This window comes from Streptomyces sp. NPDC049541, assembly GCF_044465725.1.
Classification (GTDB): Bacteria; Actinomycetota; Actinomycetes; order Streptomycetales; family Streptomycetaceae; genus Streptomyces.
Genome location: NZ_JBITLY010000008.1, coordinates 1 through 88,354, shown reverse-complemented (window position 1 = coordinate 88,354; position 88,354 = coordinate 1). Strand labels below are relative to the sequence as shown.

The 88,354-nt window shown below is 71.4% G+C and carries 86 protein-coding genes, 6 tRNA genes and 4 pseudogenes; 63 read left to right on the top strand and 33 right to left on the bottom strand.

Annotation, left to right across the window (positions count from 1 at the left end; translation table 11 throughout):
• Window positions 1–138: pseudogene (locus ACIBW9_RS28625) on the top strand (aminoglycoside phosphotransferase family protein); the annotation flags it as partial.
• A gap of 36 nt (window positions 139–174) precedes the next feature.
• Window positions 175–339 (top strand): annotated as a pseudogene (locus ACIBW9_RS28620) (aminoglycoside phosphotransferase family protein); the annotation flags it as partial.
• Here ACIBW9_RS28620 and ACIBW9_RS28615 read toward each other — a convergent pair.
• Together ACIBW9_RS28615 and ACIBW9_RS28610 are read right to left on the bottom strand one after the other, a co-directional pair.
• Window positions 314–1,027, bottom strand: a complete 714-nt coding sequence (locus tag ACIBW9_RS28615; RefSeq protein ID WP_398959861.1) for a gamma-glutamyl-gamma-aminobutyrate hydrolase family protein — start codon at window positions 1,025–1,027, stop codon at window positions 314–316. The pseudogene ACIBW9_RS28620 and the gene ACIBW9_RS28615 overlap by 26 nt on opposite strands.
• An 85-nt stretch (window positions 1,028–1,112) precedes the next feature.
• On the bottom strand, window positions 1,113–1,847 hold the full coding sequence (locus tag ACIBW9_RS28610; protein WP_398959859.1) for a FadR/GntR family transcriptional regulator: 735 nt from the start codon (window positions 1,845–1,847) through the stop codon (window positions 1,113–1,115).
• A 95-nt stretch (window positions 1,848–1,942) separates the two neighbouring features.
• Between ACIBW9_RS28610 and ACIBW9_RS28605 the strand changes: the two genes are divergently transcribed.
• From ACIBW9_RS28605 to ACIBW9_RS28590, 4 genes are read left to right on the top strand one after another with little or no spacing between them, the layout of a single operon-like run.
• Complete coding sequence (locus tag ACIBW9_RS28605; RefSeq protein WP_398959857.1) at window positions 1,943–3,313, top strand: glutamine synthetase family protein; 1,371 nt, start codon at window positions 1,943–1,945, stop codon at window positions 3,311–3,313.
• Window positions 3,314–3,321: 8 nt separating this feature from the next.
• Window positions 3,322–4,686, top strand: coding sequence for an aldehyde dehydrogenase family protein (locus ACIBW9_RS28600; RefSeq protein ID WP_398959855.1), 1,365 nt, complete (start codon window positions 3,322–3,324; stop codon window positions 4,684–4,686).
• Window positions 4,687–4,692: 6 nt separating this feature from the next.
• Complete coding sequence (locus ACIBW9_RS28595; RefSeq protein WP_398959853.1) at window positions 4,693–5,508, top strand: 3-oxoacyl-ACP reductase; 816 nt, start codon at window positions 4,693–4,695, stop codon at window positions 5,506–5,508.
• Between the two features lie 25 nt (window positions 5,509–5,533).
• Entirely contained in the window at window positions 5,534–6,772 is a 1,239-nt protein-coding gene (locus ACIBW9_RS28590) for a haloacid dehalogenase-like hydrolase (protein ID WP_398959851.1), read from the top strand.
• Window positions 6,773–6,787: 15 nt separating this feature from the next.
• On the opposite strand, the gene ACIBW9_RS28585 is transcribed toward ACIBW9_RS28590, so the two are convergent.
• Window positions 6,788–7,990 carry an amino acid deaminase/aldolase gene (locus ACIBW9_RS28585; RefSeq protein ID WP_398959849.1) on the bottom strand — a complete coding sequence of 401 codons (1,203 nt, stop codon included), beginning with the start codon at window positions 7,988–7,990 and terminating at the stop codon, window positions 6,788–6,790.
• 1,741 nt (window positions 7,991–9,731) lie between these two features.
• Here ACIBW9_RS28585 and ACIBW9_RS28580 point away from each other — a divergent pair.
• Together ACIBW9_RS28580 and mycP are read left to right on the top strand one after the other, a co-directional pair.
• The gene (locus tag ACIBW9_RS28580; RefSeq protein ID WP_398959847.1) at window positions 9,732–10,547 is read left to right on the top strand and encodes a hypothetical protein; all 816 of its coding nucleotides are present in this window, start codon (window positions 9,732–9,734) and stop codon (window positions 10,545–10,547) included.
• Window positions 10,544–11,710 (top strand): type VII secretion-associated serine protease mycosin, encoded by a 1,167-nt coding sequence (gene mycP / locus ACIBW9_RS28575; RefSeq protein WP_398959845.1) that lies wholly within the window; start codon window positions 10,544–10,546, stop codon window positions 11,708–11,710. The genes ACIBW9_RS28580 and mycP overlap by 4 nt, the downstream gene beginning before the upstream one ends.
• A 13-nt stretch (window positions 11,711–11,723) precedes the next feature.
• Here mycP and ACIBW9_RS28570 read toward each other — a convergent pair whose 3' ends face one another.
• Entirely contained in the window at window positions 11,724–12,707 is a 984-nt protein-coding gene (locus ACIBW9_RS28570) for a serine hydrolase (protein ID WP_398959843.1), read from the bottom strand.
• A gap of 160 nt (window positions 12,708–12,867) precedes the next feature.
• On the opposite strand from ACIBW9_RS28570, the gene ACIBW9_RS28565 reads away from it, so the two are divergent.
• A complete protein-coding gene (locus tag ACIBW9_RS28565; protein ID WP_398959841.1) occupies window positions 12,868–13,596 on the top strand; it encodes an SseB family protein in 729 nt (242 codons plus the stop codon).
• Between the two features lie 4 nt (window positions 13,597–13,600).
• Here the strand turns inward: ACIBW9_RS28565 and ACIBW9_RS28560 are convergent, their stop codons facing one another.
• On the bottom strand, window positions 13,601–13,969 hold the full coding sequence (locus tag ACIBW9_RS28560) for a DUF1844 domain-containing protein (RefSeq protein ID WP_266953624.1): 369 nt from the start codon (window positions 13,967–13,969) through the stop codon (window positions 13,601–13,603).
• Window positions 13,970–14,305: 336 nt separating this feature from the next.
• Here ACIBW9_RS28560 and infC point away from each other — a divergent pair.
• From infC to ACIBW9_RS28510, 10 genes and pseudogenes are all read left to right on the top strand, one after another.
• A pseudogene (infC, locus tag ACIBW9_RS28555) lies at window positions 14,306–14,987 on the top strand (translation initiation factor IF-3).
• 111 nt (window positions 14,988–15,098) lie between these two features.
• On the top strand, window positions 15,099–15,293 hold the full coding sequence (rpmI, locus tag ACIBW9_RS28550) for a 50S ribosomal protein L35 (protein WP_004933563.1): 195 nt from the start codon (window positions 15,099–15,101) through the stop codon (window positions 15,291–15,293).
• Between the two features lie 111 nt (window positions 15,294–15,404).
• Entirely contained in the window at window positions 15,405–15,788 is a 384-nt protein-coding gene (gene rplT / locus ACIBW9_RS28545) for a 50S ribosomal protein L20 (protein ID WP_004933571.1), read from the top strand.
• Window positions 15,789–15,886: 98 nt separating this feature from the next.
• Window positions 15,887–16,735 carry a TrmH family RNA methyltransferase gene (locus tag ACIBW9_RS28540; RefSeq protein ID WP_398959836.1) on the top strand — a complete coding sequence of 283 codons (849 nt, stop codon included), beginning with the start codon at window positions 15,887–15,889 and terminating at the stop codon, window positions 16,733–16,735.
• A gap of 55 nt (window positions 16,736–16,790) precedes the next feature.
• Window positions 16,791–17,936 carry an ATP-binding protein gene (locus ACIBW9_RS28535; RefSeq protein WP_398959834.1) on the top strand — a complete coding sequence of 382 codons (1,146 nt, stop codon included), beginning with the start codon at window positions 16,791–16,793 and terminating at the stop codon, window positions 17,934–17,936.
• A 149-nt stretch (window positions 17,937–18,085) separates the two neighbouring features.
• Complete coding sequence (gene pheS / locus ACIBW9_RS28530; RefSeq protein WP_398959832.1) at window positions 18,086–19,231, top strand: phenylalanine--tRNA ligase subunit alpha; 1,146 nt, start codon at window positions 18,086–18,088, stop codon at window positions 19,229–19,231.
• Window positions 19,231–21,744, top strand: a complete 2,514-nt coding sequence (gene pheT, locus ACIBW9_RS28525) for a phenylalanine--tRNA ligase subunit beta (protein WP_398959830.1) — start codon at window positions 19,231–19,233, stop codon at window positions 21,742–21,744. Before pheS ends, pheT begins: the two co-directional genes overlap by 1 nt.
• A gap of 274 nt (window positions 21,745–22,018) precedes the next feature.
• A complete protein-coding gene (locus ACIBW9_RS28520; RefSeq protein WP_398959828.1) occupies window positions 22,019–23,092 on the top strand; it encodes a PP2C family protein-serine/threonine phosphatase in 1,074 nt (357 codons plus the stop codon).
• A gap of 346 nt (window positions 23,093–23,438) precedes the next feature.
• On the top strand, window positions 23,439–24,779 hold the full coding sequence (locus ACIBW9_RS28515) for a transcriptional regulator (RefSeq protein WP_398959826.1): 1,341 nt from the start codon (window positions 23,439–23,441) through the stop codon (window positions 24,777–24,779).
• A 74-nt stretch (window positions 24,780–24,853) separates the two neighbouring features.
• On the top strand, window positions 24,854–25,393 hold the full coding sequence (locus ACIBW9_RS28510) for an NUDIX hydrolase (protein ID WP_398959824.1): 540 nt from the start codon (window positions 24,854–24,856) through the stop codon (window positions 25,391–25,393).
• 105 nt (window positions 25,394–25,498) lie between these two features.
• On the opposite strand, the gene ACIBW9_RS28505 is transcribed toward ACIBW9_RS28510, so the two are convergent.
• Both ACIBW9_RS28505 and ACIBW9_RS28500 read right to left on the bottom strand, forming a co-directional pair.
• Entirely contained in the window at window positions 25,499–25,756 is a 258-nt protein-coding gene (locus ACIBW9_RS28505; RefSeq protein ID WP_344405644.1) for a hypothetical protein, read from the bottom strand.
• Window positions 25,757–25,979: 223 nt separating this feature from the next.
• Window positions 25,980–26,855, bottom strand: a complete 876-nt coding sequence (locus tag ACIBW9_RS28500) for a 3-hydroxybutyryl-CoA dehydrogenase (RefSeq protein ID WP_398959821.1) — start codon at window positions 26,853–26,855, stop codon at window positions 25,980–25,982.
• Between the two features lie 185 nt (window positions 26,856–27,040).
• On the opposite strand from ACIBW9_RS28500, the gene ACIBW9_RS28495 reads away from it, so the two are divergent.
• Entirely contained in the window at window positions 27,041–28,300 is a 1,260-nt protein-coding gene (locus tag ACIBW9_RS28495) for a glycoside hydrolase family 10 protein (protein WP_398959819.1), read from the top strand.
• A gap of 19 nt (window positions 28,301–28,319) precedes the next feature.
• Here the strand turns inward: ACIBW9_RS28495 and ACIBW9_RS28490 are convergent, their stop codons facing one another.
• Together ACIBW9_RS28490 and ACIBW9_RS28485 are read right to left on the bottom strand one after the other, a co-directional pair.
• Window positions 28,320–28,514, bottom strand: a complete 195-nt coding sequence (locus ACIBW9_RS28490; RefSeq protein ID WP_099927555.1) for a DUF1918 domain-containing protein — start codon at window positions 28,512–28,514, stop codon at window positions 28,320–28,322.
• 95 nt (window positions 28,515–28,609) lie between these two features.
• Entirely contained in the window at window positions 28,610–29,560 is a 951-nt protein-coding gene (locus ACIBW9_RS28485; RefSeq protein ID WP_398959817.1) for a DMT family transporter, read from the bottom strand.
• On the opposite strand from ACIBW9_RS28485, the gene ACIBW9_RS28480 reads away from it, so the two are divergent.
• From ACIBW9_RS28480 to ACIBW9_RS28470, 3 genes are all read left to right on the top strand, one after another.
• Window positions 29,529–31,031, top strand: a complete 1,503-nt coding sequence (locus ACIBW9_RS28480) for a PLP-dependent aminotransferase family protein (RefSeq protein ID WP_398960159.1) — start codon at window positions 29,529–29,531, stop codon at window positions 31,029–31,031. The two genes, ACIBW9_RS28485 and ACIBW9_RS28480, sit on opposite strands and share 32 nt — an antisense overlap.
• Window positions 31,032–31,188: 157 nt before the next feature.
• Entirely contained in the window at window positions 31,189–31,626 is a 438-nt protein-coding gene (locus ACIBW9_RS28475) for a GNAT family N-acetyltransferase (protein WP_398959815.1), read from the top strand.
• Between the two features lie 103 nt (window positions 31,627–31,729).
• Window positions 31,730–32,323: a histidine phosphatase family protein gene (locus ACIBW9_RS28470; protein ID WP_398959813.1), complete on the top strand. Its 594-nt coding sequence runs from the start codon at window positions 31,730–31,732 to the stop codon at window positions 32,321–32,323.
• On the opposite strand, the gene ACIBW9_RS28465 is transcribed toward ACIBW9_RS28470, so the two are convergent.
• From ACIBW9_RS28465 to ACIBW9_RS28450, 4 genes are all read right to left on the bottom strand, one after another.
• Window positions 32,305–32,748, bottom strand: a complete 444-nt coding sequence (locus tag ACIBW9_RS28465) for a DUF6314 family protein (protein ID WP_398959811.1) — start codon at window positions 32,746–32,748, stop codon at window positions 32,305–32,307. The genes ACIBW9_RS28470 and ACIBW9_RS28465 overlap by 19 nt on opposite strands.
• 348 nt (window positions 32,749–33,096) lie before the next feature.
• A complete protein-coding gene (locus tag ACIBW9_RS28460) occupies window positions 33,097–33,348 on the bottom strand; it encodes a hypothetical protein (protein WP_398959809.1) in 252 nt (83 codons plus the stop codon).
• 88 nt (window positions 33,349–33,436) lie between these two features.
• Complete coding sequence (locus ACIBW9_RS28455; protein ID WP_398959807.1) at window positions 33,437–33,877, bottom strand: carboxymuconolactone decarboxylase family protein; 441 nt, start codon at window positions 33,875–33,877, stop codon at window positions 33,437–33,439.
• Window positions 33,874–34,296: a MerR family transcriptional regulator gene (locus ACIBW9_RS28450; protein ID WP_398959805.1), complete on the bottom strand. Its 423-nt coding sequence runs from the start codon at window positions 34,294–34,296 to the stop codon at window positions 33,874–33,876. Before ACIBW9_RS28450 ends, ACIBW9_RS28455 begins: the two co-directional genes overlap by 4 nt.
• Window positions 34,297–34,556: 260 nt before the next feature.
• On the opposite strand from ACIBW9_RS28450, the gene ACIBW9_RS28445 reads away from it, so the two are divergent.
• From ACIBW9_RS28445 to ACIBW9_RS28410, 8 genes are read left to right on the top strand one after another with little or no spacing between them, the layout of a single operon-like run.
• Window positions 34,557–37,166: a YfhO family protein gene (locus ACIBW9_RS28445; protein WP_398959803.1), complete on the top strand. Its 2,610-nt coding sequence runs from the start codon at window positions 34,557–34,559 to the stop codon at window positions 37,164–37,166.
• A 3-nt stretch (window positions 37,167–37,169) separates the two neighbouring features.
• A complete protein-coding gene (locus ACIBW9_RS28440) occupies window positions 37,170–38,120 on the top strand; it encodes a glycosyltransferase family 2 protein (protein ID WP_398959801.1) in 951 nt (316 codons plus the stop codon).
• Window positions 38,121–38,146: 26 nt separating this feature from the next.
• The gene (locus tag ACIBW9_RS28435; RefSeq protein ID WP_398959799.1) at window positions 38,147–38,518 is read left to right on the top strand and encodes a GtrA family protein; all 372 of its coding nucleotides are present in this window, start codon (window positions 38,147–38,149) and stop codon (window positions 38,516–38,518) included.
• A 45-nt stretch (window positions 38,519–38,563) separates the two neighbouring features.
• Window positions 38,564–39,592 carry an N-acetyl-gamma-glutamyl-phosphate reductase gene (argC, locus tag ACIBW9_RS28430; RefSeq protein ID WP_398959797.1) on the top strand — a complete coding sequence of 343 codons (1,029 nt, stop codon included), beginning with the start codon at window positions 38,564–38,566 and terminating at the stop codon, window positions 39,590–39,592.
• On the top strand, window positions 39,589–40,740 hold the full coding sequence (argJ, locus tag ACIBW9_RS28425) for a bifunctional glutamate N-acetyltransferase/amino-acid acetyltransferase ArgJ (RefSeq protein ID WP_398959795.1): 1,152 nt from the start codon (window positions 39,589–39,591) through the stop codon (window positions 40,738–40,740). The genes argC and argJ overlap by 4 nt, the downstream gene beginning before the upstream one ends.
• Window positions 40,737–41,651: an acetylglutamate kinase gene (gene argB, locus ACIBW9_RS28420; RefSeq protein WP_115909264.1), complete on the top strand. Its 915-nt coding sequence runs from the start codon at window positions 40,737–40,739 to the stop codon at window positions 41,649–41,651. Before argJ ends, argB begins: the two co-directional genes overlap by 4 nt.
• On the top strand, window positions 41,648–42,841 hold the full coding sequence (locus tag ACIBW9_RS28415) for an acetylornithine transaminase (RefSeq protein ID WP_398959793.1): 1,194 nt from the start codon (window positions 41,648–41,650) through the stop codon (window positions 42,839–42,841). Before argB ends, ACIBW9_RS28415 begins: the two co-directional genes overlap by 4 nt.
• 7 nt (window positions 42,842–42,848) lie before the next feature.
• Window positions 42,849–43,388: an arginine repressor gene (locus ACIBW9_RS28410; RefSeq protein ID WP_351466396.1), complete on the top strand. Its 540-nt coding sequence runs from the start codon at window positions 42,849–42,851 to the stop codon at window positions 43,386–43,388.
• A gap of 84 nt (window positions 43,389–43,472) precedes the next feature.
• On the opposite strand, the gene ACIBW9_RS28405 is transcribed toward ACIBW9_RS28410, so the two are convergent.
• The 5 genes from ACIBW9_RS28405 to ACIBW9_RS28385 all read right to left on the bottom strand — a co-directional run bounded on the left by ACIBW9_RS28405 (window position 43,473) and on the right by ACIBW9_RS28385 (window position 48,361).
• A complete protein-coding gene (locus tag ACIBW9_RS28405) occupies window positions 43,473–44,213 on the bottom strand; it encodes an FAD:protein FMN transferase (RefSeq protein WP_398960158.1) in 741 nt (246 codons plus the stop codon).
• A 55-nt stretch (window positions 44,214–44,268) separates the two neighbouring features.
• Complete coding sequence (locus ACIBW9_RS28400) at window positions 44,269–45,066, bottom strand: FMN-binding protein (RefSeq protein WP_398959790.1); 798 nt, start codon at window positions 45,064–45,066, stop codon at window positions 44,269–44,271.
• Between the two features lie 30 nt (window positions 45,067–45,096).
• Window positions 45,097–46,479: a ferric reductase-like transmembrane domain-containing protein gene (locus ACIBW9_RS28395; protein ID WP_398959788.1), complete on the bottom strand. Its 1,383-nt coding sequence runs from the start codon at window positions 46,477–46,479 to the stop codon at window positions 45,097–45,099.
• Between the two features lie 75 nt (window positions 46,480–46,554).
• Complete coding sequence (locus tag ACIBW9_RS28390) at window positions 46,555–46,998, bottom strand: FMN-binding protein (protein WP_398959786.1); 444 nt, start codon at window positions 46,996–46,998, stop codon at window positions 46,555–46,557.
• Window positions 46,999–47,008: 10 nt separating this feature from the next.
• Complete coding sequence (locus tag ACIBW9_RS28385) at window positions 47,009–48,361, bottom strand: ferric reductase-like transmembrane domain-containing protein (RefSeq protein ID WP_398959784.1); 1,353 nt, start codon at window positions 48,359–48,361, stop codon at window positions 47,009–47,011.
• 150 nt (window positions 48,362–48,511) lie between these two features.
• Here ACIBW9_RS28385 and ACIBW9_RS28380 point away from each other — a divergent pair, with 150 nt between their 5' ends.
• Window positions 48,512–49,252, top strand: a complete 741-nt coding sequence (locus ACIBW9_RS28380; protein ID WP_398959781.1) for a response regulator transcription factor — start codon at window positions 48,512–48,514, stop codon at window positions 49,250–49,252.
• The gene (locus ACIBW9_RS28375) at window positions 49,249–50,709 is read left to right on the top strand and encodes a sensor histidine kinase (RefSeq protein ID WP_398959779.1); all 1,461 of its coding nucleotides are present in this window, start codon (window positions 49,249–49,251) and stop codon (window positions 50,707–50,709) included. The genes ACIBW9_RS28380 and ACIBW9_RS28375 overlap by 4 nt, the downstream gene beginning before the upstream one ends.
• Here the strand turns inward: ACIBW9_RS28375 and ACIBW9_RS28370 are convergent.
• The 3 genes from ACIBW9_RS28370 to ACIBW9_RS28360 all read right to left on the bottom strand — a co-directional run bounded on the left by ACIBW9_RS28370 (window position 50,696) and on the right by ACIBW9_RS28360 (window position 53,000).
• Window positions 50,696–51,406 (bottom strand): L,D-transpeptidase, encoded by a 711-nt coding sequence (locus ACIBW9_RS28370; protein WP_398959777.1) that lies wholly within the window; start codon window positions 51,404–51,406, stop codon window positions 50,696–50,698. The two genes, ACIBW9_RS28375 and ACIBW9_RS28370, sit on opposite strands and share 14 nt — an antisense overlap.
• 3 nt (window positions 51,407–51,409) lie before the next feature.
• The gene (locus ACIBW9_RS28365) at window positions 51,410–51,997 is read right to left on the bottom strand and encodes a pyridoxamine 5'-phosphate oxidase family protein (RefSeq protein ID WP_344405681.1); all 588 of its coding nucleotides are present in this window, start codon (window positions 51,995–51,997) and stop codon (window positions 51,410–51,412) included.
• A gap of 118 nt (window positions 51,998–52,115) precedes the next feature.
• Window positions 52,116–53,000: a hypothetical protein gene (locus ACIBW9_RS28360; protein ID WP_398959775.1), complete on the bottom strand. Its 885-nt coding sequence runs from the start codon at window positions 52,998–53,000 to the stop codon at window positions 52,116–52,118.
• Window positions 53,001–53,199: 199 nt separating this feature from the next.
• Between ACIBW9_RS28360 and ACIBW9_RS28355 the strand changes: the two genes are divergently transcribed.
• The 6 genes from ACIBW9_RS28355 (at window position 53,200) to ACIBW9_RS28330 (ending at window position 60,091) form a co-directional block, all read left to right on the top strand.
• Complete coding sequence (locus ACIBW9_RS28355; protein WP_398959773.1) at window positions 53,200–54,393, top strand: argininosuccinate synthase; 1,194 nt, start codon at window positions 53,200–53,202, stop codon at window positions 54,391–54,393.
• A gap of 48 nt (window positions 54,394–54,441) precedes the next feature.
• Window positions 54,442–55,872 (top strand): argininosuccinate lyase, encoded by a 1,431-nt coding sequence (argH, locus tag ACIBW9_RS28350; RefSeq protein ID WP_398959771.1) that lies wholly within the window; start codon window positions 54,442–54,444, stop codon window positions 55,870–55,872.
• Between the two features lie 195 nt (window positions 55,873–56,067).
• Complete coding sequence (locus tag ACIBW9_RS28345; RefSeq protein WP_398959769.1) at window positions 56,068–56,886, top strand: alpha/beta fold hydrolase; 819 nt, start codon at window positions 56,068–56,070, stop codon at window positions 56,884–56,886.
• A 94-nt stretch (window positions 56,887–56,980) separates the two neighbouring features.
• Window positions 56,981–57,952 carry an aldo/keto reductase gene (locus ACIBW9_RS28340; protein WP_398959767.1) on the top strand — a complete coding sequence of 324 codons (972 nt, stop codon included), beginning with the start codon at window positions 56,981–56,983 and terminating at the stop codon, window positions 57,950–57,952.
• Window positions 57,953–58,034: 82 nt separating this feature from the next.
• Window positions 58,035–58,583, top strand: a complete 549-nt coding sequence (locus ACIBW9_RS28335) for a TetR/AcrR family transcriptional regulator (RefSeq protein WP_398959765.1) — start codon at window positions 58,035–58,037, stop codon at window positions 58,581–58,583.
• Window positions 58,580–60,091: an MFS transporter gene (locus ACIBW9_RS28330; RefSeq protein WP_398959763.1), complete on the top strand. Its 1,512-nt coding sequence runs from the start codon at window positions 58,580–58,582 to the stop codon at window positions 60,089–60,091. The genes ACIBW9_RS28335 and ACIBW9_RS28330 overlap by 4 nt, the downstream gene beginning before the upstream one ends.
• A gap of 55 nt (window positions 60,092–60,146) precedes the next feature.
• Here the strand turns inward: ACIBW9_RS28330 and ACIBW9_RS28325 are convergent, their stop codons facing one another.
• Window positions 60,147–60,893, bottom strand: a complete 747-nt coding sequence (locus ACIBW9_RS28325) for a lysophospholipid acyltransferase family protein (protein ID WP_398959761.1) — start codon at window positions 60,891–60,893, stop codon at window positions 60,147–60,149.
• A 234-nt stretch (window positions 60,894–61,127) separates the two neighbouring features.
• Here ACIBW9_RS28325 and ACIBW9_RS28320 point away from each other — a divergent pair, with 234 nt between their 5' ends.
• The 3 genes from ACIBW9_RS28320 to ACIBW9_RS28310 all read left to right on the top strand — a co-directional run bounded on the left by ACIBW9_RS28320 (window position 61,128) and on the right by ACIBW9_RS28310 (window position 63,416).
• The gene (locus tag ACIBW9_RS28320) at window positions 61,128–62,291 is read left to right on the top strand and encodes a glycerophosphodiester phosphodiesterase (RefSeq protein ID WP_398959759.1); all 1,164 of its coding nucleotides are present in this window, start codon (window positions 61,128–61,130) and stop codon (window positions 62,289–62,291) included.
• Between the two features lie 74 nt (window positions 62,292–62,365).
• A complete protein-coding gene (locus ACIBW9_RS28315) occupies window positions 62,366–62,872 on the top strand; it encodes an RNA polymerase sigma factor (RefSeq protein WP_398959757.1) in 507 nt (168 codons plus the stop codon).
• A 46-nt stretch (window positions 62,873–62,918) separates the two neighbouring features.
• Complete coding sequence (locus ACIBW9_RS28310) at window positions 62,919–63,416, top strand: GNAT family N-acetyltransferase (RefSeq protein WP_351466450.1); 498 nt, start codon at window positions 62,919–62,921, stop codon at window positions 63,414–63,416.
• Here the strand turns inward: ACIBW9_RS28310 and ACIBW9_RS28305 are convergent.
• Together ACIBW9_RS28305 and ACIBW9_RS28300 are read right to left on the bottom strand one after the other, a co-directional pair.
• Complete coding sequence (locus ACIBW9_RS28305; protein WP_115909283.1) at window positions 63,406–63,828, bottom strand: hypothetical protein; 423 nt, start codon at window positions 63,826–63,828, stop codon at window positions 63,406–63,408. The two genes, ACIBW9_RS28310 and ACIBW9_RS28305, sit on opposite strands and share 11 nt — an antisense overlap.
• A gap of 1 nt (window position 63,829) precedes the next feature.
• A complete protein-coding gene (locus ACIBW9_RS28300; protein ID WP_398959754.1) occupies window positions 63,830–64,189 on the bottom strand; it encodes a hypothetical protein in 360 nt (119 codons plus the stop codon).
• 384 nt (window positions 64,190–64,573) lie between these two features.
• Between ACIBW9_RS28300 and ACIBW9_RS28295 the strand changes: the two genes are divergently transcribed.
• The 9 genes from ACIBW9_RS28295 (at window position 64,574) to ACIBW9_RS28255 (ending at window position 76,468) form a co-directional block, all read left to right on the top strand.
• Window positions 64,574–65,611, top strand: a complete 1,038-nt coding sequence (locus tag ACIBW9_RS28295) for a methionine ABC transporter ATP-binding protein (RefSeq protein ID WP_398959752.1) — start codon at window positions 64,574–64,576, stop codon at window positions 65,609–65,611.
• A complete protein-coding gene (locus ACIBW9_RS28290) occupies window positions 65,608–66,345 on the top strand; it encodes a methionine ABC transporter permease (protein ID WP_398959751.1) in 738 nt (245 codons plus the stop codon). The genes ACIBW9_RS28295 and ACIBW9_RS28290 overlap by 4 nt, the downstream gene beginning before the upstream one ends.
• Window positions 66,346–66,411: 66 nt before the next feature.
• The gene (locus ACIBW9_RS28285) at window positions 66,412–67,248 is read left to right on the top strand and encodes a MetQ/NlpA family ABC transporter substrate-binding protein (protein ID WP_398959749.1); all 837 of its coding nucleotides are present in this window, start codon (window positions 66,412–66,414) and stop codon (window positions 67,246–67,248) included.
• Window positions 67,249–67,400: 152 nt separating this feature from the next.
• The gene (locus ACIBW9_RS28280; RefSeq protein WP_398959747.1) at window positions 67,401–68,039 is read left to right on the top strand and encodes a GNAT family N-acetyltransferase; all 639 of its coding nucleotides are present in this window, start codon (window positions 67,401–67,403) and stop codon (window positions 68,037–68,039) included.
• A 101-nt stretch (window positions 68,040–68,140) separates the two neighbouring features.
• Window positions 68,141–69,358, top strand: coding sequence for a precorrin-6y C5,15-methyltransferase (decarboxylating) subunit CbiE (cbiE, locus tag ACIBW9_RS28275; RefSeq protein WP_398959745.1), 1,218 nt, complete (start codon window positions 68,141–68,143; stop codon window positions 69,356–69,358).
• A 392-nt stretch (window positions 69,359–69,750) separates the two neighbouring features.
• Window positions 69,751–73,779, top strand: coding sequence for a nicotinate-nucleotide--dimethylbenzimidazole phosphoribosyltransferase (cobT, locus tag ACIBW9_RS28270; protein WP_398959743.1), 4,029 nt, complete (start codon window positions 69,751–69,753; stop codon window positions 73,777–73,779).
• Between the two features lie 176 nt (window positions 73,780–73,955).
• Window positions 73,956–75,188 carry a uroporphyrinogen-III C-methyltransferase gene (cobA, locus tag ACIBW9_RS28265; RefSeq protein ID WP_398959741.1) on the top strand — a complete coding sequence of 411 codons (1,233 nt, stop codon included), beginning with the start codon at window positions 73,956–73,958 and terminating at the stop codon, window positions 75,186–75,188.
• A 64-nt stretch (window positions 75,189–75,252) separates the two neighbouring features.
• Entirely contained in the window at window positions 75,253–76,071 is an 819-nt protein-coding gene (locus ACIBW9_RS28260; RefSeq protein WP_398959739.1) for a TrmH family RNA methyltransferase, read from the top strand.
• Window positions 76,072–76,075: 4 nt separating this feature from the next.
• A complete protein-coding gene (locus ACIBW9_RS28255) occupies window positions 76,076–76,468 on the top strand; it encodes an NUDIX domain-containing protein (protein WP_398959737.1) in 393 nt (130 codons plus the stop codon).
• Window positions 76,469–76,472: 4 nt separating this feature from the next.
• On the opposite strand, the gene ACIBW9_RS28250 is transcribed toward ACIBW9_RS28255, so the two are convergent.
• Window positions 76,473–77,843 carry a protein kinase gene (locus ACIBW9_RS28250; RefSeq protein WP_398959735.1) on the bottom strand — a complete coding sequence of 457 codons (1,371 nt, stop codon included), beginning with the start codon at window positions 77,841–77,843 and terminating at the stop codon, window positions 76,473–76,475.
• Between the two features lie 196 nt (window positions 77,844–78,039).
• Between ACIBW9_RS28250 and ACIBW9_RS28245 the strand changes: the two genes are divergently transcribed.
• The 4 genes from ACIBW9_RS28245 (at window position 78,040) to ACIBW9_RS28230 (ending at window position 80,908) form a co-directional block, all read left to right on the top strand.
• A complete protein-coding gene (locus tag ACIBW9_RS28245) occupies window positions 78,040–78,315 on the top strand; it encodes a hypothetical protein (protein ID WP_344405710.1) in 276 nt (91 codons plus the stop codon).
• Between the two features lie 198 nt (window positions 78,316–78,513).
• Complete coding sequence (locus ACIBW9_RS28240) at window positions 78,514–78,708, top strand: hypothetical protein (protein ID WP_398959733.1); 195 nt, start codon at window positions 78,514–78,516, stop codon at window positions 78,706–78,708.
• 893 nt (window positions 78,709–79,601) lie between these two features.
• Window positions 79,602–80,537 carry a phosphotransferase family protein gene (locus ACIBW9_RS28235; RefSeq protein ID WP_398959732.1) on the top strand — a complete coding sequence of 312 codons (936 nt, stop codon included), beginning with the start codon at window positions 79,602–79,604 and terminating at the stop codon, window positions 80,535–80,537.
• Window positions 80,538–80,617: 80 nt separating this feature from the next.
• Entirely contained in the window at window positions 80,618–80,908 is a 291-nt protein-coding gene (locus ACIBW9_RS28230) for a zf-TFIIB domain-containing protein (protein ID WP_398959730.1), read from the top strand.
• Between the two features lie 56 nt (window positions 80,909–80,964).
• Here the strand turns inward: ACIBW9_RS28230 and ACIBW9_RS28225 are convergent.
• The 5 genes from ACIBW9_RS28225 to ACIBW9_RS28205 form a co-directional block, all read right to left on the bottom strand.
• A tRNA-Val gene (locus ACIBW9_RS28225) sits at window positions 80,965–81,039 on the bottom strand.
• 29 nt (window positions 81,040–81,068) lie between these two features.
• Window positions 81,069–81,140: transfer RNA gene (locus ACIBW9_RS28220), tRNA-Val, on the bottom strand.
• A 36-nt stretch (window positions 81,141–81,176) separates the two neighbouring features.
• Window positions 81,177–81,248: transfer RNA gene (locus ACIBW9_RS28215), tRNA-Val, on the bottom strand.
• A 1-nt stretch (window position 81,249) separates the two neighbouring features.
• Window positions 81,250–81,323: transfer RNA gene (locus ACIBW9_RS28210), tRNA-Cys, on the bottom strand.
• Between the two features lie 39 nt (window positions 81,324–81,362).
• Window positions 81,363–81,435, bottom strand: a tRNA-Gly gene (locus tag ACIBW9_RS28205).
• 178 nt (window positions 81,436–81,613) lie between these two features.
• Here ACIBW9_RS28205 and ACIBW9_RS28200 point away from each other — a divergent pair.
• The 3 genes from ACIBW9_RS28200 to ACIBW9_RS28190 are packed head-to-tail and all read left to right on the top strand — an operon-like array spanning window position 81,614 to window position 84,357.
• Window positions 81,614–82,660: a chorismate-binding protein gene (locus tag ACIBW9_RS28200; RefSeq protein WP_398959728.1), complete on the top strand. Its 1,047-nt coding sequence runs from the start codon at window positions 81,614–81,616 to the stop codon at window positions 82,658–82,660.
• Complete coding sequence (locus ACIBW9_RS28195; protein ID WP_398959726.1) at window positions 82,657–83,478, top strand: aminotransferase class IV; 822 nt, start codon at window positions 82,657–82,659, stop codon at window positions 83,476–83,478. Before ACIBW9_RS28200 ends, ACIBW9_RS28195 begins: the two co-directional genes overlap by 4 nt.
• Before the next feature lie 54 nt (window positions 83,479–83,532).
• Window positions 83,533–84,357, top strand: a complete 825-nt coding sequence (locus ACIBW9_RS28190) for a GNAT family N-acetyltransferase (protein ID WP_398959725.1) — start codon at window positions 83,533–83,535, stop codon at window positions 84,355–84,357.
• A 38-nt stretch (window positions 84,358–84,395) separates the two neighbouring features.
• On the opposite strand, the gene ACIBW9_RS28185 is transcribed toward ACIBW9_RS28190, so the two are convergent.
• On the bottom strand, window positions 84,396–84,920 hold the full coding sequence (locus tag ACIBW9_RS28185) for a DsbA family protein (RefSeq protein ID WP_398959723.1): 525 nt from the start codon (window positions 84,918–84,920) through the stop codon (window positions 84,396–84,398).
• A 62-nt stretch (window positions 84,921–84,982) separates the two neighbouring features.
• Between ACIBW9_RS28185 and ACIBW9_RS28180 the strand changes: the two are divergent.
• The 3 genes and pseudogenes from ACIBW9_RS28180 to ACIBW9_RS28170 all read left to right on the top strand — a co-directional run.
• Window positions 84,983–85,111 (top strand): annotated as a pseudogene (locus ACIBW9_RS28180) (NYN domain-containing protein); the annotation flags it as partial.
• A gap of 290 nt (window positions 85,112–85,401) precedes the next feature.
• Complete coding sequence (locus ACIBW9_RS28175; protein ID WP_398959721.1) at window positions 85,402–85,845, top strand: hypothetical protein; 444 nt, start codon at window positions 85,402–85,404, stop codon at window positions 85,843–85,845.
• 154 nt (window positions 85,846–85,999) lie between these two features.
• Entirely contained in the window at window positions 86,000–86,152 is a 153-nt protein-coding gene (locus ACIBW9_RS28170; protein ID WP_180292031.1) for a hypothetical protein, read from the top strand.
• 69 nt (window positions 86,153–86,221) lie between these two features.
• Here the strand turns inward: ACIBW9_RS28170 and ACIBW9_RS28165 are convergent, their stop codons facing one another.
• Window positions 86,222–86,782, bottom strand: a complete 561-nt coding sequence (locus tag ACIBW9_RS28165) for a CGNR zinc finger domain-containing protein (protein ID WP_115909304.1) — start codon at window positions 86,780–86,782, stop codon at window positions 86,222–86,224.
• 243 nt (window positions 86,783–87,025) lie between these two features.
• On the bottom strand, window positions 87,026–87,439 hold the full coding sequence (locus ACIBW9_RS28160; protein WP_004002642.1) for an SsgA family sporulation/cell division regulator: 414 nt from the start codon (window positions 87,437–87,439) through the stop codon (window positions 87,026–87,028).
• A 201-nt stretch (window positions 87,440–87,640) separates the two neighbouring features.
• On the opposite strand from ACIBW9_RS28160, the gene ACIBW9_RS28155 reads away from it, so the two are divergent.
• Together ACIBW9_RS28155 and ACIBW9_RS28150 are read left to right on the top strand one after the other, a co-directional pair.
• Window positions 87,641–88,105 (top strand): TIGR02611 family protein, encoded by a 465-nt coding sequence (locus tag ACIBW9_RS28155; RefSeq protein WP_398959718.1) that lies wholly within the window; start codon window positions 87,641–87,643, stop codon window positions 88,103–88,105.
• Window positions 88,106–88,192: 87 nt separating this feature from the next.
• A tRNA-Val gene (locus ACIBW9_RS28150) sits at window positions 88,193–88,264 on the top strand.
• Window positions 88,265–88,354: the final 90 nt, after the last annotated feature.

Sequence of the window (88,354 nt, the reverse complement as noted above, 5' to 3'; positions counted from 1 at the left end):
CTGGCCGCACTGGCCGGCTACTTCGTCGCGCACGCCCTGCAGCCGCCGCCACCCGGCCTCCCCACCCTGCGCGCCTTCCAGCGCGCCCAGGGCGACACCGCCCTCGCCTGGCTCAGAAGACGGCTGAAGGCCTCGTAGTCGAAGCAGCCGCGCCTCCACCGGCGCCCGCATCAGGCGGACACGGACGCCGTCACCGTCGCTCTGGCCGCGCTGGCCGGCTACTTCGTCGCGCACGCCCTGCAGCCGCCGCCACCCGGCCTCCCCACCCTGCGCGCCTTCCAGCGCGCCCAGGGCGACGCCGCCCTCGCCTGGCTCAGGAGACGGCTGAAGGCCTCGTAGCCGAGGAAGCCGCCTCCACCAGCGCCCGCATCACCCGCAGGTCGTCCCCCATCTCCGGATGCCACTGCACGCCCAGCACCCAGCCGTCGGCGGACGGCAGTTCCAGCGCCTCCACCGTCCCGTCCGCCGCGTGGGCCGAGGCGATCAGGCCGGTGCCGAGCCGGTCGACGGCCTGGTGGTGATAGGTCGGTACGGAGGTCTCCTCGGGCACGGCGGCGGCGTACCGCGTGCCGGGCACCGGCTTGACCGGGTGGTGGCCGAAGACGCCGACGACCTCGGCGTGGCCGTCGATGTGCTGGACGAGCGTGCCGCCCAGGGCCACGTTCAGGAGTTGCATACCCCGGCAGATGCCCAGCAGGGGGATCCGGGCGGCCAGGGCGGCATCGATCAGCGCCAACTCCCAGGCGTCCCGGGCACGCGCCGGCGGGCCCGTCCGCGGATGGGGCTGGGCGCCGTAGTGGACCGGCTCGACGTCCGGGCCGCCCGCGATCACCAGACCGTCGAGACGCGCGACAGCCGCGCAGGCGTGCTCCGGAGCATCCGGCGGCAGCAGCGCCGCGAGTCCGCCCGCCCGCTGCACCAGCCGCGGGTAGCCGGCCGGCAGCAGCGCGGCCTCCAGCTCCCACACGCCCCAGCGCGCCCCGGCCTCCAGATACGTGCTGATGCCGATCAGCGGCCCGTCCGCCATGCGTCCTCCCGGTCCCGCAAAGGATTGTATTCATACCTTTGCCGAGGGGTGCCCTCGAAGGCAAGGCTTCCGGGAAAGCGGCTCCTCACGCCAGGAAGCCCCTGAGCAGCGCCGCCGTCCCCGCGCAGTGCTCCCGCATCATCTCCCGCGCCCCGTCCGCGTCCCCGTCCAGGACCGCCTCCACCAGCGCGACGTGCTGCCGCTGCGAGTGCTCCAGGTTGCGGACGAGCAGCGGGATGCAGTCGAGCAGGTCGTTCACCGTCGCCCGGACCGCCGCGTACTGCGCGGTCAGCGTCGGCGATCCGCTCAGCTCGGCCAGCGTCAGATGCAGCATCGTGTCCAGCCGCCGGTAGTCGGCGAGCGGGGCGTCGCCCGTGCGGGCCAGCGCCTCGCGCAGCCGGTCCGCCTGCTCCTTGCCCAGGCCGTGCGTCGCGCACAGGCCGGCCGCCCCGACCTCCAGGACCTCCCGGAAACGCAGGACGTCCTCGATATCGACCTCGGCGACCCGGCGCCGCAGCTCGTCCTCGCCGCCCGCGTCCGCACGCGGCAGGACGAACGTGCCGCCGTAGCGCCCGCGCCGGGACTCCACCAGACCCTGGTCCTGCAGCACCTTCAGCACCTCACGCAGTGTCACCCGGCTGATCCCGAGCCGCTCCGCCAGCTCCCGCTCGGCGGGCAGCCGCTCGCCCCCCGGCACCAGGCCCAGTCGTACGACCTGCAGGATCTGCTCCAGAGCCTCCTCGAAGCCGTTGCCCGCGCGCACCGGCCGCAGTACCGGTGTGAGCCGGTCCTCCAGGCTGCCGTCCGGATCCAGCGACATCCCGCCGCACCCCCTTCCCAAGCAATGGTTCTCCGCAATACCTTATGGCTTCCGGCCCGGTGGAAAAAGCGAGCAGAAGCCGAAGGAGCTCTCCCGTGGCAGACCGCACACCCCCGCTCAGCGTCGAGGAACTGCATGCCCTCGTCGCGAGCGGTGAGATCGACACTGTCGTCCTGGCCTTCCCCGACATGCAAGGTCGGCTCCAGGGCAAGCGGTTCGCCGCACGTTTCTTCCTCGACGAGGTCCTCCACCACGGCACCGAGGGCTGCAACTACCTCCTCGCCGTCGACACCGAGATGAACACGGTCGACGGCTACGCGATGTCCTCCTGGGAGCGCGGCTACGGCGACTTCGCCATGCACCCGGACCTGCGCACCCTGCGCCGGGTGCCCTGGAACGCCGGTACCGCCATGCTGATCGCCGACCTCGCCTGGAACGACGGCTCGCCCGTGGTCGCCGCCCCGCGGCAGATCCTCCGCCGCCAGCTGGAACGCCTCGCCGAGCACGGCTTCACCGCCCAGGTCGGCACCGAGCTGGAGTTCATCGTCTTCAAGGACACCTATGAGCAGGCCTGGGACGCCAACTACCGAGGGCTGACGCCGGCGAACCAGTACAACATCGACTACTCGGTGCTCGGGACCGGGCGCATCGAGCCCCTGCTCCGCCGCATCCGCAACGAGATGGCGGGCGCGGGACTGACCGTCGAGTCCGCCAAGGGCGAGTGCAACCCCGGCCAGCACGAGATCGCCTTCCGCTACGACGACGCCCTCGTCACCTGCGACCAGCACGCGATCTACAAGACCGGCACCAAGGAGATCGCCGCCCAGGAGGGCGTGTCGATCACCTTCATGGCCAAGTACAACGAGCGGGAGGGCAACTCCTGCCACATCCACCTCTCCCTCGCGGACGCGGCGGGCAACAACGCCATGGCGGGCTCCTCCGACGACCCCGGCGGCATGTCGGACGTGATGCGGTACTTCCTCGCCGGACAGCTCGCCGCCCTGCGGGACTTCTCGCTCCTGTACGCCCCCAACATCAACTCCTACAAGCGGTTCCAGCCGGGCTCCTTCGCCCCGACCGCCGTCGCCTGGGGGTACGACAACCGCACGTGCGCGTTGCGGGTCGTGGGTCATGGGCGGTCCCTCCGGTTCGAGAACCGGCTGCCCGGCGGTGACGTCAACCCGCACCTCGCCGTCGCCGGGCTGGTCGCGGCCGGGCTGTACGGCATCGAGCAGAAGCTGGAGCTGCCCGAGCCCTGTCCGGGGAACGCCTACACCGCAGAGTACGAGCACGTCCCGACCACCCTGCGCGAGGCCGCCGAGCTCTGGGAGAACAGCCCCATCGCCAAGGCCGCCTTCGGCGACGAGGTCGTCGCGCACTACCGCAACATGGCGCGCGTCGAGCTCGAGGCCTTCGACGCCGCGGTGACCGACTGGGAGCTGCGCCGCTCCTTCGAACGCATGTGAGGCCCCTGTTGTCCGCCGAGCACGAACTCGTCGTACTGAACCCGGCCACCGAGGAGGTCGTCGCCACCGTCCCCGCCGCCGAAGCGGCGGAGGTGGATCGTGCCGTCGCCCGCGCGGTGTCCGCCCAGCGGACCTGGGCGGCCGCGACACCCGCCGACCGGGCCCGGCTGCTGCGCCGCTTCGCCGACGTCGTCGACGCGCACGTCGAGGAGCTGGCCCAGCTGGAGGTCCGCGAGGCGGGCCATGTCCTCGGCAACGCCCGCTGGGAGGCCGGCAACGCCCGTGACCTCCTGCTGTACTCCGCGGGCGGCGCCGAACGCCTCCTCGGCAAGCAGATCCCGGTGTCCGGCGGCTGGGACGTCACCTTCCAGGAGCCGCTCGGCGTGGTCGGCGTCATCGCCCCCTGGAACTTCCCGATGCCCATCGCCGCCTGGGGCTCCTTCCCGGCGCTCGCCGCGGGCAACGCGGTCGTCCTCAAGCCCGCCGAGACCACCCCGCTGACGGCCCTGCGCCTGGCCGAACTCGCCCTGGAGGCGGGCCTGCCGGAGCACCTCTTCCAGGTCGTCCCGGGGTACGGCCACACCGCAGGACGTGCCCTCGTCGACCACCCCGACGTGGCGAAGATCGTGTTCACCGGCTCCACCCGCACCGGCCGCGAGGTCATGGAACGCTGCGCCCGCCTGGTCAAGCCGGTCACGCTGGAACTCGGCGGCAAGAGCCCCAACATCGTCTTCGCCGACGCCGACCTCAGGACCGCCGTCGACCCCTTCTCCTTCCTGGACAACTCCGGCCAGGACTGCTGCGCCCGCACCCGGATCCTGGTCCAGGAGACCGTGTACGACGAGGTCCGCGAGCTGCTCGCCGACGCGCTGGCATCCGTCGTCGTAGGCGACCCGGCCGACGAGAAGACCCAGATGGGCCCGCTGATCAGCCGTCAACAGCTGGACCGCGTACGGTCGTTCGTGCCCGACGAGGCACCGGCCCTGCGCGGCGGCGCCCCCGACGGGCCCGGGTTCTGGTTCCCGCCGACCGTCCTCACCGGCGAGCGGCACGACTCGGAGGCGGCCCGCGAGGAGATCTTCGGGCCCGTCGCCGTCCTGCTGCCCTTCACCGACGAGGCCGACGCGGTCCGCCTCGCCAACGACACCCCGTACGGACTGGCCGGCTCCCTGTGGACCCGCGATCTGGGCCGCGCCCTGCGCGTCTCGCGAGCCGTCCGCGCCGGCAACCTCTCCGTCAACTCCCACTCCAGCGTCCGCTACTGGACCCCCTTCGGCGGGTACAAGCAGTCCGGCCTGGGCCGCGAGCTCGGCCCGGACGCCCTGACCGCCTTCACCGAAACCAAGAACGTCTTCATCAGCACGGAGGCCTGACCGCTCATGACCGAACAGCCTGTTACATCTCCTGGGGGTTCCCCCCAGACCCCCGGCTGCCGCCGCCTGGTGGGCCGTACGGCCGTCATCACCGGAGCCGGCAGCGGCATCGGCCTCGCCACCGCGCGCCGACTCGCCTCCGAGGGCGCGAACATCGTCTGCGGCGACGTCGACGAGGCCCGCGGCAAGGCGGCCGCCGACGAGGTCGGCGGGACCTTCGTCAAGGTCGACGTCACCGACGCCGAGCAGGTCGAGGCCCTCTTCAAGACGGCCTTCGACACCTACGGCAGCGTCGACATCGCCTTCAACAACGCGGGCATCTCGCCGCCCGACGACGACTCCATCCTGGAGACCGGCCTGGAGGCCTGGAAGCGCGTCCAGGAGGTCAACCTCACCTCCGTCTACCTGTGCTGCAAGGCCGCCATCCCCTACATGCGGCAGCAGGGCAAGGGCTCCATCATCAACACCGCGTCCTTCGTGGCCCGGATGGGTGCCGCCACCTCCCAGATCTCGTACACGGCCTCCAAGGGCGGTGTGCTCGCCATGTCCCGCGAACTGGGCGTGCAGTTCGCCCGCGAGGGCATCCGCGTGAACGCCCTGTGCCCGGGCCCGGTCAACACCCCGCTCCTCCAGGAACTGTTCGCGAAGGACCCCGAGCGGGCCGCCCGCCGCCTGGTGCACATCCCGGTCGGCCGGTTCGCCGAGGCCGAGGAGATCGCCGCCGCCGTCGCCTTCCTGGCCAGCGACGACTCCTCCTTCGTCAACGCCACCGACTTCCTGGTGGACGGCGGAATCGCGGGCGCGTACGTCACGCCCCTGTAGGGACGAAACGGTACGGTCCACGCGTATGCGCCCCCTTCTCGCGTGGACCCTGGCCGCGGCCGCCGCCCTGGCGGCCGCTCCCACCGCACCGCACGTCCCCCCGCCCTCGAACTGCCCCCGCCTGACCGGCATCTGGTACGGCGACAACCGCGCCCGCCTCCAGCAGGTGATCGACGAGCGGGGCACCTGCTCGGGAGCCGGCGGCCACCCGGTCGCCGTCTTCGACTGGGACAACACCGTCACCAGGAACGACGTCACCGACGCCACCCTCTCCTGGGCCCTCAGACACGACCGGCTCCTGCGCCCGGCGCGCTGGAAGGACACCAGCCCCTGGCTCACGGAGGCCGCCGACCACGCCCTGACCGAGGCCTGCGGCACCGGTACCCCCGAACCCCTGCGCACCTCGACCGACCCCCGCTGCACGGACGAGATCCTCGACATCCGCGAGAACGCCACCACCGCGAGCGGCGCCCCCGCCTTCGCCGGCACCTGGAACCACCGCCGCACCGTCCCGCAGTACGCCTGGATCCCCCAGCTCTTCGCCGGCCGCACCCCCGCCGAACTCGCCTCCTACGCCCGCCAGGCCCGCACCGAGGCCCTGGCGGCCCCCATCGGCGCCACCCGCACACTCGGCACCCACACCGTGCCCGCCTACGTCCGCTACTACGACCAGCAGCGCGACCTCATCCGCACCCTCCAACGGGCCGGATTCGACGTCTACATCGTCTCCGCGGGCTCCGAACCGATCACCGAGGTCTGGTCCCGGGCCATCGGCATCGACCCCGCCCACACCATCGCCATCCGCTCGCTCCTCGACCGCCGCGGCCGCATCACACCCAGCAACCAGGGCTGCGGCAACGTCCCCGCGACCCGGGGCACGGTGATCCCGTACATCGACGGCAAACGCTGCTGGATCAACCAGGAGATCTACGGCGTCCAGGGCGCCGCCGCCTGGCAGCGGCAGCCGTGGCCGCGGCGCCCGGTCCTCGCGGCCGGGGACGCCGACACCGACGTCACCTTCGTCGGCGACGCGACCGGCGCACACCTCGTCCTCAACCGCAACAAGCCGGAACTGATGTGCCGGGCCTACGACAACGCCGACGGCCGCTGGCTGATCAACCCCATGTTCATCGACCCCCTGCCGCGCAGGCCGGACCCGTACCCGTGCTCCACCAAGGCCCACAACGCGTCCGACGGCGCCAAGGACGCCCTCCTGCGGGACGACGGCTTCGTCGTCCCGGACCAGGCGGACACCGTGTACTGACCGGCAGTCCACCGCCTAGAGGAACGTGTGGCCCTCCCCGCGGTACGTCGGGACGGTCGCCGTCACCGCGTCCCCCTCGATCAGATGCAGCACGTCGAAGCGCTCGCACAGCTCACCGGCCTTGGCGTGCCGGAACCACACCTTGTCGCCGACCAGGAGGTCGTCGGCGGGGGAGCCGAGCAGCGGGGTCTGCACCTCGCCGGGCCCCTCCTGGGGGTCGTAGCGCAGCCCCTCGGGCAGGTACGGGACGGGCAGCCGGTCGCTGCCGGGCGCACCGGAGGCGGGGTAGCCGCCGCCGAGGACCGTGACGACCCCGACACCTGGGCGCCGTACGACGGGCTGGGCGAACAGGGCCGCCGGACGGCCGCTGAACGAGGTGTAGTTGTCGAACAGCCGCGGCACGTACAGCCCCGAGCCGGCGCCGATCTCGGTGACGGCGTCCTCGGCGGCCGTGTACTGCACACTGCCGGTGCCGCCGCCGTTGACGAACTCCAGATCCGGTACGACGGCCCGCACCGCACGCACCACCTCGCCGCGCCGCTCGGCCAGCTCCCGGCGGGCCGTCGCCTGCATCAGCCGTACGGCACGCGACCGCAGCGGCCGCCCGGCCACTGAGTCACCCACGCCTGCGATATGGCCCTCGTACGCCATGATCCCCACGACCTTGAACCCCGGCCGGCGGGCCACCAGCCGGGCCATGTCGGCGACCTGGGCGGGGGAGTGCAGCGGCGAGCGACGCGCCCCGACGCGCACCCGCCCCCCGAGCAGCTTCAGGGAGGTGTCCAACTCCAGGCAGACCCGGATGACTTCACGCCCGCCGTCGCGGGCCTCGTCGATGAGCCTCAGCTGTGCGGGATCGTCGATCATGACGGTCACGGCGGAGGCGAGTTTCGGGTCGGAGGCAAGCTCGGCGAAGCGGGCGCGGTCCGCGGACGGATAGGCGAGCAGGACGTCGTCGAATCCGCCGCGCGCCAGCCACAGGGACTCGGCGAGGGTGAAGGACATGATGCCCGCGAACCCGTCTTTCGCGAGGACCCGCTCCAGCAGGGCCCGGCAGCGGACGGACTTGCTGGCGACCCGGATCGGCTTGCCGCCCGCGCGGCGCACGAGATCGTCCGCGTTGGCGTCGAAGGCATCCAGGTCCACGATGGCGAGAGGAGCGTCGAGATGGGCGGTGGCCCGGTCGTAACGGACCCGGTCGGCGGCGCGCGCAGTCATGAACGAAGCCTGCCAGACAGGATTACCGCAGGGTAGGGGGACGTTCCGGGCAGATGCCTCGTGCTCGTGGACTGGTTCCCGTATCGACAGGGGCAGCCCGTAGAGTGACGCGCACGTACGGCGGAACGGCGGCGGTTGCACATGCATCCGGATGCCGGTCCGTTCGTGCGGGTATGCGTGCCCGGGACGGACTGGCCCGGCGTCGATCGGTTGAGCACAAGGACGACGGCCCGCGTACAGGTAGACGGCCCGGGCGCGAGGAAACGGGGGGCGCATGAGCACGGAAGCGCAGCACGCCTCCATTCCGCCGCGCCCTGCCCAGCCGCCGACCGTCGGGTCGTCGCCGTCGGAAAGCCGGCCGCAGGACGCCGAGACGGCCTCCGGCGGGGCCTGGTCCCCGTGGCGAGGCTCCGAACGCTTCGAGGCCTTCGGCCGCCGCACCCCCTCCACGGGTTCGAACGCCCAGCCCGAACCGACCGGGGACGGTCTGGTGGGGGGCGAGGCCTGGTCGAGCCCGCAGACTCCACCCCCGCCGCAGCCCTCGGCCCGCTTCCCGGACGCCCCTCCGGCGGCCGGCCGCGAGGAAGCCCGCACACCCGCACCCCGCACCGCCGTACCCCCACGCCCGAACCACCGCCCCACCCCCACGGAAACCCCCCAGGAATCCACCACACGCCTGGGCCCGATCCCCCCGACCACTCCCACTGCTCCGGGCACGCGCCCCGGGTCGCCATCCGCGGATCCGCGCGGCCGCCCCGATTCGGCCGCTGGTGGGATGCCTTCGGCGCGGGCGGTTTCGGGTTCTGGTTCGGCTGTTCCGGCGGGTTCGGGTGCTTCGGACGGTCCGGGCGCGCGGTCGGGATCGCCGTCTGCTGATCCGCGGCGCCGTGGTGATTCGGCTGCTGGTGGGATGCCTTCGGCGCGGGCGGTTTCGGGTTCTGGTTCGGCTGTTGCGCCGGGTTCGGGTGCTTCGACCGGTCCGGGCGCGCGGTCGGGATCGCCGTCTGCTGATCCGCGGCGCCGTGGCGATTCGGCCGCTGGTGGGATGCCTTCGGCGCGGGCGGTTTCGGGTTCTGGTTCGGCTGTTGCGCCGGGTTCGGGTGCTTCGGACGGTCCGGGCGCGCGGTCGGGATCGCCGTCTGTAGGCCCGTCGCACCGCCCTGAGTCGGCCGCGTCCGCGTCTGCTGCTCGTCCGGCGAAGACCCCTGGTGGTACCACGCCCGCGGCCCCCGCCGATCCACCGCGGCGCCCCGGCTCGGCTGCCGGGCCCATGCCGCCTGCCCGTCCGGGTGCTGCCGCGCAGTCGGCCGGCCGTCCCGGCGGCGTCCAGCCTGCGGCGGACGGCCGCCGGGACACTGCCCCGCCGCCCCGCCCGGCCACTGCCCCCGCTGATCCGCCCCGTCGGTCCGGCTCGGCTGCCGGGTCCGTGCCGCCTGCCCGTCCGGGTGCTGCCGTGCAGGGCAGTACCCCGACGGCGGCGGATGCCCGCCCGACTGCTTCCCCTGGCCAGCCGGCCCGGCGGCCCGGCTCGTCCCCGTCGGTGCCCCCCGCCCGGCCTGGGGCAACCCCCGACGGGGCCGCACCTCCCATGCCCTCCGTCCGTCCGAGCGCCGGCCCCGCATCGCAGTCGCCGCCCATGCCGCCCCTGCCGGGCACTCGGGTGGAGGGTCTGGGGCCCGACCCGGCGCTTTCCTGGAGTGCTCCGGGGGTGCCCGGTGGGGGACTCGGGGGCGGGCGGCCCGTGGTGTCGTTCGGGGAGCCCGAGGGGTACGACGAGCGGGTCCGGCCGCGGCCGCTCGGGGGACGGGTGCGTTCGCGTACCGTCGCCGTCGCCGCCTGTGTCGTGCTCGGGCTCGGCCTCATCGGCGGGGCCGTGACCGGGAGTTGGCTGGTCGGAGGCCCTGGGGACGACGGCGGGCAGGACACGTTCGCCGCGGCCGGGGACCTGTGGCACAACGTGCCCGTGGACCGGCTGTTCCCGCGCACCGTGCAGGGCACGGGCGCCGGGCCCGGCGGCGCCGACCGGACCTGGACCCGCATCGCCGTCGCACCGGACAGCGGCTGCAAGGACGCCTTCGACCCGGTGCTGCAGAAGGCCCTCGCACCGGTCGGCTGCCAGAGGCTGCTCCGCGCCACCTACACCGACGCCACCCAGAGCTTCGTCACCACCGTCGGCCTCCTGTTCACCGAGGCCGACCCCGCATCCATGAACTCCCTCGCCAAACGCTTCCAGAGCCAGGGCCTCGGCACCCGCACCGACCTCATGCCCCGCCCCTACGCCGCGAAGAACACGGCCGCCGCCCGCTTCGGAAACAAGCAGCGCGCCTCCTGGACCGTCTCCGTCCTCACCGACGCCCCCGTCGTCGTCTACGCCGTCTCCGGCTGGGCCGACGGCCGCACCGTCGACACCCCGGTCCCGGCCGAGCAGGCCACCGAGGCCGGCGCCACCGCGGCCCCCGCCCAGGCAGGCCTGGGCAACGAGGCCCAGGGCCTCGCCGACCGCATCGAACGGGCCCTGCGCAAAGACGTCACCTCGCCCACGGAGAACCCCTCGTGACGCGTCGCACCGCAGCGCTGAGCGTCCTGCTCGCCGCCTCCCTCGCCCTGGTGCCGTCCACCGTCGCGCACGCCGACGGCATACGCGCCCAGCAGTGGGCCCTCGACGCCCTGCACACCCAGCAGGCCTGGCAGATCACCAAGGGCAGGGGCATCACCGTCGCCGTCCTCGACACCGGCGTCGAGGCCGACCACCCCGACCTCGTCGGCAACGTCCTGCCCGCACAGGACATGATCGGCTTCGGGGCCAAGCAGGGCGACCGGGCCTGGGCCCGGCACGGCACGGCCATGGCCGGCATCATCGCCGGGCACGGACACGGCCCCGGCGACGCCGACGGCGTCATGGGCGTCGCCCCCGAGGCGAAGATCCTGCCGGTGCGGGTCATCCTCGAAGACGGCGACACCGCCCGCGGCAAGGCCCGCTCCACCCGCGGCAACGCCCTCGCGGAAGGCATCCGCTGGGCCACCGACCACGGCGCCGACGTCATCAACCTCTCCCTCGGCGACGACTCCGCCTCCGCCCACCCCGAACCCGCCGAGGACGAGGCCGTCCAGTACGCCCTGAAGAAGAACGTGACCGTCGTCGCCTCGGCCGGCAACGGCGGCGACAAGGGCGACCACGTCTCCTACCCGGCTGCCTACCCGGGCGTCATCGCCGCCACCGCCGTCGACCGCTTCGGCGTCCGCGCCTCGTTCTCCACCCGCCGCTGGTACGCCACCGTCAGCGCCCCCGGCGACAAGATCGTCATCGCCGACCCCGACCACAAGTACTACGAGGGCTGGGGGACCAGCGCCGCCTCGGCATTCGTCTCGGGCGCGGTCGCCCTGATCAAGGCCGCCCACCCCGGGCTGACCCCCGCCCAGATCAAGCAGCTCCTCGAGGCCACCGCCCGCAACCCTCCGGCCGGTGGCCGCGACGACTCCCGCGGCTTCGGCCTGATCGACCCGGTCGCCGCGATCAAGGCCGCCGGTCGCCTCAAGCCCAAGCGCCTGCAGGCGGTGTCGTACGGCGAGAAGTACTTCGGCCCAGGACCCGACGAGTCCAAGTCCGGTGGCGGCACCAGCGACTGGGCGGCCCCGCTCGCGGGCAGCCTCGGCGGGGTCCTTCTCGTCGCGGCCGGCGTCCTGTGGCGCGGCCGCCGCCGACGCTTCGACGGCTTCTGAGCCCGCCGGCCCGTCACTCCGGGACGGACGCGGAGGGCGAGGCGGACGCAGCGAGCGCCGAGACCGCCGCCTTCGCCGCCGACTCGACCAGCGAAATCCCCTTCGCCTGCGTCGAGTTGCCCTTGGACAGCACGGCCACCAGGTAGTCGCGGCCGTCGACCGTCACCCGCCCGATGCTGTTGATGTCCCACAGCCCGGTGGTGCTGCGCGGCAGCCAGCCGTTCTTCAGCGCCCACGCGGAGCCGTCGGCCGCCGCCGACACACCCCACTGCTGGTCGGTCTCGATCCGTCCCATCAGCCCCCGCAGATACGTCTGCGAGGCATCGCTCAGCTTCGAGTCGTCCCCGAACACCTGCTGCAGCAGCGTGAGCTGATCGGCGGACGTGGTCTGCGTCAGCCCCCACAGCATGCCGTCGCCGCCCTCGGTGTCCGTGAGCCCGAGCCGCTTGTTGGCCGCGTCGAGACCCTCCGCCCTGCCGATGGTCCGCCACAGCTCGGAGGCGGCGGTGTTGTCGCTGTTCTCGATCATCGTGGCGGCGTACGACTTCTCGCTCGCCGTGAGGTGCCGGTCCGTGTCCTGCGCCTGGAGCAGCAGCGCCGCCAGAATGTCGACCTTGACGATGCTCGCCGTGTCGAACGAGCCGTCCCCGTACGAGGCGCTCTCGCCCGAGTCCAGGTCCAGCACCGCCACCGACACCTCGGCGCCGTCCTCGACGGGCACCGACTCAACGGCCGCGGCCAGCAACGCGTCGTGGTCCACCGCCGGCTCCGCCACAGGTTCCACCGCATCCTCCCCGTCCGCCGTGGCCGAGGGGGAGGCCGACGCCGTCGCCGACGACGATACGGGGCCCGCACCGGAGTGCGCCCGGGCCTTCACATACACGGTCCCCGCGGCCGTACCCCCGACGACGACCACGACGGCGAAGGCGGTGTGGAGCACGGTGCGCGCCCTGGACGGACGGGCGCGGCGGCTGCGACGGGCTCTGGGGGACTCCATCCCGCGATGCTGGGGGCGGCGACTGTGCGCCCCGTTAGACGGACGTTAGATGTGCGTCAGGGAAATCTGAGAAAGCCGTGAACCCTGTGAACCGGCGGTTTCCGGGGCCGCACAAGCCCAGCAGCATCCCCCCGATATCCGCCCGATAGGGTCGGTGACCGTGGCGAACAAGAACATTCCCGACTCCGGCTTCTCCGACGACGACGGCACCGCCGACCCCCGGCTGGCCGCCGCGCTCACCGCCTGGGCCGAGGACCGCACCGCCGTGGGCCCCGTCCTGGAGGCGCTCAGGGGCGCCCGGCTGCTCGTCCCCGTGGTGGCCGTCCTCGGCGAGGTCGAGGAGGACGAGAACGGTCTGCGCCGCGAGAAGACCAGCGACATGGCCGTACCGACCCTCAAGGCCGGCTCCCGCACCGCCCTGCCGGCCTTCACCTCCACCGACTCCCTGGCCCGCTGGGACCCGGCGGCCCGCCCCGTCGCCGTACCCCTGCACCAGGCGCTGCAGGCCGCCGCGCACGAGAACGCGGACACGGTGGTACTGGACCTGGCCGGACCTGTGCCCTTCGAACTGACGGGCTCCGCGCTGCTCGCGCTCGCGGAGGGACGTACGACGGCCGACCCGCTGGCCGACCCGGCCGTACGGGAGGCGGTACGCACCGCGGTCGCCGCCGAGCCCGCCGTGCTGCGCGCCCACCTCGGGCCCGGCCAGGCCGACGGCACCCTCGCCCTCGTACTGGACGAGTCCGCCGCACCCGCCGAAGCCGCCCGCGCTGTCGCCGAGCGCCTCGCCGCCGACGAAACACTGAGGGCCCGCCTGGTGCGTGGCCTCGACCTGGCACTGCTGCCGGCCGGGGCGACGGCGCCTGGCGAGCCCTTGTACGTACGGTGATCGACTAGCCGTAGACGGGGCCCGTGTACTTCTCGCCCGGGCCCTGGCCGGGCTCGTCCGGCACCAGCGAGGCCTCGCGGAACGCCAGCTGCAGCGACTTCAGGCCGTCGCGCAACGGCGCCGCGTGGAAGGAGCTGATCTCGGTCGCGCTCGCGTCCAGCAGACCGGCCAGCGCGGTCACCAGCTTGCGGGCCTCGTCCAGGTCCTTGTACTTGTCGCCCTCCTCGGTCAGACCGAGCTTCACCGCGGCGGCGCTCATCAGGTTGACGGCGACCGTCACGATCACCTCGACGGCGGGGACCTCGGCGATGTCGCGGGTCATGGCGTCGAAGTCGGCGGGGGACTCGGAAGACTCAGGAGGGGTGTCACTCATGCCCCACACGATAGGGCCCGGTGCAGGCCGGTTAGCACCACCCCCGGGTTGCTGCTAACCTTGTGTGACGACCGGCTGGACGCTCGCGTGTCCGGCCCACAAGTGGAGGCTCCGATCTCCCACCCGACCGTCCCCCGGGACGGCGGGTCACCCCGGTCAGGCGGCCACCATCGTTCCGTACGGACGATGGAGTCGCCCGAAAGCGCGCCCCGCGTCATCGCGGCGGTGCTCCGGTAGTGCTTTGGAGCCCCGCCTGTGATCGTCCGGGGCATTTTTCATGCTTCGGCGCGGTTAGGTCTAACGAAAGAGACATACGCGGCTGTCCGCCAGACCGCCGTGTGGTGCTAACCGAGGAGGATCCATCAGCGCCGAGCCCCGCATCAACGACCGGATTCGCGTTCCCGAGGTGCGACTTGTCGGTCCCAGTGGCGAGCAGGTGGGCATTGTCCCGCTGGCCAAGGCACTGGAGCTTGCGCAGGAGTACGACCTGGACCTGGTCGAGGTCGCGGCGAACGCCCGTCCGCCCGTGTGCAAGCTCATGGACTACGGGAAGTTCAAGTACGAGTCGGCCATGAAGGCCCGTGAGGCGCGCAAGAACCAGGCGCACACGGTCATCAAGGAGATGAAGCTCCGGCCGAAGATCGACCCGCACGACTATGACACCAAGAAGGGTCACGTCGTCCGGTTCCTCAAGCAGGGCGACAAGGTCAAGATCACGATCATGTTCCGTGGTCGCGAGCAGTCCCGGCCGGAGCTCGGCTACCGACTGCTGCAGCGTCTCGCGGAGGACGTCCAGGACCTCGGTTTCGTCGAGTCGAACCCGAAGCAGGACGGCCGAAACATGATCATGGTCCTCGGTCCGCACAAGAAGAAGACCGAGGCGATGGCCGAGGCCCGCCAGGCGCAGGAAGCCCGCAAGGCAGAAGCGAAGGCCAACCCCGGCAAGTCGCAGAACGCCGCGGACTCCGAGAACGCCGTGGAGACCGAGGCCCCTGCCGAGGCTTCCGCCGAGGCGTGATCCCGGGGGACGCAGGTCCCCAGGATGTAACCGAAACACGAACGACGCTCCACCGTGCCCGGTTTTCGTGACCGGGCACCGGAGCGCCACCGACGAGGAGAGAACGGCGCTATGCCGAAGAACAAGTCGCACAGCGGTGCCAGCAAGCGCTTCAAGGTCACCGGCTCCGGCAAGGTGCTCCGTGAGCGCGCCGGCAAGCGCCACCTGCTCGAGCACAAGTCGTCCCGCGTGACGCGTCGCCTGACCGGCAACGCCGAGATGGCCCCGGGCGACGCCGCGAAGATCAAGAAGCTTCTCGGCAAGTGACGTGAGCGGCGCCTGATCGTTCGATCGCCGAGCGCCGTACGTCTGGACCGGGACCCAATCGTTTCCGGGCCGTGTGAGTCCAACCACGGCCCCGCTACAAGGAGTTAACAAGTGGCACGCGTCAAGCGGGCAGTCAACGCCCACAAGAAGCGCCGGGCGATCCTCGAGCAGGCCTCCGGCTACCGCGGTCAGCGTTCGCGCCTGTACCGCAAGGCCAAGGAGCAGGTCACCCACTCGCTGGTCTACAACTACAACGACCGCAAGAAGCGCAAGGGTGACTTCCGCCAGCTGTGGATCCAGCGCATCAACGCCGCTGCCCGCGCCAACGGCATCACGTACAACCGCTTCATCCAGGGTCTGAAGGCCGCGAACGTCGAGGTCGACCGCAAGATCCTGGCCGAGCTGGCCGTCAACGACGCCACCGCGTTCGCCGCGCTGGTCGAGGTTGCGCAGAAGGCCCTGCCGGCGGACGTCAACGCGCCGAAGGCCGCGTGACGCTTCTCGCTGCGCTGGCTTGAGCCGACGTGACATGAGGGACCCGCAGGCCTCCGGGCTTGCGGGTCCTGTTGTGTAGTTTTCCGAAAGTGAGCCCCATGCCCTCCGCCAGCCCCGAGCTGATCTCCCCCCGTTCCCCCCGCGTCTCCGCCGCCCGGCGGCTCGCCAAGCGGAACTTCCGGAGCAAGGAGCGGCTGTTCCTGGCCGAGGGGCCGCAGGCTGTGCGGGAGGCGGCGGCCTACGGGGACACGTTGGTCGAGCTGTTCGCGACGGTCGAGGCCGCCGAGCGGTACGCCGACATCATCGGCGAGGCACGAGCCACCGGCGCCCGGGTGCATCTCGCTGCTGACGACGTGATCGCCGACATCTCGACCACCGTCACCCCGCAGGGGCTCGTCGGGATCTGCCGGTTCATCGACACGCCCTTCGAGGAGATCCTGGCCGCCGAGCCGAAGCTGGTGGCCGTACTCGCGAACGTGCGCGACCCGGGGAACGCCGGGACCGTGCTGCGGTGCGCCGATGCCGCCGGCGCCGAGGCCGTCGTACTGACCGACGCGTCCGTCGACCTCTACAACCCCAAGGCCGTACGGGCCTCCGTGGGCTCGCTGTTCCATCTGCCCGTCGCCGTCGGCGTCCCCGTCCAGGAGGCGGTCGAGGGGCTCAGGCGGGCCGGGGTGCGGATCCTCGCCGCCGACGGGGCCGGGACCGACGACCTGGACGACGAACTCGACAAGGGCACCATGGGCGGGCCGACCGCATGGGTGTTCGGGAACGAGGCGTGGGGGCTTCCGGAGGAGACCCGTGCACTCGCGGACGCCGTGGTGCGCGTGCCGATCCACGGGAAGGCCGAGAGCCTGAACCTCGCCACCGCGGCCGCCGTATGTCTGTATGCGTCGGCCCGTGCACAGCGCGCCTCCACAGGGTGCCGCTCTGTCACCGGGGCCTAGTAGGGTGACCAGCTCGGGGGCCACCTGCGCCGTCTGAAGGGTGGGGTTGCGGGGAATGAGTGTCGGCACGAGCAGGGCACGGGGATCACGGGACGCGCGGCGCGCGCCCGCGCCCCGGCACGGCGATCTCGCCGAGCTCGGCATCGACCCCGACGACCTGCCCGACGGCCTGGTCGTCGCCGACGAGCACGGCCATGTCATCTGCTTCAACGCCGCCGCCGAGCGCATCACCGCCGTCCCGGCCCGGGACGCCCTCGGGCAGCGGCTGGAGAAGGCGCTGCCGTTAGAGGACCTGGAGGGTCGGCGCTGGTGGCAGCTGACCGACCCGTACGGCGGGCTCGCCATTCGCCGGCGGCAGCCCGAGCGGAATCTGCTGCTTCCCGGGGGACGCGAGGTCCTCGTGTCGGCCCGGTACGTCCGCGGTGAACCCGCAGGCCCGGTCCGCCGTGTCGTCGTCTCGCTGCGCGACACCGAGGCCCGCCGCCGCACCGAGCGCAGTCACGCGGAGCTGATAGCGACCGTGGCCCATGAACTCCGCTCGCCCCTGACCTCCGTGAAGGGCTTCACCGCCACGCTCCTCGCCAAGTGGGAACGCTTCACCGACGACCAGAAGCGGCTGATGCTGGAGACCGTCGACGCCGACGCCGACCGGGTCACCCGGCTCATCGCCGAGCTGCTGGACATCTCCCGGATCGACAGCGGGCGCCTTGAGGTGCGGCGCCAGCCCGTCGACATCGGGGCGGCCGTGGGGCGGCACATCCAGGCGTACGTCGCCGCCGGGCAGCCCGCCGACCGGTTCCTGCTCAGGATCGAGCAGCCGCTGCCCTCGCTGTGGGCCGATCCCGACAAGATCGACCAGGTGCTGAGCAACCTGCTGGAAAATGCGGTGCGGCACGGCGAGGGAACCGTCACGATTGACATCACGGCCACGGAGTCCCCCCGCGAGGACGAAGGCCATGAAGCAGCAGCCACGTCGGTCACCGTGAGCGACGAGGGGCCCGGCATCCCGGAGGAGTCCATGAACCGCGTCTTCACCCGCTTCTGGCGGGGCAGCAAGCGCGGTGGCACGGGCCTCGGGCTCTACATCGTCAAGGGCATCGTCGAGGCCCACGGCGGCACGATCACGGTCGGCCGCGGCCCCCAGGGCGGCGCCGAGTTCCGATTTACGTTGCCCGTGGCGGCCCCGGCGTATCTCACCTGAGAGCCGGAGAGCGGCCACGGGCGCATTCGTACACCTCCACCCCGTTAGACTCGGCCTTTGGCACCTTTGTGTCCCATGGACGGCCCTCTGACCTCTGTGTGAGTCGGTGACGGGGACCTTCAGCCAGCCAATCGGAAGCACGGGAAGAGATGTCGGCACCGAATAAGTCGTACGACCCTGTAGAGGTCGAGGCGTTGAAACCGGAAGAGATCGAGCGCATGCGGGACGAGGCGCTCGCCGCCTTCGCTGCCGCGGACTCCCTCGACGCGCTCCAGGAGGCCAAGGTCGCCCACACCGGGGGCACCTCCCCGCTGGCCCTCGCCAACCGCGAGATCGGCGCCCTGCCCCCGCACGCCAAGGCCGCCGCCGGAAAGCTGGTCGGCCAGGCCCGCGGCGCCGTCAACAAGGCGCTCGCCGGCCGCCAGGCCGAGCTGGAGGCCGAGCGGGACGCGCGCGTGCTGGTCGAGGAGTCGGTGGACGTCACGCTGCCGTACGACCGCGTACCGGCCGGCGCCCGCCACCCCCTGACCACCCTCTCGGAGCGCATCGAGGACGTCTTCGTGGCCATGGGCTACGAGGTCGCCGAGGGCCCCGAGATCGAGGCCGAGTGGTTCAACTTCGACGCGCTCAACATCGGCCCGGACCACCCGGCCCGCGGTGAGCACGACACCTTCTTCGTCGAGACTGCGTCCCATAGCGGCTCCGCCGCGGGCAAGGGCGGCACCGAGTCCGGTGTGGTGCTGCGCACCCACACCTCGCCGGTCCAGATCCGCTCGCTGCTCAGCCGTGAGCTGCCGGTCTACGTGATCTGCCCGGGCCGGGTGTACCGCACCGACGAGCTGGACGCCACGCACACCCCCGTCTTCCACCAGGTCGAGCTGCTCGCCGTGGACGAGGGCCTGACCATGGCCGACCTCAAGGGCACCCTGGACCACATGGTCCAGTCCCTGTTCGGCGAGGGCATGAAGACGCGGCTGCGGCCGAACTTCTTCCCGTTCACCGAGCCGTCCGCCGAGATGGACATGGTGTGCTACGTCTGCCGCGGCGAGTCCGTCGGCAACCCCGACCGCCCCTGTCGCACCTGCTCCTCCGAAGGCTGGATCGAGCTCGGCGGCTGCGGCATGGTCAACCCGCGGGTGCTCACCGCCTGCGGCGTCGACCCGGAGAAGTACAGCGGCTTCGCCTTCGGGTTCGGCATCGAGCGGATGCTGATGTTCCGCCACAACGTCGAGGACATGCGAGACATGGTCGAGGGTGACGTCCGGTTCACCCGGCCGTTCGGGATGGAGATCTGATGCGGGTCCCGCTTTCTTGGCTGCGGGAGTACGTCGACCTGCCGGCGACGGAAACCGGCCGTGACGTCCAGGAGAAGCTCGTCTCGGCGGGGCTCGAGGTCGAGACCGTCGAGCACCTCGGCGCCGACCTCAAGGGCCCGCTCGTGGTCGGCAAGGTGCTGACCATCGAGGAGCTGACGGAGTTCAAGAAGCCGATCCGCTTCTGCACCGTCGACGTCGGCCAGGCCAACGGCACCGGCGAGCCCCAGGAGATCGTCTGCGGCGCCCGCAACTTCGCCGTCGGCGACAAGGTCGTCGTCGTGCTCCCGGGCGCCACCCTGCCCGGCGGCTTCTCGATCTCCGCGCGCAAGACCTACGGCAAGACGTCCCACGGCATGATCTGCTCCAGCGACGAGCTGGGCATGGGCGACGACGGCACGCACGGCATCATCGTGCTGCCGCCGGAGGCCGAGGTCGGCAAGGACGCCATCGAGCTGCTCGAGCTGGTCGACGAGGTCCTGGACATCGCCGTCACCGCCAACCGCGGCGACTGCCTGTCCATCCGCGGCGTCGCCCGCGAGACCGCCATCGCCTACGGCCTGCCGCTGCGCGACCCGGCCCTGATCGACGTACCCGGCCCGAACGCGTTCGGCTACCCGGTACAGGTCTCCGACCCGCTCGGCTGCGACCGCTTCACCGCGCGCACGGTCACCGGGCTCAGCCCCGAGGCACGCTCCCCGATCTGGCTGCAGCGCCGGCTCCAGAAAGTCGGCATGCGCCCGGTCTCGCTCGCCGTCGACGTCACCAACTACGTGATGATGGAGCTCGGCCAGCCGCTGCACGCCTACGACCGCTCGCTGGTCCAGGGCACCATCGGCGTGCGCCGCGCCGAGCAGGGCGAGAAGCTCGTCACGCTCGACGGAGTCACCCGCACCCTGGACGCCGAGGACCTCGTCATCACCGACGAGCGCGGCGCCATCGGTCTCGCGGGCGTCATGGGCGGCGCCAACACGGAGATCGCCGACCACGACGACACCGAGAAGTCCACGAGCGACGTCGTGATCGAGGCCGCCCACTTCGACGCGGTCTCCATCGCGCGCACGGCCCGCCGCCACAAGCTGTCCTCCGAGGCGTCCCGCCGTTTCGAGCGCGGCGTCGACCCCGAGGCCGCGGCCGCCGCCGCACAGCGCACGGTCGACCTGCTGGTGCTGCTCGCGGGCGGCACCGCCGAGGCCGGCGTCACCGAGGTCATCACGCCGTCCGCCCCGCACACCATCACCGTCCCGGCCAACCACCCGGACAAGGTGGCCGGCGTCGACTACGGCCGCGAGACCGTCGTACGGCGGCTGCAGGAGATCGGCTGCGACGTGTACGGGCAGGACGAGCTGATCGTCACCGTGCCGTCCTGGCGGCCCGACCTCCTCGAGGTCAACGACATCGCGGAGGAGGTCATCCGCCTGGAGGGCTACGAGAACCTGCCCTCCACGCTGCCCAAGCTCCCCTCGGGCCGCGGCCTCACCCACCGGCAGCGGCTGCACCGCCGGGTCGGCCGCGCGCTGGCCGGGACGGGCTATGTCGAGGCGCCCAACTACCCCTTCGTCAGCGAGCAGGTCTTCGACCAGCTGCTGCTGGACGCCGACGACCCGAACCGCCGCGTCGTCAAGCTCACCAACCCGCTCAGCGACGAGGAGCCCGCGCTGCGCACGTCGCTGCTGCCGGGCCTCCTCGGCGCCCTGCGGCGCAACAACGGCCGCGGCTCGCACGACCTCGCTCTGTTCGAGACCGGGCTGGTGTTCCTCCCGCGTGAGGAGCAGAAGACCGCCGTCGCCCTGCCCGTCGACCGGCGCCCCACCGACGAGGAGATCGCCGAACTGAACGCCGCGCTGCCCGAGCAGCCGCGCCATGTCGCCGTCGTCCTCGCGGGCGCCCGTGAGCAGGCCGGCTGGTGGGGCAAGGGCCGTCCGGCGGACTGGGCCGACGCGGTCGAGGCGGGGCGCGTCGCCGCGCGGGAAGCCGGAGCCGAACTGATCGTCCGCAAGGGTCAGTACGGTCCGTGGCACCCGGGCCGCTGCGCCGAGCTCCTGGTCGTCGTCGACGGTACGGAGACGGTCGTCGGGCACGCGGGTGAGCTGCACCCGCGGGTCGTGAAGGCCCTCGGGCTGCCCGAGCGCACCAGCGCGATGGAGATCGACCTGGATGTGCTGGAGCAGGTCGGCAACCACACCCCGCAGGCGCCGGGCATCTCCACGTTCCCGGTGGCCACGCAGGATGTCGCCCTGGTCGTCGACAAGTTCGTGCCGCACGCCGACGTTGAAGCTGCGCTGCGGGACGGGGCGGGTGAGCTCCTGGAGGCGATCCGGCTGTTCGACGTGTACGAGAACGCCGAGCAGTTGGGTGAGGGGAAGAAGTCGCTGGCGTATGCGCTGCGGTTCCGGGCGCCCGACCGGACTCTGACCGTTGACGAGGCCTCCGCGGCGCGCGACGCAGCGGTTGCCCTCGCGGGCGAGCGGGCGGGAGCGGTTCTTCGGGGCTGAGTTCGCCCAAGGGGCGGGGAGCTGTTGCTTCGTCAGCGGCTGCGGGTCTTCTCTGGCTTGTCGCGCAGTTTCCCGCGCCCCTTAAGGGGCGCTCTCCCCGCCTGGTGAATATGCTCCCCACCTGCATAAATGCGGATGGCCTGGAAGTTGTCACTCGTTTGGGTGGCAACTTCGGGTGATCTGGCCCTGTCCGGCCATGCCGTGGACAGAATCGGACCGGCCTTTCGAGGTCGGTCCGTCTGTGCTTCGGGGCCTGAGTGGGGGGCCAATCGGCATGATCCGCATCAAGGCTGGTGTTCCCCGCGGGGCGGGGCGGCTGCCGTTGCGCCGGGTGCTCGCGCTGGGGCTGCCCGCGGTGTGGGGCGCCATGGCGATCACGTACAAGCTGGCCTGTCCGCTCGCCCAGCAGAACGGGCTGGGGGCGCGCATCGGTAGCAGTGCCGTCTTCTTCGCGGTCGGGACCGGGCTGATACTCCACGTCCGGCATGTGATGCTCCGCGAGCTCAGAGAGGTGCGGCAGGTCGCGGGGGCCGCGCAGAGTGTGCTGCTGCGGCCGCTGCCGCCGCGGATCGACGGGCTGAACATCGCCGCCGCCCAGCTGTCCGCGGACCGCTGTGCGGCCGTCGGAGGCGATCTGTACGAGGTCATCGCCACCGAGCACGGTGTGCGGGTCGTGATGGGCGATGTGCGCGGGCACGGACTCTCCGCCATCGGTACGGTCGCCGCCGTGCTCGGCAGCTTCCGCGAGGCCGTGCACGACGAGGCCGAACTCGGCAGTGTGCTGCGGCGGCTGGAGCGGGCGCTGGCCCGGCATCTGCGGGAGCGGGCCCGCGCCGAGCATCCCTCGGCCGGAGCGGAGCCGGACAACCCGGTCGCCGAGGAATTCGTCACCGTACTGCTGCTGGAGATCCAGCGGGACGGTGAGGTGCGCGTCCTCAACTGCGGGCACCCCTGGCCGTATCTGCTGGGTCCGGCCCGGGCCGAACTGCTGACCCGGGCCGAACCGCTCCCTCCCCTCGGGCCGTTCCCGTTGCCCGCCGAGCTGTCCGCCCTGCCGTGCGGCCGGCTGCTGCCGGGCGAGGCGCTGTTCCTGCACACGGACGGTGTCGAGGACGCCCGTGACGGACGTGGCCGGTTCTTTCCGCTGCCGGCCGCGCTCGCCGAGGCGGTGGGCGCCGGCCCGGTCTCCCCGCAGTCGGTACTGCGCGCCGTCTTCACCAGACTGCTGCGCCACGCAGGGGGAAGACCAACCGACGACGTAGCGCTGCTGGTCCTGCGCAACGACCGCCGCCATGCTGTACGCCCTGCTGGGGAACCGGTCGGCCACCGGGTACCCCGCCGCTTCTAAGGGGCGCGGGGAACTGCGCGACAAGCCACAACGCACCCACAGCCGACAACACACCCTGCACGCCACGGCGCCTGGTCGTCCGGCGCTTGCAAGCGCAGCGCCGGCGCACCGTCCGCCCCGCCACGGAGTGTCGGGCAGGCAGCTGGGCGGACGGCGCGGAAGCGGGCCGCCGCACTGTACGAGGGGGAGCCGGCGGCCCGGCCGGCCTCTTGCGAGGCATTTCAGTCAACCGGCTGGAAACTCTCCGCAACAGTGCGCGTACGCTGCGGATTCGAGCACTCCGTTCACACCCCGTGTGAAGCCGTTCGCACTACGCTGACGGCACCGAGCGATCCGGGGGGCACCTATGCAGCCCAACACTCTGCTCGACGCGATCCTGGACGAGGCCGGGATCTCGCATGCGGGGCTGGCGGCACACGTCAATCAGGCGGGGCGGGCGCGCGGCCTCGCGCTCCGGTACGAACACACCGCCGTGGCACGGTGGTTGAAGGGGCAGCGGCCCCGAGGGCAGGTGCCCGACCTGATCTGCGAGGTGCTCGCGGGACGGCTGCACCGCCCGGTCACCCTCGACGACATCGGCCTCGGGGTGCCCGGCGAGCCCTCCACCCCGCACGGCACCTCGCTGTCCGGCTTCGTCGAGCGGGCCACCGCGCTGTGGCGCTCCGACGAGCAGCAGCGCCCGCACATCCTGGGCGCGCCCGCGGTCACCGGCACCCCCGCCGTGATGCCGGTGTGGGAATGGGAGAACCCGCCCGAGGACGTGGATGTCTCCCGCGGCGGCCGGCACCGGGTCACCCCCGGCGACCTGGAGATGCTGCGCGCGGCCCGCACCCACTACGAGCAGATGTACCGCAAGGCGGGCGGCATCGCGACCCGCACCCGGATCGTCGGCTTCCTCAACGCCGAGGCCGCCCCGCTGCTGCGCGGCAGCTACACCGACGCCACCGGGCGCCAACTGCACCGGGCCACGGGCGGTCTGGTGGCCATCGCCGGCATCTGCGCTTACGACTCCGATGCGCACGGGCTCGCCCAGCGCTACTTCCACCAGGCGCTCAGGCTGGCGAAGGCCAGCGGGGACCGGGGTCTCGGCGCCTATGTGATCGCACTGCTGGTCAACCAGGCGCTGTTCATGCGGGAGTACCGCCAGGCGGTCGCCTTCGCGGAGGCCGCGCTGCGCGCCGCCGGCAAGCACATCACCCCCGCCCTCGCCTCCGATCTGTACGCGATGCAGGCCAAGGCGTACGCACACCTCGGCGACGGCACGAGCGCCCTGTCCTGCATCCGGCGTGCCGAGCTGGCCGCCGAACGCATCCGGCGCGGGTACGAACCCGACGAAACCGGCTATGTCCAGCCAGGTCTTGTCAACGTCCAGGTGGCGGAGGCGCTGCTCAGCCTCGGCGAACTCGTGGCCGCGGGCGAGCATGCCGCGGCGGCCGTCGACAACCCCGCGCACGACCGTGGCCGGGTGCACCGGCTGGCCATGCTCTCCACGATCGAACTGCGCCAGGGCAATGCCGACAAGGCGGTGGCCACCGCGGTGCAGATGGCCGAACAGGCCCGCGGAATGGAGTCCCAGCGGCTGCGCGACAGACTCCGCGCGGTACGCGAGTACCTGGTCCGCAGCGGCTGTGCGGGCACCGCCGAAGCCGCCGAACTCATCGACGGGGCACTGCGCGTACCGCTGTAGGCAGGTTCCTGAGCGCCGACACTTACAGTCCCTGCTGCGATATTGCCACTTACTCGACGGAAGGTGGCAGAACCGTGCAGTGGACGAAACAGAACGAACAAACTGTGTATGAAAACCGCTGGTTCACCGTCAACCTGGCAGATGTGGAACTGCCGGACGGGCGGCACCTGGACCACTTTCTGATACGGCTGCGGCCCGTCGCCGTGGCCACGGTGGTGAACGAGGCCAATGAAGTCCTCCTCCTGTGGCGCCACCGCTTCATCACCGACAGCTGGGGGTGGGAACTCGCTGCGGGTGTGGTCGAGGACGGCGAGGACATCGCCGTCGCGGCCGCCAGGGAACTCGAGGAAGAGACCGGCTGGCGACCGGGACCGCTGCAGCACCTCATGAGCGTCGAGCCGTCCAACGGCCTCACCGACGCCCGGCATCACATCTACTGGGCCGGCGAGGGCGAGTACGTCGGACATCCCGTGGACGACTTCGAGTCGGACCGCCGGGAATGGGTCCCCCTCAAACTCGTCCCCGACATGGTCGCCCGCGGCGAGGTCCCGGCCGCCAACATGGCGGCCGCGTTACTGCTCCTGCACCACCTCAGGCTCGGGCAGGACGCGTAGGCGCTCCGCTGGTAGCGCCGCAGCGCGTTGCCGATCGCCTGCGGGTCCGTCGTGGCTGGTCGCGCAGTTCCCCGCGCCCCTTCGGGGCGCTGCCCCAGCCCCGTCTCAGCGGCCCAGGGCTTGCCATACCGTCACGACGAGCGCGCCCACTGCCGTCAGCGCCGCGACCGCGGGCAGCGGCCAGCGGGCGTGCTCCAGGGCGATGATCCGTGCGCTGAGATCGTCGACTTCCTTGTGTGTCTCCTCGGTGCGATGGTTGAGCAGGGCCAGCCCTCCCTCGACGCGCGCGTAGGCGACATCGAGGCGGCGGCGTAACTCTGCGAGTTCTCCATGGACCACGGGATGCTCCGGGTCGGCGGTCACGGGTCCGCTCCTTTCCGTAGTCGTCACATCCCTTGCATTGCGCATGCAGAGTCAACTCGCCTGGTGGATGCGTGGGGAGCGTGTGCGACGGGCATATGCGGGCCCGGCGCGCACACGGTGTGTGAATGGCACGGGCCCGGCACTCCGAAGAGTGCCGGGCCCGTGTTGGTCGCACTGTGTAACCAGCACCCTGGAAGGGGCACTGTGCAAAGGCCGGTCGAGCTCAGCCGTAGGTGTAGAAGCCCGAGCCGGTCTTCCGGCCGAGCCTGCCCGCGTCGACCATGCGCTGGAGCAGCGGGGGAGCGGCGTACAGGGGCTCCTTGTACTCGGCGTACATCGAGTTGGCGATGGACACGATGGTGTCCAGGCCGATCAGGTCCGACAGCTTCAGCGGGCCCATCGGGTGGGCGCAGCCCATCTCCATGCCGTTGTCGATGTCCTCGCGGCCCGCGATGCCCGACTCGAACATGCGGATGGCGGACAGCAGATACGGCACGAGCAGCGCGTTGACCACGAAGCCGGAGCGGTCCTGAGCACGGATCGCGTGCTTGCCGAGGACCTTCTCCGCGAACAGCTGGGCCCGGCCGAGCGTGCCCTCGGAGGTGGTGAGCGCCGGGATCAGCTCGACCAGCTGCTGCACCGGGGCCGGGTTGAAGAAGTGGATGCCGACCACGTGGTCGGGGCGGGAGGTGGCCACCGCCAGCTTCACCAGCGGGATGGAGGAGGTGTTGGAGGCCAGGATGGCGTCCGGGCGGGTCACCACCTGGTCGAGCACCTGGAAGATCTCCGTCTTCACCTGCTCGTTCTCCACGACGGCCTCGATCACCAGATCGCGGTCGGCGAACTCGCCCAGGTCGGTGGTGAAGCTCAGCCGCGCCTGCGTCTCCTCCCGCTCCTGCTCGGTGATCTTGCCGCGCTCGGCGGCCTTGCCCAGGGAGCTGAAGAGCCGGGTCCGGCCGATCTCCAGGGCCTCCCCGGTGGTCTCGGCGACCTTGACGTCCAGACCGGCCCGGGCGCACACCTCGGCGATGCCCGCTCCCATCTGGCCACAGCCGACCACTCCGACGCGAGAGATGTCTCCCGTTGGGAAGTCCGTCACATCGACCCCTTCGCTGATCTACGAATGCGGCAGCGCCCCGGTGGTTCGGTGCCTGCTCCAAACCTGCACGTTACCTCCGGCGATCGTTGATCGATCGTTCGGGTCCGCGTGGCAGCCTGACGCGGGACGCGGCCCGGGTCGAGAATCTCCCCCGGTCACCCACATCGGCGCATGGAGGTACGGGAATGCTGCACCGTAGGTCTCGGCTGTCGCGGCGGGCGTTCGCAGCGGCGGCCCTGTCGGCTCTCGTGGCGGGGGGCGGTGCGGTGGCGGCGAGTGCCGCGATGGCGGGCGGCGACTCCGAGCGTCGGCGGCCCGTCCGGGAGATGCGGGGCGTCTGGGTGGCGACCGTCGCCAACCGGGACTGGCCCTCCAAGCCGGGGCTGACCGCGGCCGAACAGCGGGCCGAGCTGGTCGCCGTCCTGGACCGCGCCGTGCACGACCGCCTCAACGCCGTGATGTTCCAGGTGCGCCCGACGGCCGACGCGCTGTGGCCCTCCCCGTACGAGCCCTGGTCGCAGGTCCTCACCGGCACCCAGGGCCAGGACCCGGGCTGGGACCCGCTGGGCACGGCGGTGACCGAGGCCCACGCCCGCGGTCTGGAACTGCACGCCTGGTTCAACCCGTACCGCATCGCCAACCACACCGACGTGACGAAGCTGGTCGCCACCCACCCCGCGCGCAAACACCCGGAGTGGGTGGTCCCGTACGGCGGGAAGCTCTACTACAACCCGGGGCTGCCGAAGGTCCGTGCCTTCGTGCAGAACGCGATGCTCGACGCGGTGCGGAAGTACCCGGTGGACGCCGTCCACTTCGACGACTACTTCTACCCGTACCCCGTGACCGGCCAGACCTTCGACGACGACGCGGCCTACGCCCGCCACGGCAAGGCCTTCCCGGACCGGGACGCCTGGCGCCGCAACAACATCGACACGCTGGTGTCCGGGATCGCCACGCGGATCAAGCAGGTGCGGCCGGGTACGCGCTTCGGCATCAGCCCGTTCGCGGTGTGGCGCAACGCCGCCACCGACGCCCGTGGCTCCGACACCCGGGCGGGCGTGCAGACGTACGACGACCTGCACGCGGACACCCGCAAATGGGTGCGGGAGAACTGGATCGACTACATCGCCCCGCAGGTCTACTGGAACATCGGCTTCGCCGCCGCCGACTACGCCAAGCTGCTGCCCTGGTGGTCGGAGGTCGCGCGTGGCACCGGGACCCAGGTCTACGTGGGGGAGGCCCTGTACAAGGCCGGCGACCCGGCCCAGTCCGCGGCCTGGCAGGACGTCGCCGAACTCTCCCGCCACCTCACCCTGGCCAAGAACTATCCACAGGTGCGCGGACACATCTTCTTCGCCGCCAAGGACGTGGCGACGGACCGGATCGGCGCGATGGCACGGGTGGTCGCCGACCACTACCAGCGGCCGGCGAGACCCCCGCGTTGATCAGCGCCCGGCGGGGCGCTCAGTGTTGGATTTCCCTGTGGCGGATCTCGGTGTCCGGGCCCGGTGAGCAGATGCCCGTGTGCCCGTCCTCGAAGCGGACCCGGTACGGAGGGTTGCCCTCCTGGCCCAGTACTTCGACGATCTCGCCGACCTTGTCGTGTTGGCCTACCACCCTGCCGTGCTGGACAAGCTGGTCGCCCACGGTTGCACGCATCTGTAGGGCCTCCTCACCAGGTGCGGGAGCAGCGGTCCGTGGCCTTGAGTCTACGGCGCGGGGCCACGGTTGGAACCGGCGCGTACCCGCGCCGCTCAGCCCCGCGCCCGCTGCGTGACGGCGATGCACACCAGCACCGCCGCGGCCGTCAGCGGGGCGGCCACCGTCAGGTGCTCGCCCAGCAGCAGCACCGACCACACCAGTGTGAGCAGGGGTTGGGCCAACTGCAACTGGCTGGCCTTGGGAATGCCGATCGCCGCCATCCCCCGGTACCACACCACCAGGCCCAGGAACTGCGAGCCCACCGCCACCCACAGCAGCCCGGCCACGCTGTGCGCACTCAGCCGTACGGGCTCGTACGACAGCGCCAGCGCGGCCGCCGGCACGGTCAGCGGCAGGCACAGCACCAGCGCCCAGCCGATGACCTGCCAGCCCGGCATGACCCGGGCCAGCCGGCCGCCCTCGGTGTAGCCGGCCGCGCACACCAGCAGTGCGCCGAACAGATACAGGTCCGCGGTGGTCAGCGCGCCGCCGCTCTGCTGCACCGTGAAGGCGACGACCGCGGCCGCGCCCACCAGGGCCGCCGTCCAGAAGGTGCGGGAGGGGCGGCTGCCCATGCGCAGCGCGGAGAACAGGGCGGTCGTGAGCGGGAGCAGGCCGACCACGACGGCGGCGTGCGCGGTGGTCGACGTCTGCAGGGCCAGCGTGGTCAGCAGCGGGAAGCCGACGACGACCCCGGCGGCGACGACGGCCAGGCCCGCCAGATGCCCTCGGCCGGGCAGCGGCACGCGCAGGCCCAGCAGACAGGCCCCCGCGATCAGCGCCGCGAGAACGCTGCGCACGGCCACCAGGGACCAGGGCCCGAAGCCCTCCAGGCCCCAGGCGGTGGCGGGGAAGGTGAGGGAGAAGGCGACCACGCCGAGGGCGGCCAGGAGGGTGCCGGCGCGATGGTTCGCCGCGGTCACCGTGGTGCCCGCGGCGGTCGGCCGGGTCTCGCTGCCGACCGCTATCCGGCTGAAGGTAGTAGCGCTACTCTGTGCTCTCATGCATGAGCGTAGCAGTGTCGGTGAACTGGTGAAGCAGCTGCGGCGGGAACTGGACCGCTACTCTCCCGGTGGAAAGCTCCCGTCCAGCCGGTCTCTCGTCGAGCGGTACCGGGTCAGTCCGGTGACCGTCTCGCGTGCCCTCGGGCAACTGGCCGCCGAGGGGCTGGTGGTGACCCGGCCGGGTGCCGGAGCCTTCCGTGCCGAGCCGCGCGGCGGGGCCGCGCCCTCCGGTGACACCTCCTGGCAGGAGGTCGCCCTCAGCGCGGACGGCGCAGCCGATCTCGTACCGCGCTCCGTGGACGCCTCCGGGGTCACGGTCTCCCTCGCCGCCCCGCCGCCCGGAGTCGTCGAGTTCAACGGCGGCTATCTGCACCCGTCCCTGCAGCCGGAGCGGGCGATGGCGGCGGCCCTGTCCCGGGCGGGCCGTCGCCCCGGTGCCTGGGGGCGGCCGCCGATGGAGGGGCTGCCGGAGCTGCGCGAGTGGTTCGCGCGGAGCATCGGCGGCCAGGTCACCGCCGCCGGAGTACTGATCGCCGCGGGCGGCCAGTCCGCGCTGACCACCGCACTGCGCGCGCTCGCCCCGCCCGGTGCGCCGGTGCTCGTCGAATCGCCCACGTATCCCGGAATGCTGGCGATCGCGCGGGCGGCGGGCCTGCGGCCGGTGCCGGTCCCGGTGGACGCGGACGGGGTCCGGCCCGCGCTGCTCGCGGACGCGTTCCGGGCCACCGGCGCGCGGGTCTTCGTCTGCCAGCCGCTGTTCCAGAACCCCACCGGCGCCGTGCTCGCACCCGAGCGGCGCGGGGAGGTGCTGCGGATCGCCCGTGAGGCCGGTGCGTTCGTCGTCGAGGACGACTTCGTACGACGGCTGGTGCACGAGGACGCGGGGCCGCTGCCGAGTCCGCTGGCCGCCGACGACCCCGACGGAGTCGTCGTCCACGTCTGCTCGCTCACCAAGGCGACCTCGCCCAGCTTCCGGGTGAGCGCGCTGGCCGCCCACGGGCCGGTCCTGGAGCGGCTGCGTGCCATCCAGGTCGTCGACACCTTCTTCGTGCCCCGGCCGCTGCAGGAAGCGGCGCTCGAACTCGTGGGCTCGCCCGCGTGGCCGCGTCATCTGCGGGCGATCTCGGCGGAGCTGAAGGCCCGCCGTGACGCCATGACGACGGCGCTGCGGCTGGAACTCCCCGAACTGTCCCTCCCGCACATCCCCTCGGGTGGCTACCACCTGTGGCTGCGGCTGCCCGACGGCACTGGGGGCACCTCCCAGGCTTTCGGCTCTGGGGGAGAATCCGCCCTCACGGCGGCGGCGCTGCGGGCGGGCGTGGCGATCACACCCGGCCGTCCGTACTTCAGTGCGGAGTCCTCGGCGGCGCACGTCCGGTTGAGCTTTGCCGCGGTCGCGGGTGCGGGGGAGATCTTGGAGGGGGTGCGGCGGTTGCGGGTGGCTTGCGACGAGGTGTGTGTGCCGGGATAGGGCATCCTTCGGCTGCGGCGACGTCGTGGCTTGTCGCGCAGTTCCCCGCGCCCCCAAGGGTCGCTGCCGAACCGTTGGCGGATATGCGCCGGTAGCGCCCCTGCTCCGGTGAAAAACCGCTCGACGTCTTCGACCCCGGCCTGCGAATGTCCCTGCCATGACCGACGCGCCGAGCCTCCCCGAAGGCTATGAGATCTCCACCGACCCCGACCGTCTCGATGCCGACCGCGTCCACCGGTGGCTGACCACCGACGCCTACTGGGCCAAGGGCCGTTCGCGGGAGAAGCAGGAGCGGGCGGTGGCCGGGTCGCTCAACTTCGGGGTGTACGACACGGTTTCCGGTGAACAGGTGGCTTATGCCCGGGTCATCACCGACCGGGCGACCTTCGCCTGGTTGTGTGATGTATATGTCGACCGGTCCGTGCGCGGCAAGAGCATCGGTACGGCCATGGTGGGCGCCGTGCGTGATCACCTGGAGCCGTACGGGCTGCGGCGCATCCTGCTCGCCACCGCCGATGCGCACGGGGTCTACGCGAAGCTCGGATTCGAGCCGCTGGCGCAGCCGGACATCTGGATGGCCCTCGTTTTCGAGTGACTTGTCCGGCAGGTCCTGACCTTGAAGTAAGTTTTCGGGCACCGTCGGTGAATGCTCACGAACACCCCTTGACCTGCGCACTTTCCCGACACACCATCGCCGCATGCAACTTCGGGTCACTTTCGTCGCCGCCGCGCGCAGCTCGCCTCTGCTCGCCGAGCGCTTCGAGGACGACCGTCCGCTGGACCAGGCCGGCTGGGACGAGGTGCAGCGCGTCGCCCGCGATCTGGTGCCGCTGGCGGCGGCGGAGCTGCGCTACTGCTCGCCCACGCCGCGCAGCCGTGCCACCGGCGACGCCCTCGGCTATGCGCCGCTGGTCCAACTCGCTTTGCGGGACTGCGACATGGGCCGCTGGCGCGGGCTGACCCTCGGTGAGGCGATGGCCCGCGAGCCGGAGGCGGTGGACGCCTGGCTGGCCGACCCGCGGGCCACCCCGCACGGTGGCGAGTCGCTGCAGGGCTTCATCGCCCGGGTCGGCAACTGGCTCGACACCCGGCCCGCCGAGGACGGCGGCCGCATCGTCGCCGTGGCCGAGCCGTCCGTCGTCCGCGCGGCTCTGGTGTACGCGCTGAAGGCGCCGCCGTCGACGTACTGGAACATCGATGTGCGCCCCCTGTCGACGACCACCGTGACGGGTCACGCCGGGCGCTGGAACCTGCGCTTCGACGGGGCCCCGGTTCAGCCCTCGCGGACGTAGTCGGTGGTCAGGACGAGGTCCTTGGCGGGGCCGCCGACCCGCCACACCGTCCGCCAGTGGTCGGCGTCGCGGACGGTGTACTCGCCGCGGTAGAGGTCCGCCGCACAGGGGTGGTCGGCGACATGGTGCCCGGCGGTCAGATCCAGCTGGTGGAAGGGGCGCCCGTCGGCGAAACGCACGTCCGCGGTGCCCGGTGAACCCCCGGGCAGGAAGCGCAGGGTGCGTTCGGCGGGCCGCGCGACGCCCTGCCAGCTGAACATGCCGGACTCCTCGTGCAGCAGCCCGCCCTCGGGAAGTGGCCTGAAGAGTGTCGTGCCCTCGAACCGGCCCTCGTCGCCGCTCGTGAGGTCCCGCACGGTGCGTTGCACGTGCCAGCGCCCGGCGAGATGCGCGAGTACGTCCGCCACGGGCCAGAAGTCGCCCATGTTCAGCTCTTCTTCCGACGGGGTTGCAGGGGATCGGGGGAGGTGGTGAGTGTTTTGCGGTCGGGCAGGGGCTGGCTCTCGTGCTGCAGCGCGCCCTCGGGGAGCGGTCTGAGGAGTGGCCGGCGTTCGGCGAGATGCGTGAGTGCGTCCGCCACGGGCCGGAAGTCGCCCATGTTCGGCCTTTCTTCCGGCGGGGTTGCAGGGGATCGGGGGAGGTGGTGAGTGTTTTGCGGTCGGGCAGGGGCCGGCTCTCGTGCTGCAGCGCGCCCTCGGGGAGCGGTCTGAGGAGTGGCCGGCGTCCGGCGAGATGCGCGAGTGCGTCCGCCACGGGCCGGAAGTCGCCCATGTTCAGCCTTTCTTCCGCCGGGGGCGCAGGGGATCGGGGGAGCCGGTGGGCGTCTTGCGGTCGGCCTGGGCGCGGATCTCGTGGTGGGCGGCGTGACTCGTGGCGCGGAAGGCCTCCTCGTATGCGGCGAGCGCCCCGCCCAGGCCGCCGCCGGCGGTGCCACGGCGCCGGATCCGCCGTGCCAGCGAGGTGAAGGCCGCCATCACGACGGCCAGGCCACCGACCAGGAGAAGGAAAGGCGTCAACGCATCCATGGCGTCGACCTTACGCCCGCGTATTCGTCAGTACACGGGCGTCGTCGCCCCGCCCGTACGGCGGTCGACCCGGGTGGCGCGCTGCAGATCAGGCGGAGGTGGCCGGGGTCTCCTGAGCGGGCTGCTGTCCGAGCGGCAGCAGTCCGCGCTCGGCGAAGACCTTCTTCGCCACGAAGGTGGCGTTGAGCGCCCTCGGCATGCCGCAGTACACCGCCGAGTGGGTCAGGGCCTCGACGATCTGCTCGGGGTTGAGGCCCACGTTCAGGGCCGCGTTGACGTGCACGTCGAGCTGGGCCTCGCAGCCGCCGAGCGCGGTGAGCATGCCCAGCGTGACCAACTGCCGGTCGCGCGGGGCGAGCCCGGGACGGTCGTAGATCTCCCCGAAGGCCCAGGCGACGACCTGGTGGCCGAGCTCGGGGTTGATGTCGGCGAGGGACTCGACGACGCGTTGACCGGCTTCGCCGTCGACTCGCTTGAGGACCTCCATGCCGTGGGCGAAGCGGTCTTCGCGGGTGGTGCTCTCGCTCATTTCGGGTCTTCCGTCCCCGACCGCCCGTCGAGCAGTCGTTCATAGTGGTCGATCTTGTCGTCCAGCGCACGGGCGTTGCGGCGCAGCGCCCGGATCCGGTCGCCCAGTTCGGCGCGGTGCTCTCGCAGCATCGCCAGCCGGGCGGCGACCGAGCCGTCCCCCTCCGCCCGCAGCTGTGCGAAGCGCTGCATGTCGGCGATCGGCATACCGGTCTCGCGCAACCGCAGCAGGAACTCCAGCCAGGCCAGGTCGGCCGCGTCGTAGCGACGCTGGTTGCCGGTGGTCCGGCCGACCCGCTCGATCAGGCCCGCCTTCTCGTAGTAGCGCAGGGTGTCGTGCGAGAGCCCGGTGCGCTCGGCGACCTCGGCGATCGTGAGTGTCGGCTCCCGGTTCTGCGGGAGGGGGTGTCCGCTGGTCATGAACAGGACGGTAGAACCTGGAGCGCACTCCAGGTCAAGCAGATCACCGGGTGCACCACTGGGGGCTGCACCCGCCGGCCCGCTGAATTTCACCATCAAATAACTCTCCGGGAGAGTTCTGTTTCCCGGTCGTTCACTATTCTCCAAGCGCTCCTTCGTATTTCGGAATGGGCTTCACCACTTTTTGCGGACGGCACAACCAAACGGAAACGGAGTCCGTCTAAGCCGTCGAATCGATAACCCGCGGGGAGTGCCAAGGAATGGATCGCTCGACCCTGTCCACAGCCGTTTCGAGCGGTCATTTCTCGCCGAAGAAGGCCGCCGCCCTGCTCGCGGCCGTCATCTCCGCCGCCGTGTTCTGCGCCGCCGACGCCGTCGCACGCAGCTACCCCTTCGGCCCCCGCACCCGCAGCGTCAACGACCTCGGCAACCAGTACGTGCCCTTCCACGCGCACCTGTGGGACCTGCTGCACGGCAGGGCCGACGGTGGACTCTTCGTCAACTGGCAGTCCGGCTTCGGCTCGAGCTTCCTGCCCGACCTGGGCACCTACCTCAGCAGCCCGTTCGCCCTGCTCGTCGGCCTGTTCCCACGGCACGAGATCGATCTCGCGGTCTATGTGATCACCGTGCTGAAGATCGCCTCCGCCGGCGCGGCGATGGCCTGGCTGCTGCTGAGCCTGCGCCCCGGCCGCTGGTGGGGCGCCGGGCTGCTGGGGGCCTCGTACGCCCTGTGCGGCTGGACCGTGGCGCTCGGCGACTACAACCCGATGTGGCTCGACGGACTCATCGCCCTGCCGCTGCTGTGCCTGGTCGGCGAGTGGACCCTGCAGCGCCGGCGCCCGCTGCCCGGCGTCCTGATCGTGGCCCTCGCCTGGATCGCCAACTTCTACACCGCGTACATGGCCACCCTCTGCGCCGGCCTGGTGCTGCTGCTCCGGCTCTGGCTCTGCGACCTCTCCCGCAGACAGCGACTCGTGACGGCAGGGCGAGCCGCGGCCACCGTCGTCCTCGGCATGGGCCTGGCCGCACCGCTGGTGACCGTCGTGTACTTCGGCACTAAGCACGCCTACCCGGGGCGGGTCGTGCAGTTCGCGCCCGTGGGCACCCAGGACCTGCTGGCCCGTCTGCTGCCCGCGACGTACAGCTTCGGCACCCCGGCCCTCTACGTCGGAATGGCGGCGCTGCTCCTCGCCCTCGCGCTGCCCTTCCACCGGGCGGTTCCGGGGCGGGTGCGCACCGGGTGGACGCTGCTCGTCGCCGCGGTCGTACTGACGCTGCAGTGGGGGCCGACCCACCTGGTCTGGCACGCCTTCGCCACCCCCCAGGGCAGCCCCTACCGGCAGGCCTTCGTGGTGTGCGCGCTGCTGGTGATGGCCGCCTGGCAGGCCCTGTCGTACGGCCCTCCCGACCGGCGCGCGCTGGGGGCCGCGGGAGCGCTGCTCGCCCTGATCGCCGCCGTGGCGAGCCTCAGTCACCTGGTGAAGCCGGTGGCCTGGCCGATCCTGGTGCTCGCCGTCGTCGGTGCGGCGGGCGGACTGCTGCTGTTGCGCCGCGCCGACGGCCGTCGTACCGCCGTGGCCTGGCTCGCCCTGGTGCTGCTGTTCGGCGGGCAGTTCGGCGAGGCGGCGGCCACTTCCGCCGTAGCCACCCGTGTGCGCCTCGGCCACATGGACGACTACGCGCCCTGGGGAGCCCGGCAGGAGACCCAGGCGGAGGCGATCGCACGGGCCGACGGCTGGCCGCGGTACCGCACCGACCCGGGCCGGGAGCAGACCGTGGCCAACGACCCCCTGCTGGTCGGCGGCCAGGGCGCCCAGTACTACAGCAGCCTCACCGCCGACGTCCTCACCCGCACCCTCACCGCCCTCGGCGACGGCTGGACCTCGCGGGGGCGCAACCTGCAGAGCCTCGACAACCCCGTCACCGACGCGATCTTCTCCGTCGGAGCGCGGGTGCATTCCCCCGTCGACCCGCACCAGAAGTACCTGCCGCAGCTCGGCGGCCCGTGGTCGGTCTCCCGGCAGGACGTGCCGCCTCTGGTGACGGTACGCGGCACGCCCGGCCGGGCGTCCTTCGGGCCCTCGCCGTACCGCAACCAGGAGCTGCTGCTCGGCGCCCGCGTCTACACCCTCCCCCGGACCGCCGTCCGCGACGACAACGGAAAGCCGATGCGGGAGCAGGACTGGGTCGGTCAAGGGACGGCCCTCACCCACCCGACGATCACGGCCCGCTGCCCGGCCGGCAGCCAGGTCTACCTGTGGGCCCCGCGCTACTCCGGCACCGCACGCCTCGCAGGTCACGCCGCGCTCTTCCGCGCCCAGTTGCCGCGCAACCGCGCCGCCATGGCACCGCTCGGCACGGCCCCGGCCTCCGGCCGGCTGCGCATCGACCTCACCCCCGACCGCCCGGGCCTGATTCCGCGGGGCGCCGTCGGCTGCCTGGACACCACCCGGCTGCACAAGGCCGTCGCACACCTCAAGTCCACGGGAGCCACACAGGTCACCGTCTCCGACGCCACGGTCCGGGCCGAACTGCCCGCGGGCAGCCGGGGACTCGCGGTCCTCGCGGCTCCCCGCATCGCGGGCTGGCGCTGCGCCGCGGGCCACGGCGACGCCGTACCGGCCAGGCAGTTCCTCGGCCTGATCGCCGTCCCGCTCGACGGCTCCTCGACCAGCGTCACCTGCCAGTTCCATCCGCCCGGCCTGCGCCTCGGCACGGCCGTCGGGGCCGCCTCGCTGCTGACCCTGATCCTGCTCGGCGCCGTCACCGCCGTACGCCGACGGCGTTCCGCCACGCCCACCCCACCGACCACCCGCACCCGTCCGCGCGAGCCCATGACGGCGTTCTCTGACCGCGTCCCCAGGGGATAAACCATGCTCATATCGATCGTCGCACCCTGCTACAACGAGGAAGACGTCATCGAGCGCTTCCACGACCAGGTCCAGAAGGTCGCGGAGGAGCTCCTTCCACTCGGTCACGACATGGAGTTCGTCTACGTCGACGACGGCAGCCGCGACCGCACGCTCGCGGCGCTGGAGCGGCTGGCCGACCGGGACGCGCGCGTGCGCTACCTCTCCTTCAGCCGCAACTTCGGCAAGGAGGCGGCCCTGCTGGCCGGTCTGCGCCACTCCACGGGAGACTCCGTGATCGTCATGGACGCGGACCTCCAGCACCCGCCGGAGCTGATCAAACGCATGGTGGACCTGCGCAAGGAGGGCTACGACCAGGTCATCGCCAAGCGCACCAGGACCGGTGACCGGATGACCCGCACCGTCACCGCCCGCCTCTACTACCGCTTCATCAACCGCCTCGTCGACGTGGAACTCGTCGACGGCGTCGGCGACTTCCGGCTGATGTCCCGCCGCGTGGTGGACGCCGTCCTGGAGCTCACCGAGTACAACCGCTTCTCCAAGGGCCTGTTCGCCTGGGTGGGCTTCCCCAGCACCACCTTCGAGTACGAGAACGCCGTACGCGAGGCCGGCCGCAGCTCCTGGAGCCTGCGCAGCCTGCTCAACTACGGCATCGACGGGCTCCTCTCCTTCAACAACAGGCCGCTGCGCCTCGCCCTCTACCTGGGCATGGGCCTGCTGCTGTGTGCCCTCGCCTATACCGCGTGGATCGTGGGCGCCGCGCTCATCCACGGCGTGCAGACGCCCGGCTATGTCACGATCATCACCGCCGTCACCGGTGTCGCCGGAGTGCAGATGATCATGCTCGGGGTCATCGGGGAGTACACCGGCCGCATCTACTACGAGGTCAAACGGCGCCCGCACTTCCTGGTGAAGGCGAGCAATGTGGACCGGGCGAAGGACCTCATTCCCTGATGCGCAGTGCACTTGTCTCGAGGCAGATGATCACCTTCGCCGTGATCGGTGTCGTCAACACGGGCACGTATTACGGTGCCTATCTGCTGCTCCTCGCTCGTTTCCCCTACCTCCTCGCCCATATCCTCGCGACCGCGCTCAGCCTGACCGGTTCATTTTTCCTCAATGCGCGATTCACCTACCGGACACGCCCGACGCTGCGGAAATTCATGCTGTTCCCCCTGACGAATGCCGCGAATTTCGTCAGCACGACGGCCGGCGTCTACGTCCTCGTCGACCTGCTGCACTTCAGCAGCCGCTTCGCTCCGCTGCTCGCGTCCCTGGCGGCCATCCCGGTGACCTTCCTCGTCTCCCGCCGGATCATGCTGCCGAAGGCGGACCCCGCCCCGATTGCATAAACGTGCGTCGATACGTATAGTCATGCCATCCAGGAGGAGGATGACATGGCGGTACGTGCGGCAGTGGCCGGAGCGAGCGGATACGCGGGCGGAGAGCTCCTGCGTCTGCTCCTGGCGCACCCCGAGATCGAGATCGGGGCCCTGACCGGCAACTCCAACGCGGGCCAGCGGCTCGGCGCACTGCAGCCGCACCTGCTGCCGCTGGCCGACCGGATACTCCAGGAGACCACGCCCGAGGTCCTCGCCGGGCACGACGTGGTGTTCCTCGCCCTGCCGCACGGCCAGTCCGCCGCCGTCGCCGAGCAGCTCGGCCCCGACGTGCTCGTCGTCGACATGGGCGCCGACTTCCGGCTCAAGGACGCGGCCGACTGGGAGAGGTTCTACGGCTCCGCGCACGCCGGGACCTGGCCGTACGGCCTCCCCGAACTGCCGGGTGGCCGCGCCGCGCTGGAGGGGTCCAAGCGCATCGCGGTACCCGGCTGCTACCCGACCGCCGCCACCCTCGCCCTCTTCCCGGCCTACGCCGCCTCCCTCGCCGAGAACGAGGCCGTGATCGTCGCCGCCTCCGGCACCTCCGGCGCGGGCAAGGCGCCCAAGCCGCACCTGCTGGGCAGCGAGGTCATGGGCTCCATGTCGCCCTACGGGGTCGGCGGCGGCCACCGGCACACCCCCGAGATGATCCAGAACCTCAGCGCGGCGGCCGGGGAGCGGGTCTCCGTCTCCTTCACCCCGACCCTCGCGCCGATGCCCCGCGGCATCCTCGCCACCTGCAGCGCGAAGGCCAAGCCGGGCGTGACCGCCGAGTCCGTGCGCGCCGCGTACGAGAAGGCCTTCGCCGACGAGCCCTTCGTCCACCTGCTGCCCGAGGGCCAGTGGCCCGCGACGGCGTCCGTCTACGGTTCCAACGCCGTTCAGGTGCAGGTCGCGTACGACGAGGCGGCGGGCCGCATCATCGCGATCAGCGCCATCGACAACCTGACCAAGGGCACCGCGGGCGGTGCCGTCCAGAGCATGAACCTCGCCCTCGGACTCGACGAGTCCACGGGGCTTTCCACGATCGGAGTCGCACCGTGAGCGTCACGGCAGCCAAGGGATTCCAGGCGGCGGGCATCGCCGCCGGAATCAAGGAGAACGGCAACCCGGACCTGGCCCTCGTGGTCAACAACGGGCCCCGCCGCGCCGCCGCCGGTGTCTTCACCTCCAACCGTGTGAAGGCCGCGCCGGTGCTGTGGTCCGAGCAGGTCCTCAAGAGCGGCCAGGTCTCCGCGGTCGTCCTCAACTCCGGTGGCGCCAACGCCTGTACGGGCCCCAAGGGTTTCCAGGACACGCACGCCACCGCCGAGAAGGTGGCCGAGGTCCTCGGCCGGGGGGCCGTCGAGGTCGCGGTCTGCTCCACGGGTCTGATCGGCGTGCTGCTGCCCATGGACAAGCTGCTCCCGGGCGTCGAGACGGCCGCCGCCCAACTCTCCGAGCACGGCGGTGAGAAGGCCGCCATCGCCATCAAGACCACCGACACCGTCCACAAGACGTCCGTCGTCACCAAGGACGGCTGGACCGTGGGCGGCATGGCGAAGGGCGCCGGCATGCTCGCGCCCGGCCTCGCCACCATGCTCGTCGTCCTCACCACCGACGCGGCCCTCGACAGCGACGTACTGGACAGGGCGCTCCGGGCGGCGACGCGCACGACCTTCGACCGGGTGGACTCCGACGGCTGTATGTCGACCAACGACACGGTGCTGTTGCTCGCCTCGGGTTCCTCCGAAGTCACCCCGGAGTACGAGGAGTTCGCCGAAGCCGTACGGCAGGTCTGCGACGACCTCGGCCAGCAGCTGATCCGGGACGCCGAGGGCGCCAGCAAGGACATCAAGGTCGAGGTGGTCAACGCGGCGAGCGAGGACGACGCCGTCGAGGTGGGCCGCTCCATCGCCCGCAACAACCTCCTCAAGTGCGCGATCCACGGCGAGGACCCCAACTGGGGCCGTGTGCTCTCCGCGATCGGCACGACGAAGGCCGCCTTCGAGCCGGACCGGCTCAACGTCGCCATCAACGGCGTCTGGGTCTGCAAGAACGGCGGCGTCGGCGAGGACCGCGAGAAGGTCGACATGCGCTACCGCGAGGTGCACATCGTCGCCGACCTCGCCGCCGGGTCCGAGACCGCCACCATCTGGACCAACGACCTCACCGCCGACTACGTCCACGAGAACAGCGCCTATTCGTCATGAGCACCACTCGTAAGCACACCGCGCTCCCCAAGGCCCAGATCCTCATCGAGGCGCTGCCCTGGCTGGTCAAGCACAACGGCAAGACGGTCGTCATCAAGTTCGGCGGCAACGCCATGATCGACGAGGACCTGAAGGCCGCCTTCGCGCAGGACGTCGTGTTCCTGCACCACGCCGGCCTCAAGCCCGTCGTGGTGCACGGCGGCGGCCCGCAGATCAGCGCCGCCCTCGACCAGCACGGCATCGTCAGCGAGTTCAAGGCCGGCCTGCGCGTCACCACCGAGGACGCCATGGACGTCGTACGGATGGTGCTCGCCGGACAGGTCCAGCGCGAACTGGTCGGGCTGCTCAACCAGCACGGCCCGCTGGCCATCGGCCTCACCGGCGAGGACGCGCACACCATCACCGCCACCAAGCACCAGCCCGAGATCGACGGCGAACTGGTCGACATCGGGCGGGTGGGCGAGATCACCGCGATCGACACGGGCGCGATCGAGGCACTGCTCGCCGACGGCCGCATCCCGGTCGTCTCCTCGATCGCCCGCAGCCAGGACGACGGACATGTCTACAACGTCAATGCTGATACGGCGGCTGCGGCACTCGCTGCTGCTCTTGGAGCGGAGACTCTCATGGTCCTCACGGACGTCGAGGGTCTCTATGAGGACTGGCCGAACAGCGACGAGGTGATCAGCCGCCTCACGGCTTCCCAACTGGAGAAGCTGCTGCCGGAGCTGAGTTCCGGCATGGTGCCGAAGATGGAGGGCTGTCTGCACGCCGTGCGCAACGGTGTCACCACCGCCCGCGTCATCGACGGCCGGGTCCAGCACTCGATCCTGCTGGAGATCTTCACCGACGAGGGCATCGGCACGATGGTCGTGCCCGACGAGAATCCGCACGTACAGGGGGAGTCGTGAGCAACCAGGAACTGACCGCGCGGTGGCAGGGCGCGCTCATGAACAACTACGGCACCCCGCTGCTGCCCCTGGTGCGCGGCGAGGGCGCCAAGCTGTGGGACGCCGACGGCAAGCAGTACGTCGACTTCGTCGGAGGCATCGCGGTCAACGCGCTCGGCCACGCCCACCCGGCGATCGTCGAGGCCGTCAGCACGCAGATCGCGTCCCTGGGCCACATCTCCAACTTCTTCATGTCCGAGCCGACCGTGACCCTTGCCGAGCGGCTGCTGCAGCTGTTCGGCCGGGACGGCAGGGTGTTCTTCTGCAACTCGGGCGCCGAGGCCAACGAGGCCGCCTTCAAGATCGGCCGGCTGACCGGGCGGACGCACATCGTCGCCACCGAAGGCGCCTTCCACGGCCGCACCATGGGCGCCCTCGCGATGACCGGGCAGGAGGGCAAGCGGACGCCGTTCCTGCCGCTGCCCGGAGACGTCACGCATGTGCCGTACGGCGACGCGCAGGCGCTCGCGGCCGCGGTCACCGAGGAGACCGCGCTGGTCATCCTGGAGCCGATCCAGGGCGAGATCGGCGTCGTCCCCCCGCCGCCCGGCTATCTCAAGGCGGCCCGTGCGATCACGGCGGCGACCGGTGCGCTGCTGGTCCTGGACGAGGTGCAGACCGGAGTCGGTCGTACCGGCCACTGGTTCGAGTACCAGGCCCACGAGGGCGTCCTGCCGGACGTCGTCACCCTCGCCAAGGGGCTCGGCGGCGGACTGCCGCTGGGCGCGACCGTCGCCTTCGGGAGGGCCGCGGAGCTGCTGCAGCCCGGGCACCACGGCACGACCTTCGGCGGCAACCCGGTCGCCTGCGCCGCCGGACTCGCCGTCCTGGACACGATCGCGAACGAGGGGTTGCTGGAGAACGTCAAGCAGCAGAGCGAGAAGCTGCGGGACGGAATCGAGTCACTGGGCCACCCGTTGATCGACCATGTCCGGGGTGCGGGCCTCCTCCTGGGTATCGTGCTCACCGAGCCGCTCGCGCCCCAGGCGCGCCAGGCGGCTCAGGAGGCCGGATTCCTGGTGAACGCGCCCGCCCCCGACGTCGTACGGCTGATGCCGCCGCTGACTCTCGGCGACGACGAGGTGGACGCGTTCCTCCAGGCGCTGCCCGGCATCCTGGACCAGGCCGACGGGGACGGATCCGGAGAATGAGACGACGATGAGTCACGCGCAGGACGACGCACAGCACGCCGGGCCTGCCGTGCCGCAGACCCGCACCGCACGCCACCGCCGGATCGTGGACATCCTCAACCGGCAACCGGTGCGGTCGCAGAGCCAGTTGGCGAAGTTGCTGGCCGACGACGGGCTGAACGTCACGCAGGCGACGCTGAGCCGGGATCTCGACGAGCTCAACGCGGTGAAGATCCGCAACAACGACGGTGACCTGATCTATGCGGTGCCGAGCGAGGGGGGTTTCCGGACCCCTCGGGCGCCGCTGGGGGAGTCGGCGAAGGAAGAGCGGATGCGGCGGTTGTCGCAGGAGCTGCTGATTTCTGCCGAGGCGTCGGCGAATCTCGTGGTGCTGCGGACGCCGCCGGGGGCGGCGCAGTTCCTGGCCTCGGCCATCGATCAGGCGGAACTGCACGACATTCTCGGCACGATTGCCGGTGACGACACGTTGTTGCTGATCAGCCGTGATCCCAGTGGGGGGAGTGCGCTGGCCGAGCATTTGCTGAGGCTGGCTCAGAACGGCCACTGAGGGGGGTGGTTGCTGCCGTCCGCCGACTACGACCTCGTCGTGGCTGGTCGCGCAGTTCCCCGCGCCCCTGAAGGGGCGCTTCAGTCAGCCCAGGCGAGCAGCCAGGCCCCCTGTGCATCTCACCTCGTCGCCTGCTGTGATCAGTAGGGCCTCCACGTCCGGCAGGGACTCCAGCCAGCGCAGGCCCTGGTTGGAGCCCATGGCGAAGGCTGCGGTGGCCCAGCAGTCCGCCCAGGTGAGCTTGGGGGCCACCACCGTCACCGCCACCAGGTCGGTGACCGCGGAGCGGCCCGTGCGGGGGTCGACGATGTGGGCGCCGCGTTCGGCGGTGCCGGAGGTGGCCACCGCCAGCTCGTCGGCGCCGGCCGCGGAGACGACCGCCGCGAGGCCGCCAGGGCGCAGCGGGTCCGCCACCCCGACCCGCCAGGGCCGGTGCGGCTCGGGCAGGCCGAGCAGCTGGACGTCCCCGCCGCCGTTCATGCTCACACCGCTCACGCCGGGGATGGCCGCCAGCAGCCGGGCCGCGCGCTCGGCGGCCCAGCCCTTGACGATGCCGGTCGGATCCAGCCGCCCCTCGTAGCGCAGGCTGAACCAGCCGTCGCTCCTCCGCTCCGCCTCGGCGCCCAGCGCGAGCACCTCGGCGACCTCGGGGGCGCACTGCTCCACGGTCAACTCACCGCGGGTCAGCCGGGAGACCTGGCTGTCCTCGCGGTAGGTGCTGAACACCTCGTTCACCCGGTGCAGCCCGGCGATAGCCTCCGCCAGCGCCGCCTGCACCGCACCGGGCTCCCCGCCGCGGACGTCGAAGGAGAAGACGGTCCCCATGACCTCCTCCGCATGACGCACCGCGGCGGGAGCTTCTGCCGACTCGGCCACCGACTCAGCCACCGGCCTGGTCCAGAGCCGACTGCAGCGACTGCATATAGCCGCTGCTCGTGTACGTGGCACCCGACACCGCGTCGATCTTCGCGCTGCCGGCCGCCACCGCCTCCTGGTTGAGTTTCGGGATGGCCATCGCCGTCTTCTGGTCGCTGAGCCCGCCCTTGGGCGCCTGCACCGCGTCGGCCTTGGTGATCTTGCCGTTCGCCACCGTGATCCGGACCTGGACCGGCCCGTACTGGGTCTGCGCGACACTGCCGGTCACAGTCTTGGCCTGGGCGCTCGCGGAGCCCGAGCCCTGGGAGCTGCCGGACGCGGAACCGCCGCTGCCCTGCGAGGAACCGGCGCTCGCCTTCATCTTGTCGATCGCCGACTGCAGAGACTGCTTGTAGCCGTTGCTCGTGTACGTCGCCCCGGAGACCGAGTCGATCTGCGCGCTCTGCGCGGCGACCGTCTCCTTGGTCAGCTTCGGTATGGACAGCGCGGTCTTCTGGTCGCTGGTACCGCCCTTGGGCGCCTGGATCGCCTCAGCCTTGGTGATCTTGCCGTTGGCGACGGTCAGCCGGACCTGGACGTTGCCGTACTGCGTCTGGGCCACGCTGCCGTCGACCGTGCCGCTCCCGGCGCCCGCGGTGCCGCCCTGGGGCGACTCCTGTGCGGCCGCCGTCTGCTGCGGGGCCGCGCCGGCCGCCTGGGCGTTCGGGTCGGACGCCGGTTTCAGCGACAACAGCAGTACGACGCCCGACACGGTGGCGGCGGTGGCCAGCACGACACGCCGGATGGGGTGACTCTTCTTCATCGCTTTCCCAGACTCCTGAAGTCCCGTCGCTCACATCTCGAACGACTCGTGATGGATGCGGCGGGCGGGCACTCCCGCCCCGCGCAGTGCTTCGTACACGCCCTGCGCGAACCCGGCAGGCCCGCACATGAAGACGTCGTGCTGTTCGATGTCCGGCAGCTTCTGCCGCAGCCGCTCCGCCGAGATGTCCGGGCGCTCCCCGTCCGGACTGTTGACCGCGTACATGAGCCGGGCCCCGCGGTCGTCGGCGATGGCGGCGAGCTCGTCCCAAAGGGCCAGGTCCTGCGTGGTGTTGGCCCGGTAGAGGAGCGTGATGTCGCCGGAGGCGCCGGGCAGCGTCTCGAACAGCGCCCGCATCGGCGTGATGCCGACGCCACCCGCCACCAGCAGTACCTTGCCGCGGCTGCGCCGCTGCGCGGTCATCGCACCGTAAGGGCCCTCGGCCCACACCCGCGTGCCGGGCGTCAGCTCGCGCAGCCGGGCGCTGTGGTCACCGATCGCCTTGACGGTGATCCGCAGCATGTCGGGGCGGGGTGCCGCCGACAGCGAGTACGGGTGGGAGGAGAACCGCATGCCCGGCGCGAGGAACCGCCACCGGAAGAACTGGCCGGCCTCCGCGCCCATCCGGTGCAGCTTCCGCCCGCCGATCAGCACCGAGACGATGCCCGGGGTCTCCTCGATGACCGCCTCGACGCGCATGCGGTGCCGCAGGTTCAGCCGGATCGGGGTGAGGATCCGGTACCAGACCACCAGCGCGGTCACCGACCCGTACAGCGCGTACCAGAAGGTCTTCGCGGTCGGCTCGACGGCGAAGTCGTTGCCGGTGGTGATCTGGTGCCAGAACGTCAGGAAGACCGCTCCGTACGTCAGCAGGTGGACGTGGTACCACGTGTCGTACGGGATCCTGCGCCGCACCGGGCCGATCGACGTCAGCCCGATGACCACGAACAGGCCGGTGCCGATGGCCGCCTTGCCCATGTCCGGCAGCTGGTTGATGGAGTCGATCGTCTGCTGGACGATGTCGCCGAGCGATTTGCCCGCCTGCAGCGCATAGCCCCACATGATGAGGAAGACGTGCGCGAAGACCAGGCAGAGCGTGTAGCGGCCGCTCATCGCGTGCCAGCGTGCCACCCGGTCGGAGCCGACGCGCCGTTCGAGAGCGGGCACCCGGGCCATCTGCAGCACCACGAGCGCCATCAGATAACCCGCCAGCAGACCGGTGATCCGGCCCGCGTTGAGGATCTTGCCGTTCTGGTCGGCGATGGACGGCGTGTTGTGCCACCACAGCCACAGCACACCGACCGCGCCCGCCCACACGGCGAGCAGCAGGACGGTCGCCGGGGAGCGGCGCGGGCGGATGCGGCGCATCGTCTGGCGGCGGGCGGCGCGGCCGCCTGCGAGCGTGGTGGTCACTGTTCCTCCGGGGCGGGGGCAAGGGGGCTGTCGTGGTCCCTTGGCCCAGAGATACGTGCCGCGAAGCCGGTGTGTTCAGCCGCGTGCCGAGTCCAGGGCGGACTGGAGTGACTGGCGGTAACCCTCACTTGTGTAGGTGGCCCCGGAGACGGTGTCGATGTCCGCGCTCTGGGCCTGCAGCGCCTCGCTCCTGAGTCGGGGGAGGGCGAAGCTGTTGATCTCCTGGTCCCGCGGATTGTCCGTGGGGTAGGTGACAGCGGTCACCTCGGTCAGCCTGCCGTTCTTGAGGGTGATGCGGACCTGGACGGGGCCCCAACGGGTCTGGACGGTGTCGCCGGTGACGGTCTTCGTGCCGGTGGCCGCGGCGGCACTCGAACTGCCGGACGGCGCGGGTACCGCCAGGGCCGCCGCCGGTGCCGAGTGCGGCTTCAGGGAGAGCAGCAGCACCGTCCCGGAGACGGTGGCGGCGCTCGCCAGCACGATCCGGCGCAGCGGGCGGTTCTTCTTCAACGCGTGCACTTCTACCGCCTCACAGCTCGAACGACTCGTGGTGGATACGGCGGTCCGGCACACCCGCGGTGCGCAGCGCCTCGTACAGCTCGCGGGCGAAGCCGTGCGGGCCGCAGATGTAGACGTCATGGCCCACCAGGTCGGGGAAGGACGCGCGCAGGGACTGGGCGCTGAGACTGGGGCGCCGTCCGTCCGGCCCGTTGAGCGCATACAGCACCGTGGCCCCGCGCCAGCGGGCGATGGCCTCCAACTCGCCGCCCAGGGCGAGGTCTTCGGCCGTGCGTGCCCGGTAGAGAAGGGTGACTTCGCCGGGCAGCGTCTCGAACAGCGCCCGCAGCGGCGTGATGCCGACGCCGCCCGCGATCAGCAGGGACTTCTGTGCCGTCTGCCGGTCCTGGGTCAGCGACCCGTAGGGGCCCTCCGCCCACACCCGGGTGCCCGGCCGCAGCAGCGCGACGGCCGCGCTGTGGTCGCCGAGCGCCTTGACCGTGATCCGCATCAGGTCCTGACGGGGCGTCGCCGACAGGGAGTACGGCGTCGACGTCCAGCCCATGCCCTCGCCGAGGAACCGCCAGCGGAAGAACTGCCCGGCCCGCACGCCCAGTTCGTCCAGCCGCTCGCCCCGTACGACTACGGAGTACACACCCGGCGCCTCCTCGTGCACCGACTCCACCCGCAGCCGGTGCCGGAGATTGAGCCGCAGCGGTACCAGGACCCGGAACCACAGCACCAGGGCCGCGACACCGAGGTACAGCGCGTACCAGGCGGCCGTCGCCCCGGTGTGGCCGTTGAACTCGTTGCCCAGAGTCAGCTGGTGGAAGAAGGTCAGGAACACCGCCAGGTACGTCAGCAGGTGGACGTAGTACCAGAACTCGTAAGAGAGCCGACGGCGGGCGGCGCGCGCCGAGGTGATGCCGACCGCGAACAGGATGAGCGTGCCGAAGCCGGCTTTCAGCATGTCCGGGTAGTCAAGGACCACGGTGAGCGTCTCGTGCCACACCGAGGCGCGGTCCTGGGCGGCGTACCCGAGCAGGATCAGCACGATGTGCGCGACCAGCAGGCACACCGTGTAGCGGCCGGCCATCGCGTGCCAGCGGGCCACCCGGTCCGAGCCGATCCGCCGCTCCAGCAGCGGCACCCGCGCCATCAGACCGACCAGCACCGCACAGGCGTACCCGCACCACAGCCCCGCGATCCGCCCGGCCCCGGTCAGCCAGCCGGCCGTCCCCACCACCGACCCGGTGTCCGTCCACCACAGGGCGAGCACGGCCGCCGCCCCCGCCCACAGCAGGGCGAGCACGGGGCCCGCGGGGGAGCGCCGCGCGGCCGGCGCCACGGCCGGTGCCGTCCGCCGCTCGTACACGGTGGTCATGTGTGCGTCCTTTCGCCTGCGTCCGGACGCAACTGTGCCGCCCCAACCTCTCAGCAGCCTCTGAACCGGCCCTCTCCGAGCCCACTCAGAGGAAACTCAGAGCTTCGGCGGCCGCCGCCCGCCCCGACGAGGGGTGATCCTGGTAGGGCGATGAACACCACCCGCTCCGGCCGCCCCGCCCTCACCCGCCCCGACGGCACTCCGCTGCGGGTCCTCGTCGTCGACGACGACCCGGATCTCGCGGAGGTGCTCTCGGGTGCCCTGCGCTACGAGGGCTGGCAGGTCCGCTCGGCAGGCGACGGCGCCTCCGCGCTGACCGAGGCGCGGGAGCTGATGCCGGACGCCGTCGTGCTGGACGTGATGCTGCCCGACACCGACGGCTTCGCCGTGCTGCGCTCCCTGCACACCGTGCAGCCCGACGTGTGCGTGCTCTTCCTCACCGCACGGGACGCGGTGGAGGACCGCATCGCAGGCATCACGGCGGGCGGCGACGACTACGTCACCAAGCCCTTCAGCCTGGAGGAGGTCGTCGCCCGGGTCCGCGGACTGTTGCGCCGCGCCGGCATGGCCCGCCAGCTGGACGAGGGCCCGCTGCTGACGGTGGGCGACCTGGTGATGGACGAGGAGGCCCGTGAGGTGACCCGGGCGGGCGAGCTGATCGAGCTGTCGCCCACCGAGTTCGAACTGCTCCGCTTCCTGATGCGCAACCCGCGCCGCGTGCTCAGCAAGGCACAGATCCTCGACCGCGTCTGGTCCTACGACTTCGGCGGCCGCGCCCACGTCGTCGAGCTGTACATCTCCTACCTGCGCAAGAAGGTGGACGCGGGCCGCGAGCCGATGATCCACACGGTGCGGGGGGCCGGGTACGTGCTCAAGCCGGTGGCGCCATGAGGGTGCAGTGGCGGCGCCTGCCGCGGCCACGGACGCTCCGGGCCCGGCTCACCGTCGGCCTGGTGGTGCTGCTGGCGGTCAGCTGCGCGGCGGTGGGCCTCGCCGCCGTGATCGAGCTGAACGGCTTTCTCACCAGCCGCCTCGACGAGCAGCTGCAGCAGACCGGGGACCGGTTCGCGGTGAGCCTCGAACACGGTGGCCGGTTGCCCGGCGACCACGACGCGGACGACCGCGGCGACGACCGCAGACAGGCCGCCGGCACCTTCGGCGCCCGCCTCGTCGACGGCTCGGCCACCAACGCCGCGGTCGTCAGGACCGGCGGAGTCGCCGACGTCACGCTGACGGCCAGGGACACCAGGCAGCTCGCCGCGGTCCCGGTCGACGGCAGAGGGCACAGCGTCCGGCTCTCCGGGCTGCACGGCTACCGGGTGACCGCGTCCGAGGGCCTCGACGGCGACGTCCTGATCACCGGGCTGCCCCTGGAGCCCGTGGAGGCCACCGTCCACCGCCTCGAACTGGTCGCCGGAATCGTCTTCGGTGCCGCCCTCACCCTCACCGGCGTCGCGGGCGCCCTCTGGGTGCGCTGGTCCCTCAGACCGCTGAGCCGGGTCGCCGCGACCGCCACCCGGGTCAGCGAACTCCCCCTGGCCAGCGGCGAGGTGGCCCTGCCGCCGCGCGCCCCCCAGTCCGACCCGCGCAGCGAGGTGGGCACGGTGGCCGCCGCCTTCAACCGCATGCTGGGTCACGTGGAGGACGCCCTCACCCATCGGCACGCCAGCGAGGAACGGCTGCGCAGCTTCGCCGCCGACGCCAGCCACGAGCTGCGCACCCCGGTCGCCTCCGTCCGCGGCCACGCGGAACTGGCCCTGCTCCATCCCGGCCCGGTACCGCCGGAGATCACCCGGGCCCTGGAGCGCATCGCCGCCGAGTCGTCCCGCATGGGCGAGATGGTCGACGAGATGCTGCTGCTGGCCCGCCTGGACGCGGGCCGCCCCCTGGAACGGCAACCCGTCGACCTCACCATGCTGGTCCTGGACGCCGTCACCGACGCCAGGGCCGCGGGCCCCGGGCACCGTTGGACCCTGGAGCTGCCGGAGGAACCGGTCACCGTGAACGGCGACGCCCACCGGCTGCAACAGGTGTTGGCCAACCTGTTGACCAACGCGCGAGTGCACACACCGGTCGGCACGAAGGTGACGGTGTCCCTCGAGACCGAGGGCACGACCGTCCTCCTCAAGGTCCACGACGACGGCCCGGGCGTCCCCGAGGAAATCCGGCCGGGCGTCTTCGAACGCTTCACCCGGGCCGAACACCGCCGCCGCAAGGACGCCCCCGGCGGCGGCGCGGGCCTGGGCCTGTCGATCGTGGCGGCGGTGGCGGAGGCACACGGGGGGAGTGTGAGCCTGGAGAGCGGAGCGGGCTCGACCACCTTCTCCGTACGGCTCAGTACCGTGTGATCGCCGTGCTTCCGCCCGCTGTTCCGACGGCGATGTGCGGCTTCTTCCCGGGAACCGCCCACCGGAGAATCGCCCGCATCGCGGACCTGGGCACGGACACACAACCCGCGGTGGCCCCACGCCCGTTGACATGCAGGAAGATGCCGGCGCCCCGCCCCCGTACGCGCTGGTGGTAGTTGAACCCGATGACGAACGCATACGCGTACTGCGTCGGGTACGAGGCGAGGTGCTCGGACTCGGACGCACGGCAGTCGGCCGGGCGCGGATCGGTCCAGCGGTTGTAGGCCGTCGAGGGGATGTCCTCGCACCACCACGAACTCTGCTTCACGGCGCGGTACGCGTATCGGGTCCCGTGCGGCGCGGCCGCGATGCCGAAGGCGTACGGCAGGTCGTACAGACCGGTCGGAGTCGTGTTCGTGTTCTGCCTGCGCGACTCCCCCTCCACGAGGCCCTTCGCCCCGAACCGCGCGGACGCCGAACCGGCCTTCACCCATCGGCCGCCCCGCAGGTCCCACCAGGTGACCGTGCCGGTCGTCGAGGCCGCCTTCGGGGCGACGGCGGTGATCAGCTGCGCACCGCCACCCGTGTCGGCCATCCGGGCGGGAAGCGGCGCGCCGGAGGCCGAGGAGGCCGGCACGGCACCGAGGACCAGGAGCGAGGCGCACACCAGGGCGCCGGCGACGAGAGCTGATCGCATGGCTCAGACCGTAGACGGGGGCAGCGGCAACGGCAGCCCGGGTAGGCCATCCAGGCTCGTGGCGATGTGCTCCTTCTTGGCGAAGTACTCGCCGAGCGAGGCGTCGTCCTCGCGCGCGAAGCGCTTGCCGTGCAGGTCACGGTCCTCGTCGTAGGTCATGAAGGGGACGGCGTAACCGCAGGTGTCGCGGACGAGTTCGGCCGTCACGAGGATGACCGCCCGTAGGCCGTGCGGGGTCGGGTCGATGTCCGGGAAATGGGTGAGCAGTTCCTTGAAGCGGGGGTCGTCGCGGAAGACGGGCTCTCCCCGCCCGTGCACCCGCACGATGTTCGGCGGGCCCTGGAAGGCGCACCACATCAGCGTGATACGCCCGTTCTCCCGCAGATGCGCGATCGTCTCCGCGTTGGATCCGGCGAAGTCCAGATAGGCCACGGTGAGTTCGTCGATCACCGCGAAGGAGCCCTTGAGGCCCTTGGGGGAGAGGTTGACCGTGCCGTCGCCGGAGAGGGGTGCGGTCGCGGTGAAGAAGAGGGGCTGCGCCTCGATGAACGTGCGCAGCCTGCCGTCTATGCGTTCATAAGTTTTTCCCACGTGTCACGATTATGGACGCAAACCTTTCGCCCGTCTAAGGAATTACGGGCTCCACTTGCCGGCCGTGGTCGCCCCGGCCGGCGCTGAATCGGGGCGACCACAGCACCTGTCACGCCCGTTACTTGGTGAGCGTGCAGGCGGCCAGGGAGTCGAGGCCGGTCGGCTTGGCGGCGGTGCGGCCGATGGAGATCGCGATGCGGTCGATGGTCGACTTCCGCTTGTCGGCCAGCGGGCCGAGGATCGCGTTCTGCACGAAGTTGGGGCCGCCCTGGCCGACCGTGCTCTGCAGTCGGTTGTTGGCCTCCTGGATCTGCGTCTGCAGCAGGGTGAGGTTGCGGGTGACCTCGGCCTGCGCGGAGGCGGGGATCGCCGGGAGCTTGGAGGCGACGTCCGGGCAGCTGATGGTGCCCGCGGCGGAGGCGCCGGAGCCGGCGTTGCCCGCGTTGGCGTTGCCCTTGTCGGCGTTGCCCGCGTTGGTGTTGCCCGCGTTCGCGTTCCCCTTGTTGGCGCCGCCCTTGTTGGCGTTGCCGGAGTTGGCACCGGCGTTCGCGCCACCGGCGTTCAGGGTGCACGGCGCCAGCGCGTCCAGGCCGGTCGGCTTGGCCGCCGTACGACCGATGGCGGTGGCGATGCGGTTGATCGTGGCCACCCGCTTGTCCTTGAGGGGTCCCAGGATCGCGTTCTGCACGAAGTTGGGGCCGCCCTGGCCGACCGTGCTCTGCAGTCGGTTGTTGGCCTCCTGGATCTGCGTCTGCAGCAGGGTGAGGTTGCGGGTGACCTCGGCCTGCGCCGAGGCGGGGATCGCCGGGAGCTTGGAGGCGACGTCCTGGCAGGCGATGGTGCCGGGGGACGCGGCCAGGGTCCGGGCGTTGGTCCCGCTGCTCTTGGACGGCGTCCCGGCGAGTGCGGAACCGGCGATCACCGCTCCGGACAGCGCCACCGCGGCAGCGCCGCCGATGATCGCGACGCGACGCTTGTTGTACTTCGGAAGAGCCCTGGACATGCGGATGCCTCACTTGGGTCAGGAGTGGGTGTACAGACGCGGCGCCGGCGTTCGGGGTGAAGTACGGGTAAGCGGTTTCGTTTGTTCAACGGTCTTTCAGAACTTCTCCACGCCTCCGCTCCCAGCCGAGCCGATTGACGAATCATGCAGAGCACTGCATACTCATGCAGGTCAGTGAACGCGGTGTGAGGAGACCCCCGTGACCGAGCGCGTCGTACTCGCCTACTCAGGCGGTCTGGACACCTCCGTCGCCATCGGCTGGATCGCCGAGGAGACGGGCGCCGAGGTCATCGCCGTCGCGGTCGACGTCGGCCAGGGCGGCGAGGACCTGGACGTCATCCGCAAGCGCGCCCTCGCCTGCGGCGCCGTCGAGGCCGAAGTCGCCGACGCCAAAGACGAGTTCGCCGAGGAGTACTGCCTCCCGGCGATCAAGGCCAACGCCCTCTACATGGACCGCTATCCGCTGGTCTCCGCGCTCTCCCGGCCGACGATCGTCAAGCACCTCGTCGCCGCCGCCCACAAGCACGGCGCCACCACGGTCGCCCACGGCTGCACCGGCAAGGGCAACGACCAGGTCCGCTTCGAGGCCGGCATCGTCGCCCTCGCCCCCGGCCTCAAGTGCATCGCCCCGGTCCGCGACTATGCGATGACTCGCGATAAGGCGATCGCGTTCTGCGAGCAGAAGCAGCTCCCCATCGCCACCACCAAGAAGTCCCCGTACTCCATCGACCAGAACGTCTTCGGACGCGCGGTCGAGACGGGCTTCCTGGAGGACATCTGGAACGCCCCGATCGAGGACATCTACGAGTACACCTCGAACCCGGCGACCCCGCGTGACGCCGACGAGGTGATCATCACCTTCGAGCAGGGCGTCCCGGTCGCGATCGACGGCAGGCCCGTCACCGTCCTCCAGGCGATCCAGCAGCTCAACGAGCGTGCCGGCGCCCAGGGCATCGGCCGCATCGACATGGTCGAGGACCGCCTCGTCGGCATCAAGTCCCGCGAGGTCTACGAGGCCCCGGGCGCGATCGCCCTCATCACGGCCCACCAGGAGTTGGAGAACGTCACCGTCGAGCGTGAACTCGCCCGGTACAAGCGGCAGGTGGAGCAGCGCTGGGGCGAACTCGTCTACGACGGCCAGTGGTTCTCCCCGCTCAAGCGCGCCCTCGACGGCTTCATCGACGAGGCGAACCGGCATGTGAACGGCGACATCCGCATGACCTTGCACGGCGGCCGGGCGGTCGTGACGGGCCGCCGCTCCAGCACGTCGCTCTACGACTTCGACCTCGCGACGTACGACACTGGTGACACCTTCGACCAGGCCGCGGCCAAGGGCTTCATCGACATCTACAGCCTGTCGTCGAAGATCGCAGCCAAGCGGGACCTCGCATAAGGCCAGACAGGCCCGGTCACATCCACACCCTCCCTAGGAGCAACGCAAGTGAGCAGCAACAGCGGTGACGTACGGCTCTGGGGCGCCCGTTTCGCCGACGGTCCCTCCGAGGCCCTGGCGAAGCTGTCCGCCTCCGTCCACTTCGACTGGCGGCTGGCGCCCTACGACATCGCCGGTTCGCGAGCCCACGCGCGCGTGCTGCACAAGGCGGGCCTGCTCACGGACGACGAGCTGACGCGCATGATCGCCGGGCTCGACCAGCTCGAGGCGGACGTGGCCGACGGCTCCTTCGTGGGCACGATCGCCGACGAGGACTGCCACACCGCGCTGGAGCGCGGTCTCCTGGAGCGCCTAGGGCCCGACCTCGGCGGCAAGCTCCGCGCGGGCCGCTCCCGCAACGACCAGGTGACGACCCTCTTCCGGATGTACCTCCGGGACCACGCCCGCACCATCGCCGGCCTGATCGCCGACCTGCAGGACGCCCTGGTCGGCCTGGCGGAGGCGCACCCGGAGGTGGCGATGCCCGGCCGTACCCACCTCCAGCACGCCCAGCCGGTCCTCTTCGCCCACCACGTCCTGGCCCACGCCCAGGCGCTGTCCCGGGACGCGGAGCGGCTGCGCCAGTGGGACGCGCGCACGGCGGTCTCGCCGTACGGCTCGGGCGCCCTCGCGGGCTCCTCCCTCGGCCTGGACCCGGAGGCGGTCGCCAAGGACCTCGGCTTCGAGCACGGCAGCGTCGGCAACTCCATCGACGGCACGGCCTCCCGCGACTACGTCGCCGAGTTCACCTTCATCACCGCGATGATCGGCGTCAACATCTCCCGGATCGCGGAGGAGATCATCCTCTGGAACACGAAGGAGTTCTCCTTCGTGACCCTGCACGACGCCTTCTCCACGGGTTCGTCGATCATGCCGCAGAAGAAGAACCCGGACATCGCCGAGCTGGCGCGTGGCAAGTCCGGCCGTCTGATCGGCAACCTGACAGGCCTCCTGGCCACGCTCAAGGCCCTGCCGCTCGCGTACAACCGCGATCTGCAGGAGGACAAGGAGCCGGTCTTCGACTCCGTCGACCAGCTGGAGCTGCTGCTCCCGGCCTTCACCGGCATGATGGCGACGCTCACCGTGCACCGCGAGCGCATGGAGGAGCTGGCCCCGGCCGGCTTCTCCCTCGCCACCGACATCGCCGAGTGGCTGGTCAAGAAGGGCGTCCCGTTCCGGGTGGCGCACGAGGTCGCGGGTGAGTGCGTGAAGGCCGCCGAGGCGGAGGGCAAGGAACTGGACGAGCTGACGGACGAGCAGTTCGCCAAGATCTCCGCCCATCTGACCCCCGAGGTGCGCACGGTCCTGAACGTGCCGGGCGCCCTGGCCTCCCGCAGCGGCCGTGGCGGCACGGCGCCCAGTGCGGTCGCCGTGCAGCTCGCGGAGGTCAAGGCGGATGTGGCGGCACAGCACGCATGGGCCACGGCCAAGCAGGCCTGACCGCCGCACCGCAGCGCACAGCAGGGCCCGGACAGCGCGTCCGGGCCCTTCGTGCTGCCCGGACCGCTTGGTAACAGATGAGATTCGGCCAGTGGCCGAAACCTTGACGCAGCTCTACTCGGAGGTAACCATTCCGGTTACCCGGTCGACAATGCCGAACGCCGGTCGATCGCAGCCGAGCATGAAAGGGACGTCATGCGCGCCCGAGGTACCAGAACAACAGCCCGCCTTCTCGCCGTCACCGCCATAGCCGCCTGGTGCGCCTTCGGTCTCACCGCCCCCGCGGGCGCCGCCGACACCCCACCGCCCGGCGCCAATGACTGGTCGTGCAAGCCGGACTCGGCCCATCCGCAGCCGGTGGTCCTGGTGAACGGCACCTTCAAGACCTCGTACGAGAACTGGCTGACCCTCTCGCCCGCGCTGGCGAACGCCGGTTACTGCGTCTTCTCCTTCGAGTACGGCGGCCTGGAGACCGCCCCGATCCCGGACTCGGCGGCCCAGCTGCGGGACTTCGTGAACGCCGTGCTCGGCGCGACCGGCGCGAAGAAAGTGGACATCGTCGGGCACAGCCAGGGCGGCATGATGCCCCGCTACTACGTGAAGTTCCTCGGCGGTGCGACCAAGGTCGACGACCTCGTCGGCATCGTGCCGTCCAACCACGGCACCACCAACCCCCTCGCCCTCGCGGCCGGCGCCACCGTCTGCGACTCCTGCGTCGACCAGACCGCCGGCTCGGACTTCCTGCACAAGCTCAACTCCGACCCGGAGACCCCGGTGGGCCCCGACTACACGGCGATCGCCACCAAGTACGACGAGGTCGTGGTGCCGTACACCAGCGCCTTCCTCAAGGGCCCGGGCTCGTACGTGACCAACGTCCTCCTCCAGGACCGCTGCCCGCTCGACACCACCGAGCACGACCAGGCACCCAAGTCGCCACTGGTCGAGCAGTGGGTCCTCAACGCCCTGGAACGCAAGGGACCGGCCGACCCCGCCTTCGTGCCGCACTGCGTCTGAGCAGGGCGGGCTGAACCGCAGGAGGCTGGGTAGATTGGTGCGAGATCCCCCTCCTGACGCGGGATCTCCTCCGCCGAACGTGCAGGGAGCCACCATGCCCTTCAGCCGCCTGGCCCACGCGACCACGCCCACCGCGCACATCGGACTGGGTCTCGCCGCCGTCGGCCGTCCGGGCTACATCAACCTCGGCCGGGAGGGCGACCTCCCGGCCGAGCGCACCGTTGACGCCCTGCGCCTGCGCACACACGAACTCCTCGACGCGGCCTACGCCCAGGGCGTCCGCTACTTCGACGTGGCCCGCTCCTACGGCCGCTCCGAGGAGTTCCTCGCCGACTGGTTGAACGCCCGCCCTTCCTTCGACGACATCGTGGTGGGCAGCAAATGGGGCTACACGTATACCGCCGACTGGACCACCGACGCCGAGAAGCACGAGGTCAAGGACCACAGCGTCCAGACCTACGAGCGCCAGCGCGCCGAGAGCGCCGAACTGCTCGGCGACCGCCTGGACCTCTACCAGATCCACTCGGTGACCCCGGACAGCCCGGCCCTCACCGACAAGGAACTCCACGCCAAGCTGGCGGAGGCGGCCGCCCAGGGCACCACCATCGGCTTCTCCACCAGCGGCCCCGCGCAGGCCGAGGCCATCCGCGCCGCCCTCGACGTGACGGTCGACGGCGAGCCCCTCTTCCGTACCGTCCAGTCGACGTACAACATCCTGGAGACCTCGGCCGGCCCCGCCCTCGCCGAGGCGCACGACGCCGGGCTCGCGGTGATCGTCAAGGAGGGCATGGCCAACGGCCGCCTCGCGGACCCCTATGCACCGGACGTCCTGAAGGCCGTAGCCGCAGAAACGTCTCTGGGCTGCGATGCGGTGGCGCTCGCCGTGATCCTGCGCCAGCCCTGGGCCGGGGTCGTGCTCTCCGGCGCTGCGACCGCCACCCAGCTCGCCTCCAATCTGCACGCGGCGGTCGTGGACCTGGACGAGGACCAGCTGGCCCGCCTGGCCGAACTCGTGGAGAAGCCGCAGGCGTACTGGGAGCGGCGCGGGCAGTTGCCCTGGCACTGAGATCCAGCGGGCCCCACCCCTTTCGTGAGACGCGTGCGCCCACAATGAGACATCAGTGTCTCACATGCGTTATTGTCGTCTCATGGCCGTCGACCGTGACCACGTGCTGCGCACCGCCGCAGCCCTGCTGACCCGCAAATCCACCGCGACCATGGACGAGGTCGCCAAGGCCGCCGGGATCAGCCGCGCCACGCTGCACCGCCACTTCGCGGGCCGTGACCCACTGGTACGGGCGCTGGAGGCGCTCGGCATCGCGGAGTGCGAGGCGGCGCTGGACGCCGCCCGGCTGGACGAGGGAACCGCGAGCGAGGCCGTGCGCAGGCTGGTGCGCGAGCTCCAGCCCGCCGCCGGACTGCTCGCCTTCCTGTACGGCGAGAGCCAGCTCTGGGAAACCGGCCAGGACGCGGGCTGGCAGCGGCTCGACGCCCGCATGGGCGCGCTGTTCGTGCGCGGACAGCAAGCGGGCGAGTTCCGTATCGATCTCACCCCCGTCTGGCTCACCGAGGCGCTCTACGGCCTGATCGCCTCATGCGCCTGGGCCATGCACGACGGCCGCGTCGCCCCCAAGGACTTCACCCATATGGTCGCCGAGCTGCTGCTCGGCGGCGCGCTACGGAGAGAGGAATCATGACCAGCACCCTGCAGCCGGCGACCGCGACCGAGGCGGTGAAGCGCCCTGGCCGCTGGCTGGCGCTGTCCGTCCTGGTGCTCGCCGTGCTGCTGGTGGCCGTCGACGCGACCGTCCTCGGTCTCGCGACCCCCTACATCAGCGAGGACCTCAAGCCCTCCGGCACCCAGCTCCTGTGGATCGGAGACGTCTACTCCTTCGTCATCGCGGGCCTGCTGGTGTCGATGGGCAGCCTCGGCGACCGAATAGGCCGCAAGCGGATCCTGCTCGGCGGCGCCACGGCCTTCGGCGCGATTTCGGTCCTCAACGCCTATGCGACGACACCGGAGTTGATGATCCTGGCCCGCGCCCTGCTCGGCGTCGCGGGCGCCACCCTCATGCCCGCCACCCTCGCCCTGATCCGCAACCTCTTCCACGACCCGCGCGAACGCAGCCTCGCGGTCGGCATCTGGGGCGCGACGGCTTCCGCGGGCACGGCCGTAGGCCCCATTGCGGGCGGCTTCCTGCTCGAACACTTCTGGTGGGGCTCGGTCTTCCTGATCAATCTCCCCGTGATGGTGGTCCTGGTTCTCGTCGGCATCCGCACCCTGCCCGAGTCCCGCAACCCGAACCCGGGCCCGTGGGACCTGACCAGCGTCGCCCTGTCACTGGTCGGTGTGATCGGCGTGGTCTACGCGGTCAAGGAGGCCGCGACCCACGGCTTCGAGTGGCCCACGCTCGCCGCGGGCGCACTGGGCGCGGCGGCGCTGTACCGGTTCATCCGCCGCCAGCTCACGCTCCCCACCCCGCTGCTGGACATGCGCCTGTTCCGCAACCGCGGCTTCAGCGCCGCGGTCCTGGCCGACCTGCTGACCATCCTCGGCCTGTCCGGCCTGGTCTTCTTCCTCTCCCAGTACCTGCAACTCGTCCAGGGCAGGCACCCGTTCGAGGCGGGCCTGGCCGAACTGCCCGCGGCGGTGGGCGCCGTGGCGGCCGGCCTGATCGCGGGCCGCGCGGCGCGTCGCTTCTCGGTACGGGTGGTCGTGGCGGGCGGCCTGGCAGCGGTGGGCCTCGCCCTGGCGGCGCTGACCGTCATCGACCAGTCGACCGGCTACCCGCTCCTCGGCACCGCGCTCCTCGTCGTGGGAGTGGGCGCCGGCTTCTCCTTCACGGTGACGGCCGACGTCATCCTCTCCTCCGTCCCGAAGGAACAGGCGGGCGCGGCCTCCGCCGTATCGGAAACGGCGTACGAACTGGGCGCGGCCCTCGGCATCGCGATCCTGGGCTCGATCGTGACGGGCGTCTACCGGGGTTTCGCGGCTCCGGCGGGAACGCCGGCAGGGGCGCACGAGTCACTGGGGGGCGCGGTAGAGGCGGCGGCCGGTATGCCGACGGATACGGCACAGACGATGCTGTCGTCCGCCCGAGAGGCTTTCGTCAACGGCCTGAGTGTGGCGTCAGGGGTAGGTGCAGCAGTCTTGCTCGCGACAGCCGCGGTCGCTTGGTTCCTACTGCGACGGCAGCGGCTTTAGGGGGCGCGGGAACTGCGCGACCAGCCCCCATGCACCCGCACTCGACAACGAACCGCTACGCAGCCTTGGCTTTGGTCGCGTACATGTCCACGTATTCCTGGCCCGACAGTCGCATGACCTCAGCCATCACCGAGTCGGTAACCGCCCGCAGCACATACCGATCCCGGTCCATCCCGTCGTACCGCGAGAACTCCATGGCCTCGCCGAAACGAACAGTGACGCGGCCCGGCCGGGGCATCCCCGCCCCGCCCGGCTGCAACTTGTCGGTGCCGATCATCGCGAAGGGAACGACAGGCGCCCCCGTCATCAGCGTCAGCCGCGCGATGCCGGTGCGCCCCCGGTACAGCCGACCGTCGGGCGACCGCGTGCCCTCGGGGTAGATCCCGAAGACCTTGCCCTCCTCCAGTACGCGGCGCCCCGTCATCAGCGCGGCCACCCCGCCCCGGCCGCCGTCGCGGTCCACCGGGATCATGCCGACGCCGGTGAAGAACCAGGCCATCAGCCGGCCCTTGAGGCTCTTGCCGGTGACGTACTCGTCCTTGCCGATGAAGAACACCTGGCGGTCGCAGACCAGCGGCAGGATCATCGAGTCGATGAAGGTCAGGTGGTTGCCGGCCAGGATGACCGGACCGTCGCCCGGGATGTGCTCCGCGCCCTCCACCCGTGGGCGGAACATCAGGCGCATGATCGGTCCGAGCACTGCCTTGATGAGCACGAAGCGGGACAACGGGCCCTCCGGTGTCAAGGGATATGAGTCTGTGCAGGTGAGGACGATACTCGCGGTCACCGGGGTCTTGCACATCGGGTTCACCGAGGTCTTACGCAGTGTTGACGCGGGTTTACCTGGGGTGACGCGCCGTTGCCGGCCGGTAACAGGCCGGAACGATGTGACGGACGACTCGCCGCCGAACGGGCGAGCGATACGACATCCCGAGTCACCCACGTGTTCCGTGCAACGCCTCCCTCGCGTCATGTCCACGCCCCTACGATCGGCGCGCCGACAGAACAGACCGAGCCGACGTCAGGGGAGGCGCTCATGGGAACGCAGGAGAACGAGCAGACAGGCGGCGCCGGACGACGGGCACTGCTCGGCGCGGCGGTACTCGGCGCGGGCGGAGCCGTACTCGGCCTGTCCGGTACGGCGAGAGCCGCGGGCGCCGGCTCCGCGCACGGCGGGCTGAAGAGCCTGCCCAAGCCGACGATCATCGGCCACCGCGGAGCCAGCGGCTACCGGCCCGAGCACACCTTCGGCTCCTACAACCTGGCCCTCGACCTGGGCGCCGACGTCGTCGAGGCCGGCGACCTGGTCCCCACCAAGGACGGCCATCTGGTGTGCCGGCACGAGCCGGAGATCGGCGGGACGACGAACGTCGCCGACCATCCCGAGTTCGCCGACCGCAGGACCACCAAGGTGCTGGACGGCGTCTCCACCACCGGCTGGTTCACCGAGGACTTCACCCTTGCGGAGCTGAAGACGCTGCGCGCGGTCGAGCGGATCCCGGCCAACCGCCCGCACAACACGATCTACAACGGCCGCTGGGAGATCCCCACCTTCGAAGAGGTCCTGAAGTGGCAGGACGAGCAGACCCGCAAGCGCGGCAAGCAGGTGTGGATCTACCCGGAGACCAAGCACCCCACCTACTTCCGCAAGCTGGGCCTCGGCCTGGAGGAGCGGGTCGCCAAGCTGCTGCACAAGTACGGCAAGGACCGGCGGAACTCGCCCGTCATCCTCCAGTCCTTCGAGCCGAGCAGCATCCAGCGCCTGAACAAGCTGGTCGACAACCCACTGGTGGTGCTCCTGTCCGCCGCCAACAGCCGCCCCTGGGACTTCGTCGAGGCGGGCGACCCGCGCACCGTCGCCGACCTGATCACCCCGAAGGGCCTCAGGGAGATAGCCGGTTACGCGCAGGGCCTCGGCCCGACCCTCGACCTGATCATCACCAAGAAGGCGGACGGCAGCCTCGACAAGCCGACCACCCTCGTCTCCGACGCGCACAAGGTCGGCCTGATCCTGCACCCGTACACCATGCGCAACGAGAACCCGTTCCTGCCGGCGGAGTACCGCAAGGGCACGGCCGCGGACGCGTACGGCGACCCCTTCGGAGCCTTCAGGACGTACTTCGCCACCGGCATCGACGGCGTCTTCACGGACAACGCCGACACCGGCGTGCTGGCCCGCGAGGACTTCGTCAACGGCTGAGCCCCCGACCCCGGTTGGGGTGAATCGTCGGCCGTCCGGGCAACTGGGCCCCGGGCGGCCGCGTCGAACCGCATATGACGCACGACCTGGTTGCCGCTCTGCGCCCGCTGCTCACCGCCGAGGCCTCGGCCGAGGCACATGCCTCCGGGGCCGAGCCCGGCGACCTGGAACAGGCGGTCTGGCTCCGCCTCCTGGAACACCTCCAGGCGGACGGCCCGCCCTCCGACCCCCAGCGCTGGCTGCGCAGCGCCGTCCGCTCCGAGGTGCGTCGCACCCGCCGTAGGAGCCGACACGAACGGCCGTACGGCATCGAGCCGGCCGACGACGTCGACCGCGACCCCGAGCAGCTGGCCCTCGATGCGGCCCGCGGCAGGGCCCTGCGGGAGGCCGTCCGCCGTCTGCCCGGCCGCTGCCCCAGCCTGGTGGAGGCCCTGCTGTCCCCGAAGGACCTGACATACCGGGAAATCGCGGGGGAGTTGGGTATCTCACAGGGCAGTCTCGGCCCGGAACGTTCCAGATGCCTGGGTTGTCTCCGTCGTTTGCTCTCGCCGGAGGTTGCGGCCCGCGAACCGCGGGGATAGGAGTGAGGGACAACGTGGCGATCAGGTGAGCGGGAGGCGTGCGCACATGGGCATGAGCGTGACCATCTCGGTGGCGACCGAGCAGGATGCAGAGCAGATCTTCAGGCTCCAGTACCTGTGCTTCCAGAGCGAGGCGGCGCTGTACGGCAACTACCGCATCGACCCGCTCGTCCAGAGCCTGGACTCGGTGCGCCAGGAGGTGGCCGCCGACTGCGTCTATGTGGCGCGGCTCGGCGAGGAGGTCGTCGGCTCGGTCCGCGGCCGCGTCACCGAGGACGGCTCCGCCTCCATCGGCAAGCTCTGCGTCCACCCCCGTCTGCAGGGCCACGGCATCGGCGCGCGGCTGCTGCGCGCGGCCGAGTCGGCGCTGGCGGAGGAGCGCGGCGCCAAGGTGTTCCGCCTCCACACCGGCCACCGCAGCGAGGGCAACCTGCGGCTCTACCGCCGGGTGGGCTACCAGGCCGTGGGCACCTCGCAGGGCAGCGACGGGGTGCCCATGATCGTGCTGGAGAAGCCGGCCGAGGCGTACGTGGCTACTGCGTGACGGCGCGGTTCCTGCGCAGCCAGTACAGCGCGGACAGCGGCAGCAGTACGGGGATGAAGACGTACCCCATGCCGTAGTCCGACCACACCGTCGCGTCCGGGAAGGCGGAGGGCTCGACCAGGGTCCAGGTACCGACGACCAGCACACCCGCGAGTTCGGCGGCGCAGCACACCTGTGCCGCCTTGCGGGCGGTTTCGCCGCCGCGTACCAGTGAGTACGTGATGAAGCCGTAGACGACACCCGCGACGGCGGACAGCGAGTAGGCGAGCGGTGCCCGGTCGAACTCGGTCGCGATCTGGTAGACGGACCGTGACACGGCGCCGACGACCATCACGCCGTAGAACCAGACCAGCAGCATCCCCGGCCCGCCGATCAGCCGCGTCCTCGTGGGCTTCTCCTGCACCGAGGTCACCTCAGCCTCCCCAGATGTCGTAGAGCCGCACTTCGAGAACGGCCAGGACGATACCGCCGGCGGCCACCGTCACCGAACCCCAACGGGTGCGCTCCGCCAGGGACATGAACCCCGCCGCCGGCACACAGGCGAACGCGCCCAGCAGATACGCCACGAAGATCGTCGTGCCCTGCTCCGGCTTCTCGCCCCGCGCCAGCTGCACGATCCCGATCACCAGCTGCACCACGGCCAGCAGCGACACCACGGCCATGCCGATGAAGTGCCAGTCCTTCGTCGGCTCGTCTCGATAGGCGGCCCAGCCGCACCAGGCGGCGAGCAGCAGCGCGGCGACACCGGTCACCAGCGTCAGGGCATCAAGCATGCAGCGACCTTATTACGGCCCAAAAGACCTGCCGCGCCCGGCCCGGGCGGTCCCTGTGCGGCCGATGCCTGTCCATCACTGTCCGCCATGTGGACAGCGGGTTCTCGGTCGCTCCGATACGTCTGCTTTACTGATCGCATGACCACGACGAGCTGCCGCACCCTTGCGACCGAGGCGACCATGACGCCCGGTGCTCGTTGTATGTGTCGAATGCGCGCCTTCTAGAGGGCCCCCTGCACCACCTCTGAGCCTCGCGCCCCGAAGCGAGCCGCCGTGGCATGTCCGTACGCATTCCGCCGTATGTGACCGAGCCCGCCGCGCATGACTTTCCCTTCCGTACCAGGGCACACCCACGCCCGCGTACTCGACAGTGACGGAAATCCAGTGATCACGACTTCAGGCCTGACCAAGGTCTACCGCTCACGCGGCCGTGAGGTCACCGCCCTGGACGGCGTAGACCTGCATGTCCGCGAAGGCGAGGTGTACGGCGTCATCGGCCAGTCCGGCGCCGGCAAGTCCTCCCTCATCCGCTGCGTCAACCTGCTGGAGCGGCCCACCGCCGGGACGGTGACCGTCGCCGGGCAGGAGCTCACCGCCCTCGCGGGGCGCGGACCCCGCGCCGGCAAGGAGCTCCGCCGGGCACGCAGCCGTATCGGCATGGTCTTCCAGCACTTCAACCTGCTGTCCACGCGCACCGTCCAGGACAATGTCGAGCTGCCGCTGGAGATCCTCGGCAGGTCCGGCAAGGAGCGCTCCCGCAAGGCACTCGAGCTGCTTGACCTGGTGGGCCTCGCGGACAAGGCGAAGGCCTACCCCGCCCAGCTCTCCGGCGGCCAGAAGCAGCGCGTCGGCATCGCCCGCGCCCTGGCCGGCGACCCGAAGGTGCTGCTCTCCGACGAGGCGACCAGCGCCCTCGACCCGGAGACCACCCGCTCCATCCTCCAGTTGCTGCGCGACCTGAACCGGCAGCTCGGCCTGACCGTTCTGCTCATCACCCACGAGATGGACGTCGTGAAGTCGATCTGCGACTCGGCCGCCCTGATGGAGAAGGGCCGCATCGTCGAGTCCGGGACGGTGAGTGAACTGCTCGCGACCTCCGGCTCGGAGCTGGCCTCCGCGCTCTTCCCGGTGAACGGCGAGGCCACCGGCGACGACCGCACCGTCGTCGACGTCACCTTCCAGGGCGAGGCTGCCACCCAGCCCGTCATCTCGCAGCTCTCGCGCACCTACAACATCGACATCTCGATCCTGGGCGCCGCCATCGACACCGTCGGCGGACTGCAGGTCGGCCGGATGCGCATCGAACTGCCCGGCCGCTACGAGGACAACGTCGTGCCGATCGGCTTCCTGCGCGAACAGGGCCTGCAGATCGAGGTGCTGGGCCAGGAGCCCGTGCTGCTGAAGGAAGGTGCCCAGCTGTGACCTGGACGGAAGTGCAGCCGCTGCTGTCGCAGGCGTGTTGGGACACCCTCTACATGGTCGGCTGGTCCACGCTGATCGCCGTCGTCGGCGGGCTCCCGCTCGGCATCCTGCTCGTGCTCACGGACCGGGGCGGACTGCTGCAGAACGTCCTGGCCAGCAAGGTCCTCGGGCAGATCGTGAACGTCGCCCGCTCGATGCCGTTCATCATCCTCATGGTCGCGCTGATGACCTTCACCCGCTGGATCACCGGCACGACCATCGGCCGCGAGGCCGCCATCGTGCCGCTCGCCATCGGGGCCATCCCCTTCTTCGCGCGCCTTGTCGAGACGGCTGTCCGCGAAGTGGACGGCGGGCTGGTCGAGGCCGTGCAGTCGATGGGCGGCAACACCTGGACCGTCGTCCGCAAGGTCCTCGTCCCCGAGTCGCTGCCCTCGCTGATCTCCAGCACCACCACCACGATCGTCGCCCTCATCGGCTACTCCGCCATGGCCGGCACGGTCGGCGCCGGCGGTCTCGGCGACATCGCCATCCGCTACGGCTACCAGCGCTTCGAGACCGAACTCATGTGGATCACCGTGGCGATTCTCGCCGTCGTGATCTCGGTCATCCAGTTCGCCGGCGACTACGCGGCCCGCTCGCTCCACGGACGGGGCGGCCGGTCCGGCCCGGCGCCGAAGCTGCGCCTGCTGAAGGCCAAGGAGCCCGCCTCGGCCGACGTCGGCCACGCCGCGTAAGCACCCCACAGACTCCCCGCACCACCAACCGCGGGGTCGCTCCACCCATAAGGAAAGGCACTTTTCGTGCGTAACACCGCAAAGCTCAGCACTGCCGTCCTCGCCGCCGGAGCCCTCACCTTCGGGCTCACCGCCTGCGGCTCGGGCACCGACTCCGCCTCGAGCTCCTCCGACTACAGCGGACCGCTGATCGTCGCCGCGAGCCCGACCCCGCACGCCGAGATCCTGGACTTCGTCAAGAAGAACCTGGCGAAGAAGGCCGGACTCGACCTGCAGGTCAAGGAGTTCCAGGACTACATCGTCCCGAACACCGCGACCGAGGACGGCTCGGTGGACGCCAACTACTTCCAGAACCAGCCGTACCTCGACGACTTCAACAAGAAGCGCGGCACCCACATCGTGCCCGTCGTCACCGTGCACCTGGAGCCGCTCGGCCTCTACTCCCACAAGGTCAAGAAGGCCGACGCGCTGAAGAGCGGCGCGACGATCGCCGTCCCGAACGACGCCGTGAACGAGGCGCGCGCCCTCAAGCTGCTCGCCGCCAACGGCCTCATCACGCTCAAGGACGGCGCCGGCAGCGAAGCGACCCCCCAGGACATCGCCAAGAACCCGAAGAACCTCAAGTTCAAGGAGGTCGAGGCGGCCCAGACCGCGCGCTCCCTGGACGACGTGGACGCCGCGGTCGTCAACGGCAACTACGCCATCTCCGCGGGCATCAAGCCCGCCAAGGAGGCCCTCGTCCTGGAGTCCGCGAAGAACAGCCCCTACGGCAACTTCCTCGCGGTGAAGAAGGGCAACGAGAAGGACCCGCGGGTGAAGAAGCTCGCCAAGCTGCTCACCTCGCCCGAGGTGAAGAAGTTCATCGAGGACAAGTACCAGGGCTCGGTCATCCCGTCCTTCTGAGCCTTCTCCCGAGGCACGTATACGGCGTATCGCCACGCACGGGGTCCACTCGCTCACCGCGGGTGGACCCCGTGGTGCAGTTCAGCGCCTCGATGCTGCATGCTGGGCAGTTCAGCAGGCCCTGAAGTTTTCCGAAGGTTACGGAGTGGCGCATGACTAGCACCTTCCCCAACATCTCCATCAGCACGGAGCGGTTGGTGCTGCGGCCCCTCGACGAGGACGACGTGAACGGGCTTGCCGAGATGATGAACGACGAGCAGGTCGGCGCCTGGACCGACGTCCCCCAGCCCTTCACCGAGGACCAGGCCCGCCACTGGATCACCGAGTACGCCCCGACCGAGCGGGCGGCGGGCCGCGGACTCGATCTCGCCGTCACCGAGTTCCTCACCCAGCGCCTGGTCGGCATCGTCCAGCTCGCCAAGACCAACTGGCAGGTGCGGTCCACCGAGCTGTCGTACATCATCGCCCCGTGGGCGCGCGGCGAGGGCTACGCCTCGGAGGCCGCCCTCGCCACCGCACAATGGCTCTTCGGCGACCAGAAGTTGGAGCGCATCGAGCTGCGCACGGCCGCCGACAACACCGCCTCCCAGCAGGTCGCCCAGAAGATCGGCTGTATCAGCGAGGGCGTCCTGCGCAACGCCTGCATAGCCCACGTCCGCGCCGAGGACGGCACCTGGAGCGACGTACGCACCGACTTCATCGTGTGGAGCCTGCTGCCGGAGGACCTCGACGGCGCGGGCGAGGAACTGGCCGACAACGGCGGTTTCACGACCTTCACCGACTGGAACTGAAAACCGACCGGAACTGGAACCTGGGGGCTCGAGGGCCCACACCTGAGACCAGGTACCCTCACGGAGCCCGACCTGCGCAAAACCCCTGGAGACCGACGACGATGGCCGACCGTGTCACGGTGATCGGCTGGGACGGCTCGCCCCTGACCGCCGCGGCCCGCTCCGCCCTGGGCGCCGCCACGCTGGTGGCCGGTGCCGCCCACCACCTGGCGCTCCCCGAAGTGCCGCCCCGCGCCGAGCGCATCCGCCTCGGCAGCGTCGCACTCGCCGCCCGCCGCATCGCCGGCCACCGCGGCACCGCGGTCGTCCTGGCCGACGGCGACCCCGGCTTCTTCGGCGTCGTACGAACCCTGCGCGCACCCGAGTTCGGCCTTGAGGTCGAGGTCGTCCCCGCCGTCTCCTCCGTGGCCGCGGCCTTCGCCCGCGCCGGTATGCCCTGGGACGACGCCCAAGTGGTCGTCGCACACCGCCGCACCCTGCGACGCGCGGTGAATGTGTGCCGCGCCCACACCAAAGTCGCCGTCCTCACCTCACCGGGTGCGGGCCCCGCCGAACTCGGCCTGCTCCTCGAAGGTGTCCACCGCACCTTCGTCATCTGCGAGGAACTCGGCACCGAACGCGAACAGGTCACCGTCGTCACCTCCGACAAGGCCCCCGACCACACCTGGCGCGACCCGAACGTCGTCATCGTCATCGGCGGACCCGCCGGGCCGGGCGTCTCCGAGGGCGGCGGCTGGCTGTCCGGCCGCGACCCGGCAGCCGGACCGCGCGGCTGGACCCAGCCCGCCGAGGCCTACGACGGCCCGCTAGGCGAGGGCGAGACGGATCTGCTGCGCGCCGCCCAACTCGCCCGGCTCGGCCCGCGGGTGGGGGACCTCGTCTGGGACATCGGCTGCGGCAGCGGCGCCTTCGCGACCGAGGCCGCACGCGCCGGGGCCGCCGTGATCGCCGTCGACCGTGCCCTGGAGGCCTGTGCCCGCACGGACGCCGCCGCCCGGCACTTCGGCGTCCAGCTGCAGATCGTGCAGGGCACGGCCCCGCACGTCCTGGAGAACCTCCCCGAGCCGGACGTCGTCCGGGTCGGCGGCGGGGGAGCGGCCGTGGTCTCCGCGGTCGCCGACCGCCGCCCGCAGCGCATCGTCACCCACGCCGCGACCCGCGACGCGGCCGAACTCGTCGGCCGGGACCTCACCGAGCACGGCTACCAGGTCGAGTGCGCCCTGATCCAGTCCGTCGAACTCGACACCAGGGCCTGGACGGAGACGGAGCGGAGCGTTGCGTTCCTGCTCAGTGGCACGCTCCCGGGGCGCGCATCGTGACCCTGGCGCCGTCCCAGTGATCCTGGTTTCTGCCGTCCCGGTGATCCTGTAGTCGTACCGCTCGCGGTAGGCTGGCCGACCGTTGTACCGCACCAGGTGGCCCGGAACTTCGTTCGTCAATGTCCGGAAAACGCACCCCTTTTGGGGTGGGTGCGGTACGGCAGAACCGGAGGACGCGCAACGTGGCGCAGTCCACAGCGGGTCGTCACGGATCAACCTGTCGTGACGGAGGAACGGCCGGGACAATGCCACTGAATGGCTTTGTCGCCTTTTACGGGCGGGTCGTTCGTGCCGCTGGGCAGGCACGCTCGTTCTTCACTGCGGGGGCGGTCGGTGCGCCGCTCCCGGTGGGCTGGACGTAGAAGCACTAATCCGATGGGCGAGGGGTACGCATGACCGACACCGGCCAGGTCCCGGGCGAGGGGCTGCCGGAGAGCGCAGGCATGGTGGAACAGCCGGGCGTCCACGCGCACGGTGCGTACACCTACCTCTCCGAGACCACCGCCGAGGACGAAGACCTGTTGCTGCTGCCGGGGGCCCAGAGCCCGTGGGGCAACGAGGTCGCCCCGCCCGCGCCCGAGCCGGTCGTCGAGGCCGTGCACGAGCCGGGCCCGCACGAGACGGCGGGCCGCGACAGCGGCTCGGTCGACCTCGGCGGCGTCCGCCTCCCGGGCCCGGCGCCCGCCCCCGCACCGGTGACGCCGCGTCGCCCGCTGCACCTCGGCCCGCCGATCCCCGACACCTCGGCAAGCCCGGTCCGCTCCCTCGCCGACCGCGGCCCCGCGGGGGCACCGGTACGCCAGCCCGCCACGCCCGCCACCGGCCCCGAGTACTTCGACGCCCCCCAGCAGCACCAGATGCCTCCGCAGAGCGCGGCCCCTTGGGGCGCCCAGGCGCAGGCCGCGGTGCAGGCGGCGGCACCGGTGAACGCCGAGGCACCGGCTGCGGAAACGGTTGTTCCGGCGGCCGAACCGAGCGCGGAGCCAGTGGCCGCCGCGCAGCCCGCCCTGGCCCACATCGCCATGCAGACCGCTCCGGCGGCGCAGACCGGTGACGTCGGCGTGGCCCACGGCCCGGTGGGCGGACACGTTCCGGTGGGGGTGTCCGCCGTGGAGGGCGGGCAGGCTGCCGGTGGACCGGTTGCCGGGGACGGGCATGCCGCTCCCGGCGGATTCGCCGCCTCGGAGAGCGGGCACGGGGCTCCGGGCGAGTTCGCCGCGCAGGCTCCTCCTGCGGGAGCCACTGAAGACGTGGAGCAGGGCGCGGTTGCCCCGTCGGCTTCGGATGCCGGGCCGGAGGAGCCGGCCGCCTCCGCGCCGGAGACCGGACCAGCTCCCGTGGCCGGAGTCGCACCCGAAGCCGGGCAGCCCGAGGTGCCCGGTGTGGTGGAGGCCGTACCGGCCCCTGGGCCCGAGGCCGTCCCGGCTCCTGTCCCGGAGTCCGGCCAGGTTCCGGAGCCGACCCACGTGCCGGAACAGGCGCCCACGGTCGAGAGCGCGCCGGTCGCCGAGGGGCCCGCGGCAGAGGCCGCGCCGATCGTCGAGCCCGTTGCGGCACCGATCGCCGACGCCGTTACGTCCGAGGGCGCACCGCTCACCGAGGCCGCCGCCCCCGGCAGCGAGCAGCCCGCCGCGGCTGTGGCGCCCGAAGCACCGCAGGTCGCCGTGGCCGTGGCACCCGAGAGCCGGCAGTCGTCCGAGGCCGTCGCGGCGGGGGCCGAGCAGTTCCCCGAGGCAGGCGCCGACGAGGCCGTACAGGTGCCCGAGGCAGTGGCCGCCGAGGCCGGTCAGCTCCCCGAGGCGATCGCACCGGAAGCCGCGCAGCTCCCTGAGACGGTCGCACCGCACATCGAACAGGCACCGGCAGCAGTCGCCCCCGAGGCCGCACAGGCACCGGAGACCGTGGCCCCGGATGCCGGCCAAGCCGCCCACGTCGCCGACCCGGCTGCGCCCCAGCCCGTCGTCCTCGAACCAGCTCAGGCCATCACCACCGAGCCCGTTCAGGCCGTCGCCGCCGAGCCTCCGCACACCGTTGAGCCGTCCGCGCACGTGCCCGTGGCGGCCGCCGGAGCAACGCCTTTCCCGGCAGCCCCGGACGCGGTGCAGCCCGTGGCGCCGTCCGCAGAGGCGACCGCCGCCCCCGCCCCCTCCCCCCACGGTGTGGCGACAGAGCATCACAGCGGTCCTGTCCACACCACCCCGGACGCCGAAGTGCACCCCGAGGCCACTGCCGTCGCTGCCCCGGCCGCCGAACCGGCCGACGCGGGGTCCCCGGCGGACCAGGCGCACCCCGCAGAGCCCCTGGCACCGGAGCCGGCCGTAGTCTCCGCCGGGGCCCCGCCCGCCCTCCCGGCCGACGAGGCCGCGGACCCGGCCCAGCCGAGCCCCGGCACGGACACCCCCCAGCCGCTCGCCGCGGAGCCGGCGGACCCGCAGAGCGACGCGTCCCTCGGCCAGTTCGTCCTCGTGGACGGGTCCGTGCCGACCACCCCGCACCTCGCCCCGACCCCGCCGCACGCACTCACCCTCCCGCCGGAGGCGGCGCAGGCGCCGGAGCCGGTCGTCAAGGTCCCCGCCCCGCGGGAGGCCGATCCCGACCTCGTACAGCACGCGGAGGACCTGGACACCAGGGCCGCCGACCAGGAAGAAGAGAGCACGGCCGCAGTGGAAGAAGCACGACAGTCCACCGGCCCGGCCGCGCCCGCCTACGACGACGCGGAGCGCGAGGCGGTCATGAAGGTCATGCGCGAGCGCCGTGACATCCGCAACGGCTTCCGCAGCGACCCCATCCCGCACGAGGTGCTGCTCCGCGTCCTGGAGGCCGCGCACACGGCCCCGTCCGTCGGCCACTCGCAGCCGTGGGACTTCGTCGTCATCCGCTCCGCCGACACCCGCCGCACCATGCACGAACTGGCCATGCGCCAGCGCGACGCGTATGCGAAGTCGCTGCCCAAGGGCCGGGCGAAGCAGTTCAAGGAACTGAAGATCGAGGCCATCCTCGACACCCCGGTGAACATCGTCGTGACCGCCGACCCGACCCGCGGCGGCCGCCACACCCTGGGCCGCCACACCCAGCCGCAGATGGCGCCGTACTCCGCCGCGCTCGCCGTGGAGAACCTCTGGCTCGCCGCCCGCGCCGAGGGCCTCGGCGTCGGCTGGGTCAGCTTCTTCGACGAGCGCGAGATGGTCCGTGCGCTCGGCCTGCCCGAGCACCTGGAGGTCATCGCCTACCTGTGCGTCGGGTACGTCGACGAGTTCCCGGACGAGCCCGAGCTGATGCAGGCCGGCTGGTCCAAGCGCCGCCCGCTGTCCTGGGTCGTGCACGAGGAGACCTACGGCCGTCGCGCGCTGCCCGGCGAGGAGCCGCACGACCTGCTCGCCGAGACCGTCGCCCAGATCCGCCCGCTGGACGCCAAGGCGCTCGGCGAGGCCTGGGAGCGGCAGAAGCGGATGACCAAGCCGGCCGGCGCGCTCGGCATGCTGGAGATCATCTCCGCGCAGCTGTCCGGGCTCTCGCGCCAGTGCCCGCCGCCGATCCCGGAGCCCGCGGCCGTCGCGATCTTCGCGGGCGACCACGGTGTGCACGCCCAGGGCGTCACCCCCTGGCCGCAGGAGGTGACGGCCCAGATGGTGGCCAACTTCCTCGGCGGGGGAGCGGTCTGCAACGCCTTCGCCGGTCAGGTCGGCGCCGAGGTGTGCGTGGTGGACGTCGGCGTCGCGGCCGACCTGCCCGCCACCCCCGGCCTGCTGCCCCGAAAGGTCCGCGCGGGCACCTCCGACATGACGACCGGTCCCGCGATGACCCGCGAGGAGGCCAAGCAGGCCATCGAGGTCGGCATCGAGACGGCCCGCGACCTGGTGGCGGCCGGCAACAGGGCGCTGCTGACGGGCGAGATGGGCATCGCCAACACCACGGCCTCCGCCGCCCTGATCTCGGTCTTCACGGACACCGACCCGGCCGAGGTGACCGGCCGTGGCACCGGCATCAACGACGAGACCCTGGCCCGCAAGACCGAGGTCGTCCGCCGTGCCATCGAGGTGCACCAGCCGGATCCGGCCGACCCCATCGGCGTCCTCGCCGCGATCGGCGGCTTCGAGCACGCGGCGATGGTGGGCCTCCTGCTGGGCGGCGCATCCCTGCGCACCCCCGTGATCCTGGACGGCGTCAGCGCCGGTGCCGCGGCCCTGGTCGCGCGCGCCATCGCCCCGGAGGTCCTCGCGGCCTGCATCGCGGGCCACCGCAGCGCCGAACCGGGCCACGTGGCGGCCCTCAACAAGCTGGGCCTGCGCCCCCTGGTCGACCTCGACCTCCGCCTCGGCGAGGGCACGGGCGCCCTCCTGGCCCTCCCGCTCGTCCAGAGCACGGCCCGGGCGATGCACGAGGTGGCGACGTTCGACTCCGCAGGGGTAACCGAAAAGTAGGCGTAAGTGGTCCGTGGGCAGTCGTTCCGCAGGGCGGAACGGGTGGGCACGGACCACGGACCTGTACCCGGCGACGGCGCTCAGCCACTGGACCACGTGAGCCGCTACACCCTCCCGCCCTTTAAAATCCGCACGTCAGGGCCACTGCACCGCCGTAAAAGAGGAGCCGCACCCTCATGGCCGAAAACCCCGCCTACCCCGTAGGCCTCCGCCTCACCGGCCGCAAAGTGGTCGTCCTCGGCGGAGGCCAGGTCGCCCAGCGCCGCCTGCCGGCCCTGATCGCGGCAGGCGCGGACATCGTCCTCGTGTCCCCCGAGGCGACCCCCTCCGTCGAGGCCATGGCCGACGCGGGCGAGATCACCTGGCACAGGCGCCCGTACGCCGAAGGCGACCTCGCGGACGCCTGGTACGCCCTGATCGCCACCGGCGACACGGAGGCGAACACCCGGGCCTCCGCCGAGGCGGAACGCCACCGCGTGTGGTGCGTCCGCTCCGACGACGCCGACGCCGCCACCGCCTGGACCCCGGCGACCGGCCACAGCGAGGGCGTCACGGTCGCCGTCCTCACCACTGAGGCCCGCGGCCGCGACCCCCGCCACACCGCCGCCATCCGGGACGCGGTCGTCGAGGGCCTGCGCGACGGCACCCTCGTCGCCCCCCACCACCGCACCCGCACCCCGGGCGTCGCCCTCGTCGGCGGCGGTCCCGGCGACCCGGACCTCATCACGGTCCGTGGCCGCCGCCTGCTCGCCGAGGCCGACGTCGTCATCGCCGACCGCCTCGGCCCCCGCGACCTCCTCGCCGAACTCCCGCCGCATGTCGAGGTGATCGACGCCGCGAAGATCCCGTACGGCCGTTTCATGGCCCAGGAGGCCATCAACAACGCCCTGATCGAGCACGCAAAGCAGGGCAAGTCGGTCGTACGCCTGAAGGGCGGCGACCCCTACGTCTTCGGCCGCGGCATGGAGGAGCTGAACGCCCTCGCCGAGGCCGGCATCCCCTGCACCGTCGTGCCCGGCATCTCCAGCTCGATCTCGGTCCCGGGCGCGGCCGGCATCCCGGTCACCCATCGGGGCGTCGCGCACGAGTTCACGGTCGTCAGCGGCCATGTCGCCCCCGACGACGAGCGCTCCCTGGTCGACTGGGCGTCCCTGGCGAAGCTCACCGGCACGCTCGTGATCCTGATGGGCGTGGACAAGATCGGAAAGATCGCCGAGACGCTGGTCGCACACGGCAAGCCGGCCGACACCCCCGTCGCCCTGGTCCAGGAGGGCACCACGGCCGCCCAGCGCCGCGTCGACGCGACCCTGGCGACGGTCGGCGAAACGGTGCGTACGCAGGAGGTCAAGCCGCCGGCGGTCATCGTCATCGGCGCGGTCGTCGGCGTAGGGCCGCAGACATCCGCGTAACCGCGGGTAACCCAAGTCGTACACAGCCGTTGGCACCACACCCAGGACAAGGCAGTATCACCCTGTGGCCGATCTCATCACCGTTGAGGATCCCGACGACCCGCGCCTGCGCGACTACACAGGCCTGACCGACGTGGAGCTGCGCCGCAAGCGTGAACCGGCCGAGGGCCTGTTCATCGCCGAGGGCGAGAAGGTCATCCGCCGGGCGAAGGACGCCGGGTACGAGATGCGCTCGATGCTGCTGTCCGCGAAGTGGGTCGACGTCATGCGTGACGTCATCGACGAGCTTCCGGCCCCGGTGTACGCGGTCAGCCCGGACCTGGCCGAACAGGTCACCGGCTACCACGTGCACCGCGGCGCGCTCGCCTCCATGCAGCGCAAACCGCTGCCGACCGCGGCCGACCTGCTCCAGACCACCCGCCGGGTCGTGGTCATGGAGTCGGTCAACGACCACACCAACATCGGCGCGATCTTCCGCTCGGCGGCCGCCCTTGGCATGGACGCGGTCCTGCTCTCCCCGGACTGCGCGGACCCGCTGTACCGCCGCAGCGTCAAGGTGTCGATGGGTGCGGTCTTCTCCGTCCCCTACGCCCGCCTGGACACCTGGCCCAAGGGCCTGGAGTCGGTCCGCGAGGCGGGCTTCACGCTCCTCGCGCTCACCCCCGACGAGAAGGCCAGGTCCCTGGACGAGGCCGCCCCGCACAAGATGGACCGCGTGGCCCTGATGCTCGGCGCGGAGGGCGACGGCCTGTCCACCCAGGCCCTGGTCGCCGCCGACGAGTGGGTCCGCATCCCCATGTCCCACGGAGTCGACTCCCTCAACGTGGGCGCGGCTGCAGCGGTCGCCTTCTACGCCGTGGCCACGGGCCGCCCGACGGGATGATCCGGTGCCGAAGCGGGAGGCGATCGTTGCGGTTCTGCGGCGTGGTGGCCGAGTTCTGGCGATCCGCCGCGGCCCCGGCGTTCCCCGCCCCGGCTACTGGCAGCCCCTCAGCGGCAAGGTCGAACCGGGGGAGACCCAGGAGCAGGCCGTGGTCCGCGAGGTCAGGGAGGAGGTCGGCCTCACCGTCTCGCCCCTCGCCAAGGTGTGGGAGTCGGAGACCGACGACGGTCTCTTCCGCCTCCACTGGTGGACGGCGGAGGCGGCCACCGGCGAGATCGTCCCCGACCCCGTCGAGGTCGCCGACACCCGCTGGGTCACCCCCCAGGAGTTCCTGGCGCTGACGCCGGTCTTCGACGGTGACCGCGAGTTCTTCGAACGGATCCTGCCGGGGCTGTGACCCCTCAGTCCACGTGGGCGCGCCCCGGCTGCACGTGCTGTTGCCGCTGTGGTACGACGCCGTCGCCACCGCCCAGCCCCCGCGACGGCCCCTGGCACCCCTGTGCCGCGGCGATGCCGAGGGCTACCAGCAGCGTCACGACGACGAACACGAACAGCCGCTGCCGCAGCAGGCGCGGATTGGCAGGCCGCCGTCCCGTCCCCGTGGGCCTGGGCGCCGGACGACCGGTACCGCTGCGCTGCGCGGGCCGGGCCCCGGTGCCCTGGCGGGTGGTGTTCCGCGACCCCGGGGCGGGCCGGGACCCGGAACGCTGGGGCGGCGGGGGGCCACCGCGGGAGACGTTGCCGCCCCGCGCGGGGGCAGCCCCGCCCCGCACCGGAGGGACCCCACGCGACCCGGCGGAAGCACCCCGGGAATGCGGCGCCCCCTGCGGGCCCGGAGGACGACGGTGTTCGCGCTGCTGCTCCGGGTAGGTCTCGGCGAGCCGCCCGGTGGGCCGGTCCGCCTCCGCGGAACGCGGCGCGGGCGGACGCGGGTCGGCGAGCCCCTGCGCCTCACGGGCGGCGATCTCCTTGAGCCGCAGCGACAGCTGAAGCGTGCTGGGCCGCTCCTCGGGATCCTTCGCAAGACAGGCCCGTACGAGCGGAGCCAGCGCGTCCGGAACGCCGTGCAACTGCGCCTCTTCGTGGACGACCCGGTAGAGCATCACCTCGGAACTGCCGTGCCCGAAGGGCGAGTCCCCCATCGACGCGTACGCCAGGGTCGCCCCCAGCGAGAACACGTCCGTGGCGGGGGTGACGGCGGCACCGCGCACCTGCTCCGGTGCGAGGAAACCGGGGGAGCCGACGGCCGTACCGACATGCGTGAGCGTGGACGCCCCGGTCGCCCAGGCGATACCGAAGTCGATGATCCGTGGGCCCTTCGGGGACAGCAGGATGTTCGACGGCTTGAGATCCCGGTGCACGACGCCGGCCTCGTGCACCGCGACGAGCCCCTCGGACAGGGCGGCTCCCACCGCCGCGACGTCGGCGGCACCCAGCGGCCCCTCGTCGGCGACCTTGTCGTGCAGCGACGGACCGGGCACGTACTGAGTGGCGAACCAGGGCCGTTCGGCGTCGAGGTCGGCGGCGACGAGCCGAGCCGTGCATCCGCCCCGGATCCGCCGTGCGGCGGAGACCTCCCGCGCGAACCGGGACCTGAACTCCTGGTCCTCCGCCAGATCCGGCCGGATGACCTTCAGTGCGACCCGCTGTCCCTTCTTGTCGGAGCCCAGGTACACGACGCCCATCCCACCCGCACCGAGCCGTCTGTGAAGCCTGAACGAGCCGACGACGCGCGGGTCCTCGCGCCTCAGGCGCATCATCGCCATGTTCATCCCCGCTGCCCGGTCCGTGTGACGTGGCACAGCTTACGTTTCCACGGCCGCCCGCGCGCAGAGGCCGCGCCCTCTCGCCCAGATCGATTGTCAGTGCCGGGTGGGAGACTTGAAGGGTGGTCAGGGACCGGTCGAGCAGGCGGACTTCAGCGGTCCTGCGGCCTCAACCACCCATCGACGAAGGGGGATTGAACACGTGAAGGGTGATCGCGTGGAAATAGTCGTGGATGCGGGGGACACGACCCGCACCTACGAGGTGGTGGCGAGCAGGGCGGGCCGCCGGGTGGAGACCGCGGTACGCCGAGGTGTCGTGGAAGTGAGCGAAGTCACCCGCAACGGGTCCGTGGTCCGCACGGCCCGCTTCATGGCCAACCGGGTGCTGGCCCTGGTCGAACAGCCGATCCCCAGGGAGGACGGCTCGGAAAAGGCCGGGCACACCGGGCGTCCCCTCCGGGAAGACCCTGAGACCTAGGACCTCGTCTCCACCCAGGGGAGTACGCCCCACCTCACGGCTCATCCTCCGGGAGGCCCGGCAATCGGTACGAGGGCATGACGTGCGGAGAGCGCCGGAAGCCTAGATTTGAGGTCAAGCGGCGGGTGCAGCACTCGTCCCCCGAGGTCAGACACCCGCCGCTGCCAACGACAACTGAGAACGGTCAGGAGAGGGACCATGGCCATAACGGCACCGCGGACACTGATCCGCACCCAGGAGCGCACCGCACTCCGCCGCCGTACCGGCCGCCGCCACCCCCTGGTGGCGACGCTCATGGTCCTCCCCCTGGCGGCCCTGCTCTTCTTCGTCTTCGACGGCTGGGAGACAGTGGCCACACAGGCGTCGTCCGTGGGCGTGATGCTGGGGCGCTGAGCGGCGACCCCAGGCCCGGAAGAGCGGTCCGGGCGGGGACATCCACCCATGAAACCCCGTGGGGACGGGGGTGCGGCGGACGGCAAAAATGCCGGCGCAGCTGGGGAGCTGCGCCGGCATTGCTTTTTCCCTTCCCAACCACCACCGCCGACGGTCACCCCCTGGGCCGAGGGCGGATGCCGTGTGTCCGTCCCCCACCGGGAGCGCACCCTCCAGCCGCCGATCAGACACTCTCAGCCCGTCCGGCGTTTGAGGACGAGGCCGTTCAGGCCGATCGAGGTCCGGGGCGCCCCGAAACGGGGTGCTTGGAGCGGAGCCCTGTGCAGGGTTGGGCAGGTCCGCACGGGCGGGGGCTGCCCCCCGACTCGGGGTGCTGGGGCGGAGCCCCGCGGGGGGTTGTCTGGGTTGAGGGGCGGAGCCCTGTGCAGGGTTGGGCAGGTCCGCAGGGGCGGGGGCTGTCTTCCGAGTCGGGGTGCTGGGGCGGAGCCCGGTGGGGGGTTGTCTGGGTTGAGGGGCGGAGCCCTGTGCAGGGTTGGGCAGGTCCGCAGGGGCGGGGGCTGCCCCCCGACTCGGGGTGCTGGGGCGGAGCCCCGCGGGGGTTGTCAGGGTTCAGGGACGGATTCCCGTGCAGGGGCGGGGGGCCGACCCCTGACTCGGGGGGCAGGCGCGGAGCCCCGCGAGGGGTGCAGGGGACGCAGTCCCCGCCGGGGTTCAGGAGCGGAGCCCCTGGCGGGGTCGAAGGGGCGGAGCCCCTGGGTACGGGACGGGTAGGGGCGGCGGGGGCGCATCCTCAGCGGCCCCCACCACGGACAGCACCGCACCGGCGGCTGCCATACCCACCCCCACCACCCCGCCGTACCCTCGCGAAGAGACCCGCCGCCCCAGGGAGCCCCGTGACCACCTCCTTGCTCACCGAACTGACCATCCGAGCCAAGGCCACGGCCCACTCCCGCACGGACACCTGCCCCTGCGGCGCAGCCACCCTCGCCGACCGCCCCGACGCCACCGTCGTCCGCCACGCCGACACGGTCGCCAAGGCCCACGCCCCCCACACTTCCCGCACCGACCTCGCCCCCCGCCTCACCACGGCCACCCGCCTCCCCGGCATCCTCCTGCCCCCACTCACCCCGACCCCCGCCGACCTGCACGGCCGCCTCGTCACGTTCTGGCCCTACGGCACACCCGTGGACCCGGACACCCCCGACGCCGCCCCCTGGGAGCCCGCAGCCACCCTCCTGGCCCGCCTCCACCGCACGCCCGTCGAAGCCCCCCTCCCGCCCATGCGAGGCCCCGCCAAGGCCGCCCGAGCCATCGCCCGGCTCAGGGCAACAGCGGCCGCCCACCCCGCCACCGCACCGGTCCTACAGGCCTGGAGCACCCTCCCGCCCTGGGCCAGGGCCGAAGCCCCGATGCCGGACACGACCACCCTGTGCCACGGCGACCTCCACCTCGGCCAGCTCGTCCGCCACCCCGCCCCCGACGGCCCCTGGCTCCTCATCGACGTCGACGACCTCGGCACCGGCGTCCCCGCCTGGGACCTGGCCCGCCCGGCGGCCTGGTACGCCTGTGGCCTCCTCCCACCGGACGAGTGGACCCGCTTCCTCACCGCCTACCGCACGGCCGGCGGCCCGGCCGTCCCCGCCGACGGCGACCCCTGGCCCGCCCTGGACGTCCCGGCCCGCGCCCTCACGGTGCAGACGGCGGCCCGAGCGACAGCCAAGGCTGCAGCGGAGAACCGCCCCCTGGACGAGGTCGAAGTGTCCATGATCGACGCATGTGCCCGAATGGCTTCGCTCCCGCCGGAGTTGATCCCGGAATTCGCGAAGTAGGGTGCAACCGACCGCACCCTGACAGAGTCTGTCCTGGGGAAACGCGAAGCAGGACCGACCGGCGAGGAGTTGAGCCGACCATGCAGTGTCCGAAGTGCCATGCGCCGATGCACACGTACAACCGCAACGGTGTCCAGATCGAGCAGTGCAGCGGCTGCCGCGGGATCTTCCTCGACTACGGCGAGCTGGAGGCGCTGACCCGCCTGGAGTCCCAGTGGTCCCAGCCCGCGCCGCCGCCCCCGCCCGCCCCGCAGGCGTACCCGGCCCCGCCCGCGCCCGCCTGGGGCGCCCAGCACGGCGGTCACTACGGCGGCCACCACGGCGGTCACCACCGCCACAAGAGCTTCGGCCACATGCTGTTCTCCAGCTGACAGGTGGCGTCACACGACGAAGCCCCCGGCCGTACGAGACGGCCGGGGGCTTCGGCTGGTGCGCGATACTGGGATTGAACCAGTGACCTCTTCCGTGTCAGGGAAGCGCTCTCCCGCTGAGCTAATCGCGCAGGTGAACCTGCAGGTGGTGCGTACTGCGTGCGCGATACTGGGATTGAACCAGTGACCTCTTCCGTGTCAGGGAAGCGCTCTCCCGCTGAGCTAATCGCGCGGGTATGGATCTCGCCGTACATGCTGGAAGATCCAGTGGACGATACTGGGATTGAACCAGTGACCTCTTCCGTGTCAGGGAAGCGCTCTCCCGCTGAGCTAATCGTCCTTGGAGGTGGAGACGGGATTTGAACCCGTGTAGACGGCTTTGCAGGCCGTTGCCTCGCCTCTCGGCCACTCCACCAGGAGTGCAGGGGTTCGGGAGGATCCCCTGTTTCCATCGAGCGGACGACGAGGCTCGAACTCGCGACCTCAACCTTGGCAAGGTTGCGCTCTACCAACTGAGCTACGTCCGCTTGTCGTTTCGGTCCGCTCTCGCGGCCCGGCGACGAGTTGAACTCTAGCGGATTCCCGGGCCAGCACAAAAACGCGTTTGCGCAGCGTGCTGCGCTGCACCTGCTCGCGTACGTGGTCAGGGCCCCTGACGGGACACGCCAGGGCCACCTTCACGACACCCGCCCTAGACTCGACTGCGTGCTCGACCTCCCTCCTCTCGCCCGCTTCGGTGACCGCGTCGCCACCGGACTCCTCGATGTCACCAGCGATCCCGCGGCCCTCGACTCCACCGGTTTCTGGGCCGTCGTGGCGGACTTCGAGGGCCGCCTGACCTGCGCCCGCTTCCGGGACGTACGAGTGGAGCCCGTGCCCGCCCCGGTGCCGGGGCAATGGCGGGGACCAGCCGCCGGTGACTGGACGTCCTCCCTCGACCGCGGTGCGTACACGGCGGGTGTGCGCCGCATCCGCGAGCACATAGCGGCCGGCGAGGTCTACCAGGCGAACCTCTGCCGGGTGCTCTCCGCGCCCGTCGCGCCCGACGCCGACGTGGACGCCCTGACCGCACTGCTGGCCCGCGGCAACCCCGCACCGTACGCAGGAACGATCCGGCTGCCCGGCCACGGGGTGGAGATAGCCACCGCCTCGCCCGAACTCTTCCTGCGGCGCGACGGCCGTGTCGTGGAGTCCGGACCGATCAAGGGCACCGGACGCACCGAGGCGGACCTGCTGGAGAAGGACTACGCCGAGAACGTCATGATCGTGGACCTGGTCCGCAACGACGTCGGGCGTGTCTGCGCGACCGGCAGCGTGAGCGTCCCCGATCTGTGCGCCGTCGAGAAGCACCCGGGCCTGGTCCATCTCGTGTCGACGGTCCGCGGCGAGCTCCGTGCGGACGCCGGCTGGCCCGAACTGCTCGACGCGGCCTTCCCGCCCGGATCGGTCACCGGTGCACCCAAGTCCAGCGCCCTGCGGATCATCGACGCCCTGGAGACGGCGCCCCGCGGCCCGTACTGCGGCGGCATCGGCTGGGTCGACGCGGACCAGGGAGCCGGCGAGCTGGCGGTGGGCATCCGCACCTTCTGGATCGACCGCGCCGAGGGCGTCCTGCGCTTCGGGACGGGCGCCGGCATCACCTGGGGCTCCGACCCGGAGGCGGAGTGGCGGGAGACCGAGCTGAAGGCGGCCCGACTGCTCGCGGTAGCGTCGGGTACGTACGAGGTGAGTGGAGAGGGACTACAGACGTGAAGATCTGGCTCGACGGCGGGCTGCAGGACAGCGAGTCCGCCCGCGTCTCCGTCTTCGACCACGGGCTGACCGTGGGCGACGGCATCTTCGAGACGGTGAAGGCGACGGACGGGAAGACGTTCGCGCTGACCCGGCACCTCGACCGGCTGACCCGCTCCGCGCGCGGCCTCGGCCTGCCCGACCCCGACCACGACGAGATCCGCCGCGCCTGCGCCGCCGTCCTCGAAGCCAACCCGATGCCGCTCGGCCGGCTGCGCATCACCTACACCGGCGGCCACGGCCCACTCGGCTCCGACCGCGGTGAGCACGGCCCGACCCTCGTCGTCGCCCTGGGCGAGACCACCCGCCGCCCCGACTCCACCGCCGTGATCACGGTGCCGTGGACCCGCAACGAACGCGGCGCCCTCACCGGCCTGAAGACGACCTCGTACGCCGAGAATGTCGTCGCCCTCGCCCGCGCCCACCAACACGGCGCCTCGGAAGCCCTGTTCGCGAACACCGTCGGGCAACTGTGCGAGGGCACCGGCTCGAACGTCTTCGTCGTCCTGGACGGCGAGATCCACACCCCGCCGGTCGCCTCCGGCTGCCTCGCGGGCATCACGCGCGCGCTCGCCGTCGAGTGGACCGGGGCCAGGGAGACCGACCTGCCGCTCGACGTCCTGGAGCGCGCGGACGAGGTCTTCCTCACCTCCACCCTGCGCGACGTCCAGGCCGTGCACCGCGTCGACGATCGCGAACTGCCGGGCGCACCGGGCCCGGTGACCGCCAAGGCCATGCGGATCTTCGACGAGCGGTCCGGCGACGACCTGGATCCGTGAGAGCCCTGGAAAACCGGCTGCCGATGCGTGGCTGAGGCGGGTAGAACACCCCTGATGACCACGACCCTGCGGCCGACCGAGCCGCTTCAGCACAACGCCGACGGGACGCGTTCGCGCCGCTTCCAGGTGTGCGTGAACAGCCGGCCGGTGGGCGCGATACACCTGGGCACGTCCGCTGCCTTCGGTGACAAGGTCGCCCACATCCTCGACCTGCGGATCGAGGAGCCGGACCGCCGCCGCGGCCGGGGCACCGTGGCCGCGCTCGCCGCGGAGGAGGTGGCACGCGGGTGGGGGTGCACGCGGATCGAGGCGACCGTCCCCGCCGGGGCCGCGGCGGGGCTGCGGCTCGGCGAGGTGCTCGGCTACGTCGTGCGCAATCGCGGAATGGAGAAGCGCCTCGCCCCGACCGCACCCGAACTGCCCGCGGGCAGCCGGGCCCGTCCCATGACAGAGGCCGAGTTCGTCAGCTGGCAGGAGCACGAGTCGGAGGACTACGCCCGCACCTTGATCGAGCGGGGCGTGCCGGAGGCCGAGGCGTACGACAGGGCACGCCGCGACCACGAGGAGCTGCTGCCGGAGGGACAGGCGACCGAGAACGCCACGTTCAGCGTCCTCGAACACGAGGGCACCCGCGTGGGCACCCTGTGGCTGGCGCTGCGCGGGGAGAAGGTCCATGTGTGCGACGTGGAGGCCGATGCCGCACACCGCGGGCGCGGCCACGGCCGCACGCTCATGCTTCTGGCGGAGATCCAGGCACGCGCCGCGGGCCGTGACGTCGTCACTCTGAACGTGTTCGCCGGAAACACCCCGGCCGAGCGGCTCTACGACTCACTCGGCTACCGGACGACGCAGTACGCCCTGTACAAGCCGCTGGTCTGAGCGGACCCGCACCCCGAAGGGGCGCGGGCCTGCGCCGGTCAGGCCCCCGCCTCGGCCAGCAGCCGGTCCACGATCTCCTCGATCCGCTCCCGCAGCCCCTCCTGGCTCTTGCCGCCGTCCAGGCGCTGACCGTCGATGACGTACGTCGGGGTACCGGTCACGCCGATCGCCTTGCCCTCGGCCTGGTCGGCGTCGACGATCAGGATGTGCCGGCCGTCGATCAGCGCGGTGTCGAACTCCTCGGCGTCCAGACCGAGTTCGGCGGCCACCTCGACCAGGAAGGGCTCTCCCGCACGGTCCAGCTCCTCGACCCGCGCCAGCACGGCCTCGACGTAGGCCCAGCCCTTGCCCTGCTCGACGGCCTCCTCGGCGGCCTGCGCGGCGGCGAAGGCGTGCTTGTGCTTCTCCAGCGGGAAGTGCCGCAGCCGCAGCTCCAGTCGGTCGCCGTAGCGGGCACGCAGGGCACGCAGATCGTCGAGGGCGCTACGGCAGTCCGGGCACTGGAGTTCGCACCAGACGTCGAGGACGGGCGCGGCGGGAGGCACGGGGGAGGAGTCGCTCATGCCGTCAGTCTCCCAGCTCGGCCGCGGTCGACCCAATCGGAGCCCCGGCCCCGGTGACCTGCGCCCACGAGGCCAACGCCGCCCGGCCCGGCCGTGCGGACGTCCGCTTCGTCGGCGCGCAGATCGCGGTGAAGTGGCCGGCCGGGCGGGTCCGCGACTCCCTTGCGGAACTGCTGCCCGTCCACCCCTGGCGCGGTCGACACGGCGGAGGGCACGGAGGCCAAGCCGCGCCGCACCCGCAAGACGGCCGCCGCCGCGGAGACCACCAAGGAAGCGAAGCCCGTGTCCCAGATCCCGGCGCAGGCCGCCGAGGCGGACCCTGATCCACACCCGGGCGAGTGCCCGGGACCGGCACCTTCGGAGGAGCCGACCCGGAGATGTCCCTGATGTCCGCCCGGACCATGGCCGCGCGGGGTCCGGGCGGTGCAGGATGGAAGGGACGAAGTGCCCCTGCCCGATCGAGCCCTGCCTGGAGGACCGGATGATTGCCGAGACCGTCTGTTCCGCCGTGTCCGCGGCAGGCCTGGGCATCGCGGTGGTCACCGCCTACCGCAAGCGCTTCCTGGCGGCCGCCCGCATCGCCGCCTACTCACTCGTCCCCATCGGCCTGGTGATGACCGGCACGGTGCAGTGGCTGGCGGACACCGCCTTCAGCCCGACGGCCTGGGCGGGCTTCGGTGTGCTCGGCGCCGCCTGGCTGCTGTTCTCCACCACGCGCGCGGTGGAGCGCCGCCGGGGCGGCACACGCAAGGAGCGCAGGGAGGCCAGGGCCGCGGAGCAGCGCGAGGCGGTCGCTCCGAAGGCCTCCGCGCCTTCCCTCGGCCCCGGGTCCCGCCCGGCCGCCCGGCCCGCGAGTACGCCCCGCGCCCAGTCGGCGGACGACTTCAGCGACATCGAGGCCATCCTCAAGAAGCACGGCATATGACCCGCGCATGACGACTGAAACGACACAGTGGATCAAGGCTGTGGCGTGAAGTGATCACGACCCGAACCGGACTTCACGGAATCCGGCGAACTGCCGGTCATGCCGGGCGTGTTGAGTGCACCGGACCTGTGGAGTGCGCCATCATCGCCGAGAGATGCTGGACACGGAACACGGCGACACCGCGCCGCCGAAGGACGAGCCGCGCGGATGCCTCTTCGCCCTTTCCCAGCCACCGCTGATGATCTTCCTTGCGGTGATCGGGTGTCTGCTGCTCATGGCCTCGTTGCACGACCTGCTGATGCTGTGAGCCGTACCCGTGGTCCCCGGCGCCACCCGCGGGGGACCACGTCGACATCCTTGTCCGGCCGCTCGGGCGTCAGCCCGCGGCCTCCTTGCGCCGCGCCCGGTAAGCGGCCACGTGCAGACGGTTTCCGCAGGTGCGACTGTCGCAGTAGCGGCGCGAGCGGTTGCGGGAGAGGTCGACGAAGGCGCGCCGGCAGTCGGGGGCCTCGCAGCGGCGCAGCCGTTCCTGCTCACCGGCGACCACGAAGAAGGCCAGCGCCATCCCGCAGTCGGCCGCGAGATGATCGGCGACGGAGGCACCAGGCGCGAAGTAGTGCACATGCCAGTCGTAGCCGTCGTGGTCCGTGAGGCGCGGAGTCGTGCCCGCGGCGGCGACCAGCTCGTTGATCACGCCGGCGGCGGTCCGGGCGTCGTGCGCCGCGAAGACCGAGGCGAACCGGCCGCGGATCTTGCGCACGGCCGAGAGGTCGAACTCCGAGAGCGCCCCCACATCGCTGATTTCATGGTTTCGTACGAAATCCTCGAGAGCCGCGACGTCGGGCAGTCCGTCCGGCGCCGCGTGGTCCTCCGGTGCGGTGTTCACCAGATCCACCACGGTGTCGAGCGCGCACCGGGTGTCGTGGGTGATCAGCACGTTTCGCTCCCTGGCCTGGGGGTCGGGCGGACGCCCGCCTCATGCTGGCCGATGGTAGTGGCTTGCCGCCCGACTGCGGGCGGTCCTGCCACCGGGGCACCATCCCCCTGCCCCGCCGCACACACCGGCGCCGCCCCCACGACTCGATCGCGGCGGCGGCGCTGATGCGTACCGTATGCAGTTGTTCTGGCCCGAGCCGTCTCCCCGAGTCGACGGCGCCGGGCGGCTTCGTGGTGCCTCGGCCTAGCTCTCCGCCAGGATGTGCGAGAGCTCCTGATCGAGATCGAAGTGCCGGTGTTCCGTACCGGGAGGCACGGCGGCGTCGGTTCGCTTCAGGAAGGACTCCAGCGCCCGCGCCGGGGCTTCCAGCAGGGCCTCGCCCTCCGGAGAGCTCAGCGCGATGCACACGACCCCCTGACCGTGACTGCGCGACGGCCAGACACGGACGTCGCCGGTTCCGGTGGGCCGGTGCAGCCCCTCCGCGAGGAGGTCGCGGGCGAACACCCACTCGACGGTCTCCTCGGCTCCGGTGTGGAAGGTGGCGTGCACGGCGTAGGGGTCGGCCGTGTCGTACCGCAGGCCTGCGGGGACAGGCAGGGAGGACTCGCTCGACACAACGAGGCGCAGGTGCAGCTCGCAGCTGACCGTGGTGTTCATAAGCGCCAGGGCCTTTCGCTCAGTGTGCGCTCGGGGATTCGCACGTCGGCGAAATCGACATGCCACCTACGGTGCCGTTGTAAACCCCTCTGAGTGTTTTGCGTGCCTTTACGTAACTCTTCCGGCCGATGGGTCGTTCGCGAGGTAGGGCCATTCCGGTGACTGGTTTCCGCTGGGTAAAGTAAGGTAAAGTTTGGCCGTATGAATACGGGGAGTAACCGGACCGAGGGGCTGTCGGGCGAGGCTGCCGTGGCATCGGACGAGACGAGGACGGACGGGGCGCAGGGCGAGCACGGTCTCGGCTCCAAGGCCCCGGCGTTCATCAAGAGGCGTCGCGCCCTGCATCTGAGCTGGCAGGTCGGGGTCTTCGTCGTCGGTCTGGCGGTCGTCGGCGCCGGCATCGTCATGCTGCCGCTGCCCGGGCCGGGCTGGGTGGTGATCTTCGGCGGCATGGCGATCTGGGCGACCGAGTTCGTCTGGGCCCAGCTGGTGCTCCGCTGGACGAAACGCAAGGTCACCGAGGCGGCCCAGCGGGCCCTCGACCCCAAGGTGCGGCGCCGCAACATCACTCTGACGGCGATCGGTCTCGTGATCGTGGGTGTGCTCGTCGGTATCTATCTGTGGAAGTTCGGCGTCGTGATGCCCTGGAAGATCAAGGACCAGTGATCCGCGCGACCGCGCGAGCGTCGGCGGGCGCCGGTTCATGCTGGTCACAGGCACCCCCTGACATGGGGTAATGTTCTTCCTGCGTCCGGGCGATTAGCTCAGTGGGAGAGCGCTTCGTTCACACCGAAGAGGTCACTGGTTCGAACCCAGTATCGCCCACCCGGATCGGGGGGGGGGGGGGGGGGGGGGGGCGGGCGGCGGCGCGGGGGGGGGCCCCCCCCGGGGGGGGGGGGGGGGGGGGGGGGTTGG

What these genes read in the sequence shown, in the direction of transcription:
- cbiE (WP_398959745.1), top strand. Translation starts at nt 68,141, where the DNA reads ATGGCCGACCGTGTCACGGTGATCGGCTGGGACGGCTCGCCCCTGACC.
- ACIBW9_RS28570 (WP_398959843.1), bottom strand. Translation starts at nt 12,707, where the DNA reads ATGGAGTCCCCCAGAGCCCGTCGCAGCCGCCGCGCCCGTCCGTCCAGG.
- argB (WP_115909264.1), top strand. Translation starts at nt 40,737, where the DNA reads ATGAGCACCACTCGTAAGCACACCGCGCTCCCCAAGGCCCAGATCCTC.
- ACIBW9_RS28300 (WP_398959754.1), bottom strand. Translation starts at nt 64,189, where the DNA reads ATGCTTGATGCCCTGACGCTGGTGACCGGTGTCGCCGCGCTGCTGCTC.
- argC (WP_398959797.1), top strand. Translation starts at nt 38,564, where the DNA reads ATGGCGGTACGTGCGGCAGTGGCCGGAGCGAGCGGATACGCGGGCGGA.
- ACIBW9_RS28185 (WP_398959723.1), bottom strand. Translation starts at nt 84,920, where the DNA reads ATGAGCGACTCCTCCCCCGTGCCTCCCGCCGCGCCCGTCCTCGACGTC.
- ACIBW9_RS28315 (WP_398959757.1), top strand. Translation starts at nt 62,366, where the DNA reads ATGACGCACGACCTGGTTGCCGCTCTGCGCCCGCTGCTCACCGCCGAG.
- cobA (WP_398959741.1), top strand. Translation starts at nt 73,956, where the DNA reads ATGGCCGAAAACCCCGCCTACCCCGTAGGCCTCCGCCTCACCGGCCGC.
- ACIBW9_RS28455 (WP_398959807.1), bottom strand. Translation starts at nt 33,877, where the DNA reads ATGAGCGAGAGCACCACCCGCGAAGACCGCTTCGCCCACGGCATGGAG.
- ACIBW9_RS28465 (WP_398959811.1), bottom strand. Translation starts at nt 32,748, where the DNA reads ATGGGCGACTTCTGGCCCGTGGCGGACGTACTCGCGCATCTCGCCGGG.
- ACIBW9_RS28590 (WP_398959851.1), top strand. Translation starts at nt 5,534, where the DNA reads ATGCGCCCCCTTCTCGCGTGGACCCTGGCCGCGGCCGCCGCCCTGGCG.
- ACIBW9_RS28375 (WP_398959779.1), top strand. Translation starts at nt 49,249, where the DNA reads ATGAGGGTGCAGTGGCGGCGCCTGCCGCGGCCACGGACGCTCCGGGCC.
- pheS (WP_398959832.1), top strand. Translation starts at nt 18,086, where the DNA reads ATGTCGGCACCGAATAAGTCGTACGACCCTGTAGAGGTCGAGGCGTTG.
- ACIBW9_RS28615 (WP_398959861.1), bottom strand. Translation starts at nt 1,027, where the DNA reads ATGGCGGACGGGCCGCTGATCGGCATCAGCACGTATCTGGAGGCCGGG.
- ACIBW9_RS28330 (WP_398959763.1), top strand. Translation starts at nt 58,580, where the DNA reads ATGACCAGCACCCTGCAGCCGGCGACCGCGACCGAGGCGGTGAAGCGC.
- ACIBW9_RS28410 (WP_351466396.1), top strand. Translation starts at nt 42,849, where the DNA reads ATGAGTCACGCGCAGGACGACGCACAGCACGCCGGGCCTGCCGTGCCG.
- ACIBW9_RS28190 (WP_398959725.1), top strand. Translation starts at nt 83,533, where the DNA reads ATGACCACGACCCTGCGGCCGACCGAGCCGCTTCAGCACAACGCCGAC.
- ACIBW9_RS28325 (WP_398959761.1), bottom strand. Translation starts at nt 60,893, where the DNA reads ATGTGCAAGACCCCGGTGACCGCGAGTATCGTCCTCACCTGCACAGAC.
- ACIBW9_RS28515 (WP_398959826.1), top strand. Translation starts at nt 23,439, where the DNA reads ATGCAGCCCAACACTCTGCTCGACGCGATCCTGGACGAGGCCGGGATC.
- ACIBW9_RS28175 (WP_398959721.1), top strand. Translation starts at nt 85,402, where the DNA reads ATGATTGCCGAGACCGTCTGTTCCGCCGTGTCCGCGGCAGGCCTGGGC.
- ACIBW9_RS28540 (WP_398959836.1), top strand. Translation starts at nt 15,887, where the DNA reads ATGCCCTCCGCCAGCCCCGAGCTGATCTCCCCCCGTTCCCCCCGCGTC.
- ACIBW9_RS28440 (WP_398959801.1), top strand. Translation starts at nt 37,170, where the DNA reads ATGCTCATATCGATCGTCGCACCCTGCTACAACGAGGAAGACGTCATC.
- cobT (WP_398959743.1), top strand. Translation starts at nt 69,751, where the DNA reads ATGACCGACACCGGCCAGGTCCCGGGCGAGGGGCTGCCGGAGAGCGCA.
- ACIBW9_RS28470 (WP_398959813.1), top strand. Translation starts at nt 31,730, where the DNA reads ATGCAACTTCGGGTCACTTTCGTCGCCGCCGCGCGCAGCTCGCCTCTG.
- ACIBW9_RS28280 (WP_398959747.1), top strand. Translation starts at nt 67,401, where the DNA reads ATGACTAGCACCTTCCCCAACATCTCCATCAGCACGGAGCGGTTGGTG.
- ACIBW9_RS28560 (WP_266953624.1), bottom strand. Translation starts at nt 13,969, where the DNA reads ATGAGTGACACCCCTCCTGAGTCTTCCGAGTCCCCCGCCGACTTCGAC.
- ACIBW9_RS28320 (WP_398959759.1), top strand. Translation starts at nt 61,128, where the DNA reads ATGGGAACGCAGGAGAACGAGCAGACAGGCGGCGCCGGACGACGGGCA.
- ACIBW9_RS28360 (WP_398959775.1), bottom strand. Translation starts at nt 53,000, where the DNA reads ATGTCCAGGGCTCTTCCGAAGTACAACAAGCGTCGCGTCGCGATCATC.
- ACIBW9_RS28475 (WP_398959815.1), top strand. Translation starts at nt 31,189, where the DNA reads ATGACCGACGCGCCGAGCCTCCCCGAAGGCTATGAGATCTCCACCGAC.
- ACIBW9_RS28490 (WP_099927555.1), bottom strand. Translation starts at nt 28,514, where the DNA reads ATGCGTGCAACCGTGGGCGACCAGCTTGTCCAGCACGGCAGGGTGGTA.
- ACIBW9_RS28370 (WP_398959777.1), bottom strand. Translation starts at nt 51,406, where the DNA reads ATGCGATCAGCTCTCGTCGCCGGCGCCCTGGTGTGCGCCTCGCTCCTG.
- ACIBW9_RS28520 (WP_398959828.1), top strand. Translation starts at nt 22,019, where the DNA reads ATGATCCGCATCAAGGCTGGTGTTCCCCGCGGGGCGGGGCGGCTGCCG.
- ACIBW9_RS28595 (WP_398959853.1), top strand. Translation starts at nt 4,693, where the DNA reads ATGACCGAACAGCCTGTTACATCTCCTGGGGGTTCCCCCCAGACCCCC.
- ACIBW9_RS28450 (WP_398959805.1), bottom strand. Translation starts at nt 34,296, where the DNA reads ATGACCAGCGGACACCCCCTCCCGCAGAACCGGGAGCCGACACTCACG.
- ACIBW9_RS28400 (WP_398959790.1), bottom strand. Translation starts at nt 45,066, where the DNA reads ATGAAGAAGAGTCACCCCATCCGGCGTGTCGTGCTGGCCACCGCCGCC.
- ACIBW9_RS28340 (WP_398959767.1), top strand. Translation starts at nt 56,981, where the DNA reads ATGCCCTTCAGCCGCCTGGCCCACGCGACCACGCCCACCGCGCACATC.
- ACIBW9_RS28485 (WP_398959817.1), bottom strand. Translation starts at nt 29,560, where the DNA reads ATGAGAGCACAGAGTAGCGCTACTACCTTCAGCCGGATAGCGGTCGGC.
- ACIBW9_RS28380 (WP_398959781.1), top strand. Translation starts at nt 48,512, where the DNA reads ATGAACACCACCCGCTCCGGCCGCCCCGCCCTCACCCGCCCCGACGGC.
- ACIBW9_RS28385 (WP_398959784.1), bottom strand. Translation starts at nt 48,361, where the DNA reads ATGACCACCGTGTACGAGCGGCGGACGGCACCGGCCGTGGCGCCGGCC.
- rpmI (WP_004933563.1), top strand. Translation starts at nt 15,099, where the DNA reads ATGCCGAAGAACAAGTCGCACAGCGGTGCCAGCAAGCGCTTCAAGGTC.
- ACIBW9_RS28460 (WP_398959809.1), bottom strand. Translation starts at nt 33,348, where the DNA reads ATGGATGCGTTGACGCCTTTCCTTCTCCTGGTCGGTGGCCTGGCCGTC.
- ACIBW9_RS28345 (WP_398959769.1), top strand. Translation starts at nt 56,068, where the DNA reads ATGCGCGCCCGAGGTACCAGAACAACAGCCCGCCTTCTCGCCGTCACC.
- ACIBW9_RS28160 (WP_004002642.1), bottom strand. Translation starts at nt 87,439, where the DNA reads ATGAACACCACGGTCAGCTGCGAGCTGCACCTGCGCCTCGTTGTGTCG.
- ACIBW9_RS28435 (WP_398959799.1), top strand. Translation starts at nt 38,147, where the DNA reads ATGATCACCTTCGCCGTGATCGGTGTCGTCAACACGGGCACGTATTAC.
- ACIBW9_RS28240 (WP_398959733.1), top strand. Translation starts at nt 78,514, where the DNA reads ATGGCCATAACGGCACCGCGGACACTGATCCGCACCCAGGAGCGCACC.
- ACIBW9_RS28250 (WP_398959735.1), bottom strand. Translation starts at nt 77,843, where the DNA reads ATGAACATGGCGATGATGCGCCTGAGGCGCGAGGACCCGCGCGTCGTC.
- pheT (WP_398959830.1), top strand. Translation starts at nt 19,231, where the DNA reads ATGCGGGTCCCGCTTTCTTGGCTGCGGGAGTACGTCGACCTGCCGGCG.
- ACIBW9_RS28310 (WP_351466450.1), top strand. Translation starts at nt 62,919, where the DNA reads ATGGGCATGAGCGTGACCATCTCGGTGGCGACCGAGCAGGATGCAGAG.
- ACIBW9_RS28170 (WP_180292031.1), top strand. Translation starts at nt 86,000, where the DNA reads ATGCTGGACACGGAACACGGCGACACCGCGCCGCCGAAGGACGAGCCG.
- ACIBW9_RS28445 (WP_398959803.1), top strand. Translation starts at nt 34,557, where the DNA reads ATGGATCGCTCGACCCTGTCCACAGCCGTTTCGAGCGGTCATTTCTCG.
- ACIBW9_RS28585 (WP_398959849.1), bottom strand. Translation starts at nt 7,990, where the DNA reads ATGACTGCGCGCGCCGCCGACCGGGTCCGTTACGACCGGGCCACCGCC.
- ACIBW9_RS28155 (WP_398959718.1), top strand. Translation starts at nt 87,641, where the DNA reads ATGAATACGGGGAGTAACCGGACCGAGGGGCTGTCGGGCGAGGCTGCC.
- ACIBW9_RS28230 (WP_398959730.1), top strand. Translation starts at nt 80,618, where the DNA reads ATGCAGTGTCCGAAGTGCCATGCGCCGATGCACACGTACAACCGCAAC.
- ACIBW9_RS28405 (WP_398960158.1), bottom strand. Translation starts at nt 44,213, where the DNA reads ATGGGGACCGTCTTCTCCTTCGACGTCCGCGGCGGGGAGCCCGGTGCG.
- ACIBW9_RS28335 (WP_398959765.1), top strand. Translation starts at nt 58,035, where the DNA reads ATGGCCGTCGACCGTGACCACGTGCTGCGCACCGCCGCAGCCCTGCTG.
- ACIBW9_RS28495 (WP_398959819.1), top strand. Translation starts at nt 27,041, where the DNA reads ATGCTGCACCGTAGGTCTCGGCTGTCGCGGCGGGCGTTCGCAGCGGCG.
- ACIBW9_RS28535 (WP_398959834.1), top strand. Translation starts at nt 16,791, where the DNA reads ATGAGTGTCGGCACGAGCAGGGCACGGGGATCACGGGACGCGCGGCGC.
- ACIBW9_RS28610 (WP_398959859.1), bottom strand. Translation starts at nt 1,847, where the DNA reads ATGTCGCTGGATCCGGACGGCAGCCTGGAGGACCGGCTCACACCGGTA.